Source organism: Mesorhizobium sp. L103C131B0, from assembly GCF_000502275.1.
In the GTDB taxonomy this organism is placed as follows: Bacteria; Pseudomonadota; Alphaproteobacteria; order Rhizobiales; family Rhizobiaceae; genus Mesorhizobium.
This window is the reverse complement of sequence record NZ_AYXC01000004.1, coordinates 114,132-229,474: the sequence shown is the minus strand read 5'-3', so window position 1 is coordinate 229,474 and position 115,343 is coordinate 114,132. Positions and strand designations below refer to the sequence as shown.

Below are 115,343 nucleotides of genomic sequence, written 5' to 3'. Positions count from 1 at the left end.
ACCAGGAAGCCGCCGGTCGGCCTGTTCCGCCAGCACGGCGTCAAGATGGCGGTCGCCACCGACAACAATCCCGGGACGTCGCCGCTGACCTCGCTGTTGCTGACCATGAACATGGCGGCGACGCTTTTCGGCCTGACCGTCGAGGAATGCCTGGCCGGCACCACTCGCGAGGCTGCCCGCGCGCTTGGGCTGCTTGGCAAGACCGGCACGCTTGAGGCAGGAAAATCCGCCGACCTGGCGATCTGGGACATCGAGCGTCCGGCCGAACTCGTCTACCGCATGGGCTTCAACCCGCTCCATGCCCGCATCTGGAGAGGACAATGACCGAACTTAACCTGAAGCCCGGCAATGCGACGCTGGCCGACTGGCGCGCTATCTATCGTGGCGCCATGCCGAAGCTCGACGCCTCCTGCCGGCCAAAAATCAAGGCCAGCGCCGAGGCAGTCGCCCGCATCGTCGCCAAGGGTGAGCCGGTCTACGGCATCAACACCGGCTTCGGCAAACTGGCCAGCGTCCGCATTCCGGCCGAGGATCTAGAGACCCTGCAACGCAACATCGTTTTGTCGCATGCCGCCGGTGTCGGCGAGCCGATGCCGGTTTCGGTGGTTCGGCTGATGATGGCGCTGAAGCTCGCCAGCCTTGCGCAGGGCGCGTCGGGCGTACGGCCGCAAACCATCGAGTTGCTGGAAGCGATGCTGGCCAACGACGTCATCCCCATGGTGCCGGCGCAGGGCTCGGTCGGCGCCTCCGGCGATCTCGCGCCGCTGTCGCACATGACGGCGGTGATGATCGGCGTCGGCGAATGCTTTACACCGCATGGCCGCTTCCCGGCCAAGGTCGCTTTCGTCTCGCACGGCCTGGAGCCCGTGACGCTCGGCGCCAAGGAAGGTCTGGCGCTGCTCAACGGCACGCAGTTTTCCACCGCCTACGCGCTGGCCGCTCTGTTCGAGGCCGAAGTGCTGTATCAGTCGGCGCTGGTCGCCGGGGCGCTGTCGACCGACGCTGCCAAGGGCTCGGACGCGCCCTTCGATCGGCGCATCCATCTCCTGCGCAAACATCCCGGCCAGATCGAGACGGCGGAAGCGCTGCGCAACCTGATGGCCGGCAGCGCCATTCGTGAATCGCACCGCGTCGGCGATGAGCGCGTGCAGGATCCGTACTGCCTGCGCTGCCAGCCGCAGGTGATGGGTGCGGCGCTCAACGTGCTGCGCCAGGCCGCCGATACGCTCGGCACCGAGGCCAATGGCGTCACCGACAATCCGCTGATCTTCGCCGAGGACGATACTGCGCTGTCCGGCGGCAATTTCCACGCCGAGCCGGTGGCTTTCGCTGCCGACATGATCGCGCTTGCCGTCTGCGAGATCGGCTCGCTGTCGGAGCGCCGCATCGCCATGCTGGTAGACCCGGCGCTGTCCGGCATGCCGGCCTTCCTGACGCCGAAGCCCGGCCTGAACTCCGGCTTCATGATCCCGCAGGTGACGGCGGCGGCGCTCGTCTCTGAGAACAAGCAGAAGGCCTATCCGGCAAGTGTCGATTCCATCCCGACCTCGGCCAACCAGGAAGACCATGTCTCGATGGCCGCACACGGCGCTCGCCGGCTGATCGGCATGATCGAAAACGCCACGGCCGTCATCGGCATCGAACTCCTGGCCGCCGCGCAAGGCTGCGATTTCCATGCGCCGCTGGCGTCGAGTGCAGCTCTGGAAGCGGTTCGCAAGCTGGTCCGCGCCGAGGTGCCGCATCTCGACAATGACCGGCATTTCCACCCTGACATGGAAAAAGCCATCGCCATGGTGCGCAGCGGCGCTGCCATCAAGGCTGCGAGCGCGGTGACATTGCCTTCGATCTCGGGAGTCTGACATGACCGACTGGCTGACAGTGACGGAAGGCACGGCACCCCTGTTGGTGTCCATCCCGCACACGGGTATCGATCTCGCCGGCATCGACAATCGGCTGGTCTCGCCCTGGCTCGGCCGCCGCGATTGCGACTGGTGGATCGACCATCTCTACGATTTTGCCGCCGGCCTTGGCGCGACTGTCGTGCACACGTCGATCTCGCGCACCGTCATCGATGTCAACCGCGATCCTTCCGGCGCCTCGCTCTATCCCGGGCAGACGACAACGACGCTATGCCCGACCGAGACCTTCGACGGCGATCCGCTGTATCTGCCCGGCGCGAAACCGACGCCATCGGAGATAGACCAGCGTCGCATAGCGTATTTCGTGCCCTACCATGAAATGCTGGCGGCTCAGTCCGTCAGGCTGCGCGGCCTGCATGAGAAGGTCGTCATTTACGATTGCCACTCGATCCGGTCGGTGCTGCCGCGCCTGTTCTACGGCACGCTGCCGGTGTTCAATCTCGGCACCAATGACGGCCAGACCGCGGATCCTACGCTGCAGGCGCTGGTTGGCCAGATCATGGCCGAGAGCGGTGAAAGCAATGTCATCAACGGCCGTTTCAAGGGTGGCTGGATCACCCGCTATTTCGGCAATCCGCAAGGCGGCTACCATGCGCTGCAGATGGAACTTGCCGATCGCGGCTATTTGCGCGAGCCCGAGGGCAAGGGCGAACCGGACAATTGGCCGGTGCCTTATGATGCCGAGTTCGCCGCGCCGATGCGCGCCACACTGACGAAAATCCTCCAATCCGCCATTGACTGGGCCGGGCGCTGAGACGCCGCCTTACTCCAAAGGGACAATGATGAACAATCCTCGCCACAACATCCGCGAAGTGCGCGCGCCCCGCGGCGACAAGCTCAACGCCAAATACTGGACGACCGAAGCGCCGCTGCGCATGCTGATGAACAACCTCGATCCCGATGTCGCCGAAAACCCCAATGAGCTCGTTGTCTATGGCGGCATCGGCCGGGCCGCGCGCACCTGGAACGATTTCGACAGCATCGTCGCCTCGTTGAAGACCCTCAATGAAGACGAGACGCTGCTGGTCCAGTCCGGCAAGCCGGTCGGCGTCTTCCGGACGCACACCGATGCGCCGCGCGTGCTGATCGCCAACTCCAACATCGTGCCGCATTGGGCGACCTGGGATAAATTCAACGAGCTCGATAAAAAAGGCCTGATGATGTACGGCCAGATGACGGCCGGCTCCTGGATCTATATCGGCACGCAAGGCATCGTGCAGGGCACCTACGAGACCTTCGTCGAGGCCGGCCGCCAGCACTACAATGGCAACCTTACGGGCAAATGGATCCTGACCGGCGGCCTCGGCGGCATGGGCGGCGCCCAGCCGCTTGCCGCCGTCATGGCCGGCGCCTGCTGCCTCGCCATCGAATGCAATCCGGACTCGATCGATTTCCGGCTGCGCACCCGCTATGTCGACGAGAAGGCCGAGACGCTCGACGAAGCGATGGAAATGATCGAGCGCTGGACCAAGGCCGGCGAGGCGAAGTCGGTCGGCCTGCTCGGCAATGCGGCCGACATCGTGCCGGAAATGTTCAAGCGGGGCATCCGCCCCGACATGGTCACCGACCAGACCTCGGCGCATGACCCGATTAACGGCTATCTGCCCAAGGGCTGGACGATGGCTGAGTGGCGCGAGAAGCGCGTCTCCGATCCCAAGGCTGTCGAGAAGGCCGCCCGCGCCTCAATGCGCGAGCATGTCGAGGCGATGGTCGCGTTCTGGAATGCCGGCGTGCCGACGCTCGACTATGGCAACAACATCCGCCAGGTCGCCAAGGACGAAGGCTTCGAGAACGCCTTTGCTTTCCCGGGTTTCGTGCCGGCCTATATAAGGCCGCTGTTCTGCCGCGGCATCGGCCCGTTCCGCTGGGCTGCTCTTTCGGGCGATCCCGAGGATATCTACAAGACGGACGCCAAGGTGCGCGAACTCACCCCCGGCAACACCCATCTGCACAACTGGCTGGACATGGCACGTGAGCGCATCGCCTTTCAGGGCCTGCCGGCGCGCATCTGCTGGGTCGGCCTCGGCGACCGCCACAGGCTGGGGCTCGCCTTCAACGAGATGGTGGCCAGGGGCGAACTCAAGGCGCCCGTCGTCATCGGCCGCGACCACCTCGATTCCGGCTCGGTGGCTTCGCCCAACCGCGAGACGGAAGCGATGAAGGACGGGTCCGACGCCGTCTCCGACTGGCCGCTGCTCAATGCGTTGCTCAACACCGCGTCGGGCGCAACCTGGGTGTCGCTGCATCATGGCGGTGGCGTCGGCATGGGCTTCTCGCAGCATGCCGGCATGGTCATCGTCGCCGACGGCACGCCGGACGCCGCAAGGCGCCTGCAGCGCGTGTTGTGGAACGATCCGGCGACAGGCGTCATGCGCCACGCCGATGCCGGCTACGACATCGCCATCGAGTGCGCGAAGGAGCACCAGCTCAATCTGCCCGGTATTTTAGGCTGATTGGCTTAAATGATGCGCATCCTACGGGCCGCCGACTACCGGGTCATGCCGTGGAAGAATGGCGGCGGCACGACCACCGAGATCGCCGTCTCGCCGGACGGCGCCGGCCTGGACGATTTCGACTGGCGCGTTTCGATGGCGCGAGTCGAGGATAGCGGGCCGTTCTCGGGCTTTGCCGGCGTCGACCGCACGCTGGCCGTGCTGGAAGGCGAGGGCATCGTCCTCGACATTGCTGGCCGGCCGCCGGCCGAAGTGACGGCGGCTTCCGCCCCGCTGTCCTTCCCGGCCGATGTGCCGACCTCGGCGGCGCTGATCTCCGGTCCGATCACCGACCTCAACGTCATGACCCGCCGCGGGCGGGCCATGCACACGGTCGAGCGCCTGGTGATCTCGGTTCCGACCGATACCCGGCCGACCAGCGCTATGACCCTGATCCTGCCGTTCGACGGTGAGGTCGGCGTGACCGGCGCGACATCGTCGCGCCTTGGACCTCGCGACACGCTGTTGCTCGGACCGCAGGCCGCGAAACTGCGGCTTGAACCGGTGCGGCCGACGATCGTGTTCGTCGTCCGGATAGCCAGCCTGGGCTAGCCGCACCGCCAACACAACGATTAACGCCTGTTGCCAAACATGATCGCACGCCGGAGAAATCTGGCGTAAGCTGTTGTCTGGATCACGAAAAAGCCCGAATCCTTCCGTCGTTCCAAGGCGGACGGGAGGGCAGGGGTGCTCGTCCTTAAGTTGTCGAAAGCCCCACTTAAAATGTCGAAGGGATAACGCCTCTGGCGTGGTGAGAAGCAAAACTTTCGGCCAGTGTAATCATGCAACCAATTGCATTTGAATCGGTTTTAGGGACATTGCCGTGGCGGTGGCGCCGCATCGCGTCCCCCATGCGGAATTTTCAATGAATATCCAGACAAATCCTGCCCATATCGAAAAGTCCAGCGCCGGCTTCCCGGTCATCACCGAAGAGCCGATACGCTCCAATTTCCTGCCCGAAGAGCGGCTGCGCGCGCTGGGCGAAAGCCTCGCCAAGGGCGACATCAAGGACCTGTTCGGCCTGACGCAGTTCGATTTCCAGGCCCGCATCCGCGACAGCGCCAAGAAAATCCTCGAAGTCTACCGCTCGACCAATGCCGCCCAGGCCAAGGGCGAAACCATCACGCCTGCCGCGCAATGGCTGCTCGACAACAATTATCTCGTCGAGGAGACCATTTTTCAGGTGAAGCGCGACCTGCCGCGTCGTTTCTACCGGCAGTTGCCGACCCTGGAAGTGGCCAACCGCGCCGCGGTGCCGCGCGCGCTGGCCCTGGCCTGGAGCTATGTCGCCCATTCCGACAGTTCGGTTTCGGCGACCATGTTCAAATCCATCGTCGAGGGTTTTCAGTCGGTCGAGCCGCTCAAGATCGGCGAGCTCTGGGCGCTGCCGTCGCTGCTGCGCTTCGTTTTGATCGAGAATCTGCGCCGCATCGCCGTGCGCGTCGACCGCACCAGGCAGATGCGCCATATCGCCAACGAGGTCGCCGACCGCGTGCTGGCGACCGACGACAATGCAGACCGCCGGAAGATCCTGTCGGGCTACGGCGCGCATGCGCAGGACACCACCTTCGCCACCCAGTTGCTCTACCGCCTGCGCGACGGCTCGCAGAATGCCGGCAGGGCGCTGGAATGGCTGGAGGTCGAGCTCGAGAAAACCGGCTCCGACGCCGAGGAAATCATCATTTCCGAGCATCGCACGCTGTCCAGCGGCAATGTCACCACCGGCAATATCATCCGCGGCCTGCGCCTCATCAACGACGTCGACTGGACGGTGTGGTTCGAGGGCGTCAGCCGCATCGACACGCTGTTGCGCGAGCGCACCGATTTCGCCGCGCTCGATTTCTTTTCGCGCGACCAGTACCGCACGTCGATCGAGCAACTGGCGCGGCGCTCCGACCTGTCCGAATTCCGTGTCGCCGAAAAGGCCATCGAGCTGGCCAGCCATGTTCCCGGGGTCACCGATGCCTCCGGCGTGCCGGATGCATCAGCCGATCCGGCCATGCATACCGATGTCGGCTTCTTCCTGGTCGGCCCGCGCCGGCCGGATCTGGAAAAGGCGATCGGCTATCGGCCGCCCTTCCATGTGACCTTCAAGCGCGCCTTCACCGCCACGGGCTGGCTCGGCATCGTTGTGCCGGTCTTCCTGCTGACGGTGCTACTGCTGGTTGTCTCCGGCAATGCGCTTGCCCATCTCGGCCTGTCGGTGGAATCCATCACGCTGATGCTGGCGCTGTTTGCGGTGCCTGCCAGCGAAGGCGCGCTCGCCTTCTTCAACACCGTTGTTTCACTGTTCCTGAAGCCGACGCGGCTCGTCGGCTATGACTACAAGCACGGCATTCCGGCGGCATCACGCACCTTGGTCGTGGTGCCGTCGCTGATCGGCTCGCGCGATGATGTCGAGGAAAACATCCGCAACATCGAGGTGCATCACCTCGCCAACACGGCCGAAGAAATCCATTTCGCGCTGCTGTCCGACTGGCCGGATTCCAAGACCGAGATCGACGCCGCCGACATCGAGATCCTGCAATATGCGCGCGACGAGATCGCCAGGCTCAATGCCCGTTATCCCTCGGAAGGCGCGCCGCGTTTCTATATCCTGCATCGCCGCCGGCTCTACAACCAGGCGCAGGGCGCCTGGATGGGCTGGGAGCGCAAGCGCGGCAAGCTGCATGAGCTGAACCTTCTCTTGCGCGGCGACAGCGACACCACCTTCCTGCCGCTCGACGTGCCGCTGCCGGAAAAGGTCGTCTATGTCATGACGCTCGACGCCGACACGCGCACCACGCGCGACGCCGTGTCGTCACTGGTCGGCAAGCTCGCCCATCCGCTCAACCGCCCGCATTTTGACGCGACAAAGCGCGTCGTTACCGCCGGCTACACCATTCTGCAGCCGCGCATCACAGCCTCGCTCACCAGCGGCGACGACGCTTCTTTCTTCCAGCGCGTCTTCTCGTCCAACAGCGGTCTCGATCCTTACGTCTTTGCCGTCTCGGATCTCTACCAGGACGTCTTCAGCGACGGCTCCTTCACCGGCAAGGGCCTTTATCACGTCGACGCTTTCGAGGCGGCGCTGCAGGGCCGCATCGAGGAAAACACCGTCCTCAGCCACGATCTGCTCGAAGGTGCGCTGGCGCGCGCAGCACTTGTCACCGACGTCGAACTGGTCGAGGACTATCCTACCCGCTACTCGGTCGACGCCTCGCGCCACCACCGCTGGGCGCGCGGCGACTGGCAGCTGCTGCGCTTCATCTTCTCGCCGCGTTCCGGCGTGCCGGCGCTGTCGCGCTGGAAGATGGTCGACAATCTGCGCCGCTCGCTGACCCCGATCTTCTGGGTGATGGCGGCGATCGCCGGCTGGACGCTGCTGCCCTTCACGCAGGCCGCGCAGTGGCAGGCGCTGCTGATCCTGTCGCTGTTCATGGCGCCGACCTTCGATGTCGTCAACGCCATCCTGCCCAAGAGCGGCGACCAGACGCCGCGCGGCCATTTCTCCGCACTGGCGCACGACACCGTCTTCGGCACGGCCCTTGTGGCGCTGAAAGTGCTGTTGATGGCGCACAATGCCTGGATGATGGGCGACGCCATCGTGCGCACGCTCTACCGCCTGTTCGTCAGCCGCCAGAACCTGCTGGAATGGCGCACCGCGTCGCAGGCGCACAAGGGCGGCGACAACGATATCGGCTCCTATTACAGCATGATGTATGGCGCCGTGATCATCGGCGTCGTCGGTCTCGCTATCCCCGTGCTGGCCGATTCCACCGGTGCCTTCGTCGCCTTCTTCTTCGCTCTGTTCTGGATCGGTTCGCCGGCGGTTGCCTGCTGGATCAGCCGCTCGGCCGAGACCGAGGACCGCCTGCGCATATCGCAAGCCGACATCCACGCGCTGCGCACCGTGGCGCGCCGCACCTGGCATTATTTCGAAACCTTCGTCACGGCCGAGCACCACAATCTGCCGCCCGACAATTTCCAGGAAAGCCCGGCGCCGGTTGTGGCGCCGCGGACGTCGCCGACCAATATCGGCGTCTACCTGCTGTCGGTGGTGTCGGCACGCGATTTCGGCTGGATTGCGCTCTCCGACGCCATCACTCGCATCGACGCCACGATGACGACCATCGAGAGCATGCCGCGCAACCGCGGCCACCTCTTCAACTGGTACGACACCACGACGCTCAAGCCGCTCTATCCGCTCTACATCTCGGCCGTCGACAGCGGCAATCTGGCCGGACATCTGGTCGCGGTGGCGGCGGCCTGTGCCGAGTGGGCGGAAGCCCCGTCCGTTCACCTGCAGGGCGATTTCGAAGGCGTCCTCGACACGGTGAGTATCCTCGACGAGAGCCTCGAGGAATTGCCTGACGACCGCCGGCAACTGCGGCCGTTGCGCCAGCGTCTGGCCGATCGCCTCGATGGCATGCGGCGCGCCGTCATGACCATCAAGGCGCAGCCGGAGATGGCCTCGATCCGCACCATTAACCTGGCCGTGCTTGCCGGCGAGATCCGCAAGCTCGCCACCGCCATCCACACCGAGGCCGGATCGCAGCGCAGCGACATTATCGCCGACTGGGCGGCACGGCTGGAAGCGACCTGCGAGGCGCATGTGCATGACTCGCACAGCGACGAAAACGCCGTCGAAGCCTTGCGCGCCAAGCTGCTGGCGCTGCGCGAACGCTGCCGCCGCTATGCCTTCGAGATGGATTTCTCTTTCCTGATGCGTCAGGAGCGCAAACTGCTCTCGATCGGCTACCGGGTCGAGGAGCACCAGCTCGATGAGAGCTGCTACGATCTGCTCGCCTCCGAGGCGCGGCTGACCAGCCTGTTCGCCATCGCCAAGGGTGACCTGCCGACGGAGCATTGGTTCCGGCTTGGAAGGCCGATCGTCGAGATCGGCTTCCAGGGTGCGCTGATGTCCTGGTCGGGCTCGATGTTCGAGTATCTGATGCCGCCACTGGTGATGAAGGAACCGCAGGGCTCGATCCTCAACCAGACCAGCAAGCTGATCATCAAGCGTCAGATCCAGTACGCGCGTTCGAAGAACGTGCCCTGGGGCATTTCGGAAGCGGCCTACAATGCCCGCGACCGCGAACTGACCTACCAGTATACCAATTTCGGCGTGCCCGGACTTGGCCTCAAGCGCGGCCTTGGCCAGAACACGGTGATCGCCCCTTACGCCACGATCCTCGCGGCGCAGTTCACACCGCGCGAATCCGTCCAGAATCTGGCTAGGCTGCGCTCCATCGGCGCTCTCGGCCGGCATGGCTTTTACGACGCCGTCGACTTCACGCCGCAGCGCGTGCCGGAAGGCACCGACCACGCTGTTGTCCTGAACTACATGGCGCATCACTCCGGCATGTCGATCGCCGCCGTTGCCGACGCCATCTTCGAGGGCCGGCTGCGCGACCGCTTCCACAGCGATCCGGTGATCGAGTCTGCCGAACTCCTGCTGCAGGAGAGGGCGCCGCGCGACATCCCGACCGCCACGGTCAGGACCGAAGCCGACGAGCGCTCGAAGGACGAGACCGAGGTCGAGAGCCCGGATTCGCGCATCGTCCTCGACCCGCTGAGGGCGTTGCGCGCCACCAGCGTCATGTCCAATGGCCGCTACTCCGTCATGGTCTCGGCCACCGGTTCCGGTTACAGCCGCTGGGGCGAACTCGCCGTCACCCGTTGGCAGCCCGACCCGACCGAAGACCGGCTCGGCTCCTACATCTTCCTGCGCGACGCCGGCAGCGGCGACTGGTGGTCGGCCACCGCGGAGCCGAAGCAGGCGACCGGCGAGAGAGTGCAGACGCTGTTTTCCGACGACAAGGCGAGCTTCGTCAAAACAGTGGGCTCGCTTCGTTCGGAGGTCGAATGCATCGTCATCTCGGAAGGCAATGGCGAGGGACGGCGCGTCACGCTCTACAACGACGGCGCCACTGACCGGCATATCGAGGTGACCTCCTTTGCCGAGCTGGTGCTGGGCAACGAAGCCTCCGACAATGCCCATCCTGCGTTCTCGAAAATGTTTATCGAGACCGAGATCGCCGCCAATAACGGCGCCATCTTTGCCACCAGGCGCAAGCGCGAGAAGAACGAGCCTGACGTCACCATGGTGCATTTCGTCACCGATCCGTCCGGGTCGGCGCGCGATGCCGAGGCCGAAACCGACCGCCGTGCCTTCATCGGCCGTGGCCGTACCATCGCGGAAGCGGCGGCCTTCGATCCCGGCGCCAAGCTTGGCGGTCACCACGGCTTCACCCTCGATCCGGTAGCGGCCCTGCGCCGCCAGGTGCGGGTGCCGGCCAACAAGAAGATATCGCTGACCTTCTGGACCGCCGTCGGCGCCAACCGCGCCGAACTGGACGAGGCCATCGCCAGGCTCGACCATCCCGAAAGTTTTGCTCGCCAGGCGATGCTTGCCTGGACGCGTTCGCAGGTGCAGACCCGCCATCTTGGTCTCAGCCTGACCGACGCCGCCAACGTGCAGAAGCTGGCGCGCTTCCTGATCTATCCCGATCCGTTCCTGCGCCTGCCCGGCGAATCCATCGCTTCGGGGCTGGGCAAGCAGTCCAGCCTGTGGCCGACCAGCATTTCGGGCGATTTCCCGATCTTCCTGGTCCGCATCGGCGACGTGGCCGACCTCGAAATTGTCGCCCAGGCGCTGCGCTTCCAGGAGTATATGCGCGCCCGCGGCATGATGATCGACTTCGTGGTCGTCAACGAGCAGGCATCGTCCTATGTCCAGGACCTGCAGCGCGCGGTCGAAACGCTGTGCGAAAACAGCCGCCTGCGCGGCAAGGAACTCGGGCCGCGCCAGCACATCTTCGCCGTGCGCCGCGACCTGATGGACGAGGCGACGTACAAGACGCTGCTGGCGGTTGCCCGCGTGGTTCTGCACACGCGCAACGGCACCATCTTCGACCAGATCGAACGCGCCGAGGCGGCAACCTTGCAAGCACGCGATGGCCTGCAGCCGGCGGCCCCCGCGTCACTGCGCGAGCCGTCTCTGCCGGTGCCGGCGGCGCCTGCATACCATGCCGCGTCCGACAGCAGCGCCGACGGCAGCGGCCTCAGCCAGTGGAACGGCTTCGGCGGTTTCGAAGGCGATGGCCGTCACTATGTCACGCGTCTCACCGGCCGGCGCACGACTCCGCAGCCCTGGATCAACGTCGTCTCGAACGCCTCGTTCGGATTCCATGTCTCGGCCGAAGGCGCTGCCTTCACCTGGAGCCGCAACAGCCGCGATTACCAACTGACGCCATGGTCGAACGATCCGGTCACCAACCGGCCGGGCGAGGGCATCTACATCTACGATCAGGCCAGCGGCAAGGCATTCTCGCCGCTGGCTGCCGTGGTCCGCGATCCCTCGATGACCTATGAGACATGGCACGGCCAGGGCTTCTCGACCTTCCGATCCAAACGCGGCCCGCTGTCAATGGATCTGACGCACGTCGTCGATCCCGTCGATCCAGTGAAGATCACGCGGCTGCGCATCCAGAACTCGGGCTCGGCGCCGGCGCGGCTGCGCATCTATGCCTATGCCGAATGGGTTCTCGGCAGCCATCGCTCGAGCACGGCTGCGACCATCATCCCGTCCAGGGATCCAGCGACCGGCGCGCTTCTGGCGCAAAACCCCTACGGTCTCGATTTCGGCGACCGGGTGGCCTTCCTGGCCGCCACCGGTCCGGTGCATTCGGTGACAGCCGATCGTGGCGAGTTCATCGGCAGGCAGGGCACCAGCGCCTTCCCGCACACTGTCGTCAGCGGCGCCGGCCTGTCGGGCCGCGTCGAGGCCGGCGACGATCCGTGCGCAGCTGTCGCCAGCGACATCGACATCCCTGCCGGCGGCGACGTCACGCTGGTCTGGCTGCTTGGCGACGCCGCTACATCAGCCGAAGCGAGCGCGTTGGTGCAGACCCATTCGGGCAAGGATTTCGACCAGCGGCTGGCCGATAATGAACGCGTCTGGCGCGGCTTCCTCGACACCATCCAGGTCGAGACGCCCGACAAGGCGCTCGACGCCATGGTCAATCACTGGCTGCCCTATCAGAGCCTGGCCTGCCGCATCCGCGCCCGCTCGGCCTTTTATCAGGCAAGCGGCGCCTTCGGCTTCCGCGACCAGCTACAGGACACGCTGGCCCTGCTTGCGCATGATCCGAAACTGGCGCGCAACCAGATCCTCAATGCGGCGCGCCGGCAGTTCCCCGAAGGCGACGTCCAGCATTGGTGGTTGCCGCGCACCGACGCCGGCGTGCGCACTATGATCTCCGACGATGTGGTCTGGCTGGCGCATGCCACCAATCGCTACATCGAGGTGACCGGCGATACAGGGATCCTGAAGGAGCAGCTGCCTTTCATCGACGGGCAGGTGTTGGGCGAGGGCGAGCACGACGCCTTCTTCACGCCGGAAATCTCCAAGACGAGCGCTTCGCTTTACGACCATTGCGCGCGCGCGCTCGACCTTGCGGTCAAGCGCAGCAGCCCGGCCGGGCTGCCGCTGATCCTCGGCGGCGACTGGAACGACGGCATGAACCGCGTCGGCGAAGCCGGCAAGGGGGAGAGTGTCTGGCTCGGCTGGTTCCTTTTGAAGACGCTGGGCGACTTTACCACCGTGGCCAAGGGGCAGGGCGACACCAAGCGGGCGCAGGCCTGGACAAAACACGCCGATGTGCTGAAGCGGGCGCTGGAAAGCACCGCCTGGGACGGCCAGTGGTATCGCCGCGGCAGCTACGATGACGGCACGCCGCTTGGCTCGCACAATTCGGACGAGTGCAAGATCGACTCCATCGCGCAGTCGTGGAGCGTGCTCTCCGGCGAGGGCGACCCCGCGCGCTCGACCACGGCGATGCAGCAGGCGACGAACCTGCTGGTCGACGACAAGCTCAAGATCGTCAAACTGTTTACCCCGGCCTTCCAGAACACGAGAAAGGACCCTGGTTACATCAAGAGTTATCCGCCGGGCGTGCGCGAGAACGGCGGCCAGTACACCCATGCGGCGACCTGGTTCGTGATCGCGCTCGCCGAAATGGGCCGCACCGACGATGCCTATCGCTGCTTCTCGATGCTGAACCCGGTCAACCATGCGCTCGACGATGCATCGGCCGAGCATTATCGCGTCGAGCCGTACGTCGTCGCCGCCGACATCTATTCCGGTGAGGACAAGGGCGGTCGCGGCGGCTGGACCTGGTATACGGGCTCAGCGGGATGGCTCTACCGTGCTGCGGTCGAAGGCATTCTGGGCATTGAGCGGCGGGGCAAGCAGATCACGTTCCGGCCGAAACTGCCCAGCCATTGGGACGGCTATTCTGCCACGCTGAAGATGCTGGGGTCGGAGATCAAGGTTCGCGTCATCCGCGACAAAAAGGCCAAATCCATCTCGCTCGAAGTCAATGGAACCAAGACAAAATCTTCCGGTTTTCAGCCGAAAGCCGGCGACAAGACCGAGGTGGTCGTCAAGATACCCTCGTAAAATCAAAGGCTTCAGGTTATTGACGCGCGCCTTTCGAGGCGCGCGTTTTCTACTTCGGCATGCTCCTGGCGCAGAACGGCGTGCCTTCCCGATAACGGCGGTCCAAGCGTGCAGTGACTAAAAATGTGGCAGGGCCAGCTGCTGCCATGATTTTGCCGCAAGACTGACATTTCACCTTTTATCTCAAACCGTTAGGTGATCACGGCAGATTTCGCAACGTCGTCATCTTTTGTTCGCAGAATGGGAACGGAAGAGGTAGACGGGCATTGTTTTGCGACCCGTTAACCGGTACGTGTCAAGAAATGGTGCGGTGCACAATAATGTTTTGGGCGGAGTAGCTGAAGTGTCACTTCTGCAAATCTACTGGAGAGCGCTGGGTTATCTCGCAGCCGACAGGAAGCGCGTTGCGTTTATCTGCGGTGCGAATGTCGCGCTCGCCATTATCGCCATCCTCGAGCCGATCATGTTCGGCCGGGTAATCGACGCCATCTCCGATAAGGGTTCGGTGTTTTCGACGCTGGCGCTGTGGGCCGGTCTCGGCGCCTTTAACATCGTCGCCTTCGTGCTGGTGGCGCGCGGCGCCGACCGTTTTGCCCACAAGCGGCGCAGCGAGGTGCTGTGCCAGTCGTTCGAGCGCGTGATCACCATGCCGCTCGCCTGGCACCACCAGCGCGGCACCTCCAACGCGCTGCACACGCTGCTGCGCGCCGTCGAGACGCTGTTCAGCCTGTGGCTTGAATTCATGCGCCAGCATCTGTCGACGGCTGTTGCGCTGGCTCTGCTGATTCCGACCGCTATAAGCATGGATCTTCGCATGTCGCTGGTGCTGATGGCGCTGGGCGTTCTCTATGTCGGCATCGGCCGGCTTGTGATGAAGCGCACCAAGGCGGGCCAGGCCGCGGTCGAGCGCCACTACCATCAGGTGTTCGCGCATGTGACCGACTCGGTCAGCAATGTCGCCGTGCTGCAGAGCTACAACCGTCTCGGCCACGAGGCCGATACGCTGCGCCGCTATGTCAAGAACCTGCTCGACGCGCAGAACCCGGTGCTCGACTGGTGGGCGATGGCCAATGCGCTGCACCGCCTGTCGTCGACCATTTCGATGATGGTTGTGCTTTTGATCGGCGCCTATCTGGTCACCCATGGCCAGCTCAAGATCGGCGACGTCATCGCCTTCACCGGCTTTGCCACGCTGCTGATTGCCCGCCTCGACCAGATGTCGGCTTTCGCCAACCAGATTTCCGAAGCCCGCGCCAAGCTCGAGGACTTCTATCACCTCGAGGATTCGGCCGCCGACTCCGCCGAGCCGGACGGCTTGCGCGACCTCACCAACGTCACCGGCCATGTCCGCTTCGAGAATGTCGGCTTCGAGTTTGCCAATTCGCGGCAGGGCGTCGACGACGTCTCCTTCGAGGTCCAGGCCGGGCAGACGGTTGCCATCGTCGGCCCGACCGGCGCCGGCAAGACGACGCTGATCAACCTCTTGCAGCGCGTCTTCTCGCCGTCTCATGGCCGTATCCTGATCGACGGCATCGACACCCGCACGGTGACCCGCAAGTCGCTGCGTCATTCGATCGCCACCGTCTTCCAGGATGCCGGCCTGCTCAACCGCTCGATCGAGGACAACATCCGCGTCGGTCGTGCCGAGGCGACTTATGACGAGGTTCACGCCGCCGCCAACGCGGCTGCCGCGCAGGATTTCATCCTTGCCAAGAGCGCCGGTTACGACACCGTCGTTGGCGAGCGCGGCGGCCAGCTTTCGGGCGGCGAGCGTCAGCGCATCGCCATTGCCCGCGCCGTGCTCAAGGACGCACCGATCCTGGTGCTCGACGAGGCGACGAGCGCGCTCGACGTCGAGACCGAGGACCGCGTCAAGGAAGCCATCGACGAACTGAGGCGCAACCGCACCACCTTCATCATCGCCCACCGCCTGACCACCGTTCGCGACGCCGACCTGGTCGTGTTCATGGACAAGGGCAAGGTGGTCGAGATGGGCGGCTTCGCCGAACTGTCGCTGCGCAATGGCCGTTTCGCCAGCCTGTTGCGCGCCGGCGGCCTGCTCAACGACGAGGAAGTCCGCCGTCTCAGCCGCACGGTGAATATCGAAGCGGCGTAGGCTTTTTTACCTCCCCCATGTGGGGAGGTCGGACCCGTAGGGTCCGGGTGGAGGTAGTGCCCCACCACCCCCACCCCGCTGCTTTGCAGCGACCTCCCCACAAGGGAGAGGGTAAGCACTGCGACAACCGCTCGATTGCCCCGAACGCGCCGCCGGTCTATCTAGACCTTATGAGCGACACCTCCTCACGCCTCGCCGGCTGGACCGACCTCGCCAACCCGACGCGCTTTGTCGGGCTGGCCGACAGGCTGGTGCCGTGGCTGGCGTCGATCGCCGCGATCCTGCTAGCCATCGGTCTCTATATGAGCTTTGCCGCGCCTGAGGATTTCCAGCAGGGCATCACGGTGCGCATCATGTACATCCACGTGCCTTTCGCCTGGCTCGCCATGATGTGCTACACGGTGATGGCGGTCGCCGCGCTCGGTACGCTGGTCTGGCGCCATCCGCTGGCCGACGTCGCGCTGAAATCTGCAGCCCCGATCGGCGCCACCTTCACCGCGCTTGCGCTGGTCACCGGCTCCATCTGGGGCAAGCCGATGTGGGGCACCTGGTGGGTGTGGGATGCCCGCCTGACCTCAGTCTTCATCCTCTTCCTGATGTATCTCGGCATCATCGCGCTGACGCGCGCGCTGGATGACGCCAGCCGTGCCGCCTGGGCCGCCGCCATCATCACGCTGGTCGGCTTCATCAACATCCCGATCATCAAATTCTCGGTCGACTGGTGGAACACGCTGCACCAGCCGGCCTCGGTGTTCCGGCTCGGCGGACCGACGATCGATCCCAGCCTGCTATGGCCGCTGCTGGTGATGGCGCTCGGCTTCACCGTGCTGTTCTTCGCGCTGCACCTGACGGTGATGCGCACCGAGATCCGCCGCCGGCGGGTGATCTCCATGCGCAGGGTGGCGGCAAGGCAGGCCGACTAGCGCGATTTCAAACGGAAGGGACAGCCATGCGCCTGCCGCCAGAAACATTAGCATGTGCTGCTATGTTGCGGTGCGGCAACAAGAATTCTCAAAAGATCGTTCCCGACCTCGCTTTGCTCCTTGATCTCGTTTGCGTTCTTGACAGCTCGGCCGCCAAGCAAGAGTGATATTAGTCACTAGTTGTTGCGAGGGGATTCGACGATGAAACTGTGCCTGCTGGCTGGCGTTTCGACATTTGCATTGGCGCTTGGCTGGAGTTCGGCCTACGCCGCAGACGCGCTTGTCGACGTGCCGAGGGCGGAGGATCTCTGGTACGTCACGCTCTTCGGCGGCGCCAGCTTTGCCAACAATGTGAAGACGGACTACGATAGTGGTCGGTATTCCGTGGATCTTGACAGTGGGTTCGTGATCGGCGGCGCTGTCGGTCGGCGGATCAACGACACGTTCCGCGTGGAAGGCGAACTGTCCTACGCGCGCTACAAGGCAAGCGAGTACAGCTTCAGCTTCCCTCCTGCCGACCAAGGTTCCGGCCCAGCTTCCGGCAATCTGTCGGCCACCTATCTTCTCGCCAACGTCTGGGCCGATGTTGCGCATTTTGGTGATGCCAAACTCTATGTCGGCGGCGGTCTCGGCGCGGCCTATGTTACCGCCGATACTCATTTTGATGGCCACGCCTATGGATACGGGCCTGGCGGCTGGGGTTTCGCCGGCCAGGTGGGCGCCGGTGTTACCTACGCGGTAACGCAGAATGTCGACCTCGATTTCGGTTACCGCTTCAAGGCCGTGACAAGCGTGGATCTAGACGACAATGATGGCGGCGGCACATACGAGAACGCCAAATTGTACTCCCACAATCTCCAGCTTGGCGTTACCCTGAAGTTCTGATTGGTTCGTCGCAGGTCGCGACCGGGATCTGACGGATGCCGCTCTTGCCACGCCGGCAACCCCTGGGTCTGCCGGCAATGATCTCAGCCTCGCTGCCGACCGCCGGTGAGCCGGCGGAAAAGACATTGCAGCGCGGCATCGACCTGCAACGGCGCAAGCGTTTTCGCGAGGCCGAGTTCTGCTACCAGACGGTGCTTCGCACGCAGCCCAAAAATGCCATGGCGCTGAACCTGATGGGCACGCTCGCCATCGAGGCCGAGCATCATGACGCCGCCATTGCCTATATGGAAAGGGCGGTCAAGCTCGAACCGGACAACGCCATCTTCCGCAACAATCTCGGCAATGCCTACAATGTCACCGGCAACGTCGACAAGGCGCGCAGACATCTGAGAAAGGCGATCGAGCTCGACGGAGGGCTCATCGAAGCGCTGTGCAATCTCGGCCGCTCCTATCGTAGCCAGCTCGAGGGCGACATTGCCGAAGGGTTCTATCGCCAGGCGCTGGCTATCGACGGCCAGTCGGTGATGGCACTTGCCGGTATGGGCGATTTGCTCACCGACATTGGCCGGCCGGCCGAGGCGGTCGAATGCTTCAGCAAGGCCCTTGCCATCGACCCGGGCCATGTCGAGGCGCTGGCTGGAATGGCGCTTGCGCGCCGGGCGGTCAAGGACGATCCGACGTTGCCTTTGGTGCTGAAACGCCTGGAATTGCCGACAACCACCGATCGCGAGCGGGTAGTGCTGCACCACGCCGCCGGCAAGATGCTCAACGATCAGCGCGAGTATGGCCCGGCCATCCGCCATTTCGCGAGGGCCAAGGCGATTTCCGGCAATGATTTCGACATCGACCGGCACACCCAGCTTTACGACAGCTTCATCGACACTTTCGACGCTGGCTTCTTCAAGACGCGAGCCAGTTTGGGAAATCCATCCAGGCGCCCGGTCTTCATCGTCGGCATGCCCCGGTCGGGAACGACGCTGACCGAGCAGATATGCGCCAGCCATCGCGATATCTATGGCGCCGGCGAGTTGTCGACCATTCGTTCACTTGCCGGCGAACTTGGGTTCGACAAGCTCGACCCAGCCATTTTCACCAAGGGCATGGCGGCGCTCACTGCGGCCAAGGCCAAGGAGCTTGGATCGAAGTATCTCGACGATCTCAGCAGACGCAACAGCAAGGCGCGGCTTGTCGTCGACAAGATGCCGCATAATTTCGAGCTGCTGGCCTTCATCAGCCTGATCTTGCCGAACGCCCGCATCATCCATTGCCGGCGTGACCCGATGGACAATTGCGCGTCCTGTTTCATGCATAATTTTTCCGAGGCGCACGGCTATAATGCCGATCTTACCAAGCTTGGGCAGTATTACCGGCAGTATGACCGCCTGATGCGCCATTGGACCAAGGTCATCCCGCTGAATATCCACGACATGCCCTACGAAGAAACGGTCGCCGATTTCGAAAATCGCGCCCGTGGATTGATCGGATTCCTCGGCATCGAGTGGGACGATGCCTGCCTGCGTTTCAACGAGACCGAGCGCACCGTGCGGACGCCGAGCCGCTGGCAGGTGCGCCAGCCGATCTATTCATCCTCGGTCGAGCGCTGGAAGCTGTATGGCGACGCGCTGGATCCGCTGAAGGCGGCGCTGGGTCCGGTTTATCCGTCCTGATTTCAGTTGGCCCGAACAACCTCGCGCTCGACGCGCGCTGGCGTAGATTAGACCTGAGTTGCATCGTGCTTTGGGGCCAAATGAAAGCCGAATGCTTTCATGACCGCCAGTGTGGTTTCCAGCGTAGGATTACCGTTTTCGCTGAGCGAGGTATAAAGATGCTCGCGAGCCAAGCCGGTCTTTCTGGCAATGTTGCTCATCCCCTTGGCGCGGGCAACGACACCGAGGGCGGACGCGACGAATTTGGCGTCTCCGGTTTCCATTGCCTCTGCCAGAAACGCCTCGATTGCCGTATCGGAATCGAGCATTTCGGCGGGATCGAAATCATAGATTTTTTCAACCATTGTCGTCACTCCATTCTACGGCCAGGCGCTTTGCTGTCCGTATGTCGGTTTCTTGTGAACTTTTATCCCCGCCGCACAGGAGCAGGATGACCGTTTCACCGCGCTTATGAAATAAACGCGATAGCCGGGCCCATAGTGAATGCGCAATTCACTGATGCCTTCACCCACTGGGGCCACGTCGCCGGGATTTCCTACAATCAAACATTGCAGCCGAACGGCAATTGCCGCCTTGGCTCTTCCGTCTTTCAGCTTTTGGTGCCACCTCCGAAAGGTGGCTGTCTGCTTCAGGATTGCCATGGTGGCTAGTAAGTTATAAATTACAATTCGTCAATGTCGAAATAGGGCGAGCCTCCAAAACGAAAGCCTCACTCCATCCGCCCACGCGCTTCCACCTTCAGCGTTTCCAGCACCTTGTCACCGTCGATCAGATGCACCTGGTCGAACAGGTTGGTCACGACGCAGCAATGATCAGGCACCACGCGCACGCGCTCGCCAATGCGAAGCTTCGCACCATTTCCAAGCGTGACCGTGCCATGTTCCTCGCTCAAGCTGGTGACGCGGGCGCCGGGCATGCCGAGCAGCTCGCCAAAATCGGGGAGCCCCAGCGTGTCGCTGGACAGCGCCTTGCTGCCGCTGTCGAGGATGGCGCGGGCCGGCGTCGGATGGCTGACCACGGTGGCGAGCACCGTCAGCGCACAATCGTCGAGCGTGCCGACGCCTTTGGCGACCTGGTAGCGGTCGAGATAGATGTAGGTGCCGGGGCGGTATTCGGTAACGACGCTGTCCTCGCCGGAGCGCCACATATCAGGCGTGCCGCCGCTTGAAATGCGATCACAGGCGAGACCCGAGGCCGCGAGCGTTTGCTTGGCGCCGGCCAGCCAGGATTCAGCCTCGGCGGCGCGGCCGGCCGCGGGGTAGGTCATCAGCCCGCCGAAGGTGAGCCCCTTGGCTTGGTCGATCAACTTCGCCAGTGCCAGCGCCTCGGCGGCGCTCTGCACGCCGCAACGGCCCATGCCGGTGTCGCATTCGACCAGGACGGGCAGGGGGTGCCCGGTATCGGTGAAGGTGGCGGCGAGCCCCTCCAGCGTTTCGAGGCTGTCGGCCGTCACTGACAGTGTCACGCGGCCATGCAGCGCCTTGAGGCGCTCCAGCTTGGCGCGGCCAAGGATGTTGTAGGGCAGGAAAATATCGGTCAGCCCGGCATCGGCCATCACTTCGGCCTCGCCGATCTTCTGGCAGGTGATGCCGACCGCGCCGGCCGCCATCTGCTTCTTCGCCCAATAAGGCAGTTTGTGCGTCTTGATGTGCGGCCTGAGTTTCAGCCCGTGGCGGTCGGCATGCGCCTGCGCTCGTGCGATGTTGGCTTCGGCGCGGGCCGCGTCGATGAGGATCGCCGGCGTGTCGAGGTCGTCTATGCCTTGCATGAATGTCACCCTGGGAAATCTGGCTGGACTTATGGCCCCGATCCGCATGGATGTCATGGGGCCAGCATGCAGTTTGCGTCGACACCGCAGCGCTGTTCGGCTATGCGCTTCAGATAACTCCAGGGAACGCGACGCGAAGGGATCACGATCATGAAACGCTCCACCGTCAACGACATCATCCGCGATGCAGACGCCTTCATCCGCTCGTTCGGCTACATCATGCCGCCCTTCGCCTACTGGAGCCCGGAAGAGATGAAGGCGCGCAAGGCCGACTCCGCCGCCATTTTCACCTCGCGGCTCGGTTGGGACATCACCGATTACGGCCAGGAAAAATTCGACGAACTCGGCCTGTTCCTGTTCACCGTTCGCAACGGCGTCTACGCCGACATGAAGAAGGGCATGGGCATGCTCTATGCCGAGAAGATCATGATCTCGCGCAAGGATCAGCTGTCGCCGATGCACCGCCACAACATCAAGGCCGAGGACATCATCAACCGCGGCGGCGGGAAGCTGGTGCTCGAACTGTTCATGCACGATCGCGACGGCGGCATCGATCCGAAGGCCGAAGTGTCGGTGCCGGTCGACGGCACCATCCACAGGCTGCCGGCAGGCGGGCTGCTGAAGCTCGACCCGGGCCAGAGCGTGACGCTGATGCCCGGCGTCTGGCACGCCTTCTGGGCCGAGGGCAAGGATGTGCTGATCGGCGAGGTCTCGACCGTCAATGACGACCTTACCGACAACGTCTTCCGCGAGCCGATCGGCCGCTTCTCCAACATCGACGAGGACGTCGCCCCGTTGCACCTGCTGGTGTCCGACTACGAGAAGTGGGTGGGGTAGGCGAGAGGCACTCCATATCCATCGGCTGGTGCTGCCCCTCATCTGCCTGCCGGCATCTTCTCCCCGTATAGTGACGGGGAGAAGGGGCTGACCGCAAACCTCGGCGTCCATTCTGCCGAGCTGGCAAAATCCTCGGCAACAGCCTCTTTCTCCCCGTCACTACGGGGCGAAATGCCCGGCAGGGCAATGAGGGGCGGCGCCGACGGTTGGACTCACCCATCGCAGCAGTGGGCCCCTCTTTCTACCGCTGGTACTTATCCGCCTTGCGCGTCCCCAGCAAAAGCTTGCGCTCAAGCTGTGCCCGCAGCTCGCCATAATAGGCGGTGAGGAAGGCCCTGGAATCGACCGGCTCGATTGTCATGCCGATCTTGCGCCCGATCGTTTCGGCCACGGCTTTCAGCGCGAAATAGTCGTCGCGGCGCAGCACCTCTTCCAGCTTGTGCAGTTCGGCGATGCCATAGGCATCGAGCTGCGCCTGGGTGAAGCGGAAGGCGCGGGTGGTGGTATCCTGGCGTTGCGACAGGTCTTCGACCAGCGCCAGCTTGGGCGCCTCCACCACCCAGGTTCCGGCCAGCAGGTCGCCGATGCGCATGCGGTCGCGGTTGAACAGCGGGAAGAGCGCAAACAGCAGCGTCCACACCAGCCCGAAGATCGTCGACAGCGTGTCGGCGAGCCCCATCTGGCTGCGGCCTAGGATGATCGACAGCGGCAGGAAGATCTCGATCTCGCGCATCAGGTTGCGGGCGATGACCTGATCCACCGACAGGCCGGCGCCGCTGCGCGAAGCCACCCGGATGCCGAGCATCCGTTTGCCGGGCGTGGCGGCGCGGCGGCCGGCCTCGAAGACGATGAAATAGGCGTTGCGCAGGAAGAAGATCAGGATGATCCAGACGATGAACAGCGGCTGCGCGCCTTCGCCTTTGAGGCCGGCCAGCCCGAACAGTGCAACGATCGAGATCACGATCGCCGTGACGATGATGATGACAAAGTCGAGCAAGAAGGCGGCGGCGCGAGTGCCGGCATCGGCGAGCTTGATCCGGAGATCGACCCCTTCCGGCGTGATCAGCGGCCGTATCGTCGAGACGGCAGCACGCCTAGCGGTCGCCATGCCGCACCACCCTGAACACATAGAAATAACAGAGCCACAGCGTCAGCATGCCGCCGCCAATGGCGTAGCGTGTCACGTCGCTGGTGATCACCTGCCTGCCGATGCCTTCGAGCAGGCCGGCAAACAAAAGCATGATCGTCACCCCGACCATGGTGGTTGCGGCCACGCGCCCGGCATCGGCTGCCGCCGTCATCCGCGTCAGTTCGCCGGGGAAGGCGATGCGCGTGCCGATGCGCATGCCGGCGGCGCCCGCCAAGGCGATCGCGAACATCTCGGTGGTGCCGTGGATGGACAGCCAGCCGCCCAGCTCCAGCCCGAGCCCCTTGGCGATGTAGATCTGGAACATCGCGCCAAGCAGGCAGCCATTCATCAGGATCAGGAGCACGCTCGGCACCGCGAAAGCAAAGCCGAGCGCGAAGGCAAGGATCGCCACCTGGACATTGTGCGTGAACAGATAGGCGGCGAAGCCCGACAGGAAATTGCTGTCGGCGCCGTCATAAAGCACCTGTCGCAGGACTTCGACTGAGGCATCCGGGTTGCGCCCGCCGGCCAGGCTCGGCGGAATGATGGCGTCGAACCAGCCCTTGTCTTTGGCCACCAGCCAGTAGCCGGCGCCGGCGCCGACAAAGGTCAGGACGACCGACAGCAAGGTCTCGCGCCACAAATCGCGAATGGCATGCGGCCAGTCATGCAGAAAGAAATCGCCGATGCGCTGCCGCAAGCCGCGACGCGCGCCATAGAGGTAGAAGTAGCCGCGCAGGCACAGCGCTTCGAGATAGCTGACCAGCGCATTGTCGAGCGACGTCGCCCGCGCCACCGAAAGCGAGGACAGCGCCGAGCGGTAGAGCAGCGGCAGCGACAAAAGCTCGTCTTCCGACAGCGTGCGCGGCGCACGTTTCTCGACCCGGGCAAGCAGCGCCTCGAACGCCTTCCAGTCGGCCTCGCGCTCCGAACGGAAGCTCGCCAGCGACTGGCGCACCGCATCCTTGCCGACCAGCGCGTTCACAACAGATCCTCCCGCTTTAGCTCGAGATAGCGCTCGACCAGCGCCGGTCCGAGCCTCTGATGGTCGGCTTCGATGACATGCGCGCCGAGCAGCCTGAGCCTGCCGATGACGACCTGCCTTTCGCGCAGCAGCCCGCCGGCAACGACCGAGCGCGCCACATCCTCCGGTGCGTCCGGCGGCATGTCGGCCAGTGTCTCCAGTTCGACATCCTTCATCATCATGAACAGCACCAGATGCCGTTCGGTGAGCCGACCGACGGTGCGCAGCATCAGTTCGGCGCTGATCGGATCGACGAAGTCGGTGAAGATGATCACCAGCGAACGCCGGTCGAGCTTTGCTGCAAGGGTCGTCAGCGCCAGGGTGAAATTGGTCTCTTCGGTGGAATAGTCGATCTCCGCCGCCCGCTTCTGGATCATGGCGAAGCTGGCGGAGCCGCGCACGGCGCCGCTGGAGACGCGCGGCCGCGCATCGAAGCCGAACAGGGAGACCATGTCGCCGCCCTTCAGCGCAATGAACGCCGACAGCAAGGCGGCGGTGACCGCGCGGTCGACCTTCGGCACGCCGTCGACGGGCTCGCACATCAGCCGGCCGCTATCGATGGCCAGCACGATGTTGTTGTTCTCCTCGATGCGGAACTCGCGCGCCAGAAGCCTGCCGTGGCGGGCGCTGCGCTTCCAGTCGATCATCCGCCGGCCCATGCCGGGCTGGTAGTCCTTCAGCGCCTCGAACTCGCGGCCCTGGCCGGCGCGGCGTTGCGCATGGCCGTCGGGCAGCGACTGGCGCTGCAGAAGCGTGATTGCCTCGTCGCGGGCGCTGCTGACGTTGGGCAGCACCGCCACCTTGCCGTCCATCGGCAGCACCACCTGGTTCCAGACCAGCCCGAACGGCCCGCGCCAGCGCACCCACAGGCGATCGAACCTGGCAATGCCGCGCCGCAGCGCCTGAAATCTGAGATCGAGCGATGCGCTGCCGGCCTCGGCGGTCGATGCGCCGCCGGTGCCGCCCACCGGTTCCAGCCGCTCGTCATGGCCAAGACGAGCCTGCACGGCGCGCGGCCGTCCGCTGAGCCCGGCGGTGACATGGACGGTGAACTGGCCGCCGACGCTGACCTGTGGCGGGGCATTGATGCTGGCATCCAGCGAAGCCCGTCCGCGTCCGGCGGCGGCGTCCACGGCCAGGAAAGCAAGCAGCACGCAAATCCACAACAGGCCGAGATACCACAGAGACGGCAGTGCGAGCGCGATCAGGAAGGCCGGTATTGCACCTGCCGCACCTCCCCAAACTGCCCGGCCGCTCGGATAGATCAACGTGGCGCTTCCGTCTGGTCGACAAGGTCGGTGACGATCTGCTCGACCAGGCGGCCGTCGATCTGCGCCGCCGGCGACAGGATAACGCGATGGCGCAGCGCCGGCACGGCAAGCGCCTTGACGTCGTCGGGGATGACATAGGCGCGCCCGTCGAGCGCTGCCCGGGCGCGTGCGGCTCTCGCCAGCATGGCGCCCGCACGCGGGCTGGCGCCGACTTCCAGATCGGGGCTGGCGCGCGTGGCCCGCACCAGCCTTGCGATATAGTCCACGACGTCGTCGACAAGCGTGACCCCGCCGACGGTCGCCAACGCCTTTTCCAGCGTCTTGCGGTCGGCCTGGGCCTTGATGCCGTACTGCTTGATGTCGTGCGAGGCGGTGCCGCCGCCATGGTGGATGATGATCGCCTTTTCCTCTTCCGGGCCGGGGTAGCTCACCCGGTGCTTGAACAGGAAACGGTCGAGCTGGGCTTCGGGCAGAGGATAGACGCCCTGGTGCTCGATTGGGTTCTGCGTCGCCACCACCATGAAGTTCGGGCCGAGCGCATGGGTGGTGCCGTCGAAGGTGACGGCATGCTCCTGCATCGCCTCCAGCAGGGCTGCCTGGGTCTTCGGCGGCGTTCGGTTGATCTCGTCGGCGAGCAGCAGATCGCAGAAGATCGGGCCGCGCGTCAGCGTGAACTGCCCGGTCTGGAAATTGTAGATGTTGGAACCGACGATATCGCCGGGCATCAGGTCGGGTGTGAACTGGATGCGGCCATAGGCGACGCCCAGCGCCTGGGCAAAGCAGCGCGCCGTCATCGTCTTGGCCGTGCCCGGCGGTCCCTCGATCAATATATGCCCGCCGGCGAACAATGCCGTGAGCATCAGATCGACCGTATCGTGTTGCCCGGTGATGGCCTTGGCCACCTCTTCCCTGATCTGTGTCGCCAGGGCCTTCACATCATCGACGTTCACCGAGCCTCCTTGCCGTCCAGTCGTGCAGCTTTTCGGCTGCATCATGCATTTGTGTCAGGGTCTTTGCCGCGTTCGCAGCTTGCAGGCGGGTCGTGAACCCGCCGGCTTCGTCCTTATCGCGGGAATCGAGCCAGCGGTCGAGCGCTTCGCCCTGCAAACCGTGCGGCGCGCCGAGCAGCGCGCCGGCGCGTACGCGTGCCAGTGCTCCATAGCGGTCGCCCAGTTCCTCCAGCCGGCCGGCGCGGCGCAACAGCATCGCCGTGGTGTCGACCAGCGCGCGTTTGCCGAAGGCGATGGCGCGCTGATCGGCCCGTGGCGGCCCGAACCGGCCAAGGCCATGCAGGAAGGCAAGTGCCGCCGCCGCCAGGATGGTCAGCGTCAGCGCCAGGAAGGGCGGCTCGACCAGAAGCTTGGCGAGATCGTATTTTCGCCCGACGCCATGCAGCGTCAGGTCGAACATGACAGCACCCTCTTCGGGCTGCAGGAGCTCGATCAGCTTGAGCGCCGCCGCCGCCTTGTCGGGATCTTTCAAGCCGGCGTTATTGATGAGATCGGGGTCCGTCAGAATGTAGAACCGCTCGTCTTCGACCTCGGTCAGCACGGCCTTGCCGTTGCCGGCGGCAATCAGCGGGTGTTCGTCGGCCACCCATTGCAACTGGTCGGGAACGCTGACCATTTGCCCTGAGACGTCGAGTTGCTTGACCGTGGTCTCACCTTCGCCGAGCTTGGCCTTGGCGATCCGGGCGAGCCAGTCGTTGACCACGACGTCCGGCAGCCGCTGGATCTTCATCTCCCACCCCTCGTGCTCGAACAGCGGCAAGGTCGCCCATTTGGGCAGCACGAACAGCGTATCCAGGCCCTTGCGAAGCTTGACGATGTTGGCAAGCGCATCCGGGTCGCTGTCGGGCGAAATCGTGACGATCAGGAGGTTCGTGTCGATCTGAAGATCGCTGTCGGACCGCGCCATGTCGGGCGCTTCGCCGGTCAGCTCCAGCCATTCCGCCAAGCCGGCATAGCCGATGCCGCTCTTCGAGAGCGGCGTTGCGCCACCGACGCTCGGCTGGCGAAAATCGGGGGCATAGGTGGACAAAAGGAAGAAGCCCGCCGCCGCGAGCAGGCTGGCGAAAATGCCCCAGAACACCGTCCTGCGGCTGAACGGTTCCTGCTGGGCGATGTCGGCTGTCGCGTCACTCACGTCCAGGCATCCCTGAAGACGAATCGCTCATAGGCGCTGCGCGCCTCCTGCCAGCCCTCGGGCCCGACCGGCCGGCGCGCGAACAACGCCGCCTCGACGATGCGCGCGATCTGGGTAAAGGCGCCACGCGCCCGCGTTGGCAGCGACGCCGCTCCCGCGATATCGCGCGCGGTCAGCGACGGGCGCAGGAAGTCGGGCAGGCGGCCGGCAATGTCGGCAACGCTGCGGCGCAGCAGGAGATGCACCGCCTCGTCATACTCGCCCCGGGCGGCCAGCGCATCGGCTTCCGACAGCAGGACCTGCGCGGCGCCCACGTCGGGGTGCCATGTCGCTTCCGCCTCGGTCACGCTCTTCTTGCGCCGCCAGGGCAGGCGCCAGGCAACGCCTTTCACCTCGAGCAAAATCAGCAACAGGATGATCGCGGCACCTGTGATCACAGCGCCCCAGAACAGGTAGATCATGTAGGGGCCAAGCCATTTCAGGAACTCGCCAAACGGCTTCAGCCATTCGGGGGGCTGGGGCTGCACATAGGCCGGCAGGTCGAACTGGATCGAATCGTCCGACAGCAACTGCTTGTGCAGTTTGGCCAGCCATTCGGCTTGCGCAGCGTCCGGCTGTGCACCAGTCACGTCTTCGCCCCCATGCAACCTGCGGTTCGCGGGCCGACACTGACAATACGCCAAGGCAATTGCAAGCGGCGCCAACCGCAAGTATCAATATCGGTGATTTATACTTTCTGATTTCGGGTATCCATTAGTCGGGGGGAATGTAACATGACGTCAATCGCGAGCGAGCGGCCGGAACGGTTCAGCATCGGCAGGGCTTTCAGCAATACGTTTTCGGTAATCGGACGCAGCTTCGTCCCACTTGCCGCCATCGTCGGCCTTTTTTCGACACTGCCTGCGCTGCTATACAACATCTGGAGCTTTAGACAGATTGCTAAGATAGCAGTACCCGGGGCGAGCTTCGAGCAATCGGCGATGGCAGGCTATGGTGCCGTTTCGATGATTGCCGGCCTGGTGCTCCTGATCTTGGCCTTTCTGGCGCAGGCGGCGCTGGTGCGAGCGACAATCGAAGATTTGAACGGCAAGCGCCCGTCGATTGGCGATTGCATTCAAATAGCCCTGCGCAGCTTCCTCCCCACGCTCGGAATTGGTCTTGTGATCATCGTGGCAATATTTCTGGTGGCGATGATATTAACGATCATCACCATGGCCATCCCCATCGTCGGCGGCGTGATTGCACTTCTGTCGCTTATCCCCATAGCCATGTGGTTGATCAGCATATCGGTGGCCGTGCCCGTCGCGGTTCAGGAAAGGCCTGGCGTCTTCGCCTCGATTTCGCGAAGCAGGGCGCTGACGAAGGGAAGCCGCTGGCGGATATTCGCGCTGTTTCTCGTCCTCGGCATTGTTGCGATAGGGCTACAAGCGGTTTTCACCTTGCTGTTTCAGGCTGCAATTGTGAGCGGCGGTATCAGCACGACCGGACTCATTGCCGCCGCCATCGGAAGCAGCCTGCTGTCGACAATCGTTTCGGCGGTAATTTCGGTGGCGATCGCCGTCACCTACATCGAGCTGCGCCAGGTCAAGGAAGGCACCAGCGTCGACGAGCTGGCGGAGATATTCTCGTAACGAAGGTTTTGGCCCGAGAACAGCCAGTCATGTTGGCGCGATTGGCCGGGATCTAGCTCGGGCCGGAAGGGGTAATCGTGGCATCGACGGCGGCGGCGCGGCTTGAGAAGTTCCAGATCGGCAGGGTTTTCAACAACACCTTCGCCGTGATCGACCGCAATCCCGGTCTGATGATTGCTTTGGCGGCGCTTTTCCTGGTCCTCCCAGCAGTTGCGCTCAATCTGTCGAACCACTGGAATGGCGGCCCCAACGGCTACATCGCCACACCTCCACTCGGCGCGAAGTGGGTCATTATGAGCAGCTCGTTCTTATCGCTCGTTTTAAGCCTGATCTATTTCGTTTGCGCGCTGTTGTTCCAGTCCTCGCTGGTGCAAGCGACGATAGAGGACCTGAACGGCAAGCGCCCGGCGATCGGCGACTGCATCCAGATAGCCTTGCGCAGCATATTCCCGACGCTGGGGGTGGGGCTGATTGTCTTTTTGGCCATGATCCTTGGCCTCATCGTGATGGGCATCGCCGGAATGTTGGTGCCGATCTTCGGAGCGATCATTGCCTTCGTGGTGTTGCTCGTTGCCGGCATCAGGTGGCTGCTCGGCATATCGGTTTCCGTGCCGGTGCTGATGCAGGAGCGGCTTGGCATGTTTGGCGCGATGTCGCGCAGCCGTGCTCTGACAAAGGGCAGCCGCTGGCCGATGTTCGGTGTCTTTCTGATCCTGTTTTTGCGGCGCTTGCCTTCCAGATGATGTTTGCCTTGCTGATCGGCCTGATTTTCGCTTTCTTCAGCGGCCTCTCGACGGTCGCCCTGATTTTCGGCGCTATCGGAAGGATCCTTATCGCGAAGGTCGTGTCCACGGTGGCATCGGTGGCCATTGCGGTCGCCTATGTTGAACTGCGCCAGGTTAGGGAAGGCACCAGCGTAGACGAACTGGCGGAGATTTTCTCTTAGAAGGCGAAGCCGACTCGGCTGGTCGGGCGGCGGGGATTTCAGTGACAACAGCTTGGCCCCGCCTCCGCGCTCGTCCGACACAGGCACGACGAGGTGATCGCCACATCCCGCGCGAGCTGGACATGGTCGAAGCAGCGTTTGGCCGCACGGTTAGCCTCGTCTTGCCGTGCTCCTTCCAGGTGAGGTTGTAAAAAGGCCCGGCGGCATAGGCGATGCCCCAATGCACGAATGCGCAATCAGGATCTGTCTCCAGCGCCTTTTCGAAGCACTTTATGCCTTCCTCATGGTTGAAGCCGTAGCACCAGTTCAGCCCGATATCGAACCAGCGCTGCGTCTCGGCCGAGGCGGTGGAGATTGGACGGCGATAGGTGCCGAGGTCGAAGTGGTCCATGCGTTCTCGTGCAAAATATCGCGGCCAAAGTGTATCAGGCCTTGAACTCACTCTTGGGGTGCTGACCTAGGTAAAGTGCGAAGCAATCTGTTCGACAGGGTCCTTGTCTGGGCGCACCAAAAGCCAGAAGATCAGCCCTGTAGCGCCACCGAGTATCCCTATGAAGGAGCATGCATAGAGAACTCCGCCGATTCCCAATGGAGGACTCCACTTAATGAGGCCGAAGACAAACGCTGGAACAAAAACTGCCAGAAAGCCAACGACGACGTATACCCAAAAAAACTGCCAGCGCCGTCGGGTGAGGACATAGAAGGCCGGAATTCCTACCACCGCCTCCACAACATAGAAAACAAGGGTTACGAAGATGAAGCCCGACAACGGCCCCGTCTCAGGGTGGTTCGCATGCCAATTGTAGCCGGGCAGGATCGCCGGAATAATGGGTGCAAGAATGAAAGCCCAACGGGCGCGCATGTGTATTCTCCGGAATGACGCGAGCCCACAGCGGCGCCTCGTCGACACACCAGACCGATCCACGATCGCCGCGTCAAGACAGACACCGTCGTAAATGCTCGGAGTGCGCTGCAGGTATTTACCTGAGCGACATACCGCTCAGGTGCCAGCCGGTATGCGGCGTCCCCGAACGATCACCCCTCCAGCCACACCTTCTCAAAATGCTGTTCCAGCGACTGGTGCTGTTCGCAGCCTTGCACGCCTTTGCGGTAGGTGCGGTAGACCGAGCGCCAGTAGGGCTGGATGATGATGCCGGAATCGCGCAAATTCTGCTCGATCCTGGCCATGATCTCCTTGCGCTGGGCGGCGTCCGGCGTTGCCAGCGCCTTGTCGAGGAGTTCGTCGAACTCTTTGCTGGCGTAAGCACTTTCGTTCCAGGCGGCGCCCGATTTGTAGGCGAGCGCCAGCACCTGGACGCCGAGCGGGCGGCCCAGCCATTCGGTTGTGGAGAAGGGGTATTTGCTCCAGTCGTTCCAGAAGGTCGCGGCCGGCAGCACGGTGCGCTTCATCTTCAGGCCGGCCTCGCGCATCTGCGCGGCGATCGCGTCGCCGGTGCTCTTTTGCCATTCGATGTCGACCGAGATCAGCTCGAATTCGTGGTCGGCCTTGCCGGCTTCAGTGAGCAGTTTCTTGGCCTGATCCATGTCGCGCTTGNGATCAGCTCGAATTCGTGGTCGGCCTTGCCGGCTTCAGTGAGCAGTTTCTTGGCCTGATCCATGTCGCGCTTGGCCGGGCCGATATCGGCAAATTCCGGGTGCATCGGGCCGACATGGTGGTTGTCGGCCGGCTTGCCGCGACCGCCGAGGCCGAGCGCCAGCACGGCGGAATTGTCGACGGCAAGCTGGGCGGCGCGGCGCACCCTGACGTCGTCATAGGGTGCGTTGCCGACATTGAAACGGGCAACGATGGTCGAGCCGGTGGCGATCTCGGAATTCAACAAGCCCATCTGCTCGGTCTGCGACACGGCGTCGGACGCGGTCTCGTGGTCGGTGTCGATTTCGCCGGATTCGAACGCCGACAGCATGGCGTTGGGGTCGGAGCCGTAATCGACCCATTTGATGCCGTCGAGGTAGAAGTCGCCCTTCCACCAGGGCTTGTCCTTGCGCTTCACCTCCGCACTGGTCTCGGCATTCCAGCTGACCAGTTCGCAAGGGCCGGTGGTGATCGCCAGCGCCTTCATCGGGTCGTCGCCGCCCTCATAGGAGCGGTGCATGATCAGCGCGGGATAGTCGGCCATCCCTGCGATCAGGGAAATGTCGGGCTTCGGCAGATTGAGTTTGACGGTGAAGTCGTCGACCTTCTCGATGCCGCCGTCGACCGGTTTCTTGGTGTCGGCATTGACCAGCGCACCCATGCGCGCGGCGACCGAGTTGCCGGCGACGGAAGCATCGCACCAGCGGGTGAGATTGTGGATGACGTCGTCGGCGTTGAAGGTGTCGCCATTCGACCAGGCGATGCCCTTGCGCACATGCAGCGTCAGCGTCCTGGCGTCGTAGCTGGTTTCCCAGCTTTCGAGCAGCCACGGCTCGAAGGTGAAGTCGCGGTTCCAGCGCACCAGATATTCGTTGCAATGGCGCGCCACATTGGACATCTCGACACCGTCGAAGGTGCGCGGATCCTTGAAACCCTTGACGTTCATGGCGACGCGCAAGGTGCCGCCGCGCTTCGGCTCTTCGGCCCGGGCAGGTGACGCGCTGAGGCCGCCCAGCGCCAGCGCGCCGGCAGCACTGACGCCAAAGCCGGCCATGATGGCGAGATATTCGCGCCGGTTGACGCCGCCTTTCCTGAAATCATCGGCAACGGGCTTCGCCTGCGGGTGCAAATTACGGTCGGTCAGCATGAATTTCATCGTCGTTCCCTTTTTTGTCGGGCGCCCCGACGGTCCGCTTCCGCTGGGGGCGGATGCGATCGCCGAGGCGCCGTTGCCTGAGCAGGTGATGATAAAGCGGGCCGACACCGGGAAATGTTCGCTTTTCCGCAATTCTTGTGCACTGCTCCGCAGTGGTAGATGGCCAATCTCCCCCCTTGTTGTGGGGGAGATGTCCGGCAGGACAGAGGGGGGCGCTGTCCCGCCATCCCGTCTGCCGACTGAAGTATCATCGCAGATAATCGTTGCGTTGATTTAGGATATTGAAGGGCCGCGATCCTTCGCGCCCCCCTCTGGCCTGCCGGCTTTCGTCGTTCGGAAAGCCAAGCAATTGGCTTTCCATCCGCTACGCGGACCACTCCTCAACCCCCACGAGGGGGAGATCAGCGCTTCGCCGCCTCAATACGGCCAGTCGTTCTTGCCGAGCACGGCGACGGCGGCGATGGCTGCAAGCGTGCACACGAACGCCTCGCCGGCGCGCGGAACATTTTTGCGGGCGCGCAGAAAACTGTGCACGAGGCGGTTCTCCTCATACCACCAGGCGCGGCCGCCGGCGGCAACGACGCGGTCGCGATAGGTCTCGCCGTCCGACGACAGCGGATCGCACTGGGCAGTGATGATGACAGTCGGCGGCAGGCCGGAGAAGTCGTAGTCTTTCAGCGGAGAAAAAGTCGGGTCGTCGGGCGACTGTGCCGGGGCAGCGCGAATGGTACGGTAGAACGCGATGTCGCGCAGCGTCAGCAACGGTGCCTCGGCATGTTCGACATAGGAGCCGGCACTCTCGTCGCCGCCGAGGCCGGGATAGATCAGCACCTGGCCGGCCGCCCGGCGCAGGTGGCGGCGAGACGCGTGCGCGACCGCGGCGGCAAGGTTGCCGCCGGCGCTTTCGCCGACGAGCACGATCGGCAAGTCCGTTGTCACCGCCGCCCATTCGAACACGGTCAGCGCGTCGTCGAAGGCGGCCGGGTGGGGATGTTCCGGCGCCAACCGGTAGTCGGCCGAGACAACGTCGAAACCGGTGCCGGCGCAGATCTCGGCGCAGATGTCGTCATGGCTGTCGAGCCCGCCAAGCACAAAGCCGCCGCCATGATAGTAGACGATGACGGCGCGCACGGGCTTGCCCGCCATCCGATAGTAGCGGATCGGGATGGCGTGCCCTGCATCGGCGGCGATGATGCCGCCGCTGGCCGAAACCCCTTTGGGATAACCCTGATGGAAGGCGCGGCACATCGCATCATAGACCGACCTTTGCTCGGCGATCGGAAGTTCGGCGATTTCTGGCGGGAACCAGTCATTGACCAGGTCGATATACTCCCACAGCGCCGGATCGAGCAGGGTGGCGTATTTCCCCCGCCTGGCGGTCTTGAGCTTGTGGACTGTGCCCATCTCTCAGAGCTCGCCGTAGAGCCGTTCGGCGTTTTCAAAGGTGAAGCGCAGCGGTACCGAGCCTTCGACCTGCCATGCATCGATGGTGTCGCCCGCCATCAGCCGGCACGCGTCTATCGTGTTGGTGACGGCGCCGCCATAGAGCCGGTTGGCAAGGTTGAGGATGGCGGTCTGGTGCATGGCGGCACTGCCGCTGCCGCAGGCATCCTTGACCAGAAGCACGCGAAAGCCGGATGCCACCGCGTCCTTCACGGTGGCGTCGATGCAGGCCTCGGTCCAGACGCCGGCGACGATCAGCCATTCGATGCCGCGCGCCTTGAGTTCGGTTGCGCCAGGTCCGGCGCCGAAGGCGCTGGCCTGCGTCTTGACCAGCATCGTCTCGCCGGCCGCGGGCGCCACCTCATGGCAAATCTCCGTCAGCGGATCGGTCTTGTCGGAAAAGGCGGACTTGCCGTCGGCGTCGAGCGGATGGAACGGACGCGCCTTGGCGGTATCGACGATATAGGCCCAGTGATACAGCGGCACGAAGTTGCGCCGCGCCGCCGCCTGCAGGCGCTGGACGTTGGCAAGCACCTCGCCAAAACCTTCGACCAGATAGCGCTTGTCCTGCCGATGCTCTTCCTGGAGGTCGATGAACGCCGCGGCGACCGTGCCGCGTTTGATCGAGATGGGGCTTTTCATGTGGACGGGCCTGGGTTCGCGACCGCCGCCGCCGTTCTTCTCGCAAGGGCAGCGCAAGCGATGAAGATTGGTCGGCGTCCTCCGAACTTCGTCATCCCAGGGCGAAGCAGCCGCGCAGCGGCGTCGCGGAGACCCTGGGATCCATTCCGTGACGTCGACCGTGCAGTGCAACTGTGCAGGATCTGCACCGTTGCGGCGCTCTGGAGTCCATGCCGTGACATTGGCCAAGGAATGCGGCGGAGCAGAACTTGCTCCGTTGCGGCGCGGAGGAGTCCCGGCATGGATCCCTTGGGCTGCGGAGCAGCTCCAGGGGTCTGCGCCGCGTCGCTTCGCTCCTTGCTTCGCCCTAGGATGACGACGGGATTGGCGTTCGCGCTGGTTGCCAAGGGATGCGAAACGACCATCAAACCTGCTTCTCCAGAAACTCATCCTCGTAGGGAAAGCGCGACAGAAGCTCGGTGCCGGTGTCGGTGATCAGGATCTCGTCTTCCAGCTTGACGCCCTCGCGTCCGCCCTTCTCGCCGATATAGCTTTCCACGCTCACCACCATGCCGGGCACGATAATGCCGTCGCGGCCATAGGTTTCATAGTCCATGGCGTGCGCAATGAATGGCGTCTCGCCATGCATGCCGACGCCGTGCATCACCGAGGTATAGCGCTGGTCGACGAAACGGTCCGGGATTTTCCACGCCTTTTCGGCGATCTCGCGAAAAGCCATGCCCGGCCTGACGATCGAAATGTTGTGCTGAACCTGGTCGTGCGCCATGCGGTAGAGCGATTTCTGATAGCCGGTCGGCTTGCCCGGCCCGCAGCGGAAGGTGCGCGAAAAATCGGAATAATAGCCATAGCAGCCGATCGTATCGGTATCGAGCGCCAGAAGCTCGCCCGGCCGGATCTTGCGGCCGCTGGCCTCGTTGAACCACGGATTGGTGCGCTGGCCCGAGGTGAGGAGCCTCGTCTCGATGAACTCGCCGCCCTGGCGGATCACCTCGCCATACATGATGGCGAACAGATCGTTTTCGGATACGCCGGGCTTGATTGCCTCGCGCACGGCGTAGACGGCAGCTTCCGCGCCGGCCATCGACACCTGCAGGCATTTGACTTCCTCGGGTGTTTTCACCGCGCGCACCGCCAGGATTTCGCCCTGACAATCCCTGACGTCGCAGCCGCGCTTTTCCAGCGCCAGCGCCTGCAAATGGCTGCAGCGGTCGAGCCCGAGCTTCATCGAGCCGCCGCCATGTTTCTTCAAAAGCTCGGCGATCTCGTCGGCGAAGGGGCCGGCGGTTTCGTCGTCGCGGCCCGACACCGAAGACCATACCAGCTTGGACGGGCGCGCCTCGTCGATAGTGTCGAGCACCATCGAGACATGGTAGCTCTGCGGGTACTCGAACAGCACGATCGGCCCGTCGGTCGGGATGAAGAAATACCGCGTCGAGTTGCGCAGGAAATAGCCGAACATGTTGCGCGAGCCGGTGGCATAGCGCTGGTTGTAGGGGTCGAACAAAACGACGCCCCCATAGCCCGCCTCGCGCATCCAGCCGCGCAGTTTCGCCANAGCGCTGGTTGTAGGGGTCGAACAAAACGACGCCCCCATAGCCCGCCTCGCGCATCCAGCCGCGCAGTTTCGCCAGCCGCCCTTTGCGCAAGGCGTCGGCATCGATGAAGGACGGCTCGGTGTCCGACAGCCACATGCCACCGGCCGAGTCAGCCGCAACCGGGTGGCGCATGCGGTCCTTGAAATCCACATCCTCGGTGCTGTCGGGGTCGAAAACGACGATGCTCATTGGGTGCGCCTCCTGAAGGGCTAGACCATAGCCATGCGCCGAAAAATGTCTGTGCGAGAATCCGCAGATGTCGTGCGAAATGCCGCAAGAAGGGCATGGATACAAAGGGCAATGTAGCGATCCTTCGCGCCCCCTCTGTCCTGCCGGACATCTCCCCCACAAGGAGGGAGATTAGCAGCTTTCGCGTCCCGCTCGCCCTGCAACGTTGGTGATTGGCGAAAGCCGAGGCGACATCTGATCTCCCCCCGTGTGGGGGAGATGTCCGGCAGGACAGAGGGGGGCGCTGTCCCGCCAGCATCTCACCGCGTTAGCGCGCAGCGCCCTCTAATGCCGCCGCATCGCCTTCGGCGCGTGCCCATGCTCCTCGCGAAACGCTCGGGCAAAACTTGACATGGACGCGAAGCCGCAGGCCAGCGCCACGTCTCGCACCATCAGCGTCGAATGGGCCAACAGGTCGGCGGCGCGCCGCAGCCGGAGCCGCCGGTAATATCCATTGGGCGAAATGCTGAGCTGGGCGCGGAAATTGCGCTCCAACTTGTCGGAGGAGACCCCGAGACGGGCCGCCAGTTCCGTCATGCCAAGCCGCTCTTCCACCGCATCCTCCATGATGGCAATGGCCGACAGCACCAGTTCGTTCTGGACGCCAGTGCGCAGCCTGAGCGGCATCAGCTTGCGGTCGACGCTCGAACGCAAAGGGCTGTGCACAAACCATTCCGCGACGCCGGCCGCGAGCTCGCCGCCATAATCGTTGGTGATGATCTCCAGCATCATGTCGAGGCTGCCGACGCCACCGGCCGAGGTGAAGCGCTTGCGGTCGATGACGTAGAGATCGCGCCGGAGCTCGATATTCGGGAAGGCCTCGGTGAATGCCGCCTGGCTGGTCCAGTGCAAGGTGCAGGCATGGCCGTCGAGCAGGCCGGCCCTGGCGAGGAAGAAGGCGGCGTCGGCCACCGCGCCTATGTGAGCGCCGGCGCGCAGGCTCTTGCGCATCCAGGCAACCGCATCGTCGGCGACGACGAGGTCCGCATTGCCGCCCGAGCAGACGACGATGCGATCGACCTTCGGCGCGCCGAACGCTGAGAATCCCGGTTGTATGACAACCCCATTGGATGCCTCGACCGTGCCCTGGTCGGCGCCGACGATCACCCAGCGATAGCACTCGCGCTTGGCCAGCACGTTGGCGGCGCGCAATGGCTCGATCACCGAACTGAACGCCATCATCGGAAAGCCGGGAAAGACCAGAACGGCGAAGGTGAGGGGACCTTCGCTCGCTGCGGGTTGCGCCCGGTCGTGTGTTTGGCTGGCACGGTCGGTATTCACAATTGTGTATTTCCTGGGAGCGTCATTGGTGGCAGACAGGAAATGTAACGGGCTTTTTGGCCCGCCGGCAATGGAGACGACGCCATGTTTGCGGCCCAGACCATCGACAGCACCGACAAACCGGCCTTCTACCGCGAACTGGCCACCCAGTTGAAGGCGCTGCTGGAAGGCGAGAGCGACTCCGTCGCTAACGCCGCCAACACATCGGCGCTGATCTTCCAGATGGTGCCCGATCTCAACTGGGCCGGCTTCTATTTCCTGGCGTCGGACGAGGAGCTGGTGCTTGGACCGTTCCAGGGCAAGCCGGCCTGCGTGCGCATCGCCGTCGGCAAGGGCGTGTGCGGCACCGCCATCGATCTCGAAATGTCGATGCTGGTCAAGGATGTGCATGAATTTGCCGGCCACATCGCTTGCGACGCCGACTCGCGCTCGGAACTCGTCGTGCTGCTGAGGGACAATGACGGCGTCTTCGGCCTGATCGACCTCGACAGCCCGACGCCCGGCCGCTTCGACAAGGACGACCAGGCCGGCATCGAGGCGCTTGCCGCGATCTATGTCGCGGCGAGTTCGTTCGAGGATTAAGCGAACTTCACCAGCATCAGGCTGAAGCAGCCGATGAACAGGAAGGCGCAGGAGGCGAGCGCCAGCGGGCGAAGGCCGCGCGAGCGCAGCTGCGAAATGTTGGCCTGCAGACCCATGGCGCCGAGCCCCATGGTCAGCATGATGGTGGTGGCGAACGCCATGGCCGACTTCACTTCGGCCGGCACGGCAACCAGGCTGTTCAGCGCCACGACGGCGATGAAAGCGGCGACGAACCACGGCATCGGCGGCCGCGCACCGGATTGGTCGCTTGGGCGATCGCCATTGCTCTTGCGGCGCGCCATCAGGCCGAGCGCGATGACCATCGGCGCCAGCAGGGCGACGCGGGTCAGCTTGGCGACGGTGGCGATCTCGCCGGACTGGGCGCCGTTCTGGAAGCCGGCGCCGATGACCTGTGCCACCTCGTGGATCGAGGCGCCGGCCCACAGGCCGAATGCGTGCTGGTCGAGGCCGAGCACCGGCGCCAGCAGCGGAAAGCCGAGCATGGCGACGGTGCCGAACAGCGTGATCGAGGCGACGGCATAAGTGACGTCCTCGTCGCGCGCATCGGTGACGATGTTGGTGGCAACGATCGCCGAAGCGCCGCAGATCGAGGTGCCGGCGGCAATCAGCTGCGCCAGCTTGGCGTCGACGCCGATCAGCCGGCCAAGCGTAATGGTGAAGACGAAGGTCGCTCCAAGGGTCAGCGCCACGATGCCGACGCCGCCGGCGCCGATGGAGACGACCTGGCCGAGCGTCAGCTGAAAGCCGAGCAGCACGATGGCAAAGCGCAGCAGGCGCTTCTGCGAGAATGCAATGCCGGCCTTGGCGTGGGCGGGCGTGCCGAGCACGTTGGAATAGATCATGCCGGCGACGACGGCGAGGATCATCGGGCTGAACAGCGCGAAGCCGGAGACATTATGGGCCGAGAAGGCCACCCCCGTAATCATCGCCACCAGCACGATCCCGGGGATGACGCCATTCCACACGGAACCGAGCCGCTTCCGGCCCACGGCCAGATCGGCGGAAATCATGCTGATCGGAATATCGTTCGCTAGCTGGGCGGCGGAAAACAATGCAATTCTCCACGCAAGTACCTCAGGAGAATGTCATTCCAGAATCGATCTTTCCAACGAATTGTTTTTGTTGAAATGATCGATTTTTGCGAACAGTCGGCAATGCCTCAATCTTGCCTGTGCCATGCAAACGTAATGACTGGCTCGGTTATGCAGCTTGACGCTCTGCGTCTTGCACTCCAGCGTGGCGTCATGTCCATTTTCTCGCTCGCCATCGCCCAGCGACGTCGCCTCTGCACAGTGCGGAGCGGCAAGGCGCGACGACAAAGACCGGCACACTAAATCGGTTCGTTCGTTCCAGCCCCGCCCGCGACGTCTGCCGGCGGGGTTTTCATGTCTGGAGCCTTTGCCATGTCCAATTCTTCCATCCTGTTTCGGCCGGCCCAACCGGCGGACGCTGCCGCCATCAGGGACATTGTGCGTGCCGCCTATGCCAAATGGGTGCCTCTGATCGGCCGCGAGCCGCTGCCGATGCGCGCCGACTATGACAAGGCGGTCGCCGAACATCCGTTCGATCTCGCCATCGAAAATGGCCGCATCGTCGGCATGATCGAGACCATCCTGGCCGACGATCATCTCTGGATCGAGAATGTCTGCGTCGCGCCACAGGCGCAGGGCAGGGGCATCGGCCGGCTGTTGCTGGAACGGGCGGAGCAGAAGGCGCTGGAGGCCAGCTGCTTCGAGCTGCGGCTGCTGACCAACGGCGCCTTCATGGCCAATGTGTTGTTGTACAAACGGCATGGCTATACGATCGACCGGGAGGAGCCGTTCATGAACGGCATGACGGTATATATGAGCAAGAAACTGGGTGATGGCCGATAACAGGGAGGATCGGATGGCAGTCAGGGTCCGGTTGAAGCCGCTCACGGGGCGGTATGCGGTTTCGCGCCTCGAAGCAAAAGACAGCATTCCCGGCTGGGCGGACGGGCCGGGCTTCGTCAGCATCACCAGGACAGAGGACGAGCTTTCGGTCGTCTGCCTGCAGGATCGGGTGCCGGCCGGGGTGAAGCATGACAGGGACTGGGTCGCCCTGAAACTCCAAGGTCCCTTTGCCTTCGACGAAACCGGCATCGTCCTGTCGGTGATAAAGCCATTGTCGGAAAGCGAACTCGGCATTTTTCTGGTATCCACCTTCGATGGTGACCATCTGCTCGTCAAAGCCAAGGATGAAGCCGCGGCAAGGGGGCTTCTGGTCGCGGCGGGGCACACGCTTCTGTAGCCGTAGGCTCAATCGCCCGCCCTTGCGTTTGACATCGCTCTTGCCCCATCGTTATCCCTGAACCGATACGACGATCTGGCGATCGCCCCCATCAATTCAGAATCCCCCGAGGAGAAGCCCGTGTCACACAATCTGCAGTTCTATATCGACAGCGTGTGGGTCGATCCTGTCGTGCCCAGCACACTCGACGTCATCGACCCGTCAAACGAAGATGCTTTCGCGCAGATTTCGCTCGGCTCAAAGGCCGATGTCGACAAGGCGGTTGCGGCCGCCAAGCGCGCCTTCGAGACATTCGGCTTCACTTCGGTCGAGGAGCGCCTCGATATCCTCAACCGCATAATCGAGGTCTACAAGAAGCGCAGCGCCGATCTGGCGCTGGCCGTATCGCGCGAGATGGGCGCGCCGCGCCAGATGGCACTCGACAGCCAGGTCGGCATTGGCCTGGCACATCTGCGGAAGATGGCCGAGGTGCTGAAGTCGTTCGAATTCCGCCACGTCAAGGGCTCGTCGCTGATCGTCAAGGAGCCGATCGGGGTCGTCGGCCTGATCACGCCGTGGAACTGGCCGCTGAACCAGATCACCTGCAAGGTCGGTCCCGCCCTTGCCGCCGGCTGCACCATGGTTCTGAAGCCCTCGGAAATCGCCCCGCTCGACGCCATCATCTTTGCCGAAATCATCGACGAGGCAGGCGTTCCCAAGGGCGTCTTCAACCTCGTCAACGGCGACGGCCCGGGCGTCGGCCAGGCGCTGTCCAGCCATCCCGATGTCGACATGATGTCGTTCACCGGGTCGACCCGCGCCGGCATCCTGGTCGCCAAGGCGGCCGCCGACACGGTCAAGCGCGTGCATCAGGAACTCGGCGGCAAGTCGGCCAACATCCTGTTTCCCGATGTCGATCTCGAAAAGGCCGTCAGCAAGGGCGTCGCCGGCTGCTTCAGCAACTCGGGCCAGTCCTGCAACGCGCCGACCCGCATGTTCGTGCCGCGCGACCGCCATGACGAGGCGACCGGCTACGCCAAGACGGCGGCCGAAAAATTGACCGTCGGCCCGGCCGATGCGGCCGGCACCAAGCTCGGCCCGGTGGTCAGCCAGATCCAGTTCGACAAGATCCAGGACCTGATCCAGGCCGGCATAGATGAAGGCGCCACGCTGGTCGCGGGTGGACCGGGGCGTCCGGCCGAGCTCAACCGCGGCTACTATGTCCGCCCCACCGTGTTCGCCGACGTCACATCAGACATGCGCATCGCGCGCGAGGAAATCTTCGGGCCGGTGCTGGCGATCATGCCTTACGACACAGTGGAAGAGGCGATCGGCACCGCCAACGACACTGTCTATGGGCTGGCGTCCTACATCCAGGCCAAGGATATCGAGAAGGCCCGCGAAGTCGCCGCCCGCATGCGCACCGGCAATGTCTACATCAACTATCCGCAATGGGACGCCGGCCTGCCATTCGGCGGCTACAAGCAATCCGGCAACGGCCGCGAATACGCCGAATACGGGCTGGAGGATTTCCTCGAGATCAAGGGCATCGCGGGGTATAAGGCAGCGGAGTAGGGGCTACCCCTTGGGGACCGGCAACCAGCCGGTCCCGAGGCTTCAGCTCTCAAAGGTGCGGCTTCACTCCTCCCGGAAAGCTTTCTGGATCTGATCCGACAGCGGCTTCACCAGATAGGAAAGCATCGTCCGGTCGCCCGTCGGGAAGAACACCTCGGCCGGCATGCCCGGCGCCAGCGCCAGCCCGCGCAGCTTGGCGACCTCGGTTTTCGGAAGCGTCACCCGCGCCACATAGAAGGCTGCTCCGGTACGCTCTTCGATGGTGAGATCCGCCGAGATCCGCGACAGCGTCCCGGTCAGCTCCGGCGTGGTTTGCCGATTGAACGCCGACAGGCGCAAAATCGCATTCTGGCCCATCGTCACCTGGTCGATATCCTGCGGTGCGATATGCGCTTCAACGGTCAGGTCGTCCGTCACCGGTACGATCTGCATCACCTGTTCGCCGGGGGTGATGACCCCGCCGATCGTATGCACCGCCAACTGCAGCACCACGCCATCCTGCGGGCTGCGCAGATCGATGCGCTTCAACTGGTCCTCGGCCGCTACCTTGCGTTCGACGAACTCGGAGATCTTTCCCTGGGTATCGCGTAAATCGGTCGCGACCTCGCTGCGAAGATCCTGGTCGATCTGGATGATCTGCAGTTCGATCTCGGACGCCTTGCCTTTCACCTGGGCAATTCCCGCGGTCAACTGGCCATGCTCGCCTTCGAGCCGCACCGCGTCCCGTTCCAGCGACGTCATGCGGTCGATTCCTATCAGCTTGCGATGCCAGAGCGACCGCACACCTTCCAGCTCGATCTGGATCAGCTCGATCTCGCGGCGTTTCGCCTGCAGCTGCTCGGTCAGGCCGGCACTCTCCTGCTTCAACTGCGCGATCCGTTCGCGCAATTGCGATCGCTGGCCAGACCGCGCCTGGTGCCGGAAATCGAACAGCGATTGTTCTCCGGCCATCGATGCGGCGACACCGGCTTCGTCGCGCCGCGATGTCAAAACGTCCGGAAAGCTGATCGTGTCCTTGCCGTCACGCTCCGCCTCCAGGCGCGCCAACCGTGCATAAAACTCATCCAGACCTTTTGAGACGATCGCCAGATTGGCGCGTGTTGTCGTTTCATCCAGCCGCACCAGAATATCGCCCGCCTTGACCCGGTCGCCTTCACGCACCCTGATCTCGCCGACCACGCCGCCCGTCGGATGCTGAACTTTCTTTACATTGGAATCGACCACCAGCCGGCCAGCTGCGATCACCGCACCCGACATCTTGGTCACTGCCGCCAGGCCGCCAACACCTCCGATAAGCAGCAGACAGGTAGCAACGCCAGCCACGAGATAGCGGCGGACCTGCCGATGATGCAAAGCGGATCTGTCCTCGCTCATGCAGGAACGCCTCTCTCCGTGGCGGCAACGACCTTGAGCGGTGCCGCCGATCGGAAGACCTTGTTCAGCACCTCATCCTTCGGACCGAAGGCCTGCACATGGCCATTGGCCATCACCAGCACGGTGTCGACATTGGCCAGCACACTGGATCGGTGCGCGACGACGATAACGATGCCGCCGCGGTCCCTGATGCCCTGGATGGCGGCGGACAAGGCCACTTCACCCTCTGAGTCGAGATTGGAATTCGGCTCGTCCAGGATGACCAGGAAGGGATCGCCATAAAGAGAGCGGGCAAGGGCGACACGCTGGCGTTGCCCCGCCGACAGCGAGGCGCCGGCTTCGCCAACCTTTGTGTCGTAACCGTCGGCCAGATGCACGACGAGATCATGCACGCCGGCGGCCTTGGCTGCCGCAAGCACCATGTCGGACGACGCATCCGGGTCGAAGCGGGCGATGTTCTGCGCAATCGTGCCGTCGAACAACTGCACATCCTGCGGCAGATAGCCGATATGTTTACCCAGCTCGTCGGCCGGCCACTGGTCAAGCGTCGCGCCGTCCAGCCGCACGGCGCCGCGCGCCGGAAGCCAGACACCTGCAAGCGTACGCACCAGCGATGATTTGCCGGAAGCACTCGGGCCGATGACCCCCAGGCCTGCTCCCCTGGTCAGTGAAAAACTTGCATCCCACACCACCGGCGTGCGTTCGCCCGGCGGGGCGACACTGACATTCTCGACCGCCAGCGCGCTGACAGGCGCGGGCAGGGTCACGCCGGTTGCGCCTTCCGGCAGCGCGGACAGAAGCTGCTTCAGGCGTGCCCAGCTTTGCCGCGCTGAAATGAAGCCCTTCCAATGCGCTATCGCCAGTTCGATCGGAGCCAGCGCCCTGCCCATCATGATCGAGCTTGCGATCATGATGCCGCCGGTCGCCTCTTGCTGGATGACCAGATAAGCGCCGATCGCCAGCATTGCCGATTGCAGCATCAACCGCAGGATCTTGGAAATCGTGCCAAGCGTTCCCGCGACATCGCTGGCCGCCGCATGGGCGTTCAGGTACTCGGCATTGACGGCAGACCACCGCTCGGCGATACGCCCGCCAAAACCCATGGCCTGCATAGCTTCGGCATTGCGCCTTGTCGCCTCGGCCAACGTGCTGCGAACGGCCGCGTGCTGTCCGGCGATCCTTGTCGGGCCGCGGGTCCGGAATTCGGCCAGAAGCGTCAGTGCAAACAGGACAACGGCGCCGGCAAGCGCGGTAACGCCGATCCAGAAATGAAAAATGAAACAGATGCCGATATAGAGCGGCATCCATGGCAGGTCGAACAAAGCGGTCGGTCCGGCACTGCCGATAAAGGAGCGGACCTGATCGAGATCCCGTAGGGGTTGCAGCCCGTCGCCGGAAGGCTTGGCGCGCAGCGGCAGGCGCATCAGCGCCGAATAGACCGACGGGCTCAGCTTTGCGTCCAACCCCTGTCCCAGCCGCACCATGAGGCGAGAGCGGATCAGCTCCAGCACTCCCTGAAACACGAACAATGTTCCCGCAAGCACCGCCAGGCCGACCAGCGTCGGCACGCTGCGACCCGGAACGACGCGGTCATAGACTTGCAACATGAAGAACGAGCCGGTCAGGGTCAGCACGTTGACGACCCCGCTCATCAGGACGATGCCCGAAAACGCACGTCGAAAGGACGCCAGGATTCCGACCAGCGTAAGCGGCGTCGATGGCGTCAGCTGCATGCAGGCTCGCAATCAGGATATGGCATCTCGTCCCTTCAATAGATAACTGCCTTGAGTGTGACATGGACGGGCAAGCCGGCCTGGAACTGCGCGCTGCCCCGCGCCACCAGCCAGCCGTCCGCACGCTCCAGGCGCGCAACGACCTGCAGCGTTGGTGAAGCGGTCGAGCTTGCGGGCAGGGGCAAGGAAAATTCTATGGTCTTTGAGCCGCCCTCGCTCTTGAGGCTGGTTTTGGCGGCGCGGCGTCGCCCACTGTCCTGAATGGCGGGATCCTCAAGATAGATCTCAAGATGACCTTCCGGGATAGCCTTGCCGCCCACAAAGGTGACGGCGCCGCGAATATCTGTTGCGCGAATATCTGGCGCGCGAATATCTGGCGATTGCGCTGCCGCCGCCCCGGTGGCCGCGGCGACTGCCGCAACTCCGGCGGCCATTAACACTGTGCGGCGGTCGGTCATCGCGTCCTCTCCCTTTTCACTGCGCTGGGGTATGCGGGAGGGGAGCCTGACGGCACCCCTCCCGGCAACGCGTTAGATGACAATGAAGTCTGCAGCCGAAAGATCCAGATTTGTGTTCAGGTGTGCAAACTGAACGGCTGCTCCCTGTCCGGAACCATCGGCGTCGTAAGACAATATTCCACTGTCGGTGTCGTAGATGATGCGGTCGTCGGCATCATGAGCAGCGCCGGCTGCGCTCTTGTAGAATGAGCCCAAAGCGAGGGCGCCGTCGCCGCCAACGCTGGCAAAGATGAGGTTGTCGAGCAGGATCGTATCGTCGGCGACCTTGAAGTCCTTGATCCAGTCGATATTGCCGTTCCCGAGTTCTGTCGAGAAGCGGAAATAGTCGTCGCCGGCGCCGCCGGTCAGCGTATCGGCAGCCAGCCCGCCATCCAAAAGGTCGCTGCCGCCGCCGCCGTTGAGCGTATCGGCGCCCGCAACGCCCGGCTGAGCTGGTGCCGGCGGGAATTCGACCGACACGTTCAGCTTGTAAGTCGAGCCCTCCGGCACGGATTCGACCCAGCCATCGCCAGGAGCCGAGTCCGACCATTCGCCCTCCACAATATAGTAGGTTCCGGTTTCCTGAACGATGAAGCTGGTGCTCGAATCGCGGCCGTTGTTGGAGCCGGGGTCGTTGCCGCCATCGTCGTTCTGGGCGACGATATTGCCATCGCTGTCCAGCACCCTGACGATGCTGTCATGGACATTGGGGTCGGCAATGCCATCGATGTCGATGGTGATGATCGTGCCGGCCGCCAGGTTGATGCTGTAATATCCGCCCAAGCCGTTTCCTGTGGCATTGACGGTGGTGTGAAGGGTGGTCGTCGAATCGAAGATGTCGGGGTCGGCGGTCAGCGAGAAGTTGTTCGAGATATCGAAGGCGGTCGAGACCGAATTGTTGGTCGCGTCCGGTCCGAGCGTGGCGTAGCCGGTGCCCATGCCCGGGCGTGGCGAAGCATCGCCCTGATAGGCGAAATCGCCGAGCAGGGTGTCATCGCCGCCGCCGCCGTCGATCTTGTCGGCGCCGCCCTGGCCGGTCAGCATATTGGCCGCGCCATCGCCGGTCAGGTGATCGTTGAAGCCCGAGCCAGCCAGATTTTCGATCGAGATATAGGTGTCGCCGCCGGATTTGCCGCCACCCAGCTTGAGGTTTTGCCCGCTGGCCGCGTCGGCGTAGTCCGCCGTGTCGCTGCCGGCGCCGCCATTCAATATATCGGCGCCGCCACCGCCGGTCAGCGTGTCGTTGCCGGCGCCGCCGGAAAGTTTGTTGGCCTGGGCGTTGCCGATGAGATGGTCGTCAAAGAACGACCCGACGGCGTTTTCGAAGCCGACCAGGATGTCGTGCCGGATAACGGTGCCGCGCCCGACGATCTGCACCGGGCCATCGCCGTCGCCGCCATTGGCCGTGCCATTGGCGAGGTCGATCGTCACGCCGGCGGAACTGCCTTCGTAGACGACCGTATCAATGCCGGCGCCGCCATCCAGATAGTCCTGGCCGGCGCCGCCGATGATCGTGTCGTTGCCGGCTTCACCGTACAGGATGTCGCCGTCATTGCCGCCATCCAGTATGTCGTTGCCGCCGCCGCCGTTGAAATAGTCGCCGCCGCCCCGGCCCCAGAAATGATTTGCCGCCGACGTACCGATGAAACGGTCGATGCGGTCATCGGAGCCGATCAGGTTTTCGATGCTGTAGAAGGTGTCGCCGGTGGCGGTGCCGCCATTGGCAACGTTCGTCTCGAGGTTGACGAGCAGTTGGAAGGGGCTCTCCTTGCTGAAGTCTACCGTGTCGACGCCGGCGCCGCCCCTGAATATATCGACGCCATCCTGGCCGCTCAGCGTATCGTCGCCGTCGCCGCCGTCGAGGATGTCGTTGCCTTGGCCGCCGAGGATCGTATCGTTGCCGCGGCCGCCATAGAGCGTGTCATTGCCGTCGTCGCTCTCGGTCTGGTCTGGAAGGTCGGCGACATCGATGGTGTTGTTGATGTCGCGGCTGGCGAGCGAGTCGCGGCCGCCGATGATGAGGTCATCGCCGCCCTGGCCGAAGATCGTGTCGTCGCCGGCGCCGCCGTCGAGCGTATTGTTGCCATTGTCGCCGAAGATGACGCTGGTCATCGTGTTGTCGCCGATGGTCGGTGCGGTTTCGGTGCCGCCGTCTCCAGGCTGGAGTGTCGACTCGTCGGCGTAGATGATGTGTTCGACGTTGGCGATTTTCCGGATATTCAAGTTCCGGTTCAGCAGAACGACCGTGTCATTCCCGCCATTCGCTTCCTCGCGCACGATGTCGTCGAGGGAATCGACGAAGTAGGTGTCGTCGCCGCCATTGCCGGCCATGCGGTCGCCGCCGCCGCGGCCATCCAGCACGTTGGCTCCGTCATTGCCAATCAGGACGTCGTCATAGCTGCTGCCGATGCCGTTCTCGATGTAATAGTCGGTGCCGTCGGCGTTGTGCCCGGCAAAGATCGACACATTGTTGCTGTGGCCGTTGACGCTGGAGAACTGTCCGGCGCGCAAATCGAGGATCGTACCGGCCGTCGAGCCGGAGAAGTCGATCGTGTCGGTTCCGCCGGTGTCATGGATGACAAAGCCGATATCGTGCTGCATGCCCGAGGAGGTCAGCCGGTAGCCGTCCACGGCACTGCCGAAGCCGTAGACGTTGTCGCCGGTGTTGAGATCGATATGCTGATAGGTGCGCACGCCGTTCTCGTCGACGGTGGAGAAAAAGCGGCGGATGACCGCCTCGATGTCGGCCATCATCGGCGTTGACGCCGACCAGCGGCTGGTTTCACCGACGTCGATCCCGTCGAAATAGGACATGACGCTGTATTGCTGACGGTCGTAGGTCCAGGTCGCATTGTTCAGATAATTGATCTGTACGCCGCCGGGGCCGCTGTAATTGTAGAGCCCGGGGTGGTTCAGCCCGAACTCATGACCGAATTCATGGATGAAGGAATCGAAGACATAGCCGCCAATATCCGTCTTGTTGACCTCGGTGTCGTGGAAACGCTGGCCGATGCTGACATAGCGGTCGTTGGAATAGGCGCTGCCGTCGTCCTCTTCGCCCAGTTCGGGGCTGACAACCTGCATCCAGTCCGTTGCGCTGTTGTATGGTGCATTGTCGACGATTTCGAACTTCAAAGGGGTGACACTGGCCCACATCTGCAAGGCGCCGATCGCGGCGGCCTTGTATTCGGGATGGTCATTGAGCTCGGAGACATTGATCCTCAGCGTTCCCGCCGCGATCGCCGGCGTTATCGACCGGTCCAGCGCTCCAAGGTAGGTGAGGAAGGCCCCGTAATCTTCGCTTTTGCCGTACGGGTTGTCCGGCGTCTGGTCGTTGACCCACCATTGATCGCTGGTTTGGCTTGGGTTCGGCATCCTTGGGACTCCTTGGTCTCGCAGCCGTGGCAATTACGGCCGTACGGTTTAGCTGTTGCCAACCACCGACAAGCATCGTTTGCGCTTGCCGGTCGAGCCCCGTCCCAGTGGCAACAATGCTATTGGAATCTTCGCTTGTCTAGCCTCTGTTCGCGCTCAGTACATATGAAGGTTCTTGGGCGCGCTTGTACCGGCGGGTTTTGAGATACTCGTTTGGTGTTAATTGAGCTATCGCTAATCTATGGTCGTACCTCGCCCGCCATGCGCACCACAATGTCTGCATCAACCATCCCGGCTGGCGCAGGCTGCCGGTCGGGCGGCGCAAAGCAATCCGGCAACGGCCGAATACGCCGGATACAGGCTCGAGGATTTCCTCTCGATCAGGGGCATCGCAGGCTACGAAAGCGGCGGAGTAAGCTTCCGTCTTTCGCTCAAACGCCGGTATGCGCGCTGTTGCCTTTCGCGGGCGGGGCAGGCGGCGGGACCACCGCCTTCGTGCTCTCGCCGGGGGCGTCGACCGGGACGAGGGTTATCGCGCCGGTTGGGAAAATGATCGAGCGTTGCGCAAGGGCACGAGGGCGGAACGCGCAGGCGTGCTTCAGAAACCCGCCCGGCGGGCGAAATGTTCATAGGTCACGCGCCAGGGGTCGCTCTCCGCGCGTCTCTCCTCGCCGATCCAGTGAAAGCTGTCGGCGGTGATCTCGGTGAACCGCCACCGCGCCTGCAGGCCGCGCGAGTCGGCGCCCATCTGGACGATGTCCTTGCCTTCGGCCCGCCCGATCTGGCGCGAGTAATCCTGGTTGAGCGGATCGCTCCAGATAATGTGCCAGCCACCGATCCCGGGATCGAAGACGCGCAAGGTCGTGCCATACATGCCTGGGCCTGATCCAGATGTCCTGAATGGCGCGGCCTTCGAGCACCCAACCAAAGTGACACTCGCCATCCCATTTCTGAATTGTGCCGTCGTTGCGGTGGTGGAGCGTCTCCATGTCCCAACTGCCGATCAACCATCCATACAGGTCCATGTCTTTCGCCCGGTCGGCTGGCGGACCTTCGGATGCGAGAGCGGTAAGAAACGTCGCCATGATTGTCTCCAGGCAAGCCGCGCCGAAACGCTGGGCGTTCCAACCCTTGCACCGTTGCGGGTTCCTGGTCTTGGGAAAAATTGCGGTAATGCTGCTGTGAAGGCAGCCGGCCTTCCGCGTTCGCGCCATTCCAAATCTATGCGTGAATGCTAATGTAGCGTCGGCGGGTACCCCAATGCCCGCCTGGCCGGCGCCTCCTCAGGCCATCTCTTGAATGAGCGGCGCCGGCCGCTGATTTGGGCGGCGACCAAATTCCCGCCGGAGGAATATGAGGCGGGTAGGCGATTATTGCTGGGCAATTTTGGCAGGCATTCCGATATCGGTCTGTATCCCCAGAACGTCCGCTGCCCAATCGCGCAGTTCCGGAGAGGCATCGCCGGATTTCATGATCGACACGGCCAAAGCGGCCATGTCCGCGGGCGGCTTGTTGTTTGAAGCCACATAGGTGAAATAGCCGGCCATGATGGCGCATCCCACCGAAATGACCGGTGGGACGATTTGGAGTGCCGCCAAAGCTATTGCGCGCCAGCGGCCTGATCGGCTGGGTGCCGGAAGCTCATCCTCATCCACAAGGTTAGTCCATTCCACACTGCTCACCAGCCGGGAGAACGTTCTCCGTGAGATTGTCTACATTAGTTAAAATGCGGATAGATCCGCGTTGGGATGCCGAGGAACCTCGTCAAAGCGCACCGAGGGCAATGCCCACTGCGCTGGGCGAAATAGATCAACAGGGCGAGGAGTCCAAAGACAACGATAAGTCCAACTGGCCAATACCGTACGATCTGATCAGGATATTTCTCGCTCAGGCTAAGCAACCGGTCCTCGTAAGGGAGACGACTAAAGCCTGCCGGGCCGTTCTGTTGCTTGATGTCCCGGAGGATGCGGCGCGATTCCCTGATATCTCTGTCCTCTGGTTCGGCCATTGCAAATGTCCTCCCTGCCGGGACCGATCTTAGCCTGTTTGCGTGAAGTGCCCAACAGCGTCGACCGGATCGGACGCCAGCGGCGTATGACATCATTGGAACCCAATCAATTCTCGGGCGGCGCCTCATCTTGCCAGCCGGCCAGCTCCGGCAGGTCGTCCAGCCAGCTTTTCTCCGTCATCAAGATTTCGCCGGCCTGTGGTGCCGCCTCAGTGGCGTTTTGAATAAGCCAGTCCATCCACTTTCGATAAGCGGCTGGGGCCAGTTCGGGCGGCAGCACCTTGGCCTTGGCCAGCATGCGTTTACGGAAGCTGAGCTGCCTGCGCAGTTTGGTCGTCGTGAATTTTATCGCCTTGCCCTGGTATTCCACCGTCCAGCGCCCATCGCCGTGGCTGGTCAGCCTGTCGATGGCAAAACCGGCATCGACCGGCCTGTCCCGCCAGGGAAGCTCGATGGCGTTCCGCCTCAGATCGAGAGCCCATCGCCGGTAGTCGGCCCCGGTACGCTGCGGCGGCAGCACGCCAGCCTGTTCGAGGATTTTCCTGCGAAAGGTCGGCTGCTTCTTGATCTGGCCGGTCGTCAGTTCGATGCGGTGCCTACGCAATTCGACATGCCAGCGGATCCTGCCGTTGCCGACATATTTTGCCAGCCTGTCGATGACGAACTCGTCGTCGGACAACTCCACGCATCCTTGGCGGATGCGTTCGAGGATGTACTGGCTGTCAGTGGGCATGATGCCCTTCCCGAGAGATGGGTGACAGTTCATTCCGGAGACATGGGTTACACTTTCGGCCCTTTGCAAGGAGAGCAAGGTGCCTTGGAAGGAGTGTAACGTCATGGAAGAGCGGCTGAAGTTCATTGCCCGGCTGCTGGACGGCGAGAAGATGGCGGTGCTTTGCCGTGAGTTCGATATCTCGCGCAAGACCGGCTACAAGATCCTCACACGCTACAATGACAGTGGCCTTGAGGGGCTGACGGATCGATCACGCCGACCCTACCGCCACGCCAATCAGCTTCCGTTTCAAATCGAGAAGCTGATTGTGCGCCTCAAGCAAGACAAGCCGACCTGGGGTGCGCCAAAGATACGCGAACGGTTGGCCCGGCTGTATCCTGACGTTCACCGGCCTGCGATCTCGACGGTGCATGCGGTTCTCGACAGCCATGGCCTGGTCGAGCGCCGCAAGCGAAGGCGCAACAGGGCGATGGGAACACCACTTTCAAACGGCTATCGGCCCAACGATCTGTGGTGTGCCGACTACAAAGGCGAGTTCATGCTCGCCGATCGGCGCTATTGCTATCCGCTGACGATCACCGACTTCGCCAGCCGCTATCTCATCGCCTGCGAGGCGTTGTCGACTACCAAGGAAGCCTATGCCTTCACGGTGTTCGAGAGCGTTTTCAAAGAGTTCGGCCTGCCCAGCGCCATCAGGACCGACAATGGCGTTCCCTTTGCCAGCCCAAACGCGCTGTTCAATCTCAGCAAACTGTCGGTCTGGTGGCTGCGCCTGGGCATCGACATCGAGCGCATCCAGCCGGGCTGTCCGCAGCAGAACGGGCGCCATGAGCGCATGCACCTGACTCTCAAGAAGGAAACCACCAAACCGGCTGGCTCCAATTTCCTGCAGCAGCAGGCCAGGTTCGATGACTTCATCAATGAGTTCAACTCAGAACGCCCACATCAGGCGCTCGACATGGCCTGTCCAGCCGAGCGCTACACGCCGTCACCGCGCATCTATGCCGGCCTGCCGGATCTCGATTATCCGTTTCACGACAAGGCCGTCACCGTCACCACCTGCGGCCGCATCTGCTACAATCGCAAGAAGATCAACCTCAGCCTCGTCTTTGCCGGCCAGACCGTCGGCATCAAACAGGTCGAGGACCATATCTGGCTGGCTTCCTTCATGGATTATGATTTGGGCTACTTCGATGATGAGACATGCAGGCTCGAACCACTCCAAAACCCCTTCGGGCCAAAAGTGTTACCCATGTCTCCGATATAAACCGTAACCTATGTGTCCGGAATGGACCTGACGTGCCTTGGCTGGGGAACCTGGATTCGAACCAGGACTAACGGAGTCAGAGTCCGTGGGTCTACCGTTAACCTATTCCCCAGCAGGCGCTGTCGCGCTGGTGGGCCGCCGAAGCAGCCGCGCGTGCCTTGTAGCCGCCGCCGGAAAATAGTCAAGCCTGCGTTGCATTTCAATCTCGGTGTTTCATCAGCCAATTGCGCCAGGCGGGCGCTGTCGCCCGGCGCGACCTCAACTGTCCGTCCGGCTGTATTGCGAGTGCTCGAAGAACAGCACCACGCCGAGCGCGATCAGCAGCGGGATGATCAGGTAGAACAGACGGAACACCAGAAGTGCCGCCAGCACGCCGACCGGGTCCATATCAGACAGTCCGGCGAGGAACACGACCTCGAACACGCCAAGCCCGCCGGGCGCATGCGAGATCTGCGCCACCGAGAACGAGACCAGGAACACGCCGAGGATGACGAAATAGCCGGGATTGCCGGCAACGGGCAGGGCAAAGAAGATGATCGCCGCCGCCGCCAGAAGCTCGATCGGGCCGATCAGCAATTGCCGCGCCACGATCGGCAGCGCCGGGTAGTGCAACTGGAAGCCGGCGATTTTCAGCGGCTTCAGATGCAGCCAGCTGCCGAAGATGTAGGCGCCGACCAGGATCAGCAAAGCGATGCCGGCGGCGATCGCCAGCCCGTGGTGCGGCGCTCCGGAAAAGCGGTCGATGATTGCAGGCTCGAAAACCAGCACCAGGCCGCCGACCAGAATGCTGGAGAGCACGAAGGTGATCCAGCAGATCGCCACCAGAATGCCGACATCCTGGCCGGTCAGCCCCCTGGTGCCGTAGGCGCGGTAGCGGATCACGGCGCCCGAAAACACCGAGCCGCCGATATTGTGCGACAGCGCGTAGGTGGTGAAGGAGCAGAAGGTGACGAACAGCCACGACACCTTCTTGCCGATATGTAGAAGGGCAATGTGGTCGTAGCCGGCAAGCGAGGCGTAGGCGACCACCGAGCTCAGCGCCGCCAGCACCCAGCCGCGCGTCGGGATGGCTGATATGCCGTCCCAGACATCGTCGATCGAGATGCCGCGCAGTTCATGCCACAGCAACAACAGCGACCCGATGACCGCCGCGACACCGATGACCGGCCACAGATAGCGCTTCCAATTCGTGGCCCCCCAATTCATGGAGTTGTCGTCATGTGTTGCTGCCCATCGCCCAGGCGGGCGTTAAAAACGTCCGCGATTCACCAATTCCCCCTCATTTCAGAAATGCCTCATTGAAGCCGGCTATTCAACCGGCAAGGGTGAGCAGCCGGTTCGCCAACGGCGAATTCGTCGTGCCAGTGGCAAGATGAAAGGCTAGCGAACGCCGGGACGCTGCAAAGCAGCGGGGATCTGGCAGGACGCAGCCGGCAAAATTTGAGTCCTTGCTCTTGGTGATCCGGCCCGGCGCTGCTACTCTGGCGGCAACTTGAAAGATTGAAGCGCCTGCTGCGTCCGGTTTTCCGGTTCGCGCGGCGCCGGAAGGAACTGAAGTGGAAGACCACGACACCGGCGCTGGCGCGCCGGAAGTGGGCGTGTCCAGGGCTTCGCCGCCGTCAGGCGGGCCAAGCCCATCCGCCGGGTGGCCCCGCCAGGCGGGGCCTCAGTCCGGTAACGGACAGGCCGGCGAAGCCCAGCATCAGCGAGGCAAGGCGAGAAAGCGGCGCAAGCGCCGGCGTGGGCGCAAGGTTTTTGCGCGCGACGACAGCCCTCTCGCAACGGCCGCAGCGGTTGGTGCGCCGGCCTCCGTCGGCCCGGCCGCTCCAGCGCCGGTGCCTTTGCCCTCGGCGCCACAATCCCGACCGGAACAGCCAATGCATCGTCCGCCGATGCAGGAGCTGCCGGTGTTTGCCGCGCTCGATCTCGGCACCAACAATTGCCGGCTCTTGGTCGCGGTGCCGCAGCGCCATGGCCAGTTCCGCGTCATCGACGCCTTCTCGCGCATCGTCAGGCTGGGCGAGGGGCTGACGGCGAATGGGCACCTGAGCCAGGCGGCGATGGACCGCGCCGTCGAGGCGCTGAAGATCTGCGGCGACAAATTGCGCAACCGCAAGATCCGCAAGGCACGGCTGATCGCCACCGAGGCCTGCCGCACCGCCGACAATGGCGTGGAATTCCTGCAGCGCGTCGAACGAGAGGCGGGGTTGAAGCTGGAAATCATCGATCGCCAGACCGAGGCGCGTCTGGCTGTATCCGGCTGCGGCTCGCTGATCGAGCGCGACACGCAAGGCGTGGTGCTGTTCGACATTGGCGGTGGCTCGTCCGAAATCGCGCTGATCGACCTCACCGGCCAGCGCTCGCCGCGGCTGGCCAACCACATCGTGTCGTGGACCTCGCTGCCGGTCGGCGTTGTCTCGTTGGCCGAACGCTTTGGCGGCCGCACGGTGACGCGCGAAATCTTCGCCGCCATGGTCGAGGATGTCGCGGTGCGGCTGAAGTCGTTCGACGGCCGCGATCGGCTGAGCCATGTGCTGGCCAGCCCGAAATTCCATCTGCTGGGCACATCCGGCACGGTGACGACGCTGGCCGGCGTCCATCTCGACCTCGAACGCTACGACCGGCGCCGCGTCGACGGGCTGTGGATGGACCGCGACAGCGTCGACCGCATGGTCGAAAAACTGGTCGGCTGGGATTTCCAGCAGCGCTGCGCCAACCCGTGCATCGGCGCCGACCGTGCCGACCTGGTGCTGGCCGGCTGTGCTATCCTGGAAGCCATCCGTGCGGTGTGGCCGTCGGAGCGGCTGCGCGTCGCCGACCGGGGCTTACGCGAAGGCATTTTGAGCGAGCTGATGGCCGATGACGGCGTCTGGCGCAACAGTGGGCGGGGCCGAGCATGATCCGCATTGCTTTGGTGAACGGTCGACCCCCACCCCGTCGAGCTTCGCTCGACACCTCTCCCCCGATCGACGCGGTAGAGGAAGGGCGCGAACTTATGCAGACCGGCGCCTTTCCTCTCCCTCCGGAGGGGGGAGAGGTGGCGCCGCGAAGCGGCGACGGAGTGGGGGAAGCCCTTCGCGAAACGCGAAGCCGCCGAAAAACGGCGGCAACTCGGCCAGCGCAAAAACTCAAACAAGAAATAACGTCATGACCAAGAAGCCGGAAAAGCCGGGCTCCGCCAGCATTCGCGTCCTCAAAACACGAATCAAGAAGAAGAGCGGCCTGAAGGAATCGTCGCGCCGCTGGCTGCAGCGCCACATTAACGATCCCTATGTCCAGAGGTCAAAAGCCGACGGCTACCGGTCGCGCGCGGCCTACAAGCTGATCGAGATCGACGACAAGCATCATCTCTTGAAGCCCGGCATGAAGGTCATTGATCTCGGTGCGGCCCCCGGCGGCTGGTGCCAGGTGGCGGCGGCGAGGACGAAATCGACGGCGGAAAATCCGCATGTCATCGGCATCGACTATCTCGAAATGCCCGCCGTGCCCGGCGCGCCGGTGCTGCTGATGGACTTCCTTGACCCCGATGCGCCGCAAAAGCTCGCCGAAGCGCTGGGCGGCGACCCCGATATCGTGTTGTCGGACATGGCCGCGCCGACGACGGGTCATAAGCGAACCGACCACATCCGCACCATGCATTTGTGCGAGGTGGCCGCCGATTTCGCGCTGTCGGTGCTGAAGCCGGGCGGGCACTTTTTGGCCAAGACGTTTCAAGGCGGCGCCGAAAACGAGCTGCTGTCGATGCTCAAGAAGAACTTCCGCTCGGTGCACCACGTGAAGCCGCCGGCGTCGCGCGATGAGTCGGTGGAACTGTATTTGCTGGCGAAGGATTTTAAGGGCAGAGAGCCACCAGTGGCATCGTCATCCTAGGGCGAAGCAAGGAGCGAAGCGACGCAGCGCAGACACTAGGATCCATGCCGTGATGTTAACGCGTTGAAAACGCTGCCGAATTCTGTGCCGCTGCATCCTTCGATCAAGATCACGGCATGACTGTGTTCATGCGAATGCTTTTTTATCGCGAATGATGGCGTTGAGGACGACGAGAAGCTTTCTTGCGACGGCGATGATGGCGAGTTTCTTGGAACCTGAGCGGGCTGCGATGGCGGTGTAGAAAGTTCTGAAGCGCTCACAAGCCCGGATGGCGCCGAGCGCTGCCATGTAGAGTGCGCGACGTACGCGTGATCGACCACCCTGGATCTGGCTCCTGCGATTGAGCTTGCCGCTCTTGTTGTCGAAGGGAGCAAGGCCGGCGAGTGCCGCGATCGACTTGGGTGAGCGTTGGCCGAGCTCGGGCAGGTGCGCCAGCAGCGAGAACGAAGTGATCTTGGAGACGCCGGGTACGGAGATCATCAGCGCGTTGTCGCGGGCCATGTCCTCGGCTTGGGCAATGGCTTGGGCGATCTGCCCCTCGATACCCTTGATGCGGACATTGAAGGTAGCGATCAGCTCTTCGATTTCGGCGATGACAATCGCGCCGAAGGCTTCGCTGCGCTGTTTCTTCAACGTTGCCCTGATCTCGACCATTTGGTCGCGAAGGCGGGCAAGCGATTGAAGGTGTTCGCCTTCTTCGCGCGGTGCCGGCTCGGCTTCCGGGTGATAGCGGCGGCCATAGTCGCTCAGCATCCTGACATCGAGACGGTCGGTCTTGGCGCGCCGTCTCGTCGACTTCGCATAGTGGTGGGTGTGCGCCGGATTGTGCCGGGAGAACGGCACGCCGGCCTTGGCTAGCGCATGACGCAGCAGGCGGTCATGAACGCCTGTCGCCTCCATGACGACGAAGTCTCGACTGGGATGCAGGCCTGCCACATAGGCAGCGATCGCATCGGCCTGATTGTCGATGCGATGGTATTGACCGCTTGCCTCATCAAAAAAGTCCAACCACTGCTTTGAGATGTCGCAGCCGACATAGTTCTGCATTATCATGTCCACGCCTCTTCCTGTGGTGCGGGGTCTGCTTGGAACAGCCCCGTGCAACTGTTCAGGTTGATGGTTCACCGGTGGGAAGGGACCGAGCCATGCCACGGCCTGTCCTCAAAAAGGACGACCAGGATCCTGTCGGTCTCCTTCCCACCCCAAACATAGCATGGGAACAACACACAGGATCCTGGGTCTGCGCGACGCTTTGAGTCGCTTCGCCCTAGGATGAACGAAGTGATGAGGGGCGCTCGCCCCTTACTTCCCAGCCGTGCTCACCGGCTCCAGCGTCTTCGGCGTCGTCAGCCGGCCGTGGCCCGACACCGCATTGCCGGCATCCGGTGCCAGCCGCATGAACGATACCGACGCCGCCGCTGACACTGCCGCCACGATGAAGAAGGCAATGTGGAAATCGCCGAGCATCAGCGGGCCGCCATGGATCGAGGTCGAGACTTCCAGGATGCCGCCGGCCAGCGCCACGCCGAGCGCGATCGACAACTGCTGGAACACCGCCGTGATCGGCGTTGCCTTGCTGGTGTCTTCAGCCGTCACCTCGGCATAGGAGAGCGCGTTGACGCCGGTGAAGAACATCGAGCGGATAAACCCGCCGACCAGCAATATCGCCAGCATCAGCGCGTAAGGCGTCTCCGGCGTGAACAGGCCGTAGATGGCGATCGATGCGGCCGCGATCAGCGAGCCCCAGATCAGCACCCGGCGGAAGCCGGCGAGCCGGAAGATCAGCGCGGTGACGAACTTCATGCCGATGGCGCCGATGGCCGAGACGAAGGTGATCATGCCCGACTGGAACGGCGTCAGCCCGAAGCCGATCTGGAACATCAGGGGCAACAGGAACGGCACCGCGCCGATGCCGATGCGAAACAGCGAGCCGCCGAGCACCGAGGAGCGGAACACCTGGTTGCGGAACAGTTCCAGCGCCAGCAGCGGGTTCTTGGCGCGCCGCGCATGCAGCAGATAGAGCACGCCGGAAATCAGCCCGACCGCCACGGTGATGAGGCCGGTCGCCGGCGGCAGATAGGGCAGGCTGACCACCGACAGGCCGAAGACGACGCCGGAGGCCGCCAGCCCGCTCAGCACGAAACCGACGAAATCGAGCGGCGGCGTCTCCATCGAGTCGGTTTGCGGCAGGAAGCGCGTCGCCAGCCAGATGCCGATCAGGCCGATCGGCACGTTGATCAGAAAGATCCAGTGCCAGGTGAAATAGGTGGTGATGAAGCCGCCGATCGGTGGTCCCACAAGCGGGCCGACCAGCGCCGGCACCGTCAGCCACGACATGGCCGCGACCAGCTCGCTCTTCGGCGTCGCGCGCACCAGGACCAGCCGGCCGACCGGCGTCATCATGGCGCCGCCTATGCCTTGCAGGAAGCGCGAGACGACAAAGGCCGGCAGCGAGTTGGAGACGGCGCAGCAGACCGAGCCGACGATGAACACGCCGATCGCGGCGCGAAAAATGGTCTTGGCGCCAAACCGGTCGGCCATCCAGCCGCTGATCGGAATGAAGATGGCCAGCGACACCAGATAGGCGGTCAGCGCCAGCTTGAGCGCGATCGGGCTGGTGTGGATGTCGACGGCAATCGCCGGCAGCGATGTCGCGATGACGGTCGAATCCATGTTTTCCATGAACAAGGCGACCGCCAGAATGAGCGGAATGATGCGGTTCAACGAACGCGTCCGAACTGGTCTAAATGTGCCTGCCGGCCAATCCAAACAATGAAAAGGCGGGCAAGCCGATACGAACCGGCGGTTATCACGCCTCAGGCGCGATGTCGCATTAATTTGCTGTCACTTTTGTGCGACCGCGCGCGGACAAGAGGCGTCGCTGCGTTTCGCCACATTGAATGAACTTGCGAAAATTGACCGGGTTCACTATGCTGTAGTGAATATAACTACTATATGGACAATGCCATGGAAGAAGCCGTTTCCGCAGCCGACGCCAACCGCAAATTCTCGCTCCTCCTGCGCGGTGTCCGCGAAGGACAGAGCTATGTCGTGACCAGCCATGGGCGCCCCGTGGCGCGGATCGTGCCTGCAGGGCAGCCCGACCCTGCGGCGTCTCGTTCGCGCACAGCGCTGCTGTCGCGCCTCGAACGCCAGCCTGTTGTAGAAGCCGGGCGCTGGAGCCGCGACGAGCTTTACGAGGACGAGCGGTGAAGGTCGCGCTCGATACCAACATCCTTGTTTATGCCGAGGGGATCAACGGAGCCGAGAAGCGCGACATCGTTTTCGGCCTGCTGCACGACATTGCGCAAGAGGCAGCCGTCATTCCAGTCCAGGTGCTCGGCGAATTGTTCACCGTTCTCACACGCAAGGCCGGACGATCACGTGCACAAGCGCGCGACGCCCTGTTGAGCTGGCGCGACGCGTTTCCGGTTGTCGGCACGACGCCGGAGGTGATGACGGTCGCGGCTGATCTTGCGACCGATCACCATTTCGGCATCTGGGATGCGACCATCCTGTCTGTTGCCTCGCAAACCGGTTGCCGGCTGCTGCTGTCGGAAGATCTGCAGGACGGCTTCACCTGGGGCGGCGTAACGGTCGTCAATCCTTTCGCGTCACCGCGCCATGTCTTGCTCGATGCCCTGTTGGGCAAGTCCGCCGAATAGGCCACGACCGGCTTTTCAACCACGCCGCGACGTGTTACCAGCCAGCGCCAATCCTGAAAGGGAAGAAACGAGTCGGCGCTGTCCATTTCGGTCCAGCGCTTTTTTGTATTCTCCCGGCGCTTTTCGTATCCGAGGACTGGCCATGGCAAAAATCATCGAAACGTCCACCGGCGCGCTGGCGCTGACCTTTGACGACGTGCTGTTGCAGCCCGGTCATTCCGAGGTCATGCCCGGTGAGACCGACATCCGCACCCGCATCGCCACCGACATCGACCTCAACGTGCCGATCCTGTCGGCCGCCATGGACACCGTCACCGAGGCGAGGCTTGCCATCGCCATGGCGCAGGCCGGCGGCATCGGCGTCATCCACCGCAATTTCTCGCCGGCCGAACAGGCCGAGCAGGTGCGTCAGGTCAAGAAGTTCGAATCGGGCATGGTCATCAATCCGGTCACCATCGGCCCCGACGCCACCCTGGCCGACGCGCTGGCGCTGATGCGCACCTATTCCATCTCGGGCATTCCGGTGGTCGAGAATGGCGGCACCGGCGGCCAGAAGATCGGCCGCCTCGTCGGCATCCTGACCAACCGCGACGTGCGCTTCGCCTCCGATCCGGGGCAGAAAGTCTACGAATTGATGACCCGTGAGAACCTGATCACGGTCAAGGAGAATGTCGACCAGGACGAGGCCAAGCGGCTGCTGCATCAGCACCGCATCGAAAAGCTCGTCGTCGTGGACAAGTCCGGCAATTGCGTCGGCCTGATCACCGTCAAGGACATCGAGAAGTCGCAGCTCAACCCGCACGCCACCAAGGATGCGCAGGGGCGCCTGCGGGCGGCGGCCGCCACCAGCGTCGGCGATGACGGCTTCGAGCGCGCCGAGCGGTTGATCGATGCCGGTGTCGACCTCCTGGTCATCGACACCGCGCATGGCCATTCGCAGCGCGTGCTCGATGCGGTGACGCGGGCCAAGAAGCTTTCCAATTCCGTCCGCATCCTGGCCGGCAACGTCGCCACCGCCGAAGGCACGCAGGCGCTGATCGACGCCGGCGCCGATGCCGTCAAGGTCGGCATCGGCCCGGGCTCGATCTGCACCACGCGCATCGTCGCCGGCGTCGGCGTGCCGCAGCTTTCGGCGATCATGTCGGCGGTCGAGACGGCGCATAGATCCGGCGTGTCGGTCATCGCCGACGGCGGCATCAAATATTCGGGCGATCTGGCCAAGGCGCTTGCCGCCGGCGCCAGTGCGGCCATGATCGGCTCGCTGCTCGCCGGGACCGATGAAAGCCCGGGCGAGGTCTATCTGCACCAGGGCCGCTCCTTCAAGGCCTATCGCGGCATGGGCTCTGTCGGCGCAATGGCGCGCGGCTCGGCCGATCGCTACTTCCAGGCCGAGGTTCGCGACACGCTGAAACTGGTCCCGGAAGGCATTGAAGGGCAGGTGCCCTACAAGGGACCTGTGTCTGGCGTGCTGCACCAGCTTGCGGGCGGGCTAAAAGCCGCTATGGGTTATGTCGGTGGCCGCGACCTTGCCGATTTTCGCGAACGCGCCACCTTTGTGCGCATATCCAACGCCGGACTTCGTGAAAGCCACGCCCATGACGTCACGATTACCCGCGAAAGCCCGAACTATCCTGGCGGAGCCTGACCGGCAGCCAGAGCGGTACATGCTCTGGCGCCACCAGGCGACGATCGTGCTGCGGCTGGCGCGCCATGCCGGCGCGCTGTGCTTTGCCGCCGCGGCGGTTTTCATCATCATGACGCTGCTGGAATTCTTCTATTTCCGCCGGCTGAGCGGTGGCCTGCCGTCGCTCGACGTGCGCCTTGGCGGGTTCACGCCCGACGAGGGCATGGCCTGGCTGACGGCACTCGGCCGACGCGGCAGCGAGATCATCCTGGTCTGGCACTATTTGACTTTCGACCTTCTCTTCCCGGCGCTGCTGTCGCTGACCATGGTCAGCCTGATCCTGGCAACCGGGCGGCGGCTGAAGAATTTTCGTGCCATGCCGGTGCAGCTTCAGGCGCTGTTCGCGCTGGTCATCGTGCTGCCCTACACGTGCGCCGACTACGCCCAGAACATTGCGGTGGCGCGGCTTCTGTCCGATGCGCTGTCGGCCAATCCGGATTCGCTCTCCTTGGCCTCGTCGCTAATCGTCACCAAATTCGCGTTTCTGGCGATACCTGTCGCCGTCATCGCGGTCTTGATCCTTGCCGCCCAGCGGCGTCCACAGGCATGAACCACAGAGCAGGGGCAACGCCATGAGCCAGACCGCTATTTTCTGGCCGATGCTGGCGCAGGTGTTGCTCGTCTATATCGTCTATGTCGTGATGGGCCGGCGCCGCTACGGCGCGGTCAAATCGGGCGAGGCCAAGGTCGGTCAATACAAGGTGCGCACGACCGAGCCCGGGTCGAGCGTCACGGTTGCCAACAATCTCATCAACCAGTTCGAACTGCCGGTGCTGTTCTATGTGCTGTGTCTGGCGCTGCACGCGACCAATGGCGTCAATTATCTGACCCTGGCCTTGATGTGGATTTTCGTGATTTCCCGCTATGGCCACGCCTGGGTCCACCTCACCAGCAACAATCTGCGGTTTCGCAGCCGCGCCTTCTACGTCGGCGCGATCATTCTCTTGCTGGCATGGATCTGGTTCGCGCTACACCTGCTCGGAGCGGTGTAGGGCAGTTGTTTACCCTCCCCCTTGTGGGGAGGGTCGCTCCGCGCAGCGGAGCGGGGTGGGGGTCTACAAATCGAACACCGCGATCTTGCGCTTGTCGAACTTGATGCCGATTTCGCCGCGCACCAGCTTCAGTGCGGCTTCGCCGAACACCGTACGCCGCCATCCCTGCAGCGCCGGCACGTCTGCGGCTTCGCCTTCGGCGGCAATGCGGTCGATGTCATCGCTGGACGCAAGCACTTTCGAGGCGACGCCTTCCTTCTCGGCGACGATCCGCAACAGCACTTTCAACAGCTCGGAGGCGGCATTGGAGCCCTCGGGCGGCTGAAAGCTCTTGGGCAGCTTCGGCATCTCTTCCCGGGGCAAAGCGAGCGCCGTGTTGACCGCGCCGAGCAGCGCCGTTGCCGTCGAAGACCGTTCCCAGCCTTTCGGCGTGGTGCGCAGCTTGCCAAGGGCTGCCGCATCGCGCGGCGCCTGCTGGGCGACCTCGTATATGGCGTCGTCCTTGAGCACCCGGCCGCGCGGCACGTCGCGCTCGCGCGCCTCGCGCTCGCGCCAAGCCGCCACCGTCTGCACGATCGCCAGCTCCTGCGGCTTGCGCAGCCGCATCTTCAGCCGCTTCCAGGCGTCTTCGGGATGCGGATCGTAGGTCTCGCGCGAAGTCAGCACCTCCATTTCCTCGTTCAGCCAATGGGCGCGGTTTTCCCGCTCCAGTTCGGCGCTGAGGTGCTTGTAGACATCGATCAGATGGGTGACGTCGGCCAAGGCATAATCGAGCTGCTTGTCGGACAGCGGCCGGTGGCGCCAATCGGTGAAACGCGAGGATTTGTCGAGCCGGGCGCCGGTGATGCGCTGCACCAGCTGATCGTAGGAGACGCTGTCGCCGAAGCCGCAGACCATGGCCGCGACCTGGGTGTCGAACACCGGATGCGGCACCAGATCGCCGAGATGGACGATGATTTCAATGTCCTGGCGCGCGGCGTGAAAAACCTTGACCACCGCTTCATTGGCCATCAGCCGGAAGAACGGGGCGAGGTTGATGTCGGGCGCCAACGGATCGATCAGCGCGGTGACTCCGGGCGCCGCCATCTGGATCAGGCACAGGATCGGCCAGAACGTCGTTTCGCGGATGAATTCGGTGTCGACGGTGACGAAATCCGACTTTTCGAAAGCGGCGAGAACGGACTCGAGCTCATTTTGGGTGGTGATGACGTGCATCAAATCGCTTTTTAGTAACGGGTAAGGTTCTCTTTCAATTTCAGCCGTGGGCGCTTTCGTCAAGCCGCCCGTCGGTCAAGTATCCGCCGATCCGTCGGAATCGCCATTCCTGCGCGCCAGCCGCGCGAACACAGTCGATGTGCGCAGCAGCGCTGTGAAGCGGCTGCGCTTGCCCGCCGGCACGCTGCCGCGCACCTGCATGCGGTAGAGAATGACGGCGATGAGGGTGGCGTAGACGACTGCGCTGAAGACAAACAGGGCGCCCGGTCCGAAATGTTGCATCACTGCGGACGCCGCGAAGGGACCACCAATGGCGCCGAAGGAATAGAACAGCATCAAGGCGGCGTTGATCAGCACGAACTCGCCCTTGTCGGCGCGGTCGTTGGAATGCGCCGCCGATAGCGAATAGAGCGGCATGGCGAAGCTGCCGAAGATGAAGACGATGATCAAATTGAGGGTCGGATCGGCGCCGGCGACGAAGACCAGCGCCAGCGCGGCGAACATGGCGCCGCATGTCGTGGCCAAAAGCACCGCGCGCCGATCCCAGCGGTCGGAGAGGTAGCCCAGCGGATACTGGATGAGGGCGCCGCCGAAGATGCCGACGCTGACGAAGGTGACGACATCGGCCACCGACATGCCGATCTGCTCGGCATAGACCGGCGACAGCGTGCGGAAGGCGCTGTTGGTGACGCCGACGCAGATGCAGCCGAAGCAGCCGAGCGGCGAAATCCGCCAGACGCGGGCGAGATCGAGCTTGACGTCTTCCGGCGGCGTCGGGTTGGAGCGGTCGCCGAGCGACACCGGAACCAGCGACAGCGTGATCATCATCGACATGATGGCGAAGATGGCAAAGCCGCCGGGGCCGAAGATCGGGATCAGGAACTGCGCGCCGGTTACCGAGCCGATATCGACCATGCGGTAGACGGCGAGCACCCGCGCACGATCCTTGTTTTCGACGCCGGAGTTCAGCCAGGCTTCCATGACGGTGAACAGGCCGGCAAAGCAGAAACCGCCGGCAAAGCGCACCGCGCACCACATCACCGGGTCGATCACCAGCACCAGGAGCAGCGTACTGGCAGCGGCGATGGCGGCGAGCGCTGAAAACGTCCGGACATGGCCGACTGCCTTGAGGATACGGGTGACGGCCAAGCACCCCAACAGGAAGCCGGCGAAATAGAACGTGCCCATCAGGCCGATGTCGGAGGCCGAAAATCCTTCCTGCGCGCCGCGCAGCGCGATCAGCGTGCCCTGCAGCCCGTTGCCGCCAAGCAGGATGCCGGCGGCGATGAGGAGCGGGATCAGCGGGCGGATGGAGGACATACGGAACCGTTGCTTAGAGCATGATCCCGAAAAGTGGGAACCGGTTTTCGGAAAAAGATCATGCTTCGACAAAGAGCTGGATGAGTGTGACGATTCGACGAAACGTCATACTCGTCTAGGTGGCTCCACAGTTCTGAACCATCGATGTGGCCAATGCCAGTGGCTTATCCCGCCGCCAACAGGTGTGTGGCTTTCAGGTAGGGCCGTTCAGGCTTCGTGAGCCCTCGTCAAAGCTTCATCCGCTTGTGCGGCCGGGCGGGACGCCCTTCGGCCAAGCGAGCCGGCGGTCAGCAGGCTGAGGATGATGAACGGAATGCCGATGCCGAAGGCCGAACGGATGCCCCAATGGTCGGAGACGAAGCCGAGCAATGGCGGGCCGAGCAGGAAGGCGACGAAGGAGATCTGCGACAGCGCCGCGACATTGATTGCCGCGGAGCGGTCCGTGCGTTGGGCCGCCGCCGAGATCGCCAGCGGAAAGATCGCGCTGCTGCCGATGCCAAGTAGCGCAAAGCCCAGCATCGATACGAGCGGGGCAGGCGAGAAGAAGACGAGCAGCACGCCGACCGCCATCGTCGCCAGCAGCACCCGCGCCACGACGCTCGGCGAGTGGCGGTCGACAAAGGAGTCGGCAAAGAAGCGCGTGGCCGCTTGCGAGAATGCAAACAGCGCCACCGTGAAACCGGCGACGAAAGGGCCCGCATCGAACACGGTGCGCATGTAGATTGCCGACCAGTCGATGCTGGCGCCTTCCATCAGCATCGCCGACAGCGTCACCGCGACGAGGACGAGGATAGGCAGCGTCGGCCGCGCCAGCCTTGGCGCCGTCTCGTCATTGCCGGCGAAGCGGCTCGGCGCCGGTTCGTAACCGCCGAGAAACAGCGCGATTCCTGTCGCCACCATCGGTACGACAATCGCCAGGTGCAGTTGCGGCGATATGCCGAGATGCGCAAGCGCGGCGCCGAACAGGCCAGCGCCGAAAAAGCCAATGCTCCAGAACGAATGCGCCCGGTTCATGATCCGGCGCTTGAGCAGGAATTCGGTTCTGTCGGCCTCGACGTTGAGAATGATCTCGACGCTGCCGATCATCAGGCCGACCGGAAACAGCATCAGGAACAGCGCAAGCGGCCCAGGCGCATGCACGGCAATGGCAAAGACAACCGACAAAAGCGGCACCAGCCCGAGCAGCGCGCGGCGGAAGCCGATGCGCGCCAGGATCGGCGCCGCCAGCGTCAGCGCGGTCAAGGTGCCGATCGGCGTCCCGATCAGGCTGAGCCCGAGCGTGCCGTCTCCTATGCCCATGGCATGCTTGATGTCGGGCAGCCGCGGGAAGATTTGGCCCATGGCGAACGAATAGATCGCAAAGCCGGCGTAGACCCGGTGTTGCGGAGCGAGGCGGAGGCCAAAGGTCATGACGATGCTTTCGGGGAAGAGAGCCGGCGATTGTGGTTGATATTCTCTTATCTTGCACAAACATGCAAATCGTGCAAGAACGTGCAAAAAGAAAACAGGATCATGCAATGCTGACCGATGAGCGGCATCAAATCATTCGCGATCGCCTCGCCGTCGAGGGAAGGGTGCTGGCCGGCGAGCTGGCAAGCCGCTTCGGCGTTTCGGAGGACACGGTTCGCCGCGACCTCAGGGAACTCGCCAAGGCCGGGCAATGCCGCCGCGTCTATGGCGGTGCGGTCGCGCCCGCACCCTTCGCATCGACGACTGTCGGCCTGCGCGCCAGTCATGCCGTCGAAGAAAAGACGCGGCTGGCCCGCGCAACCGTGGCACTGCTTTCGCGCGGACAGACCCTGTTCATCGACAGCGGCTCGACCAATGCCGCGATCGCCAGGGCCATCCCGCGCGACCTCGATCTGACCGTCGCCACCAATTCGCTCGAAATTGCCTCCGTCCTGTCAGACCACGCTTTGGTCGAACTGATTGTGCTGGGCGGGCGGTTCGACCGCCATCTCGGCGCCTGCGTCGGCGCCGACACGCTTGCCGCTGTCGCGCAACTTGGCGCGGACCTGTTTGTTCTCGGATCCTGCGGCCTCGATGCGTCGCGCGGCGTCACGGCCTTCGATTCGGCTGAGGCCGAGGTAAAGCGGGCGATGGCCAAGAACAGCGCAGGCATCGTCATCGCTGTAACCAATGACAAGCTGGCCACAGCCGCACCCTACCGGGTCGCCAGGCCAGAGGCGATCCGCCATCTCGTGGTCGAAAAGACCGCGCCGGCCGCGATCCTCGCCGACTTCGAGCGTCAGGGCGCTGAGATCCATTTGGCTTGAATGCGGGCTAGGTCGACAATGTTAGCGCCAATGACCGACCGAATTGGCGGTCGAACACGTCCTATCGTTCAAACTCCGCCACCGCTCGGCGCAAGAGTTCGCTCTGCTCGGGTGGCATCAGTCTATGCGCTTCTCGCAGAAGATTGAGGACGTCCGGTTCGGAAAAATGAGTCGGCACTGGTAACACATGAACCCTCCGCACAATCGGTGTCGGCAGGTAATGCGCGCGAACCGTTATCTCGATGGCCGAAGGAGTGTTGGGATCAGCCGATAGAAAGAGATCAAAAAATTCTTTTTCTGTCCCATGCTGGAATCTTTTGCATACGTAGCGTTTGGTCCTCCCGCCGGACTCGTTCGATACGTCGACGAATTCATGATCTTGGCCGTGGCGAGTTGCAAGTTGGTCCGCGAAGCTAGAAAAGTCTGTCATAAGCGGAGCAGGGGGTGATGGCACCTCCAGTCCAAGATTCATTGAGTCATGGAGGGCTTCCGGATCAATGAAGTTGCCTTCCGAGACGAATGCCAGTTCCACGGACACGGATTCATCTGGTTTTGTCCCTTGGTTGGCGAGCACCATGGCGAAACTGCCAATCAGTGCCAAGTTCTCGATCAATTGATAGAAAACGGCCGCGTCCAACTCTCTTATGTTTTCGGTAAAAACCGAGATTTCTTCAGCATAATTGTTGATATCTTTCATAGAAACTTTTCCGAGCCTGGGTATGTCGAAACCCCAAGGATCAGCAACGACATCATGTTGCCTCGCCACGGACTCGGGCGTCTGGAGGCCATGGCATTTCAGCAACTTCGCCTTGAGCTTTTTAAAAAAAGTATCTGGATCGAAATGGCTATCAAAGCCCGCGAAAATGCGATGTTCGATCTGTTCCTCCAGCCGCGCGAGTACGGTGTTCGGATGGGCCGAAAGCCTTTCTCGTAGTTCCTTATTCTCAGCCCGCAGCCGCATTGTAGCTGGGCTCTCAAGTTCGGTTCGCACCTGTTCCCAAGCATCGGGCCTCACGGCCTTCATTCCGTGCTGTCGGGCGACCCTAATTGGCCTTGCGTCATTCGCGACCATTATCATTTCGAGGCCGCCGGAATCTGAAGCATGAAGTAACTGGGCGACGATCCTCGAGTCGGGTTCCGTCAGATCGAAAGCCTGGTCGTCTAATTCGGAATCACGGGGGCGGTCTAGAAAAACAAACTCAACGCCTATGTTGATATTGGAGCGATATCGATAATCGGCGTTGGCTTCAGCCGAGCGAAGTATTTTTTGATACTCTCTCGTCCGATTATGCATGTATCCGGTTACGGTTCCCTTGTGACTATCAATTTCCTTCTGAACTTGGGCGCATATAAACACAGTTACTGAACTAGAATCTGGAAAGAGCTCGTTCCACTTAAGGTTTTCAACGTTCCCGAAGTGGAGAAGGATGTTAGAGTCGACGCCCACGTTGATGTGAGTCATTGATGAAGCCGATTTGTTCGAATGAATCGCCAAGACGATACCGCCACGGCCAGCCAGCATCAATGTTAGTGGAATCAGCGTGTCGCGAGAAGACAATATGGCATGCGGCAGCCTAGCCACTCATTAGCAACCCTGCGAGAGTTTTAGAGGCCCCTGGCAGCTACCTGCGGAAAACTTCGCCGGATCCGTCTACCGCGATGGCGCCCGATCGCCCGGCTTGCCTTGACAAATCCGGCCTCCCATGCGCTTTTCGCGCAAATTTTGGACCGGGCTTTGATGCTCGGGCCACAACCCAGCACCCCGGAATTTTGCCATGACAATGCATCGTTACCGCAGCCACACCTGTGCCCAGTTGAGAAAGAGCGATGTCGGCTCTTCGGTTCGCCTATCGGGCTGGGTGCATCGCGTGCGCGACCATGGCGGCCTGCTGTTCATCGATCTGCGCGACCATTACGGCCTGACCCAGATCGTCGCCGATCCGGATTCGCCCGCCTTCAAGGTGGCCGAGACGCTGCGTGGCGAATGGGTGATCCGCGTCGACGGCGAGGTCAAGGCGCGCCTGCCGGACACCACCAACGCCAACCTGCCGACCGGCGAGATCGAGATCTTTGCCCGCGAGATCGAGGTGCTGTCGGCAGCCAAGGAATTGCCGCTGCCGGTGTTCGGCGAGCCCGATTATCCCGAAGACATCCGCCTGAAGTACCGTTTCCTCGACCTGCGCCGCGAGACGCTGCACAGGAATATCGTGGCGCGCACGAAAATCATCGCCGAGATGCGCAAGCGCATGACCGATGTCGGCTTCACCGAATTCTCGACGCCGATCCTGACGGCCTCGTCGCCGGAAGGCGCGCGCGACTTCCTGGTGCCGTCGCGGATCCATCCCGGCACCTTCTACGCGCTGCCGCAGGCGCCGCAGCAGTACAAGCAGCTGATCATGGTTTCGGGCTTCGACCGCTATTTCCAGATCGCGCCCTGCTTCCGCGACGAGGACCCGCGCGCCGACCGCCTGCCCGGCGAATTCTACCAGCTCGACCTCGAGATGAGCTTCGTCGAGCAGGACGACGTGCTGTCGACCATGGAGCCGGTGATGCGGAGCGTCTTCGAGACTTTCGCCAACGGCAAGCCGGTGACGCAGACATTCCAGCGCATCCCGTACGATGTCGCGATGCGCAAATACGGCTCCGACAAGCCGGACCTGCGCAACCCGATCGAGATGCAGGCCGTCTCCGAGCATTTCCGCGATTCCGGCTTCAAGGTGTTCGCCAACATCCTGGCCAACGATCCGAAGGCCGAAGTGTGGGGCATTCCGGCCAAGACCGGCGGCAGCCGCGCCTTCTGCGACCGCATGAACTCGTGGGCGCAGGGCGAGGGCCAGCCGGGACTGGGTTACATCTTCTGGCGCAAGGAAGGCGACAAGCTTGAAGGCGCCGGTCCGCTGGCCAAGAACATCGGCGAGGAGCGCACCGAGGCGATCCGCCAGCAGCTCGGCCTTGCCGATGGCGACGCCGCCTTCTTTGTCGCCGGCGATCCGAAGAAGTTCGTCACCTTCGCAGGCGCCGCACGCACGCGCGCCGGCGAGGAGCTGAACCTTGTCGACCGCGAGCGTTTTGAACTGTGCTGGATTATCGACTTCCCCTTCTATGAATGGGACGAGGAGGCGAAAGCGATCGATTTTGCCCACAACCCGTTCTCGATGCCGCAAGGTGGTATGGAAGCTCTGACGACCAAGGATCCGCTGGAAATCAAGGCCTTCCAGTACGACATGGTTTGCAACGGCTTCGAGATCGCCTCGGGCGGCATCCGCAACCATCTGCCCGAAACCATGGTCAAGGCATTCGAGATACGCGGCCTCGACCGCCAGACCGTCGAGGAGCGTTTCGGCGGCCTCTATCGCGCCTTCCAGTATGGCGCGCCGCCGCATGGCGGCATGGCGGCCGGCGTCGACCGTGTCGTCATGCTGCTGGTCGGCGCCAAGAACCTGCGCGAGATCACCATGTTCCCGATGAACCAGCAGGCCTACGATTTGTTGATGAACGCGCCTTCGGAAGCCTCGCCGCAGCAGTTGCGTGATCTGTCGCTGCGTGTCGCGGCAGTGAAGAAGGACTGACAGCAGCGTTGCAACTGCCCTTTCTCCCCGTCTCTATTCGGGGAGAAATGTCCGGCAGGACAATGAGGGGCAGCACGCATGCAGGCGATTGGCGAACGGCCTTAGCAGTTGGCGCCTTCTGACAATCGGTTCAGCATCGAACTACAATTTGCAGGCGTTGGCGCCGCCCCTCATCTGCCTGCCGGCACCTTCTCCCCGTATAGTGACGGGGAGAAGGGAGCGAACTTCGATCAGTCTTCGTTGGCCTTGACATGGACGCCCAGCGTCTTGGTCAGGTCGGCCGGGTTGGACATGGCACCGGCCATGATCAGCGCGAACGGCACCGCTGCCGGCGGCTCGGCCGAAATCTCGAGGCTCTTCGGATCGTCGAGGTACTTGCTCACCGCGGCCGTCACTTCGGCGGTCAGTTCGGGATTGTTGAGCTGTGCCATGCCGAACGGCACGATCGCCTTGGCCTGGTTGGCGATGTCCTTGCCCGACATGCCCTGCTGCTTGCCGACATATTCAAGCACCTTGCCGGTCAGCGAATCGTCGTCGAAGCGGATCGACGCGCTGTTGAAGGAAAGCTGCTGCAGAAGGCCGAGCAGGGCCATGCCTTGCGCCGAATTGTCGGCGCCTTCGGGCTGCGCCGCCATCTTTTTCTGCATCTCCTGCAGCGACTTGACGAAGTCGACCGTGTAGCCGCCGAGGCCGAAGGTCATGCCGAGCGTGCCGGCATTCTCGACCGAGATATCGTATTTCGACAGGTCCATCTTGCCGTCGCTCGGCTGCCAGGTGCCGCCGATCTCGATATTGCCCGTTATGTTCTGGTAGCCGAGGGCCTCGATGGCTTCCTTGGACTTCGCATCGTCGACCAGGGTCAGGTCGGCGTTGAACTTTTCCGTGGTGGCGGAAAACTCCATCGCCTTGCCGTCGGCCGGCGGCGTGATCTGGACAGCAAGCCCATCCACCGAGAAGGCGGTCTTGTCGGCAACCTTGACCGTCAGGTTTTCGAGTTCGGCCGACTTGTAGATCATCATCGAGCCGAGCGGGCCTGTAGCGCCCTCAGCCGGGATGTTGGCGTCGTGGATGACGAAGGGGGTGAGGTTGAGCGTGACGCCGTCCTTGCTGTGCTCGAAGGCCGAAGTCGTGATGGTCGCGACATCGAAGCCGCCATTGGCTTCGGTCACGCCCTCGAGCTTGACGTCGCCGATCGGCAGCGCCTCCTTTTCGGCCGCCGGTTTGACCGACACGCCCTGCAGCACCATGCTGGAATTGTCGCCGGTAACGCCGGTCCAGGTGATATCGACGCCCTGGACGGCAAGTGCGGCCTTCAGTCGGTCGGCAACCGCCGTGTCTTGCGCAAAGGCGGCATTCAGCGGCAGCGTCAGCAAAAAGGTCGAAAAAGCAAGTTTCTTGAGTGTCGAACGTTGGATTGTCATCGCGAGTTCCCTGAGAGAGTCCTGAAAAAGTGTTTTCTCAATTCTACGCCATCACCATTCCGTGACGAACTGGACGGGAAAAAGGCGCTTTCCCGCAGAGTTGTCGAAAATCACGGCGAAAGGCAAATCGGAGCGGGAGCCTTCGCCCGATGCGGTGAATATGTCATGAAGGTCGGGCTCCCCTGCGTACCGTCTCCTGCCTTAGAGAGGGCGTGTAACAGATTGATGTTGGTTGGCAACAGCGCTGCTACCGTTGCTGTTGCACAGGGACGGCAAGGGGGAACATGAAGTCCGTCACATCCATTGTCGGACCTTGAGCCGCCCTCGTAAGCCCAAAGGCTGCAAAGTGCGGAGTTTCCGCAGCCCCGCCTTGCCGCGAATCACCCGCTCGGCTAGTCCAGCCGCATGGGAAAAAGGATTTTGCCGCCTGAAAATGGCGGCGGTGACCACATCGAACCGGTCGATCTGAAGAAGGCGCTGGAAGAGCGCTATCTCGCCTATGCGCTCTCGACCATCATGCACCGGGCGCTGCCTGACGTGCGCGACGGGCTGAAGCCTGTGCATCGCCGCATCATGCATGCCATGCGGCTGCTCAGGCTCAACCCCGACCAGGGCTTTGCCAAATGCGCCCGCATCGTCGGCGACGTGATGGGCAAGTTCCATCCGCATGGCGACCAGTCGATCTACGACGCGCTGGTGCGCCTGGCGCAGGATTTCTCCATGCGCTATCCCCTCGTCGACGGGCAGGGCAATTTCGGCAATATCGACGGCGATAACGCCGCCGCCATGCGCTATACCGAGGCGCGCATGACCGAGGTGGCGAGCGATTTGCTTGCCGGCATCACCGAGGACGCCGTCGATTTCCGGCCAACCTACAATGAGGAGGACGAGGAGCCCGTAGTGCTTCCCGGCGCCTTCCCGAATCTGCTCGCCAACGGTTCCTCCGGCATTGCGGTCGGCATGGCCACCTCCATCCCGCCGCACAATGCCGCCGAGCTTTGCGACGCGGCGCTGCAGTTGATCGAGCAGCCGGACGCGCCGGTGACAAAGCTGATGGAGTTCGTCCAGGGGCCGGATTTTCCGACCGGCGGCATCATCGTCGACAGCCGCGCTTCCATCCTGGAGGCCTATGAGACCGGCCGCGGCGGTTTTCGCGTGCGCGCCAAATGGGGCCAGGAGGATCAGGGCAGGGGCACCTGGAGCATCGTCGTCACTGAAATCCCCTACGGCATCCAGAAGGCCAGGCTGATCGAGAAGATCGCCGAGCTTTTGATCGCGCGCAAATTGCCGCTGCTCGAGGATGTCAGGGATGAAAGCGCCGAGGACGTCCGCATTGTGCTCGTACCGAAGAGCCGTTCGGTCGATCCCGGCATTCTGATGGAATCGCTGTTCAAGCTGACCGAGCTCGAAAGCCGATTTCCCCTCAACATGAACGTTTTGTCGCGGGGCAAGGTGCCTAACGTCCTGTCGCTGAAGGGCGTGCTGAAGGAGTGGCTCGACCATCGGCGCGATGTGCTGATCCGCCGCTCGAAGCATCGGCTTGGCGAGATCGAGAAGCGGCTGGAAATCCTTGCCGGCTACCTGATCGCCTACCTCAACATCGACGAGGTCATCAGGATCATCCGCGAGGAGGATGAGCCCAAGCAGGTGATGATGGCCCGTTGGTCGCTCACCGACACCCAGGCCGAAGCCATCCTCAACATGCGGCTGCGGGCCTTGCGCAAGCTGGAAGAGTTCGAGATCCGCAAGGAGTTCGACGGTCTCACCACCGAGAAGAAGCAGATCGAGGCATTGCTCGCATCCGACGCCAAGCAATGGTCGACGATCAAATGGGAAGTCACGCAGGTTCGCGACAAGTTCGGCCCCGAGACCGAACTCGGCAAGCGCCGCACCCAGTTCGCCGACGCGCCGGAGCATGATCTGACCGACATTGCGCACGCCATGATCGAGCGCGAGCCGGTCACCGTGGTGGTCTCGGAAAAGGGCTGGCTGCGGGCGATGAAAGGCCATTTGGCGGACCATTCCACGCTCACCTTCAAGGAAGGCGACAGCCTCAAGCTCACCTTCCATGCCCAGACCACCGACAAGATCCTGGTCTTCACCACCGGCGGAAAATTCTACACCATCGGCGCCGACCGGCTGCCGGGCGGCCGCGGCCATGGCGAACCGATCCGCATCATCGTCGACATGGACAACGACCAGGACATCGTCACCGCCTTCGTCCACGACCCGAAGCGCAAGCTGCTGCTCGTCTCCTACGATGCCAATGGTTTCATCGTGCCGGAGGAGGAGGTCGTCGCCAACACCCGAAAGGGCAAGCAGGTGATGAACGTCAAGGCGCCCGACGAGGCCAAGGCCTGCATCCCGGTTTCCGGCGATCATCTCGCCATTGTCGGCGAGAACCGCAAGATGCTGGTGTTTGCGCTCTCCGAAATTCCGGAGATGGGCCGCGGCAAGGGCGTTCGCCTGCAGAAATACAAGGATGGCGGTCTGCTCGACCTGAAACCTTTCACGCTGGAGAGCGGCCTGTCCTGGCAGGATTCCGCTGACCGCACCTTCGTCAGGTCGCGCGAAGAGCTGGCCGAGTGGATCGGCGCGAGAGCGTCGGCCGGACGGATGGTGCCGAAGGGATTCCCGCGGACGGGGAAATTTGGTTGAAGCTGCTGATCTCCCCCNGGGGGAGATCCCAAGGCATTTGGACTATCGTCACGATTGCGGCGCTATGACAGTGCATAAACGCTGTGTAGGCCGGGAGAATTGACCGTTTGAAGGAAGCGAAGATCCAGAAGCCGGAACGTCAGCAGCGCCTGTTCGGCCTGTCGACACCGCTCAGAGCCGCCGTCATTCCGCCGCTGTCGGCGGCGCGCTGGCTGTTGGTGCTGATCGTTGCCGCCGGCGTCTATTTCTTCCACGGGTTCCTGTTTCCCGTGCTGGCAGCCCTCGTCATTGCTTTTGCCAGCTGGCCGCTCTACCGCCGGCTGCTTGCCGGTGTCGGAGGCAACCGCACGGTCGCCGCGACGCTCGCCATCCTGTTCATCCTCGCCTTCCTGGTGGTGCCGATAGCGCTTGCCGGCACCTACGCCATCAACGAGGTCCGCGAATGGGTCGGCTGGGCGATCGAAACCAACAGGCACGGTGCGGTCACACCGCACTGGATCACCTCGCTGCCGGTCGTCGGCGAGTGGCTGAACCAACAGTGGACGGACAATTTCGGCCATCCCGGCGGCATCGGCGAACTGATCCAACTGGTCAGCGGCGCCAATATCGGCAGCATCTATCGCGGCGTGCTGGCGGCCGGCGGCAGCGCCTTCGGCCTGTTGCTGACGCTGCTGTTCATGATGATCGCGCTGTTCTTCGCCTATCGCGACGGCGCACACTTTGCCGGTCAGATCGACCGCCTCGGCGAACGCATCCTGCCGGCACGCTGGGAGCGGATTTCGCGCGTCGTACCGGCAACGATCTCGTCCACCGTCACCGGCATGACCGTGATCGCCATCGGCGAGGGGCTGGTGCTGGGCATCGCCTACTGGCTGGCCGGCGTGCCGTCGCCGGTGACGCTGGGCGCATTGACCGGCGTGATGGCGCTGATCCCCGGTGGCGCGCCGCTGTCGTTTACGCTTGTGTCGATCTACCTCGCCGCCAGCGGCTCGCCGATGGCGGGTCTGGCGCTGTTCATCTGGGGCGCGGTGGAACTGTTCATCGTCGACAAGACCTTGCGCCCGAAGCTGGTCGGCGGACCGATCAAGCTGCCCTTCCTGCCCACCTTTTTCGGCCTGATCGGCGGCGTCAAGACGATGGGCTTTCTCGGCCTGTTCATCGGCCCCGTGCTGATGGCGCTGCTCGTCGCGATCTGGCGCGAATGGCTGCGCGAGGTGGAACTGGCCGAAGACACCGTTCCCGACGCGGCGGCCGAGCTCGAAGGCGGGCCGCCGCAGATCGAGATTGTCGCCGGCCCGGCGAAGAAAAGTCAGGCTGGGTAAGCGACGGCGAGCGCTGCCCGGCGCTTGCGCCCTTCACGCAACTGCCACAGGGAATGGGCAACCAGCGTGACGATCAGGATCACGCCGCCGATCAGGCTGTTGCGCGACGGCGTCTCGGCAAAGATCATCCATATCCAGACCGGCGCCAGAACCGTTTCCAGGAGATAGAACATCGCCACTTCCGGGCCTGAAATGTATTTCGGCCCGTTGGCGAGGCAGAAGAAGGCGAACGGCATGATGACGGCGCCGTTGAAAACGATCCACCATGGCGCCTCCACCTGAAAACCGGTCTTGGAGACCATGAGCGCCGCCAGCCCGAACGGCAGCAGGACGCCGGTCAGCGCGGTGAATCCCATATCCCTGCCGCTGGCGCGTGAAACGGTGATGGCGCAGGCAATCGCCAAGGCCGAACACAGCGCCATCACATCGCCGAACAGATATCCCGTGCCGACGGAATCGCCGACGATGATCGCGATGCCGACGATCATCAGCGCCATTGCCGCAAGCGTCAGCGGCTGCGGTCGCTCCTTCAGAAACAGCCACGACAGCAGCGCCGAGAACATGGTGGAGAAGGCCAGGATGAAAACCAGATTGGCGGTCGAGGTGTTGTAGACGGCAGTGATGAAGGCGATTGCGCCGAGCCCGTAGAGTGTGGCGACCACGAGCCCCGACCAGCCGGGTATCAGCTGCGGAGCATTCTTGCTGAACGAGCGCCAGATGGCCCATACGATCAGCCCTGCCACGAAGGTGCAGCCGGTGCGCAGCAAAAGGATCGTCCAGGCTTCGCCATGGGCGAGCCGGATCAGGGGAATGTCGATGGTCAGCGCCAGCCCGCCAAGCGCGGTGAGCAGGAGTCCTTTGGTGTGGGCATTGTGAGAGGACATGCAACGGCTTTCGCAATGATTTGAGCAGATGCCGGTCGGCGCAATCGCCCCGCCAACGGGCGGAAGACCAGCATCGTCTCGGCTGAAAATGTTTAGATCAGGATCTGGTAAGAAGAAAAATCAGCGCGTGACCGCTTCGTGGTCGTAGCGTTCCCAGCCCTTCGGGCCGAGATGCTCCTGCGGCATGAAGCGCATTTTATAGTTCATCTTGCGCGAGCCGTTGACCCAGTAGCCGAGATAGACATGGGGCAAGCCCATGGCCCGGGCGCGGGCGATATGGTCGAGGATCATGAAGGTGCCGAGCGAACGGTCCTCGAACTCGGGATTGAAGTAGGAATAGACCATCGACAGGCCATCGGCCATCTTGTCGGTCAGCGCCACGGCGATCAGCTCGCCCTGGCCCTTGCCGGTGATGAATGTGTCGGGGCCGCGGCGCCGGTATTCGATCACCTTGGTGTCGACATGGGTATCCTCGACCATCATGGCGTAGTCGAGCACCGTCATGTCGGACATGCCGCCGCGGCGATGGCGAGCGTCGAGATAGCCGCGAAACAGCGAATACTGCTCGGTCGACGGCTGCGCGTCGTGCATGGCGCCGATCAGATCGGAATTGCGCTGGATCACCCGCTTCATGTTGCGGCTGGCGGTGAACTCCTGCGCCAGGATACGCACCGAGACGCAGGCGCGGCAGGTCTCGCAGGCGGGACGGTAAGCGATGTTCTGCGAGCGCCGGAAACCGCCTTGCGTCAACAGATCGTTCATCTCCGGCGCCTTGTCGCCGACCAGATGCGTGAACACCTTGCGTTCGAACTGGCCCTCGAGATACGGGCACGGCGATGGCGCGGTCAGGAAGAACTGCGGCGACTGGGTCGGATGGTGCGTCATCGAACCTTGGGAACACTCCTGCGAATCGCTCTACCTTTGGCTTGGCTGGCGAAAAATTCAACAGGATTGTGAAGGCGGGTTGAACGGACCCCTTCACATTTGCGCACAAATGCCTGTTGGCGTCGGTTGAACGCCGGTTCAACGGTCGCTGCGGCTGACGACGGTGCCAAGCAGCAGGTCGTGCAGTGTGCGCTTGCGATCGGAAAACAGCGTCACCAGGAGGACGAGCGGCGTCAGGATGACCGTGCTCGCCCAGAACAGCACCGAATGGACAACGGCGGTGAGGCCGTCGATACGGCTGCCGTCGAGACGATCGAGCCGAATGCCCATCATCTTCATGCCTGATGTGGCCTGGTTGCGACCGCCCAGCGTGTTCCAGATGTAGAGAATGGCGACCGCCGGCACGAGGATGGAATACAGCGCCCAGCCAAGACCGAATGTCAAAAGGCCAAGCACGGCCACCAGGATCGCGAACGGAATGGTGAGCAGCGCCACGATGCAATAGTCGATGATGAAGGCCAGGATGCGCCGCGTGCGCACACCGTCATAGGCCCTGACGTCGTCGAGCCTGCTGGTGATGATTTCGCCGTCAAGTACGCGCGCGTTCATGTCATGTCCTCGTAACAGGCGCCACGCTAGGGTGCGCCGCCACTGAAATGGTGAAGACCGCGGGCGGAATCAAGATCGGTTCGTCCATCGGTCCGGCTCGGCAGTGTGACGAGGTTGAGCCGATTGAATTTGGTGGACGGATGGCGTTAGCTTGCTGCGGCGCAACAAGACGCCGAGGGGACGGGGTTACATGGATTACGACATGCTGGTCATCGGCAGCGGCCCTTCCGGGCGCCGCGCCGCGGTGCAATCGGCCAAGCTCGGCAAATCGGTGCTGGTGGTCGACAGGGGCCGGCGCCTCGGCGGCGTCTCGGTGCACACCGGCACCATCCCGTCGAAGACGCTGCGCGAGACGGTGCTGAACCTGTCCGGCTGGCGCGAGCGGGGCTTTTACGGCCGCGGCTACCGGGTCAAGCAGGACATCTCCATCGCCGACCTGGTCGAGCGGCTGCACAAGACGCTCGACCACGAGGTCGAGGTGCTGCAGCACCAGTTTATGCGCAACGCCGTCAAAAGCGTGCGCGCCATGGCGAAATTCGTCGGCCGAAACAAGGTCAGCCTGACGGCAGACAATGGCGACTACTCGGAGGTTGGTTTCACCAATGCCCTGATCGCGGTCGGCACCAGGCCGCACCGGCCGCGCGACGTGCCTTTCGACAAGATCCGCGTCTTCGACAGCGATGAGATGCTGGAACTCGACCATCTGCCGCGCACGCTGACGGTGATCGGCGCCGGCGTCATCGGCGTTGAATATGCGACGATCTTTTCGGCGCTCGACGTGCCGGTGACGCTGGTGGAGCCGCGCAACACCATCCTCGATTTCGTCGACCGCGAGATCGTCGACGACTTCATCCACCAGATGCGCGACCGCGGCATGACCATTCGCCTCGGCAGTACGGTCAAGGAAATCGTCTCAAAACCCGACTATGCCGAAGTGACGCTCGCCGATGGCCGCACCATCCGCTCCGAGATCGTGCTTTACGCCGCCGGCCGCAGCGGCAATCTCGGCAGCCTCGGCCTCGACGTGGTCGGCATCGAGGCCGATTCCCGGGGCCGCATCAAGGTCGATCCGCAGACCTTCCAGACCAGTGCGCCCAACATCTATGCCACCGGCGACGTCATCGGTTTCCCCAGCCTTGCCTCGACATCGATGGAGCAAGGCAGGGTGGCCGCCTGCCACGCCTTCGGCGTGCAACTGCCACCGCCGCCGGAAACCTTCCCCTATGGCATCTACGCCGTGCCGGAAATCTCCACCGTTGGTCAGTCGGAGGAGCAGGTGCGTGAGAGCGGCGCTGCTTATGAAGTCGGTCTGGCGCGGTTCCGCGAAACCTCGCGCGGCCACATCATGGGCGTCAACTCCGGCTTTCTGAAGCTGCTGTTCTCGGTCGAAACGCGCCGCCTGCTCGGCGCCCACATCGTCGGCGAAGGCGCCACCGAACTGATCCATATCGGCCAGGCGGTGATCAACCTCGGCGGCACGGTTGATTTCTTCGTCAACAACACCTTCAACTATCCGACGCTGGCCGAAGCCTACAAGATCGCCGGGCTCGATGCCTGGAACCGGATGGGACAGGGCTAGGCGACGAGCATCTGCTCAGCCGTTCCGCCGGGCGCCGATGCGGTCTACCAAGGTCTCCTAGCCTGCCTGGCGTGCGACCAATGCTGGTCCCGCAAGCCATTGCCGGACGATGGCGGCATCCGGGTCGCCGATTTCGTGACCTGAAGGCACGATGCGCGCATCGACCTCGGCGCCATGTTTGTTGAGCAGCGTCACCAGTGGCGGCGCAAACGGCCCGTAGGTCTCGTCGGCGGCACCGGCGACAATCAGGACGCGCGTTCCGGTCAGATTGGTTGCCGGCGCATCGTCAAGCACGGGCATTGCTCTCAGCAACGCCGCTTTTCGGACGAGGCCGGAGTTGAGCAGCATCAGGCTGGAAACCAGATTGGCGCCGTTGGAATAGCCGAGGAAAGTCGCCCGGGCGAGGTCGAGCCCGTGGCGCTTTGCGGCCTCGCTTGCGAAGGCGGCAAAGTACGATGTTTCGGCACGGATGCTCGCCTGTTCGAAACTGGTCGGCGTGATCCGCTCGAACCAGCGGAAGCCGTCTTCTTGGCGGATGCGGCCACGCACCGCGACCAGCGTGGCGTTAGGGGCGATCTGCCTCGCAGTCGGGACCATCGTCGTTTCGTCGACACCCGATCCGTGCAGTAAAAACAGGCTCTCGCCGCCGGCATTCTCCGGCTTGAGGAGGCGGTAGGGAAAGGCCAGATCCTGGTGCAGAAAGGCGTTCTCGTCGCTATATCGATGCACGCTCATATCTCGTTGTTTTCACGGAGACATTGGTCCTTTGCCAGCTTCAAAACGGAATATTTTCACGCTCCGCCAAATGTGATTGCAACAGGCTCATTTCAGACCGTTTCTGCGCCGATATGCTCCCTGCGGGAGGAATCGAAGCGGTGTGCGCCGATGGTCGCATCCCGGCATGAACAACGCGAGCACCCTTGCTCTCCTTTGAGGCCTTTTGTCGATGACCCTGCCAGTTCCGCCCGATCGCGCCCCGCGTATCGCCGATCGCGACACGCGCATTGACGTGTTCCGTGCGCTCGCACTCCTGACCATCTATATCGACCACGTGCCGGGCACCGTCTTCGAAACGCTGACCTACAAGAATTTCGGATTCTCGGACGCGGCGGAAGCCTTCGTGCTGATTTCCGGCATGTCGGTCGCACTCGCCTATGGCAACAAGTTCCAGCCGGGCGGCCGGCTGCTGGCGATGTTGAAGATGTGGCGCCGGGCCGGCGTGCTTTACAGTGCCCACATCGTCACCACCATGGTTGTGATGGCGTTGTTCTGCGCCGCGGCGGTGTACGGCCGGCGGCCGGAACTGCTCAAGCTGATCAACATCGAGCCGCTGATGAAGAACACGCCGGAGGTCATGATCGGCATTGTCACGCTCGGCCACCAGCTTGGCTACAACAACATTTTGCCGGTCTATGCGGCGCTGCTGTTGATGGCGCCGCTTTTCCTGCTCTTCGTCAGCTACCGGCCGCTCCCGGCGCTGGTCTTTTCCGGCGCGCTGTGGCTTGCCGCCGGCCTCTGGCAGATCGCGCCGCCGAACTATCCCGAGCCCGGCTTCTGGTTCCTCAACCCGCTGTCCTGGCAATTCCTGTTCAACATCGGCCTTGCCGGCATGCTGCATGTCAGGCGCGGCGGCACAATTCCCGTCAATCGTTGGCTGGTGGGCGCCGCGGCGGCCTATGTCGCGGCAGCGGCGGTCTGGGTGCACAGCCCGCTCTGGGGCGAGATAACGTGGTTTAACCTGCCCGTGGTGATCGGCGGCTTCGACAAGACGTTCCTGTCGCTGCCGCGGCTCCTGCACATATTGGCGGTGAGCTATCTGATCGTCGCCCTGCCGGCTTTCTCGAACCTGTTCCGTCTCAGCCCGGATCATCCGCTAGCGCTGCTCGGCAAGCGCTCCTTGCCGGTGTTCCTCGCCGGCACGCTGATCGCCATGGCGGCGCAGGTGATGAAGCTGATCAATCCGGGCGGCTTTGCATATGACGCCTTGCTGATTTCGGCCGGCATCGCCATGCAATTCGTGCTCGCCTTCTATCTTGAGTGGCTGTCCGGCATCGGCTCGAGCAAAAAGCCGGTTCGCAAAGAAGCGCCAGCCGTTCACCAGACCTTCGGCATGCCCGCGATGCCAAGGCTAAGCCGATGATCCCACATCAGCCGCCTGGCTAGCAGGCGAGGGGCCGGACGACCCCCGCACCACGAGATCGACCGGCAGCAATTGCCGGTGCTGCGAGCCGTCATTTTCGAGGATCGCCTTGACGGCCAGGCGTCCCATCTCGGCGATCGGCTGGGCGACGGTGGTTAGTGGCGGCTCGGAGTCGGCGCCTTCCGGCACGCCGTCGAAGCCGACGATGGACACATCGCCCGGCACGGCAATGTTACGCTCGCGCAGCCAGTCGAGCGCATGCAGCGCAATCTTGTCCGACATGGCCAGGATTGCCGTCGGCGTCTGCGGCAGCGCGAAAATATGATCGAGGCCGGCCCGCACGCTCGCCTCGTCATTGAGGGTTTGGTAGATTGGCACTTGCGAGACGTCGATGCTGAAGCGGGAGAGCTCGCCGAAATAGCCACGCAGACGGTCGCGTGTGCCCGAGTAGAGGGATGTCGTCTCGACTTGCTCCTGCGTGACGGGACCAAAGCCAGCGTCGGCAGATTCCAGGGCGAGTACGGCAAAGCTGCGATGGCCGAACTCGGCCAGATGGCGCGCCGCCAGACCCGCGCCGGCGACGTTGTCGACGCCGATCGCAGCGACCGCCTCATTTTCCGAATCGAGATCAAGCGCCACGAAAGGCAGTTTGCGTTCGCGCGCCAGTTCGACCAGCCGCGACCCACCCTCGATGCAGAACACGATGAAGCCGTCGACCAGGGCGCTCTGGATGTTCCAGGCGAGCTGCTCGCTGTTGGCGGCCGAGACCAGCGAAATTCCGGCGCCGGTGGCGTCGCAGGCCTGCGAAATGCTGGCCATCATGACGCGGGCAAAGGGATCGTCGAAGAAATAGGACAATGGTTCTGCCGTTGCCACGCCGATGGCGTTGACCTTGCCGGCGCGCAGCAGCCGGCCCTTGGGATCCGGGCCGGCATAGCCCATCGCTTCCGCCGCCGCCTTGACCCGCTCGCGGACCTCTTCGCGCACGATTTCCGGGCGAGCGAACACGTTGGACGCGGTACCGTGCGAGACCCCGGCCGCCTTGGCGATGTCGGCAAGCCGCACTGGTCTCGTCTTGCCGGAGGTCAATGCCGTCATTTTCGTCTCCTGAACCGGAGCCTGTTTAGCACTTTCGTTGGATCGGTTCAAATTTTCCCTTGATCGGACGGCGGAGAGGGTCTATATTTGAATCGATCCAAGGGATTCATCAAGTACAACTTGGATCGATTCAAGAGGACGGTGCCATGCATCCCGTGAATTATCTGTTCGAAGACATCTACGGCAATGATTGGGGCATAGTCTCCGACGCCGCCACCCGCAGGCGCCGCGACAAGGTCGGGCCGTGGAGGCGTGACCTGCAATACCTTGTGAAACGCAAGCGCAGCTGATCGGCCAGACATTTTCGTGCCAGCTGATTGGATCGATTCAAGTTCTTGAAGAGGAACGACCATGCATCCCGTGAAGCATCTGTTCGAAGACATTTATCGCAATTACTGGGGTATCTCGCCTGCCACGGAGCAGCCGCAACGGCGGCGGCCGACCAAGCCTGCCAAGCGCAACCGCGACCTGCTGCCGGAAAGCCGGCAGGATTAAATCTGCGATATTTGATGGGGCAGGGTTCTTGCCCCGTCAGGACCGTTGCCGCACGAGCGCCGAGGCCGCGATCACCAGCCAGCCCGCGATGAGCAAGGTGCCGCCGATCGGCGCCGACATCGGGAACAGCCGCGATCCCACGAAATCCCGTGCCAGCAGATCGCCGCAGAACAGAACAAGCCCGACGAGCAGCACCAGGCTGCCGATCCGCAAGATCCGGCTTGCGCCGGCGAGGCCGACGGCCAAAAACACCGGCGCATGCATGATCAGGAAGGATGCCGCCGTGCCGACGAAGGCGCCGCCGAGATGCGCTGATGCCGCCGACAGCGCCACGCCCGCCGCGCCGGCAAGGCCGCCGGCGAAAACGAGGATGCGCGCGCTGTTTGCTGGTGCTGACTCGGCTATGCTCATGTCTCGGGCTCCGTGATTGACGATAGGCGGCGCGACCTGTCTGTCAGGATTTTTCCGATATCGCCAGCATGTCGCGCGTGCGGCGCGCCTGGGCCAGCCAATTATACGCGGCACCGCCCGCCATCAGCACCGACGTGCCGAGAAACACCGCGCGCATGCCGAAATGGCCGCCGACGAAGCCGCCCAGCAGCGGCCCCGCGACCTGGCCGACATATTGCGCCGAGATTGCCAGGCCCAGCACATTGCCGCCGACCCCATCGGGAACATTGTGGCGGATGACGCTGGTGATGCAGGGCAACAGCCCGCCCAGCACCAGACCCATAAGGAACCGCAGCCCGACCAACTGCCAGCTCTCGGTGACGAAGGCCTGCGGTATCAACAGCAGCGCCGAGACGGCCAGCGATGCGACGATGACGTTCCAGTGGCCGATGCGGTCGGCGAGCTTACCCAGCCGTGACGCCGACAGGATGGCGCCCAGCGCCGCCGCCGACATGACGACACCGGAGACCAGCGTCACCCGGCTTGCGTCCGCGACCAGTTGCTGGACGTAGACGGTGATGATCGGCTCGATCGACATGTTGGCGAAGGTGAACAGCATGCCGGTTGCCAGCATCGCCACGACAGGGCGTTTGTCGGGGATCTGCGCCCAACCGCCCTTTGGTTTCTCCTTGGGTTGTGCCTGCATTGGCGGGCGAGGCATCTCCTTGATCAGGAACGTCGTCGCCAGCGCCGCCAGGAAAATGACGCCGCCCGCGATGAGGAAGGTGGCGCGAATACCGATCAATGGCGGCAGCGCGCCGCCAAGCAACGGGCCGACCAGGGAGCCTGCGGTGATGCCGGCCGACAGCACGCCGAGCGCCCAGCCGGAGCGCTTCTTCGGCGTCTGCATGGCGACAAGGATCGTCGAGCCTGAGGAATAACCGCCGGCAAAGCCGATCAGCAGGCGCAAAAGCACCAATTGCCAGACGGTCTGCACCATGCCGGTCAGCGACATGCAGATCGCCATGCCGAAACTGGCGCGCACCAGCATCACCTTGCGGCCGTAGCGGTCGCCGAGCCGCCCCCACAGCGGTGCGACAAGGGCGGCGGCAAGGAAGGTGGCGCCGAAGGCGATGCCGGACCATTGCACGATCGCCGCGTGGCCCACGGCGCCCAGCTGTTCGACATAGAGCGGCAGGAACGGCAGCAACAGCGTCATCGCCACAAGCGTGCTGAACGATCCGGCAAAGCACACGAGCAGGTTGCGCCGCCAATGAATGTTGTAGGTGGAAGGCGCTTCGGCGGCCTGCGCTGCACTGTCCTGCGGCATGTCCTATCCTGTCCGCTTGCTGCGGATACCATTTTGGGATACCAACTTGGTACCTCATGGACGCAAAGCCCGGCTGCTGTCAATCAGGCGCTCTCAATGTGATCGGCAAGACCAACGGGCAAGGCCGATCGCCAGCAATGGAAGCAACTATGTCGCAGATGCAGATCGTCGAAAAAGCGCTTCGCGAGATGATCCTTGGCCTTGAGGTCGGTCCTGGCGAGCGGCTGACGGAGCGCTGGATCGAGAGCCGCTTCGGCGCCTCGCGCACGCCGGTCAGGGCAGCCCTGCTGCGGCTGGAGACGGAAGGGCTGATCTGCCGCGACGGGCGCGGCTGGACCGTGTCGCCGATCAACCTTGCCGAACTGGAACAGATCGCGGTGTACCGCGAAGCGGTCGAGGTCGCGGCGGTCAGGCTGACTTCGGCGCTGGCCGACAGGAGCGCAGCCGATGTCATCGAGGCGATGCTGGACTCCTGCGACACTGCCACGCCGCGCGAGGAATGGCACCGCGTCGGCATGGATTTCCATATCGAACTGGCGCGGCTCTCCGGCAACGAGTTCCTGTTTCGGGCCGTGCGCGATGCCATGACGCGGCTGTCGCGGGCGCGCTGGCTGGAGGTGCGCGACGAGGCGGCCCTTGGCCGCGCCTGGAGCGAGCATCACGCCATTCTGGCAGCGGTGCGGGCCGGCGATGCCGATGCGGCGGCGGCGCGACTTTCCGCCCATATAGCCGGCAGCCGCGCCCGCCTGGTGACGTCGTTGCACAATGACCGGCGCGGCCTACGCGCCAGGGGTTTTGCCGTCGTCGCCGCTTGATACTGGTCACGAAAACGAAAGAACGCCGTCGCGATCCGCTTTCGGCCTCGCTTCGCGGACGCCGATGGCGTAAGAGGCGGCCATGGAAAACAACCGATTTGAAACACCCGTGACCGTTAAGTCGGGCACGGAGGGAAGCACTCAGCTCTTGCGTACGGTGCGCGAGGCTTCCGATTACCTGCTCAACAGCTGGCCCGGCAAGCGCAGCCCCAAGCACCGCGAAGCGCTGCAGGCCTGCCATGACGCGCTGGCCGGCGACAAGCCGGCGATGATTGCAAGACGCGCCTTCATCGCCGCCGCGCGCGAGGTGAACGTCTTCGTCAGCGACAAGGCCCCGGCCTGATCACATCGGCCTGATCACACCGGCATTTTGCCAGGATCCGGCCCGTTTCGCGGGCCGGTGATCCTGTCTTGCCTATTTTTCTGTCTCGGTGTCGGTTTTGGAACTTGCCTCGTTCTCAGGCTCGGCGCGCTCCTTGGCCGCGACCTTGGCGGCGAGCTTCTCCGCCTTCTTGGCGGCCTTCTGCCGGTCGCGCTCTTTGCGTTCCTGACCGTAATTCGGTGGTCGAGCCATATCGTTTCCTTTCGCTGTGCCTGATCCTGCCTAGAAGCATTGGCCGGCAAACACAACAGCGCCGCGAGGGCAGATGCCAGCGGTTCTGGACTTGCGTGATGGCGAACACAATGGTTTAGAAAAGGCTGCGGGACAGTTGCTGGAGCCGCCGCCGACCGATTTCGAATCAAAACGACCGATGGCCACGCTTCAAAGAAACGCACAGAAGCTGATCTACTATGCGCGCAACGCCATGCGCGACATCGCGCCGCCGGTTCTTTTCCGGCGCCGGCTCGGCCGGCTGCTCGATCAGGCCAGGCTTTCCGACGCATCGGTCCGCCAGCGGCTCAATTACTACAACACGCTGCGGGAGCCTTTTAGCCCCAGCCCCGAGGCCGTGCCGGTCAGCCGGCTGCCGTCGGACCGCAGCATGTACTATTACGATCTGAAGGAGTTCACCCGTTATTTCGACCCAGATCTGCGCATCGACCTGGAATTCGGCGACGTCATCGAAGTGCCGAAGATGCCGTCGATCGTCAAGGACCGGCCGATAGCGGGCGACAACGGCAACGGCGTCCTGTTCAAGCTGAACAAGTTCCGTCATTTCTACATGCCGGCCGACGATGTCGCCTTCGCCGACAAGCATCCGCTCGTCGTTTGGCGCGGCGAACTCAACAATCCGATCCGCACCTTGTTGCTGGATGCAGCCCGCAATCTGCCGTTCTGCGATGTCGGCACGCCGAGGGCGACAGCACTTGCGGAATACCGCAAGCCCTATCTCAGCATCGATCAGCAGCGCCGCTACCGCTACATCATCTCGCTCGAAGGCAATGATGTCGCGACCAATCTGAAATGGATCATGAGCTCGAACTCGCTCTGCCTGATGCCGCCGCCGACTTACGAGACCTGGTTCGCCGAGGGGCAACTCGAGCCCGATGTCCATTATGTGCCGCTGGCGCCCGACTTCAGCGATCTGGCCGAGCGGGTGCATCATCTCGAGCAGCATCCGGCCGAGGCCCAGCGCATCGTTGCGGCGGCCAACGCCTATTGCCGCAAATTCGCCGACGAGCGGGCCGAGCAGGCGATCTGCCTGCTCGTGCTCTACAAATATTTCGTGCTCAGCGGCCAGATCGAGCCCGATCCGCAGGTCTGGCGGTTTATCGCGGGCTAGCCGCTTCCGGCGCCCTTAAGTCAGATGACGCTGCGGTCCATAACCAGATCGGCCGGGCCGAAGCGGTCCTTCGCCGTAAACTGCTGGTGCCAGTAGGGATAGAGCACCGGCGGCCGGCTGACGGCATCGAGACGCTGGCGTTCATCAAAGGACAGCGTCAGGCTTGCCGCGGCGAGATTGTCTTTCAACTGGGCCTCGTTGCGTGCGCCGATCACCAGCGAACTGACGGCCGGCCGGCCAAGCAGCCAAGCCAGCGCCACCTGGGCCGCCGAGACGCCGCGAGTGGCGCCGATGTCGACCAGCACGTCGACGATCCGCCACAGCCGGCCCTCGTCGCGGATCGGCGGTTCCGACCAGCCGCCGATCTGGCGCGCCGTCGGACTGTCGCGGCGGTATTTGCCCGACAGCAGGCCGCCGGCGAGCGGGCTCCACACCAGCACGCCAAGGCCCTGGTCGACCGAGATCGGCAAGAGCTCATACTCGGCCTCGCGTGCTTCCAGCGTGTAGTGGATCTGCTGGGTGACGAAGCGCGGCTGGTGCTGGCTGTCGCTGATGCCGAGCGCCTTCATGACCTGCCAGCCGGAATAGTTGGAGCAGCCGACATAGCGGATTTTGCCCTGGGCAACCAGCGTGTCGAGCGCGGAGATGGTTTCCTCGAGCGGTGTCGCGCCGTCCCATTCGTGCAGGAAATAGATGTCGATGACATCGGTCCTGAGGCGCTTCAGGCTCTTCTCGCATTCGCGGATCAGATGATGGCGCGACAGGCCTTCGTCATTGGGGCCCTTGCCGATCCGCATGCGCGCCTTGGAGGCGATCAGCACGTCGTTCTTGCGCTTGCCGCCGAGCGCCTCGCCGATGATCTCTTCCGACAGACCGTTGGAATAGACATTGGCGGTGTCGATGAGATTGATGCCGGCATCGATGCAAGTGTCGATGATGCGCGAGGCCTCCGCGAGATCGGAATTGCCGACGGCAGCGAACGGCCCGCTGCCGCCGAAGGTCATGGTTCCCAAGGTCAGCGCCGAAACTTTCAAGCCGGAACGGCCAAGCGTGCGGTATTCCATGTCAGATCCTCGTAGTTTTGGTGGGGAGGTGGTTTTAGCAGGAAAGGGCGGGGAAGCCCGAACGGGTCCGCCATTTGTAGGACAATTTGAGCGGCTTGTCGCCATCCCAGGGCGATGGATCGGCAATGCTCGCTGGTTTGCAGTGATGACCGGCTGGCCGGCGGCTTGCAATAAAACCGTCATTGCCGGCCTATATCAAGTCGGCTCAGGGTTTCATGTCAGCCGGCAAGCGGAGCAGTGGAAATGAATGAGCTAAAGCAGAATTCTGCGGCCAGGGATTGGCTGGAAGCCGAACTCGCCGACACGCTCGATGAGGACTATGAGCTGGAAATCTCGGAGCCGGCGCTGTCGCTGGAGATCGCCAAGATCTACAAGAACGCGCATCCGCCGTCGATCGATCGCATGCAGTATTTCCGCGACCTGATCGGCTTGCAGTCGGAACTGATCAAGCTGCAGTCCTGGGTTGCCTACCACAAGAAGAAGCTGGTGGTGGTTTTCGAGGGCCGTGATTCCGCCGGCAAGGGCGGCGTCATCAAGCGCATCACCCAGCGCCTCAACCCGCGCATCTGCCGCGTCGTGGCGCTGCCGGCGCCGACCGAGCGCGAAAAGTCACAATGGTATTTCCAGCGCTACGTGCCGCATCTGCCGGCCGGCGGCGAGATCGTGCTGTTCGACCGCTCCTGGTACAACCGCTCCGGCGTCGAGCGGGTGATGGGCTTTGCCGAACCCGATCAGGTCGAAGAGTTCTTCCGCGACGTGCCGGAGTTCGAGCGCATGCTGGTCCGCTCCGGCGTCACGCTGGTCAAATACTGGTTCTCGATCACCGACGAGGAACAGCAGATGCGCTTCATGATGCGCATCCACGACCCGATGAAGCAGTGGAAGCTGTCGCCGATGGACCTGCAGTCGCGCGTGCGCTGGGAGCAGTACACCAAGGCCAAGGAAGAGACGTTTGCCCGCACCAACATCCCAGAGGCACCGTGGTACATCGTCGAAGGCAACGACAAGAAGCGGGCGCGGCTGAACTGCATCGACCATCTCCTCAAACAGCTGCCCTATGAGGACGTGCCGCACGAAGAAATCACGCTGCCCGAGCGGGTGTTCAACCCGGAGTACGAGCGCCAGGTCCTGCCGCGCGAGCTTTACGTGCCGGAGAAGTATTGAGCACTTTTCCTTCTCCCCGTTTCACGGGGAGAAGGTGCCGGAAGGGCGGATGAGGGGCAGCTCCGGCGACGAATTCACAGCCGTCGGACGCTGCTAACCTCCAAAGCAGCGCTGCCCCTCATTGCCTGCCGGGCATTTCTCCCCGTAGAACGGGGAGAAAGAAGCCTGCGCCTATCACTTCGCCACTACACCCGCTTGATCGTCACATGCGTGGCGAGCGCCGTGGCCACCTGCTCGGTGCACTGGTAACCCAGCTTCAGCATATCCAGCCCGGCAAACAGGCTCTCGCCCCTCCCGAGCAACACTGGCGACACAGCCAGATGCAACTCGTCGATGAGCTTCTCCTTGAGATATTGCCGGATAGTGGAAACGCCGCCGCCGACGCGGACATCCTTGCCGCCGGCCGCAGCCTTTGCTTGTTCGAGCGCGGCGTGGATGCCGCCGGTAACGAAGCGGAAAATGGTGCCGCCTTCCATCACAATGGGGTCGCGCTTGTGATGGGTCAGCACGAAGGTCGGCACGTGATAGGGCGGGTTGTTGCCCCACCAGCCCTTCCAGTTCTCATCCGGCCATTCGCCGCGGATCGGGCCGAACATGTTGCGGCCGAGGATCCAGGCGCCGACATTGTCGAAGCTGCGGACGGTGAACCGGTCGTCCACATCGGTGCTGCCGCCATCCTTGCCGACCATCTCGTGGAAGGTGCGGGTGCCGGTCATCCATTTGTGCAGATCTTCGCCACCAACGCCGAGCGGATTTTGCAGGTCCTGGTCAGGACCGGCGCCGAAACCGTCGAGCGACAAGGTGAAGGCATTGACGCGCAGTTTGGACATGGAAGACTCCCTTTGGTGACCAGTTGTGATTTGCAATCAGTACTCAAACTGATTGCATTTTGCAACTAGTATTTTTAGAGGCAAACCGATCTGTGGAATGCGCAGGGACTCAAGCCGCCACGCGCTTCGGCATCACCGCAAACGGGCTGAGCCCAAGCCAGATCTGCATCTTGCCGGCGACGTCGAGATCGCCGGTCAGGCTGATCTTGTCGCGTTCCTTGTGAACTGTCGTCAGCCCCATCCAGATCGAGGTCATGGTGCACAGATCGGTCGAGACGTAGAGATCGACGTCGAAGCCCGGATCGTACCAGCAAAGATCGACCTCGCCCTGCTTTTCGACGATCAGCCACCACGATCGTTTTGACGCCGGCAGGTCATGGTACAGGAATTGTATCACGGTGCGCCCGTCCGGCAGCGGGCTGGGGTTCAGATTGCGCCGCATGTCCCACATCAGCAGCGACGGATCGAGGTTTTTGAGCGACAGCCTGGCCTCGACCCATTTCTGGCCCCAAAACCCCATCGCCTCGACAACCGGGCGCAAATCCCGGCCCGCCTCGGTCAGCCGGTATTCGAACACGCCCTTCTCGGTCGCGATCTCGGTCCGCTCGACGATGCCGCCGGCCTCGAGGTCCTTGAGCCGTTGCGACAGAAGGGTTGGCGACATTTTCGGCACGCCGCGGCGCAAATCGTTGAAGCGGGTCGATCCCGCCACCAGTTCGCGCAGCAGCACCATGGTCCAGCGTGTGCAGAGCAGCTCGGCGGCCATGGAGAGCGGGCAGAATTGCTTGTAACCGGCTTGTGTCATGTGGTGAGCTCCAAAAGATGTTGCCGGACCTTATTCAGAAAACCTGAGTTCAGCCAGTACAGAAGCTGTACTGGCACCCCCGGTACAGTTCTGTGACTGGAGCGGTCCGGCGCCGCCATGCGAGGCAGCGGTCACGTCACCGGGCAGTCCGGTGCCGATCCATGAGGAGTTGGACAATGACCGCTTACGTGATCGCAGACATCAAGGTGAAGGACGACAAATGGGTGCCGGCCTATGCCGCTTCGGTGCATGACCTCGTCCACAAGCATGGCGGCAAGTATCTCGCCCGCAGCGGCAATGTGAAGACGCTGGAGGGCAAGCCGCTCGACACCAGCCTGATCGCCATCATGGCGTTTCCGTCGGCAAAGGCAGCCGAAGCCTTCACCAACGATCCGCAATACGCTCCGTTTGTGGCGGAGCGCCGGAAGGGCAGCGACAGCCGCTTCCAACTGATCGACGATACCGATCTCGCCGGAACGATTCCTTATTTGCCAAAGGCGTGAGGAAAAGCCGGAACCCGGAGCATCCAGGTTCCGGCTATCCCTTCAGCATTTGCGCCACTTCCGGCGCGAAGTAAGTCAGGATGCCGTCGCAGCCGGCGCGCTTGAAGGCGAGCAGGCTCTCCAGCATTGCCTTTTCGCCGTCGATCCAGCCATTGGCGGCCGCCGCCTTGATCATCGAATATTCGCCTGACACCTGGTAGGCGAAGGTCGGCATCTGGAACTCGTCCTTCAGCCGGCGGATGATGTCGAGATAGGGCAGGCCGGGCTTGACCATCAGCATGTCGGCGCCCTCGGCGATATCCTGCTCGGCCTCGCGCACCGCTTCGTCGGAATTGGCGTGGTCGAGATAGTAGGTCTTCTTGTCGCCCTTGAGCAGGCCGGCGGTGCCGACCGCCTCGCGGTAGGGGCCGTAGAAGGCGGAGGCGAATTTCGTCGCATAGGACATGATCGCCACATCCGAAAAACCGTTGGCGTCGAGTGCGTCGCGGATGGCGCCGATGCGGCCGTCCATCATGTCGGACGGCGCGATGATGTCGGCGCCGGCCGCTGCCTGGATGACGGCCGCGGCGGTCACCTGTTCCACTGTCTCGTCATTGACGATGATGCCGTCGCGCAAGATGCCGTCATGGCCGTGCGAGGTGAACGGATCGAGCGCGGCATCGGTGATGATGCCGATCTCGGGCACCGCGTCCTTGATGGCGCGGGTGGCGCGGTTGATGATGTTTTCCGGGTCGAGGATGTGCGATCCCGTTTGGTCGCGCAGGCTGAGTTCAACATTGGGGAAGGTGGCGATCGCCGGAATGCCGAGCTTAGCGGCCCGCTCGGCCTCCTTGACGGCGAGGTCCAGCGACAGGCGGAAGACGCCGGGCATGGCGGCGATCGGCTCGCGCGTGTTCTTGCCGTCGATGACGAAGATCGGCCAGATCAGATCGTTCACCGTAAGCCTGTTTTCCTGCACCAGGCGGCGCGACCAGTCGGCCTTGCGCATGCGCCGCAAGCGGCGGCTGCCGGTGATCTCGTCGACGCTGCGCGCACCGGCGGGCTTTGCCGGCGCGAATTTGTTGCTCGTCGCGGGGGTGAATTTGTTCATCGCAAAAACTCCGGGTCGGGGCGGCTTTTACCACGAGGCCTTGCCGCTGACCAATGCGACACGATTGTGCCAGTCGATAACGCGCTGCTTACGGCTTCGGCGGCCACGCCAGCTCGGGGCCGGTTTTGAAGAACGACACATTGTTGGTGAAGATGCTCTTCGGGGCAAGCCGGATCAGGCGCCCGTCCAGATGGCCGATGTCGGCGACATTGTCGATGAACCAGCGGTTCCAGGTCGCCTCCGGGCCGAGATATTTGTGCAGCAGCCGTTTGAAGCGGTTCGGCGCCATCGGCTCGATGGTGGCGGAGCCGCGCAGGCCGAGATGCAGCAGGATGCCGGCCTCATTGTCGAAATGGACGATCTCCACGGCGCAGCGCGGGTCGCGTTCGAGGTGTTTGACAGCACTTGCCCCGGTCGAGCCGAGCAGCCAGATCGCAGCGTCCTCCCAGATGAACCACATCGGCGCGTTGAGCGGCGCGCCGTCAGCGGTCACGGTCGCCAGATTGGCCATCAGCGGGCGGCTGAGAACATCATCCGGGTCGAACTTTTTCGGCATCTCCCAGCCATGGCTCGGCGCTGCGGTTTCAAGCGTCATGCGTTTGTCCCTGCATCAGAAGAAAGGCTGTTTTGCCCGGCAATTTTGCGCGCATTTCTGTCGGGGGCAAAGCACGGTCGCGTTCCCTTGCGAAAATCCAAACCGCGCCCGCCGGTTGACGCACCCATGCGCCACCTTTAGCACTTCAGTCCCGCAGGCGCGGGGAGGGATTCTCTGACGATGGATTTTGGCGGCGACGAGATCCGCTTCGAACGGTTGGGCAAGGCGGGCGTCGTCACGCTGACGCGGCCGCAGGCGCTCAATGCGCTGACACATCGCATGATCAAGGCGCTGGACAAGGCGCTCGACGCTTTTGAGCGCGACGCCGGCATCGATGTCGTCGTCGTCAAGGCCGAGGGCAGGGCGTTTTGCGCCGGCGGCGACATCATGCACGTCTACGAGGCCCGCGCCGGAAAGCCGCCGGTCGAGTTCTTCGCCGACGAATACCGGCTTAACGCCCGCATTAACAGTTACAAAAAGCCCTACGTCGCGCTGATCGACGGGATCGTGATGGGCGGCGGCGTCGGCATCTCGTTCCACGGCTCGCAGCGCGTGCTGACCGAGAACGCCCAGTTCGCCATGCCCGAAGTCGGCATCGGTTTCTTCCCCGATGTCGGCGGCAGCCATCTTCTGCCTGACCTTGGCGGCAGTTTCGGCATGTATCTGGCGCTGACCGGCAACCGCATCCGCTATGGCGATGCGCTGTGGTCTGGCCTGGCCACCCACACCATAAAGGCCGCCGACCAATCCGCCTTTCTCGATCGGCTCTGCGCCAATGGCGATCCGGAATCGGTGCTGCGCGGCTTCTTCGTGCCGGCCCGGCGCGAAACCGCCCAGCCGGTGCTGGAAGCCATCGCCCGGCATTTTTCCCAACCCTCGCTCGCCGAAATCCTCAAGAGCCTGGAGCGGGCGGCAGGCGCCGACGAGTTTGCCGCCAAGACGCTGGCCACCATCCGCACCCGCTCGCCGACCAGCCTCAATGTCGCGTGGCGCCAGATCAGCGCCGGGCTGACGCTGTCGATGGAAGCCTGCATGAAGATGGAGTTCCGCATCCTCAACCGCATGCTGGCCGGGCACGACTTCTATGAAGGCATCCGCGCCGTCCTCGTCGACAAGGGTTCGACGCCGCAGTGGCGGCCGGCAAGCCTGGCCGAGGTCGACGCTGCTTCGGTGGACGCCTATTTCGCGCCGCTCGAACGGGAGCTCGAACTGTGAGCGAGGTCACGTCGCGGCGCATCGTGCTGCAGCCCTCGGGCGTCGAGATCATCTTCGCCTGGTTCCAGCGCGTCATAGCTGGCTATTGCCTGCTGTTCGGCATCCTGTACTGGATCCGGCTGATCGGTTTTTATCCCGGCCCGCTGTGGCGCTTCGACCTGATGCCGGTGCACTGGCAGGTCGTGGCGGTGATGCTGGCCGTGTTCTTCCCCTTCGCCGCCGCCGGCCTGTGGATGCTGGCGTCGTGGGGCCCGGTGATCTGGTTCATCTGTGCTGTCACCGAGACCATAATGTATGCCGGCTTCCCCGATCTCTACGGCCACCGGCCGCTGATCGTCTTCTCGCATGCCGCGGTCGCGCTGCTCTACATCGCCTTCCGCGTCGTCATCTGGATGCGCAAGCGCCCTGCGCGCGCCTGAAACGCCGCCCCGCAGCCATTGGCTAAATCTTTAGGTTAATTATCCTTGCTCGGGTGACCGTTCGTTAAGCGTCTTGCGAAACCTATTACCGGTAAGCTCTTGTTAGCCCTAGCGTTTAAGTCGAATTTTATGAGTATTCGATAGTGTCGCAATCAAGGTGAAAAACAAAAAATCACCAGGGCGACAAACGAGAGGCAAAGACAATGATCAATTCGCGTCCGGCGGCGAAGACCGCCCACGTATCCGACGATCGCCGCGAGGCTATCCGTTCGCTTTACATGGAATCGCTGCAGCTGGTCGAGCGTCTGCATCGCCGTCTGCTTGACGTGATCAAGGACGAGTTCGACCGCAATGGCCGTTCCGACATCAATGCCATCCAGGCGCTGCTTCTGTTCAACATCGGCAACTCCGAGCTGACCGCCGGCGAGCTGCGCTCGCGTGGCTACTATCTCGGCTCGAACGTCTCCTACAATCTGAAGAAGCTGGTCGATCTCGGCTTCATCAACCACCAGCGCTCGCGCATCGACCGCCGTTCGGTCCGCGTTTCGCTGACGCCGAAGGGCAATGAAGTGGCGGAAGTCGTCGCCGGTCTCTATGAGCGCCATGTCGGCTCGATCGAACAGGTCGGCGGCATCAACAGCGAAGAGTTCAAGCAGATGAACCGCGCGCTGCAGCGCCTCGACCGCTTCTGGAACGACACCATCGCCTACCGGATGTAATCAGCGGGCCATTGAATAGCAGCTGCGCCGGAAGAAGCGCGGCCGGAGGCAAGTCTCAGTCAACAGGCCGGTGCCGAAAAGCACCGGCCTTTTCTTTTTCGAGCCGCCTGCGCTTCCAATTCGGCGCAAAGCCACGTTGCCGCCATATTCGCGGTGGAAGCGAGGGCTGTGGGTATGCGGCGGCGAAAGCTGTTCGCGCGCCTGTAAGGTCGCATCGCCGTCCGCTTTTGACGGCCAGGTGACGCAGGTCATGGTTGGCTAATTGTTAACAGTGCCAACTTTAGAGTGCGGGCGATATCGCCCAACATCGAGCACGTAGCCGAACGCTGCAACAGCCAAACGCTACAAGCCAAACACGACAAGAATGTCTGGAACGTCCATGAGAACCAGCCGCCGCTTTTTCCTTTCCGGAGCTTCCGCGCTCGCCGTTGCCATGGTTGCCAATGCCGCCAGCGCGCAGGATGTGATCGACGATATCCTGAAGTCTTCGAACCGTGGCAATTGGGACGACCAGTTCGACGCCCGCGCCTCCGAAGGCGGCAAGGTCGCCTCGACGCTGCCGATCTTCAGCCTGCAGACGGTCGCCTTCACCGAACAGGCGGTGGCGCAGTATCAGAACATCGTCGCCCAGGGCGGCTGGGGCGAGGTGCCAGCGACCAAGAAGCTGCAGCTTGGCGTCGACGATCCGGACGTGGTGCCGCTGCGCAAGCGGCTGATGGTTTCGGGCGACCTGGCGCAGAGCGCCGGCATTTCGACGTCGTTCGATTCCTACGTCGACGCCGCGGTCAAGCGCTTCCAGGCGCGCCATGGCCTGCCGGCCGACGGCGCCATGGGCAAATACACCTATGCCGCGATGAACGTTTCGGCGCAGATCCGCCTCGGTCAGCTGCAGACCAATCTGGAGCGCCTGCGCGAAAAGGCCGGCACGCTGGGCAGCCGTTATGTGCTGGTCGATATCCCGGCGGCACAGATCGAGGCGGTCGAGAACGATCGGGTCGTGCTGCGCCACACCGCAATCGTCGGCAAGATCGACCGCCAGACCCCGGTGGTCAATTCCAAGATCAACGAGATCATCGTCAATCCTTACTGGAACGCGCCGGTCTCGATCGTGCGCAAGGACATCATTCCGCTGATGCGGAAGAACCCCGACTATCTCAAGGACAGCCATATCCGCCTGTTTGCGCCGGATGGCAGCGAAGTCGATCCGATGACTGTCGATTGGTCGACGGATGATGCCGCAAAATACCGCTTCCGCCAGGATCCGGGTTCCGGCAACGCCATGGCTTCGGTCAAGATCAACTTCCCCAGCCCCGACGGCGTCTACATGCACGATACGCCGCAGCAAAGCCTGTTCGGCAAGATGATGCGCTTCGATTCCTCGGGCTGCGTGCGTGTCCAGAACGTGCGCGACCTCGTCACATGGATCCTGCGCGACACACCCGGCTGGGACCGCCAGCATTTCGAGGCGACCATCAAGACCGGCGAGAACACGCCGGTGCAGGTCGTCAACCCGGTTCCGGTCCACTTCCTCTATGTGTCGGCCTGGTCGACGGGTCCGGGCGTCGTGCAGTTCCGCGACGACGTCTACGCGCTCGATGGCGCCAGCGAACTGCAGATCACCTCTTCGCTCTAAGCTGCTGATCTCCTTCAGGAAAGGCCACCGCAAGGTGGCCTTTTCCGTTCGACATCCCAACAGAAGAAGACTGGTGGCCGCCAGCCATGCAGGCCATGAACACTGCCGGACGTTGCGCCGCAGGCCCATCTGGACGGACTAACGGCAATTGCGCATGGTCCTCAAAACAGCCGGAATCGCGCCATGCAGGTCGCAATCTTCATCCTCGCCGTGCTGGTCTTCGTCGCTCTTTCCGGCGCACTGGTGCGGTTGGTTCGGGTGCCGCTGCCGGTGCTGCAGATTGCCATCGGCGCCGCGCTCGCCTGGCCGGTGAAAGGCATCCATGTCGAGATCGACCCCGAACTCTTCCTGCTGGTGTTCATTCCGCCGCTTTTGTTCGGCGATGCCTATGGAGCGCCAAAACGCGAGCTGATCGCGCTGCGCGGACCGATCCTCGATCTGGCCATCGGGCTGGTCTTCTTTACCATTGTCGGCTTCGGTTATGCCTTGCACTGGTTGGTGCCGAGCATCCCGCTGGTCGTCGCCTTCGCGCTCGCCGCCGTGCTGTCCCCGACCGACGCCGTGGCGGTGTCCTCGATCGTCGACAGAAGCCTGGTGCCGGCGCGGCTGATGCATATTCTGGAAGGCGAGGCGCTGCTCAACGACGCCTCGGGCCTGGTCATGTTCCGCTTCGCCGTCGCCGCCGCCGTGACCGGCAGCTTTTCCTTCGCCGATGCATCGCTGTCCTTCGTCTATGCCGTCGCCATCGGCATCCTGGCCGGCATCGCTGCGTTGTTCATCGCCGCCAGGCTGCTGCAGCTTCTGAATCGCATCGGCGGCGTTCCGGCCGAGGCGCAGGTTCTGGTCATGGTCCTGCTGCCCTTCATTGCCTATCTCGTCGCCGAACATCTGCATGCCTCAGGCATTCTGGCGGCGGTCACCGCCGGGCTTTTGACCGGCGGCTCCGGCGTCTTCCGCTTCCTCGGCGTCTCGGCGCGCATGCAGACGATCTCGCTGTGGACGACCTTGTCCTTCGTCTACAATGGCGCGCTGTTCATCGTGCTCGGCATGCAGCTTCCCGAAATCATTCGCCGCGTGCCGCCCGAACTGACCGGCCATTACCCGATCATCCAGCCGGTCGCGACGGTGATAGCGCTGACGCTGTGCCTGATCGCGCTGCGCTTCCTCTGGATCTGGGTCGGCGATATCGCGGCAGGCCTCAAGGCAAAATGGGGAAAGCGCAAGGCCGAGCCGTTTGGCATGCGTGTGCGGCTTGCCGGCTCGGTGGCGGGCGTGCGCGGCGCGATCACGCTGGCCGGCATCCTGTCGCTGCCGGTTGCCATGCCGGACGGCTCGTCTTTTCCGGCGCGCGACCTGGTGATCTTCCTCGCCGCCGGCGTCATCATCTGTTCGCTCGCCATCGCCAGCGTGGCGCTGCCGAAGATAGCGCACGGACTGGTCGAGCCGGGCGAGGATGGCAGCGCCATCGAGGAGCGTCTCGCCCGCATCGGCGCCGCCAAGGCGGCCATCGCCCGCGTCGAAAGCATGGCGGGCGCCAGCGACGACGACCAGGGCGAGGTCCCCGGCGCCAGGCTTGCCGCCGCCGAAAACATCGTCGCCGGCTACCGGCGCCGCATCGCCACCTCGGACGAGGCCGACGACGCCCGGGCGGAGGCCCGCGAAGCCGGGCGGCTGGAGCTCGAAATGCGGCTTGCCGGCATCGAGGCCGAGCGCATCGCCGTGCGCGACATGTTAAGCAGCGGCGCGATCAACGACCATACGGCGCGGGCGCTGTTTACCGAGATCACGCTCACCGAAGCCTTGCTGCAGGGGCGGCAGGAGCGAAAATAGCGGTTCAGGGCCGCTCTGGCGCAATCCGGCCAGCAAATTTCGCGCTGCAAACGTGGCGAGGCGAAAACAACTGTGTTAATGGCGCGGCAATGCATGTCGCCCGGAACCGTGCAGCGGTTTCGGGGCAACGATATACATAGATAAATGCCCCGAACCGAAGGATTTCAGGCCATGGCAACTGCAGCGGCAGCGTCGAACAAATTCGAATCCTTCTTCGAAACCACGCTGGAAGATGCCGATCCGGAGATCTTCGGCTCGATCCGCAACGAGCTTGGCCGCCAGCGTCACGAGATCGAGCTGATCGCCTCGGAAAACATCGTTTCGCGCGCCGTGCTCGAGGCGCAGGGCTCGATCATGACCAACAAATACGCCGAGGGTTATCCGGGCAAGCGCTATTATGGCGGCTGCCAGTTCGTCGACGTCGCCGAGGAACTCGCCATCGAGCGCGCCAAAAAGCTGTTCGGCTGCAACTTCGCCAATGTCCAGCCGAATTCCGGCAGCCAGATGAACCAGGCGGTCTTCCTGGCGCTGCTGCAGCCGGGCGATACCTTCATGGGCCTCGACCTGAACTCCGGCGGCCACCTGACTCACGGCTCGCCCGTCAATATGAGCGGCAAATGGTTCAAGGTCGTTTCCTATGGCGTGCGCAAGGACGACCATCTGCTCGACATGGACGCGATCGAAAAGACCGCGCATGAGACCAAGCCGAAGCTGATCCTGGCCGGCGGCACCGCCTATTCGCGCATCTGGGACTGGAAGCGCTTTCGCGAGATCGCCGATGCGGTCGGCGCCTATCTGATGGTCGACATGGCCCATATCGCCGGCCTGGTTGCCGGCGGCGTGAATCCGTCACCGCTGCCGCACGCCCATGTCGTGACCACGACCACGCACAAATCGTTGCGAGGCCCGCGCGGCGGCATGATCCTGTGCAATGACGAGGACATCGCCAAGAAGATGAACTCGGCGGTTTTCCCCGGCCTGCAGGGCGGGCCGCTGATGCATGTCATCGCCGCCAAGGCTGTCGCCTTCGGCGAGGCGCTGAAGCCGAGCTTCAAGCTCTATGCCGAGAGCGTCGCCGCCAACGCCAAGGCGCTGGCGTCGAGCCTCAAGGAAACCGGCCTCGACATCGTGTCCGGCGGCACCGACAATCATCTGATGCTGGTCGATCTCAGGCCCAAGAACGCCACCGGCAAGCGCGCCGAGGCAGCGCTCGGCCGCGCCAACATCACCTGCAACAAGAATGGCATCCCGTTCGATCCGGAAAAGCCTTTCGTCACCTCGGGCGTGCGTCTGGGCACGCCGGCCGGCACCGCGCGCGGCTTCGGCCAGGCCGAGTTCCGCGAGATCGGCAAGTTGATCGCCGAGGTGCTGGACGGGCTGAAGGTCGCCAATTCCGACGAAGGCAATGCGGCTGTGGAAGCAGCCGTGAAGGCCAAGGTCGTGGCGCTGACCGATCGTTTCCCGCTCTATCCCTATCTCGGTTGACCGCCAGCGGCGCATCGTCTTTTATCCCGCGCTCTGCGCCGCTTGCTGTCCGGGCGGCGCGGCCTGTGGAGATCTGACGATGCGCATGTTCCATCCTGCCGTTCTGGCCTTCCTCGGCTTGCTTGCCACCTTCACTGTGTCGTGCGCGATCGCCGAGGAGCAGACGCAGCCGGGCACGGATATCCCGGCCACCAGCACCTTTGGCAGGTGGACCACGATCATCGATGCGCTCGACACCGGCCAGGATTCGCACAAGACCTGTGCGGCCTCGACAGCCTTTGTCGACGGCAACGGCAATGCCGGCACGCTGACGCTTTCGATCTCGACTGGCGACGCCCTGCCGCCCGATGCCTATCCGGCGATCATGTTCACCATCGCCAACAAGGAGCTGCCGACCGGCAAGAAGATCGCCGCGACCTTTGGCGACCCCGGCGTCAAGGTTTCCGCGACCGTCTATTCCAATGATGCCGGCCGCCCGAGCTGGACCGTCGACAACCAGGTCAAGACCAGTCTCGCTTTGTTGCGGGCCATGCGCCAGGTCATCTCGCTCGATGTGACGTTCGGCAAGCAGGCTGTCGCCAGCATCCCGATGGATGGCTTCACCAAGGCCTACCGCAACCTCGGAACGTCCTGCGGCTTCCCGACCAAGGACGTCGCCCCCTGACATATCTGGCGCGGCTGGCAATTTTCCTCCCGCCTCGCTATCTCTGAGGGCGCGAGCGGCCGTTGCCGAACCTTTGCCGTCCCGGCAAAAACCTCTAAGCCTATCGTTCCGCCAGAATCGCCAACCTGAAGGCTCTCCATGCGCTGTCCCTATTGCCAGTCCGAAGATACGCAGGTGAAGGATTCGCGCCCCGCCGAGGATGGCGCGGCGATCCGCCGGCGGCGCGTCTGTCCCGATTGCGGTGGCCGTTTCACCACTTTCGAGCGCGTCCAGTTGCGCGACCTCGTGGTGGTGAAGAAGTCCGGCAGAAAGGTGCCGTTCGACCGCGACAAGCTCTTGCGTTCGGTGGAGATCGCGGTGCGCAAGCGCAATGTCGATCCCGAGCGCATCGACCGCGCCGTCACCGGCATCGTGCGCCAGCTCGAAAGCTCCGGCGAGACTGAAATCGCCTCGGGCGAGGTCGGCCGGCTCGTCATGGAAGCGCTGAAGTCGCTCGACGACGTCGCCTATGTCCGCTTCGCCTCGGTCTATCGCAATTTCCGTGAGGCTAAGGACTTCCATGACGTGCTGGGTGAGCTCAAAGGTGACGAACTCAAAGGCGACGAGCTGAAGAGCGAAGAGGACGCCGGCTGAGCATGGCAAGCCAAACGTCAGGGAAGGCCGATCAGCAGGCCCTCGATCGCCGCTTCATGGCCGCGGCGCTGAGGCTCTCGCGCAGAAATGCCGGCCGCACCTCGACCAACCCTTCCGTCGGCACCATAATCGTTCGCGACGATGGCGCCGGCCCGATGATCGTCGGCACAGGGGTCACGGCTGTTGGCGGCCGGCCGCATGCCGAGACCGAGGCGCTGACTGAAGCCGGCGAGTTGGCGCGCGGCGCCACCGCCTATGTCACGCTGGAGCCCTGCGCCCACCATGGCCGCACCCCGCCTTGCGCCAACGCGCTGGTCAATGCCGGAGTGGCGCGGGTCGTCGGCGCCGCCAGCGATCCCGATCCGCGCGTCTCCGGCAAAGGCTATGCCATCCTGCGCGCCGCCGGCATCGAAGTGGTCGAAAAGGTGCTGGTCGAGGAAGCCGCCGAGCAGATGGCCGGCTATTTGATTCGATCCATGAAAAAGCGTCCGGAAGTGACTCTGAAGCTTGCGCTTTCCAGCGACGGCAAGATCGGCAGGCATGGCGCCGGCCAGGTCGCGATCACCGGCGATATCGCCCGCCGCGAAGTCTATCTGATGCGCGCCGAAGCCGATGGCATACTGGTCGGCATCGGCACGGCGCTGGAGGATGATCCCGCGCTCACCGTGAGGCTGCCGGGGCTGGAGAACCGCTCGCCGGCGCGCATCGTGCTCGACCGCCAGATCAGGCTGCCGGAAGCCTCGAAGCTGGTCTCCGGCACCGACCGGGTGCCGCTCTATGTCGCCGCGAGCCTGGAGGCTGATCCGCTACGGCGGTCGGTGCTGGAGCGTGCCGGCGTGCGCTTCATCGGCACCGAAACCCATGAAGGCGGCGTGGCCTTGCCGGAACTGCTCGAGGATCTCGGCGCGCTCGGCATGGCCAGCGTTCTGGTCGAAGGCGGCGCCAAGGTGGCCAGCGCCTTCCTCGCCGAAGGACTGATCGACCGCATCGTGCTGTTCCAGGGACCGGAAGCGATCGGCGAGGGCGGCATTGCATCGCCCATCGACGCCAACCATATCCCGGCAGGCTTCCGCAAATTGCGCGAGATGCGCTTCGGGGAAGACAGCTATGCCGAATGGGTGAGAGATATCTGAAATGTTCACTGGAATTGTCACCGATATCGGCACCGTCGCGGCCGTCAAGCCGCTGAGCGAAGGCGTCGGCCTGCGCATCGACACCGCCTATGACCCCGCGACGATCGCCATCGGTGCCTCGATCTCCTGCGGCGGCGTCTGCCTGACGGTGACGGCGCTGCCAGATGGCGGCTCGAACGCCCGCTGGTTCGAGGTCGAAGCCTGGGAAGAGGCACTGAGGCTGACCACGGCGTCGGGCTGGAAATCAGGCACCAAGGTCAATCTCGAGCGGGCACTGAAGATCGGCGACGAACTCGGCGGCCACATCGTGTCGGGTCATGTCGATGGCATGGCCGAAATCGCCGAGCGCAAGGATGAAGGCGATGCCGTTCGCTTCACGCTGGAGGCGCCACGCGAACTGGCGAAATTCATCGCGCCCAAGGGTTCAGTCGCACTCGACGGCACCTCACTCACCGTCAACAAGGTCGAAGGCGCCCGTTTCGACGTGCTGTTGATCCATCATTCGCTGACCGTGACCACCTGGGGCGAGCGCAAGGTCGGCGACAAGGTCAACCTCGAGATCGACACCATGGCCCGCTACGCCGCGCGGCTGGTCGAGGCCGCGAAGGAAGGTTTGTGATGACAAAAGACGAAATTCACTTCGGGCAGCGGGAAGAGCTCCACACTGAGGACGCGCTCGGCCTCGGTTTGTCGGTCAACGATCGCAAGGTTTTCCCTGAAGCTCTGATCAATGCTCAGCCCATAAACGATCGTCTTCGCGATACAGTGCGTCGGTATCGCGAGGCTACCGGTATCTGACGGCCTCACCTCCAGCAATCTTCCGCTTGCGATCAAACCGGCTTCGGCCTAAGTCACCGGCTACCCCCGGAGACATTCATGGCAGGCACATCCCAACACGGCAAAGCGTTCATTCGCCCGAAGAAGAAGGCCCACCTTCTGATTATCGAGGCGCGCTTTCATGACGATCTTGCCGACGCGCTGCTCGACGGCGCGACGAGCGCGCTCGACGAAGCCGGCGCGACCTATGACGTCGTCACCGTTCCCGGTTCGCTGGAAATTCCAGCAGTGATCACTTTTGCGCTCGACGGCATGGGCGAGGGCGGCAAGGACTATGATGGTTTTGTCGCGCTCGGCACCATCATTCGTGGCGACACTTATCATTTCGACATCGTCGCCAATGAATCGAGCCGCGCGCTGATGGATCTCTCGGTGCAGGAAGCGATTGCGATCGGCAACGGCATCCTGACCACCGAGAACGACGCGCAGGCCTGGACGCGCGCCAAGCGCTCGGAGGGCGACAAGGGCGGCTTTGCCGCGCGCGCGGCGCTGACCATGATCGCGCTCAAGGAGAAGCTGGGAGCGCAATCGTGAGCGAACCCGCTTCGCCCGGCCAGCCCGCGATACGCCACGCCAACAAGCGTGGCGCCGCCCGTCTGGCCGCCGTGCAGGCGCTTTACCAGATGGACGTGGCCGGCAGCGGCGTCTTCGAGATCACCGCCGAATACGAGGCGTTCCGGCTCGGCAAGGAAGTCGACGGCGCGCTTTATCGCGAGGCCGACGCGCAGTGGTTCCGCGCCATCCTGGCCGGCGTCGTCGAGAACCAGACGACCATCGATCCGATCATACGCCAGGCGCTGACGGAAGACTGGCCGCTGTCCAGACTCGACTCGACGTTGCGCGCCATCCTGCGCGCCGGCGTCTACGAACTGATGAAGCGCGACGACGTGCCGGTGGCCGTCATCGTTTCGGAATATGTCGACATCGCCAAGGCCTTCTACGAGGAAGACGAGCCGAAGCTGACCAACGCCGTGCTCGACCGTGTGTCGCGCCGGGTGCGGGGCGAGGGGCGCGGCAAGGACGCATTGTGACCGGCACCGTCGCCGGCGCAGCAAGGGAAGCGCGCCGCACGGCGATCATCCTGGCGACGTCGCAGGCGATTATCGGTTCGGCCGCGCCGATTGCCATTTCCATGGGCGGGCTGGCCGGGCAATATCTGCTTGGCCCCGATAAGTCGCTGGCAACGGCGCCAATCACCGGCTTCAACATCGGCGTGGCGCTCGGCGCGTTGCCGGCCGCGGCCATCATCCGTTGGCTCGGCCAGCGCGGCGGTTTCATGACCGGCACCATCGTCACCGCGCTTGGCGGCGTCATCTCCACGTTGGCTCTGTTCCACGCCAGCTTCTGGCTGTTCGCTTTCGCGCTGCTGGTGATCGGCGTCGGCGGCGCCTTCGTCCAGCAGTTCCGCTTCGCCGCCGCCGATAATGCTCCGCCCGAATTCAAGGCGCGCGCCATTTCCTTCGTGCTGGCCGGCGGCGTCATCACCGCGATTCTCGGGCCGCAGATCGTCATCTTCACCCGCGAATTGCTGGCGCCGGTGATGTTTGCCGGCTCGTTCGTGGCCATTCCGGTTCTGGCGGCGGCCGGCGCCATCATCCTGTCATTCCTGCGCATCCCGGCCAAGGCTCCCGGCCACGCGGAAGTCGCGTCAAGCGACGCCCGGCCGCTGTCCGAGATCGTCACCCGGCCGCGTTTCGTCGCGGCACTGTTTTGCGCCGTCGGCAGCTATGCGCTGATGAGTTTCGTCATGACCGGCGCGCCGCTGGCCATGGTCGGCTGCGGCCTGTCGACGGACGACGCCACGCTCGGCATTTCCTGGCATGTGATGGCGATGTTTGCGCCGAGCTTCTTCACCGGATCGCTGATCCATCGCTTCGGCGCCGAACGCATCGTCGCAACCGGCCTGGTCCTGCTCATCGGCTGCGCCGCGGTGGCATTGTCCGGCCTGCATTTGTGGCAGTTCTGGACTGCGCTGATCCTGCTTGGCCTCGGCTGGAATTTTGCCTTCATCGGCGCCACCTCCATGGTCGCCGACAGCTACCATCCGTCCGAAAAGAGCAAGGTGCAGGGCTTCCACGACTTCGTCCTGTTCGGCTCCGTCGCCTTCGCCTCGCTAATGTCGGGCGCCATCTACAATGCCTGGGGCTGGGAGATGCTGAACTGGCTGGTTTTCCCGGTCGTCGCCCTCTGCTTCGTCGCCCTTGGCGCGCTCAAACTGACCGGATCGCGCAAAGCCCGCGCCTGATCCGGTTCTATCTTTGGCTTGGCACGACGTGTCAGCATGGCGGCGGCCGAAATCGCGGCGACCGCACAAAATTATTGCGTCTGTACCCATTGTTATGAAACCGTGTGCCCCGACGGGGCGTTGAAGCCATGCTCATATGCGGCCACCGCATTTCGGTCCAAAGCAAGGGGTTTTCACAATGTTTTCAGTCAATATTCTGGCCGGCGCGGCGTTGGCGCTCGGCATCACGGCCGCCTCCGCCAATGCCCAGGTGGTCGTCTCCTCGAAGATCGACACCGAGGGCGGCGTGCTCGGCAACATCATCCAGCTTGTGCTCAACGCCAACAACATCAAGACCACCGACCGCATCCAGCTCGGCGGCACGCCGGTGGTACGCAAGGCGATCACTGCCGGCGAGATCGACATCTATCCCGAATACACCGGCAATGCCGCTTTCTTCTTCGAGAAGGCCGACGATCCGGTCTGGAAGGATGCCGCCAAGGCCTATGAGACCGCCAAGAAGCTCGACTACGACGCCAACAAGATCGTCTGGCTGTCGCCGTCACCGGCCAACAACACCTGGGCGATCGCGCTGCGCAAGGAGGTTGCCGAGACCAACAAGCTGGCCACGCTCTCCGACTTCGGCAAATACGTTGCCGGCGGCGGCACGGTGGTTTTGGCGGCGTCGGCCGAGTTCGTCAATTCGGCGGCAGCCCTGCCGGCGTTCCAGACCACTTACGGCTTCACGCTGAAGCCGGAGCAGTTGATCACGCTTTCGGGCGGCGACACCGCCGCGACAATCGGTGCTGCCGCCAACCAGACCAACGGCGCCAACGCCGCCATGGTCTACGGCACCGACGGCGGCATCGCGCCGTCCGGCCTGGTCGTGCTCGCCGACGACAAGGGCGTGCAGCCGGTCTACCAGCCGGCGCCGATCATCCGCGAAGCGGTGCTGAAAGAGCATCCGGAGATCGAGACGCTGTTGAAGCCGGTGTTCGCCAAGCTCGACCTCGTCACGCTGCAGGAACTCAACGGCCGCGTCCAGGTCGGCGGCGAGCCGGTCAAGGGTGTCGCCGAGGACTTTTTGAAGAAGAACGGGTTTTTGAAGTAGTCAGCGCATAGCTGATCGTGACGCTGGTGCGAGACACCCCTCTCTGGAAGCTGCTGATCTCCCCCCTTGCGGGGGAGATGTCCGGCAGGACAGAGGGGGATGCTGTCCCGCCGACCTCACAACCGGTAGCAGGTGCGTGCCTCAACAGGGTTGCTTCCGAACAGGCCGACGCTCGAAAGCTGGCGATCCTTCACACCCCCCTCTGGCCTGCCGGCCATCTCCCCCGCAAAGGGGGAGATCGGATTTCGCGTCGGCTTTCGCCGATCACCAGCGTAGTCTGCGCAACGTGGAAAATCGCTCCTCATGAGGGGCATCCATGACCCTGCGTTTCGACAAGCTCGGCATGGTTATCGCGGCGATCGTTGCCTATGCGGCGTTTCTGGCCCCGTTCGCCACCTTCCGCGCCAATCGTATCGTCCCCGGTCAGGCGCGCTCGATGCTGGAGGCGTTGCCCGCAACGATCGGGCCGCTGCTGCTGGCAGTCGTCGTCGTGGCCGCAATTGTTGCCTTGCTGAAAACCCCGCTTGGCCTGCGCCTGGCCGCAAGCGTCGTGGCGCTCGCCGCCCTTGCCATCCTGATCGGTGTCGCCGGCACCTTCCTGATGCCGGCCGGCAACACCTTCGCCCGCATCTCGCCGGCTTCCGGGTTCTGGCTGTTGATCTTTGCCTTCACATTGTTGCTCGCCGACGTGCTGACCAGGCTCAACCTGTCGCCACCGGCCCGCGTCGGCGTGCTCGTCGTCGCGGCGCTGGCCATCGGCTTGTTGCTGATATCGGGGCAGTGGGACAGCCTGTCGATCCTCAAGGAATATGCAAACCGCGCCGATAGTTTCTGGGCCGAAGGCTCCAAGCACATCACACTGGCGCTGGGGTCGCTGGCGGCGGCGGTGATCGTCGGCCTGCCGCTCGGCATTCTATGCCATCGCGTCGAACGGTTGCGCGCCGGTGTGCTCAACGTGCTCAACATCGTCCAGACCATACCCTCGATCGCGCTGTTCGGCCTGCTGATCGCACCGCTCGGCTGGGTCGCCACCCATGTTCCGGGTGCCGCAGCGCTCGGTATCAGAGGCATCGGCACCGCGCCCGCCTTCGTTGCCTTGTTCCTCTATTCGCTGCTGCCGGTGGTGGCCAACACCGTGGTCGGGCTTGCCGGCGTACCCCGCGCGGCCAATGATGCAGCGCGCGGCATGGGCATGACCGATGGCCAGCGCCTGTTCGGCGTCGAGTTTCCGTTGGCCTTTCCGGTGATCCTCACCGGCATCCGCATCGTGCTGGTGCAGAACATCGGCCTGGCCACCATCGCAGCACTCATCGGCGGCGGCGGCTTCGGTGTGTTTGTGTTTCAGGGCGTTGGCCAGACGGCGATGGACCTGGTGCTGCTGGGCGCCGTGCCGACGGTGGCGCTGGCTTTTGCCGCGGCCATCATCCTCGACGCAGTAATCGAAATGACCGCCACCAGGCGCAGGGTTGAAACGGCATGATCGAGATCGAAGGCATTACCAAGCGCTATGACGCGACGACCGTGGTCGACGACGTGTCCATGGTCGTCCGGCCGCGTACGGTTTGCGTCATTGTCGGTACCTCCGGTTCCGGCAAGACGACGCTGCTGCGAATGATCAACCGGCTGGTCGAGCCGACCGCCGGCGTCATCAAGCTCGACGGCAACGACAACCGCACGCTGCCCGGCTACGAGCTGCGCCGCAGCATCGGCTACGCTATCCAGGGCCACGGCCTGTTCCCGCACCGCACCGTTGCGCAGAACATCGCCACCGTGCCGGTCCTGCTGGGCTGGGACAAGGACCGCATCAAGGCCCGCGTCGATGAGTTGATGACACTCTACCAGCTCGACCCCGAGGCCTATGGCCCGCGCTACCCGCACGAACTGTCCGGCGGGCAACAGCAGCGTGTCGGCGTCGCCCGCGCGCTCGCCGCCGAGCCCAATGTGCTTCTGATGGACGAACCGTTCGGGGCACTCGACCCGATCATCCGCACCAAGGCGCAGGAGGACCTGCTGGCAATCCAGAAGCGCTTCGGCACCACCATCATCCTCGTTACCCACGACATGGAGGAGGCCGTCCACATGGGCGACAAGATCGCCGTCATGGATGCCGGAAAGCTGGTGCAATACGCCAAGCCGGAAGAGATCCTGGCGCGGCCGGCGAACGCCTTCGTCGAAACCCTGGTCGGCGCCAGCGAAAAGCCGTTCCGGCTCTTGTCGCTCGGCCGCGTGCGCGACGCCGTGGAAAAGGGGACTGCCGAAGGCGAGGCGATCCCAGGCGACGCCAGCCAGCGCGACGCGCTGGCCGAGCTTCTGTGGTCGGGCCGGCCGGCGCTGCCGGTCAAGGGCGAAGACGGCAAGCTGCTCGGCCGCGTCACCGTCGACGGGCTGGTGAAGCGCGCGGCGAGGCCGGCATGAAAGGGGCCGGTCTAAAAGCCTGGCTGCCTTCGCTGCTCAGGCTTGCCCTGGTGGTGCTTCTCATAGCCTTCGTCACCAATCCCGGCTGGTTCGAGCCGCTGTTGAAGCCGCTGACCGAAAACAATGCGCCGGCGATCTACAATCAGGGCAGCCTGCTGACGCTGACCCTGCTGCATCTCAGGACCGTGCTGATCGCTACCGTCGCCGCGACCATCGTTGCCGTGGCGCTTGCCATCCTGGTGACCAGGCGGGCGGGCGCCGAATTCCTGCCGCTGTCGCGCAGTCTGGTCAATATCGGCCAGACCTTTCCGCCGGTGGCGGTGCTGGCGCTGGCGGTGCCCGCCGTCGGTTTCGGCGAGAAGCCGACGCTGATTGCGCTGTTTCTCTACGGCCTGCTGCCGATCTTCGAGAACGCGCTGACCGGCCTCACAACGCTGCCCGGCAACATCATGGAGGCCGCGCGCGGCGCCGGCATGACGGGCTGGCAAAGACTGGTCAAGGTCGAATTGCCGCTGAGCGCGCCGATCATTCTGGGCGGAATAAGGCTGTCGGTGGTGATCAGCCTGGCCACGGCGACGATCGGCTCGACGGTTGCCGCCAAGACGCTGGGCGAGGTGATCATCGCCGGCCTGCTGTCCAACAATCTCGCCTTCGTCCTGCAAGGCGGCCTGATCGTCGCTGCCCTTGCGGTGCTGATCTATGACGGCCTTTCGGCGGTCGAACGCTACACGGCGCGCAAGATGGGGCAGGAGACTGGCGACTGACCTTCGCTGGACTGCGGGCAAGCAGTGACTGACGCAGCGTCATTTCAACCGATCTAATAGCAAGGCATCGGCCACGGGAATGTTCTGGCCTAAACTTTTGGCTGAAAGCGGGGCAAAAACCGAACAATATCTTGACGTTCCGAGCCCTGTTTCGCATACACCGCTGCGAAGGACGGATTCCGCCTAGGCTTTATCCGCTCCCCGCACCAACGGCCCAGGGAGGGGTTCTTTTGGGCCATCAATCGAGGAAAATTCGGCAATGACCATCATTTCTGCCGTCATCGCCTGCGGCTTGCTTTCAATCCTTTACGCCATCTGGGCGACACGATCGGTTCTTGCAGCCGATCAGGGCAACGCACGCATGCAGGAAATCTCCGCCGCCATCCGCGAAGGCGCGCAAGCCTATCTGGCGCGCCAGTACACCACCATCGCCATCGTCGGCGTGGTCGTGCTTGTGCTCGCCTGGTGGCTGCTCTCGATCACCGCCGCGGTCGGCTTCCTGATCGGCGCCGTGCTCTCTGGCGCCGCCGGTTTCATCGGCATGCACGTCTCGGTGCGCGCCAATGTGCGCACCGCGCAGGCGGCGTCCAACAGCCTCGCCGCCGGTCTCGACATCGCCTTCAAGTCGGGCGCCATCACCGGTATGCTGGTGGCTGGCCTCGCGCTGCTCGGCGTGTCGATTTACTACTATATTCTGACCGGCCCGATGGGCCTGCAGCCCAATGACCGCATCGTCATCGATGCGCTGGTTTCGCTCGGCTTCGGCGCTTCGCTGATCTCGATCTTCGCCCGTCTGGGCGGCGGCATCTTCACCAAGGGCGCCGACGTCGGCGGCGATCTCGTGGGCAAGGTCGAAGCCGGTATTCCCGAAGACGATCCGCGCAACCCGGCCACCATCGCCGATAATGTCGGCGATAATGTCGGTGATTGCGCCGGCATGGCCGCCGACCTCTTCGAGACCTATGCGGTGACCGTCGTTGCCACCATGGTGCTGGCTGCCATCTTCTTCGGCGGAACCGCCGCTCTGGGTGCGGCGATGCTCTATCCGCTCGCCATCTGCGGCGCCTGTATCCTGACCTCGATCGTCGGCACCTTCTTCGTCAAGCTCGGTTCCAACGGCTCGATCATGGGCGCCCTCTACAAAGGCCTGATCGTCACCGGCCTGCTGTCGATCGTCGGTCTCGGTGTCGCTACCTCGGCAACCGTCGGCTGGGGCGAGGTCGGCACCGTCGCCGGCATGACCATCATCGGCAAGAACCTGTTCATCTGCGGCCTGATCGGTCTCGTTGTGACCGGTCTTATCGTGGTGATCACCGAATACTATACCGGCACCAACAAGCGCCCGGTGAACTCCATCGCCCAGGCCTCGGTGACCGGTCACGGCACCAACGTCATCCAGGGACTTGCGGTGTCGCTCGAATCGACCGCACTGCCGGCAATCGTCATCGTCGGCGGCATCATCTCGACCTACCAGCTCGCCGGCCTGTTCGGCACGGCGATCGCGGTCACCACCATGCTCGGCCTTGCCGGCATGATCGTCGCCCTCGACGCCTTCGGCCCGGTCACCGACAATGCCGGCGGCATTGCCGAAATGGCCGGCCTGCCCAAGGAAGTGCGCCACTCCACCGACGCGCTCGACGCGGTCGGCAACACCACCAAGGCGGTGACCAAGGGCTATGCCATCGGTTCGGCCGGTCTTGGCGCGCTGGTGCTGTTTGCGGCCTATTCGAACGATTTGAAGTTCTTTGCCGCCAATGGCGACAAATATCCATACTTCCAGGGCATGGGCGATGTCTCCTTCGACCTCTCCAATCCCTATGTTGTCGCCGGCCTGATCTTTGGCGGCCTGATCCCGTACCTGTTCGGCGGCATCGCCATGACGGCGGTCGGCCGCGCGGCGGGCGCCATCGTCGAGGAGGTGCGCAAGCAGTTCCGCGAGGACCCGGGCATCATGGCCGGCACCTCCAAGCCGAACTATGCCCGCGCCGTCGACCTTCTGACCAAGGCGGCGATCCGCGAAATGATCATCCCCTCGCTGCTGCCGGTGCTGGCGCCGCTCGTCGTCTATTTCGGCGTGCAGCTGATCTCGGGCTCCAAGGCGTCCGCCTTTGCGGCACTCGGCGCCTCGTTGCTCGGCGTCATCGTCAACGGCCTGTTCGTCGCCATCTCGATGACTTCGGGCGGCGGCGCCTGGGACAATGCCAAGAAGTCGTTCGAGGACGGTTTTGTCGACAAGGACGGCGTCAAGCACCTCAAGGGCTCCGAAGCGCACAAGGCTTCGGTCACCGGCGACACGGTTGGCGATCCCTACAAGGACACCGCCGGCCCGGCGGTCAACCCGGCAATCAAGATCACCAACATCGTGGCGCTTCTGCTGCTGGCCGTGCTCGCGCACGGCTAAGGCAACGCCACTGCTTCAGGAACAAACCCGCGGGAGCGATCCCGCGGGTTTTTGTTTGAGATTTACGCTGGTGGCAGTCAACCCTCATCCGGCTCGGTGCCGGCATCGCCGCGCTTGCTGTAGCGATCGAGCAATTCGCTCACGCCAGGTTCGCGCTCAGGCATCGGCGCCAGGCCACGCAGGCGCCGCAGCTTGGCAAGGAAGGCGCCTCGCTTATACTTGCGGCGGAAGGCGCGGGCGCGGGGATGGATGCCAAGAGCCGCCATCAGCCTGCGCCTGAGATAACTCGATGCCGCCAGGCGAATGGGTTCGCCCG

At 63.2% G+C, this 115,343-nt stretch carries 101 protein-coding genes, 1 tRNA gene and 4 pseudogenes (2 of these 106 cut by a window edge); 58 read left to right on the top strand and 48 right to left on the bottom strand.

The annotated features are described in order from the left end of the window. The 10 genes from hutI to X730_RS154030 form a co-directional block, all read left to right on the top strand. A protein-coding gene (gene hutI / locus X730_RS153985; RefSeq protein ID WP_023826109.1) for an imidazolonepropionase crosses the window boundary here: on the top strand, positions 1 to 324 show its end. It extends 912 nt beyond the left edge of the window; the window shows 324 of its 1,236 coding nt (coding positions 913-1,236); the start codon falls outside the window, past its left edge; it ends in the stop codon at positions 322 to 324. After that, entirely contained in the window at positions 321 to 1,859 is a 1,539-nt protein-coding gene (hutH, locus tag X730_RS153990; RefSeq protein ID WP_023702300.1) for a histidine ammonia-lyase, read from the top strand. The genes hutI and hutH overlap by 4 nt, the downstream gene beginning before the upstream one ends. 1 nt (position 1,860) lies before the next feature. After that, positions 1,861 to 2,673, top strand: coding sequence for an N-formylglutamate deformylase (gene hutG, locus X730_RS153995; RefSeq protein WP_023826108.1), 813 nt, complete (start codon positions 1,861 to 1,863; stop codon positions 2,671 to 2,673). A gap of 25 nt (positions 2,674 to 2,698) precedes the next feature. Beyond that, entirely contained in the window at positions 2,699 to 4,372 is a 1,674-nt protein-coding gene (gene hutU, locus X730_RS154000) for a urocanate hydratase (protein WP_023672900.1), read from the top strand. 12 nt (positions 4,373 to 4,384) lie between these two features. Continuing rightward, positions 4,385 to 4,963, top strand: coding sequence for a HutD family protein (locus tag X730_RS154005; protein ID WP_023715241.1), 579 nt, complete (start codon positions 4,385 to 4,387; stop codon positions 4,961 to 4,963). Positions 4,964 to 5,276: 313 nt separating this feature from the next. Then, positions 5,277 to 13,856, top strand: a complete 8,580-nt coding sequence (locus X730_RS154010; protein ID WP_023826107.1) for a glucoamylase family protein — start codon at positions 5,277 to 5,279, stop codon at positions 13,854 to 13,856. A gap of 343 nt (positions 13,857 to 14,199) precedes the next feature. Next, on the top strand, positions 14,200 to 15,972 hold the full coding sequence (locus tag X730_RS154015) for a glucan ABC transporter ATP-binding protein/ permease (RefSeq protein WP_023672897.1): 1,773 nt from the start codon (positions 14,200 to 14,202) through the stop codon (positions 15,970 to 15,972). A gap of 170 nt (positions 15,973 to 16,142) precedes the next feature. After that, on the top strand, positions 16,143 to 16,895 hold the full coding sequence (locus X730_RS154020) for a heme ABC transporter permease (protein WP_023672896.1): 753 nt from the start codon (positions 16,143 to 16,145) through the stop codon (positions 16,893 to 16,895). Between the two features lie 201 nt (positions 16,896 to 17,096). After that, positions 17,097 to 17,780, top strand: coding sequence for an outer membrane beta-barrel protein (locus tag X730_RS154025; protein ID WP_023672895.1), 684 nt, complete (start codon positions 17,097 to 17,099; stop codon positions 17,778 to 17,780). 77 nt (positions 17,781 to 17,857) lie between these two features. After that, positions 17,858 to 19,447: a sulfotransferase gene (locus tag X730_RS154030; RefSeq protein ID WP_023705781.1), complete on the top strand. Its 1,590-nt coding sequence runs from the start codon at positions 17,858 to 17,860 to the stop codon at positions 19,445 to 19,447. A 47-nt stretch (positions 19,448 to 19,494) separates the two neighbouring features. Here the strand turns inward: X730_RS154030 and X730_RS154035 are convergent, their stop codons facing one another. The 3 genes and pseudogenes from X730_RS154035 to X730_RS154040 all read right to left on the bottom strand — a co-directional run bounded on the left by X730_RS154035 (position 19,495) and on the right by X730_RS154040 (position 21,215). Further along, entirely contained in the window at positions 19,495 to 19,791 is a 297-nt protein-coding gene (locus tag X730_RS154035; RefSeq protein ID WP_023672893.1) for an addiction module antidote protein, read from the bottom strand. Beyond that, a pseudogene (locus tag X730_RS1000000166090) lies at positions 19,784 to 20,088 on the bottom strand (type II toxin-antitoxin system RelE/ParE family toxin). The gene X730_RS154035 and the pseudogene X730_RS1000000166090 overlap by 8 nt, the downstream one beginning before the upstream one ends. Positions 20,089 to 20,156: 68 nt before the next feature. Then, positions 20,157 to 21,215, bottom strand: coding sequence for a D-TA family PLP-dependent enzyme (locus tag X730_RS154040; protein WP_023711607.1), 1,059 nt, complete (start codon positions 21,213 to 21,215; stop codon positions 20,157 to 20,159). Positions 21,216 to 21,365: 150 nt separating this feature from the next. Here X730_RS154040 and X730_RS154045 point away from each other — a divergent pair, with 150 nt between their 5' ends. Next, the gene (locus X730_RS154045; protein WP_023711606.1) at positions 21,366 to 22,052 is read left to right on the top strand and encodes a D-lyxose/D-mannose family sugar isomerase; all 687 of its coding nucleotides are present in this window, start codon (positions 21,366 to 21,368) and stop codon (positions 22,050 to 22,052) included. 241 nt (positions 22,053 to 22,293) lie between these two features. Here the strand turns inward: X730_RS154045 and X730_RS154050 are convergent, their stop codons facing one another. Genes X730_RS154050 through X730_RS154075 form a run of 6 tightly spaced genes read right to left on the bottom strand, consistent with a single transcriptional unit; the run spans position 22,294 to position 28,250 of the window. Next, the gene (locus tag X730_RS154050; RefSeq protein WP_023698034.1) at positions 22,294 to 23,160 is read right to left on the bottom strand and encodes an RDD family protein; all 867 of its coding nucleotides are present in this window, start codon (positions 23,158 to 23,160) and stop codon (positions 22,294 to 22,296) included. Next, positions 23,147 to 24,166 (bottom strand): stage II sporulation protein M, encoded by a 1,020-nt coding sequence (locus X730_RS154055; protein ID WP_023698035.1) that lies wholly within the window; start codon positions 24,164 to 24,166, stop codon positions 23,147 to 23,149. The genes X730_RS154050 and X730_RS154055 overlap by 14 nt, the downstream gene beginning before the upstream one ends. After that, positions 24,163 to 25,473, bottom strand: coding sequence for a DUF58 domain-containing protein (locus X730_RS154060; protein ID WP_023826105.1), 1,311 nt, complete (start codon positions 25,471 to 25,473; stop codon positions 24,163 to 24,165). Before X730_RS154060 ends, X730_RS154055 begins: the two co-directional genes overlap by 4 nt. Continuing rightward, positions 25,470 to 26,426, bottom strand: a complete 957-nt coding sequence (locus X730_RS154065; RefSeq protein ID WP_023826104.1) for a MoxR family ATPase — start codon at positions 26,424 to 26,426, stop codon at positions 25,470 to 25,472. Before X730_RS154065 ends, X730_RS154060 begins: the two co-directional genes overlap by 4 nt. Then, positions 26,413 to 27,621: a hypothetical protein gene (locus tag X730_RS154070; RefSeq protein WP_023682901.1), complete on the bottom strand. Its 1,209-nt coding sequence runs from the start codon at positions 27,619 to 27,621 to the stop codon at positions 26,413 to 26,415. The genes X730_RS154065 and X730_RS154070 overlap by 14 nt, the downstream gene beginning before the upstream one ends. Next, positions 27,618 to 28,250 (bottom strand): DUF4129 domain-containing protein, encoded by a 633-nt coding sequence (locus tag X730_RS154075; protein ID WP_023826103.1) that lies wholly within the window; start codon positions 28,248 to 28,250, stop codon positions 27,618 to 27,620. The genes X730_RS154070 and X730_RS154075 overlap by 4 nt, the downstream gene beginning before the upstream one ends. Positions 28,251 to 28,394: 144 nt before the next feature. Here X730_RS154075 and X730_RS154080 point away from each other — a divergent pair, with 144 nt between their 5' ends. The 3 genes from X730_RS154080 (at position 28,395) to X730_RS1000000168590 (ending at position 30,198) form a co-directional block, all read left to right on the top strand. Then, positions 28,395 to 29,252, top strand: a complete 858-nt coding sequence (locus X730_RS154080; RefSeq protein WP_023702285.1) for a hypothetical protein — start codon at positions 28,395 to 28,397, stop codon at positions 29,250 to 29,252. 77 nt (positions 29,253 to 29,329) lie between these two features. Next, on the top strand, positions 29,330 to 29,995 hold the full coding sequence (locus X730_RS01000000164340) for a hypothetical protein (RefSeq protein WP_023826102.1): 666 nt from the start codon (positions 29,330 to 29,332) through the stop codon (positions 29,993 to 29,995). 8 nt (positions 29,996 to 30,003) lie between these two features. After that, the gene (locus X730_RS1000000168590) at positions 30,004 to 30,198 is read left to right on the top strand and encodes a hypothetical protein (protein WP_245261334.1); all 195 of its coding nucleotides are present in this window, start codon (positions 30,004 to 30,006) and stop codon (positions 30,196 to 30,198) included. A 107-nt stretch (positions 30,199 to 30,305) separates the two neighbouring features. Here X730_RS1000000168590 and X730_RS1000000168585 read toward each other — a convergent pair. The 7 genes and pseudogenes from X730_RS1000000168585 to X730_RS154100 all read right to left on the bottom strand — a co-directional run. Continuing rightward, positions 30,306 to 30,589, bottom strand: a pseudogene (locus X730_RS1000000168585) (hypothetical protein); the annotation flags it as partial. Positions 30,590 to 30,655: 66 nt separating this feature from the next. Continuing rightward, positions 30,656 to 31,060, bottom strand: coding sequence for a hypothetical protein (locus X730_RS154085; protein ID WP_023698040.1), 405 nt, complete (start codon positions 31,058 to 31,060; stop codon positions 30,656 to 30,658). A 173-nt stretch (positions 31,061 to 31,233) separates the two neighbouring features. Then, positions 31,234 to 32,948 (bottom strand): annotated as a pseudogene (locus X730_RS01000000164335) (ABC transporter substrate-binding protein). A 417-nt stretch (positions 32,949 to 33,365) separates the two neighbouring features. Beyond that, positions 33,366 to 34,352 (bottom strand): alpha/beta hydrolase, encoded by a 987-nt coding sequence (locus X730_RS154090; RefSeq protein WP_031196795.1) that lies wholly within the window; start codon positions 34,350 to 34,352, stop codon positions 33,366 to 33,368. Between the two features lie 3 nt (positions 34,353 to 34,355). Beyond that, on the bottom strand, positions 34,356 to 35,033 hold the full coding sequence (locus X730_RS154095; RefSeq protein WP_023826099.1) for an isochorismatase family protein: 678 nt from the start codon (positions 35,031 to 35,033) through the stop codon (positions 34,356 to 34,358). Between the two features lie 403 nt (positions 35,034 to 35,436). After that, positions 35,437 to 36,817, bottom strand: a pseudogene (locus X730_RS01000000164330) (Xaa-Pro peptidase family protein). A 324-nt stretch (positions 36,818 to 37,141) separates the two neighbouring features. Beyond that, positions 37,142 to 38,038 (bottom strand): GlxA family transcriptional regulator, encoded by an 897-nt coding sequence (locus tag X730_RS154100; RefSeq protein WP_245261338.1) that lies wholly within the window; start codon positions 38,036 to 38,038, stop codon positions 37,142 to 37,144. Positions 38,039 to 38,221: 183 nt separating this feature from the next. Here X730_RS154100 and X730_RS154105 point away from each other — a divergent pair, with 183 nt between their 5' ends. Further along, positions 38,222 to 38,719 carry a GAF domain-containing protein gene (locus X730_RS154105; RefSeq protein ID WP_023689662.1) on the top strand — a complete coding sequence of 166 codons (498 nt, stop codon included), beginning with the start codon at positions 38,222 to 38,224 and terminating at the stop codon, positions 38,717 to 38,719. Here the strand turns inward: X730_RS154105 and X730_RS154110 are convergent. Further along, positions 38,716 to 39,750, bottom strand: coding sequence for a YeiH family protein (locus X730_RS154110; RefSeq protein WP_155922438.1), 1,035 nt, complete (start codon positions 39,748 to 39,750; stop codon positions 38,716 to 38,718). The genes X730_RS154105 and X730_RS154110 overlap by 4 nt on opposite strands. A 393-nt stretch (positions 39,751 to 40,143) precedes the next feature. On the opposite strand from X730_RS154110, the gene X730_RS154115 reads away from it, so the two are divergent. The 3 genes from X730_RS154115 (at position 40,144) to X730_RS154125 (ending at position 42,565) form a co-directional block, all read left to right on the top strand. Further along, entirely contained in the window at positions 40,144 to 40,614 is a 471-nt protein-coding gene (locus tag X730_RS154115; protein ID WP_023705797.1) for a GNAT family N-acetyltransferase, read from the top strand. Between the two features lie 13 nt (positions 40,615 to 40,627). Beyond that, the gene (locus tag X730_RS154120) at positions 40,628 to 41,011 is read left to right on the top strand and encodes an ACT domain-containing protein (RefSeq protein ID WP_023826096.1); all 384 of its coding nucleotides are present in this window, start codon (positions 40,628 to 40,630) and stop codon (positions 41,009 to 41,011) included. 120 nt (positions 41,012 to 41,131) lie between these two features. Continuing rightward, positions 41,132 to 42,565 (top strand): aldehyde dehydrogenase family protein, encoded by a 1,434-nt coding sequence (locus X730_RS154125; protein ID WP_023826095.1) that lies wholly within the window; start codon positions 41,132 to 41,134, stop codon positions 42,563 to 42,565. A gap of 63 nt (positions 42,566 to 42,628) precedes the next feature. On the opposite strand, the gene X730_RS154130 is transcribed toward X730_RS154125, so the two are convergent. From X730_RS154130 to X730_RS0133545, 7 genes are all read right to left on the bottom strand, one after another. Continuing rightward, positions 42,629 to 43,939, bottom strand: coding sequence for an HlyD family type I secretion periplasmic adaptor subunit (locus tag X730_RS154130; RefSeq protein WP_023826094.1), 1,311 nt, complete (start codon positions 43,937 to 43,939; stop codon positions 42,629 to 42,631). Further along, positions 43,936 to 45,672, bottom strand: coding sequence for a type I secretion system permease/ATPase (locus X730_RS154135; protein WP_023826093.1), 1,737 nt, complete (start codon positions 45,670 to 45,672; stop codon positions 43,936 to 43,938). Before X730_RS154135 ends, X730_RS154130 begins: the two co-directional genes overlap by 4 nt. A 35-nt stretch (positions 45,673 to 45,707) precedes the next feature. Further along, complete coding sequence (locus X730_RS154140; RefSeq protein WP_023682883.1) at positions 45,708 to 46,130, bottom strand: hypothetical protein; 423 nt, start codon at positions 46,128 to 46,130, stop codon at positions 45,708 to 45,710. A 72-nt stretch (positions 46,131 to 46,202) separates the two neighbouring features. Beyond that, positions 46,203 to 49,544 (bottom strand): M10 family metallopeptidase C-terminal domain-containing protein, encoded by a 3,342-nt coding sequence (locus X730_RS154145; protein WP_023826092.1) that lies wholly within the window; start codon positions 49,542 to 49,544, stop codon positions 46,203 to 46,205. 598 nt (positions 49,545 to 50,142) lie between these two features. Next, positions 50,143 to 50,418, bottom strand: a complete 276-nt coding sequence (locus tag X730_RS1000000168580; RefSeq protein WP_050588094.1) for a hypothetical protein — start codon at positions 50,416 to 50,418, stop codon at positions 50,143 to 50,145. A gap of 496 nt (positions 50,419 to 50,914) precedes the next feature. Then, positions 50,915 to 51,091: a hypothetical protein gene (locus X730_RS1000000167480; RefSeq protein ID WP_023826091.1), complete on the bottom strand. Its 177-nt coding sequence runs from the start codon at positions 51,089 to 51,091 to the stop codon at positions 50,915 to 50,917. Positions 51,092 to 51,658: 567 nt separating this feature from the next. Next, entirely contained in the window at positions 51,659 to 52,285 is a 627-nt protein-coding gene (locus X730_RS0133545) for a hypothetical protein (protein ID WP_031196791.1), read from the bottom strand. A gap of 103 nt (positions 52,286 to 52,388) precedes the next feature. Here X730_RS0133545 and X730_RS154150 point away from each other — a divergent pair, with 103 nt between their 5' ends. After that, the gene (locus tag X730_RS154150; RefSeq protein WP_031196790.1) at positions 52,389 to 53,552 is read left to right on the top strand and encodes a helix-turn-helix domain-containing protein; all 1,164 of its coding nucleotides are present in this window, start codon (positions 52,389 to 52,391) and stop codon (positions 53,550 to 53,552) included. A 38-nt stretch (positions 53,553 to 53,590) separates the two neighbouring features. Here the strand turns inward: X730_RS154150 and X730_RS154155 are convergent. Then, positions 53,591 to 53,664 (bottom strand) — tRNA-Gln (locus X730_RS154155). Between the two features lie 146 nt (positions 53,665 to 53,810). After that, a complete protein-coding gene (locus X730_RS154160; protein ID WP_023826090.1) occupies positions 53,811 to 54,758 on the bottom strand; it encodes a lysylphosphatidylglycerol synthase domain-containing protein in 948 nt (315 codons plus the stop codon). A gap of 350 nt (positions 54,759 to 55,108) precedes the next feature. Between X730_RS154160 and X730_RS154165 the strand changes: the two genes are divergently transcribed. Together X730_RS154165 and X730_RS154170 are read left to right on the top strand one after the other, a co-directional pair. Continuing rightward, positions 55,109 to 56,452, top strand: a complete 1,344-nt coding sequence (locus X730_RS154165; RefSeq protein ID WP_023821135.1) for a Ppx/GppA phosphatase family protein — start codon at positions 55,109 to 55,111, stop codon at positions 56,450 to 56,452. Between the two features lie 247 nt (positions 56,453 to 56,699). Continuing rightward, positions 56,700 to 57,422 (top strand): RlmE family RNA methyltransferase, encoded by a 723-nt coding sequence (locus tag X730_RS154170; protein WP_023821134.1) that lies wholly within the window; start codon positions 56,700 to 56,702, stop codon positions 57,420 to 57,422. Positions 57,423 to 57,548: 126 nt separating this feature from the next. Here X730_RS154170 and X730_RS154175 read toward each other — a convergent pair whose 3' ends face one another. Together X730_RS154175 and X730_RS154180 are read right to left on the bottom strand one after the other, a co-directional pair. Beyond that, the gene (locus X730_RS154175; protein WP_023821133.1) at positions 57,549 to 58,475 is read right to left on the bottom strand and encodes an IS110 family transposase; all 927 of its coding nucleotides are present in this window, start codon (positions 58,473 to 58,475) and stop codon (positions 57,549 to 57,551) included. A 249-nt stretch (positions 58,476 to 58,724) separates the two neighbouring features. Then, positions 58,725 to 60,146: an MFS transporter gene (locus tag X730_RS154180; protein ID WP_023743632.1), complete on the bottom strand. Its 1,422-nt coding sequence runs from the start codon at positions 60,144 to 60,146 to the stop codon at positions 58,725 to 58,727. A 243-nt stretch (positions 60,147 to 60,389) separates the two neighbouring features. On the opposite strand from X730_RS154180, the gene X730_RS154185 reads away from it, so the two are divergent. The 5 genes from X730_RS154185 to X730_RS154205 all read left to right on the top strand — a co-directional run bounded on the left by X730_RS154185 (position 60,390) and on the right by X730_RS154205 (position 63,763). Then, complete coding sequence (locus X730_RS154185; protein WP_023673036.1) at positions 60,390 to 60,635, top strand: type II toxin-antitoxin system prevent-host-death family antitoxin; 246 nt, start codon at positions 60,390 to 60,392, stop codon at positions 60,633 to 60,635. After that, the gene (locus X730_RS154190) at positions 60,632 to 61,087 is read left to right on the top strand and encodes a PIN domain-containing protein (RefSeq protein ID WP_023673035.1); all 456 of its coding nucleotides are present in this window, start codon (positions 60,632 to 60,634) and stop codon (positions 61,085 to 61,087) included. The genes X730_RS154185 and X730_RS154190 overlap by 4 nt, the downstream gene beginning before the upstream one ends. Positions 61,088 to 61,229: 142 nt before the next feature. Continuing rightward, positions 61,230 to 62,732, top strand: coding sequence for an IMP dehydrogenase (gene guaB, locus X730_RS154195; protein ID WP_023734161.1), 1,503 nt, complete (start codon positions 61,230 to 61,232; stop codon positions 62,730 to 62,732). Between the two features lie 19 nt (positions 62,733 to 62,751). After that, a complete protein-coding gene (locus tag X730_RS154200; protein WP_050588093.1) occupies positions 62,752 to 63,321 on the top strand; it encodes a hypothetical protein in 570 nt (189 codons plus the stop codon). Between the two features lie 22 nt (positions 63,322 to 63,343). Beyond that, the gene (locus X730_RS154205) at positions 63,344 to 63,763 is read left to right on the top strand and encodes an MAPEG family protein (protein WP_023673032.1); all 420 of its coding nucleotides are present in this window, start codon (positions 63,344 to 63,346) and stop codon (positions 63,761 to 63,763) included. A gap of 63 nt (positions 63,764 to 63,826) precedes the next feature. Here X730_RS154205 and rnd read toward each other — a convergent pair whose 3' ends face one another. From rnd to X730_RS154220, 3 genes are all read right to left on the bottom strand, one after another. Continuing rightward, a complete protein-coding gene (gene rnd / locus X730_RS154210; RefSeq protein ID WP_023708785.1) occupies positions 63,827 to 64,978 on the bottom strand; it encodes a ribonuclease D in 1,152 nt (383 codons plus the stop codon). A 75-nt stretch (positions 64,979 to 65,053) separates the two neighbouring features. Further along, complete coding sequence (locus X730_RS154215) at positions 65,054 to 66,298, bottom strand: MFS transporter (RefSeq protein WP_023673030.1); 1,245 nt, start codon at positions 66,296 to 66,298, stop codon at positions 65,054 to 65,056. Positions 66,299 to 66,505: 207 nt separating this feature from the next. After that, a complete protein-coding gene (locus X730_RS154220; protein WP_023826089.1) occupies positions 66,506 to 67,708 on the bottom strand; it encodes an MFS transporter in 1,203 nt (400 codons plus the stop codon). Positions 67,709 to 67,815: 107 nt separating this feature from the next. On the opposite strand from X730_RS154220, the gene X730_RS154225 reads away from it, so the two are divergent. Further along, positions 67,816 to 68,574 (top strand): DeoR/GlpR family DNA-binding transcription regulator, encoded by a 759-nt coding sequence (locus tag X730_RS154225; protein WP_023826088.1) that lies wholly within the window; start codon positions 67,816 to 67,818, stop codon positions 68,572 to 68,574. A gap of 61 nt (positions 68,575 to 68,635) precedes the next feature. Here the strand turns inward: X730_RS154225 and X730_RS154230 are convergent, their stop codons facing one another. Next, entirely contained in the window at positions 68,636 to 70,156 is a 1,521-nt protein-coding gene (locus X730_RS154230) for a PIN domain-containing protein (protein ID WP_155922432.1), read from the bottom strand. Between the two features lie 199 nt (positions 70,157 to 70,355). Here X730_RS154230 and aspS point away from each other — a divergent pair, with 199 nt between their 5' ends. Beyond that, on the top strand, positions 70,356 to 72,143 hold the full coding sequence (gene aspS, locus X730_RS154235; protein ID WP_023826086.1) for an aspartate--tRNA ligase: 1,788 nt from the start codon (positions 70,356 to 70,358) through the stop codon (positions 72,141 to 72,143). A gap of 230 nt (positions 72,144 to 72,373) precedes the next feature. Here aspS and X730_RS154240 read toward each other — a convergent pair whose 3' ends face one another. Further along, positions 72,374 to 73,564 carry a hypothetical protein gene (locus tag X730_RS154240; RefSeq protein WP_023734156.1) on the bottom strand — a complete coding sequence of 397 codons (1,191 nt, stop codon included), beginning with the start codon at positions 73,562 to 73,564 and terminating at the stop codon, positions 72,374 to 72,376. A gap of 405 nt (positions 73,565 to 73,969) precedes the next feature. Here X730_RS154240 and parC point away from each other — a divergent pair, with 405 nt between their 5' ends. Next, positions 73,970 to 76,222, top strand: a complete 2,253-nt coding sequence (parC, locus tag X730_RS154245; RefSeq protein WP_023826085.1) for a DNA topoisomerase IV subunit A — start codon at positions 73,970 to 73,972, stop codon at positions 76,220 to 76,222. Between the two features lie 107 nt (positions 76,223 to 76,329). After that, positions 76,330 to 77,544, top strand: coding sequence for an AI-2E family transporter (locus X730_RS154250; RefSeq protein ID WP_023715388.1), 1,215 nt, complete (start codon positions 76,330 to 76,332; stop codon positions 77,542 to 77,544). On the opposite strand, the gene X730_RS154255 is transcribed toward X730_RS154250, so the two are convergent. From X730_RS154255 to X730_RS154265, 3 genes are all read right to left on the bottom strand, one after another. After that, positions 77,532 to 78,428, bottom strand: a complete 897-nt coding sequence (locus X730_RS154255; RefSeq protein ID WP_023826084.1) for a DMT family transporter — start codon at positions 78,426 to 78,428, stop codon at positions 77,532 to 77,534. The genes X730_RS154250 and X730_RS154255 overlap by 13 nt on opposite strands. Positions 78,429 to 78,548: 120 nt before the next feature. Continuing rightward, complete coding sequence (locus X730_RS154260) at positions 78,549 to 79,313, bottom strand: arginyltransferase (RefSeq protein ID WP_023682417.1); 765 nt, start codon at positions 79,311 to 79,313, stop codon at positions 78,549 to 78,551. A 138-nt stretch (positions 79,314 to 79,451) separates the two neighbouring features. Beyond that, entirely contained in the window at positions 79,452 to 79,922 is a 471-nt protein-coding gene (locus X730_RS154265) for an RDD family protein (protein WP_023673020.1), read from the bottom strand. Between the two features lie 190 nt (positions 79,923 to 80,112). Here X730_RS154265 and sthA point away from each other — a divergent pair, with 190 nt between their 5' ends. Further along, complete coding sequence (gene sthA, locus X730_RS154270; RefSeq protein ID WP_023730842.1) at positions 80,113 to 81,501, top strand: Si-specific NAD(P)(+) transhydrogenase; 1,389 nt, start codon at positions 80,113 to 80,115, stop codon at positions 81,499 to 81,501. Positions 81,502 to 81,558: 57 nt separating this feature from the next. Here sthA and X730_RS0133540 read toward each other — a convergent pair whose 3' ends face one another. Beyond that, positions 81,559 to 82,230: an alpha/beta hydrolase gene (locus X730_RS0133540; RefSeq protein WP_245261333.1), complete on the bottom strand. Its 672-nt coding sequence runs from the start codon at positions 82,228 to 82,230 to the stop codon at positions 81,559 to 81,561. A 217-nt stretch (positions 82,231 to 82,447) separates the two neighbouring features. Here X730_RS0133540 and opgC point away from each other — a divergent pair, with 217 nt between their 5' ends. After that, positions 82,448 to 83,641, top strand: coding sequence for an OpgC domain-containing protein (gene opgC / locus X730_RS154275; RefSeq protein WP_023826083.1), 1,194 nt, complete (start codon positions 82,448 to 82,450; stop codon positions 83,639 to 83,641). Here opgC and X730_RS154280 read toward each other — a convergent pair. After that, complete coding sequence (locus X730_RS154280; RefSeq protein ID WP_023826082.1) at positions 83,630 to 84,739, bottom strand: substrate-binding domain-containing protein; 1,110 nt, start codon at positions 84,737 to 84,739, stop codon at positions 83,630 to 83,632. The two genes, opgC and X730_RS154280, sit on opposite strands and share 12 nt — an antisense overlap. Before the next feature lie 146 nt (positions 84,740 to 84,885). Here X730_RS154280 and X730_RS1000000168135 point away from each other — a divergent pair, with 146 nt between their 5' ends. Both X730_RS1000000168135 and X730_RS1000000168130 read left to right on the top strand, forming a co-directional pair. Then, positions 84,886 to 85,029, top strand: coding sequence for a hypothetical protein (locus tag X730_RS1000000168135; RefSeq protein WP_023673015.1), 144 nt, complete (start codon positions 84,886 to 84,888; stop codon positions 85,027 to 85,029). Between the two features lie 61 nt (positions 85,030 to 85,090). Continuing rightward, positions 85,091 to 85,234 carry a hypothetical protein gene (locus X730_RS1000000168130; RefSeq protein ID WP_023697463.1) on the top strand — a complete coding sequence of 48 codons (144 nt, stop codon included), beginning with the start codon at positions 85,091 to 85,093 and terminating at the stop codon, positions 85,232 to 85,234. Positions 85,235 to 85,270: 36 nt separating this feature from the next. On the opposite strand, the gene X730_RS154285 is transcribed toward X730_RS1000000168130, so the two are convergent. Further along, positions 85,271 to 85,645 (bottom strand): DUF423 domain-containing protein, encoded by a 375-nt coding sequence (locus tag X730_RS154285; RefSeq protein WP_023826081.1) that lies wholly within the window; start codon positions 85,643 to 85,645, stop codon positions 85,271 to 85,273. 43 nt (positions 85,646 to 85,688) lie between these two features. Then, the gene (locus X730_RS154290; protein ID WP_023682410.1) at positions 85,689 to 86,954 is read right to left on the bottom strand and encodes a multidrug efflux MFS transporter; all 1,266 of its coding nucleotides are present in this window, start codon (positions 86,952 to 86,954) and stop codon (positions 85,689 to 85,691) included. Positions 86,955 to 87,103: 149 nt separating this feature from the next. Here X730_RS154290 and X730_RS154295 point away from each other — a divergent pair, with 149 nt between their 5' ends. Both X730_RS154295 and X730_RS154300 read left to right on the top strand, forming a co-directional pair. Further along, positions 87,104 to 87,769 (top strand): GntR family transcriptional regulator, encoded by a 666-nt coding sequence (locus tag X730_RS154295; protein ID WP_023689520.1) that lies wholly within the window; start codon positions 87,104 to 87,106, stop codon positions 87,767 to 87,769. An 82-nt stretch (positions 87,770 to 87,851) separates the two neighbouring features. After that, positions 87,852 to 88,112 (top strand): DUF982 domain-containing protein, encoded by a 261-nt coding sequence (locus X730_RS154300; RefSeq protein ID WP_023682408.1) that lies wholly within the window; start codon positions 87,852 to 87,854, stop codon positions 88,110 to 88,112. Positions 88,113 to 88,184: 72 nt separating this feature from the next. Here X730_RS154300 and X730_RS1000000166060 read toward each other — a convergent pair whose 3' ends face one another. Then, positions 88,185 to 88,343 (bottom strand): hypothetical protein, encoded by a 159-nt coding sequence (locus tag X730_RS1000000166060; protein ID WP_023673009.1) that lies wholly within the window; start codon positions 88,341 to 88,343, stop codon positions 88,185 to 88,187. 178 nt (positions 88,344 to 88,521) lie between these two features. On the opposite strand from X730_RS1000000166060, the gene X730_RS154305 reads away from it, so the two are divergent. After that, the gene (locus tag X730_RS154305) at positions 88,522 to 89,493 is read left to right on the top strand and encodes a glycosyl transferase family 90 (protein WP_023682407.1); all 972 of its coding nucleotides are present in this window, start codon (positions 88,522 to 88,524) and stop codon (positions 89,491 to 89,493) included. Between the two features lie 20 nt (positions 89,494 to 89,513). On the opposite strand, the gene X730_RS154310 is transcribed toward X730_RS154305, so the two are convergent. Then, the gene (locus tag X730_RS154310) at positions 89,514 to 90,557 is read right to left on the bottom strand and encodes an aldo/keto reductase (RefSeq protein WP_023700559.1); all 1,044 of its coding nucleotides are present in this window, start codon (positions 90,555 to 90,557) and stop codon (positions 89,514 to 89,516) included. Between the two features lie 243 nt (positions 90,558 to 90,800). On the opposite strand from X730_RS154310, the gene ppk2 reads away from it, so the two are divergent. After that, the gene (gene ppk2 / locus X730_RS154315) at positions 90,801 to 91,721 is read left to right on the top strand and encodes a polyphosphate kinase 2 (RefSeq protein WP_023689516.1); all 921 of its coding nucleotides are present in this window, start codon (positions 90,801 to 90,803) and stop codon (positions 91,719 to 91,721) included. 185 nt (positions 91,722 to 91,906) lie between these two features. On the opposite strand, the gene X730_RS154320 is transcribed toward ppk2, so the two are convergent. After that, entirely contained in the window at positions 91,907 to 92,551 is a 645-nt protein-coding gene (locus tag X730_RS154320; protein WP_023689515.1) for a dihydrofolate reductase family protein, read from the bottom strand. Between the two features lie 109 nt (positions 92,552 to 92,660). Beyond that, positions 92,661 to 93,356: a helix-turn-helix domain-containing protein gene (locus tag X730_RS154325; RefSeq protein WP_023682403.1), complete on the bottom strand. Its 696-nt coding sequence runs from the start codon at positions 93,354 to 93,356 to the stop codon at positions 92,661 to 92,663. 176 nt (positions 93,357 to 93,532) lie between these two features. Between X730_RS154325 and X730_RS154330 the strand changes: the two genes are divergently transcribed. Then, positions 93,533 to 93,859 carry a DUF1330 domain-containing protein gene (locus X730_RS154330; RefSeq protein WP_023673003.1) on the top strand — a complete coding sequence of 109 codons (327 nt, stop codon included), beginning with the start codon at positions 93,533 to 93,535 and terminating at the stop codon, positions 93,857 to 93,859. Between the two features lie 34 nt (positions 93,860 to 93,893). On the opposite strand, the gene hemB is transcribed toward X730_RS154330, so the two are convergent. Both hemB and X730_RS154340 read right to left on the bottom strand, forming a co-directional pair. After that, positions 93,894 to 94,949 (bottom strand): porphobilinogen synthase, encoded by a 1,056-nt coding sequence (gene hemB / locus X730_RS154335; protein ID WP_023826080.1) that lies wholly within the window; start codon positions 94,947 to 94,949, stop codon positions 93,894 to 93,896. Between the two features lie 88 nt (positions 94,950 to 95,037). After that, the gene (locus X730_RS154340; RefSeq protein WP_031196787.1) at positions 95,038 to 95,544 is read right to left on the bottom strand and encodes a pyridoxamine 5'-phosphate oxidase family protein; all 507 of its coding nucleotides are present in this window, start codon (positions 95,542 to 95,544) and stop codon (positions 95,038 to 95,040) included. 180 nt (positions 95,545 to 95,724) lie between these two features. On the opposite strand from X730_RS154340, the gene X730_RS154345 reads away from it, so the two are divergent. The 3 genes from X730_RS154345 (at position 95,725) to X730_RS154355 (ending at position 97,897) form a co-directional block, all read left to right on the top strand. Then, positions 95,725 to 96,759: an enoyl-CoA hydratase/isomerase family protein gene (locus X730_RS154345; protein WP_023826078.1), complete on the top strand. Its 1,035-nt coding sequence runs from the start codon at positions 95,725 to 95,727 to the stop codon at positions 96,757 to 96,759. After that, positions 96,756 to 97,178, top strand: a complete 423-nt coding sequence (locus X730_RS154350) for a DUF6163 family protein (RefSeq protein WP_023682398.1) — start codon at positions 96,756 to 96,758, stop codon at positions 97,176 to 97,178. Before X730_RS154345 ends, X730_RS154350 begins: the two co-directional genes overlap by 4 nt. Before the next feature lie 203 nt (positions 97,179 to 97,381). Beyond that, positions 97,382 to 97,897 (top strand): winged helix DNA-binding protein, encoded by a 516-nt coding sequence (locus X730_RS154355; RefSeq protein WP_023826077.1) that lies wholly within the window; start codon positions 97,382 to 97,384, stop codon positions 97,895 to 97,897. On the opposite strand, the gene X730_RS154360 is transcribed toward X730_RS154355, so the two are convergent. After that, positions 97,898 to 98,149 carry a hypothetical protein gene (locus tag X730_RS154360; RefSeq protein WP_023693254.1) on the bottom strand — a complete coding sequence of 84 codons (252 nt, stop codon included), beginning with the start codon at positions 98,147 to 98,149 and terminating at the stop codon, positions 97,898 to 97,900. 127 nt (positions 98,150 to 98,276) lie between these two features. On the opposite strand from X730_RS154360, the gene X730_RS154365 reads away from it, so the two are divergent. The 16 genes from X730_RS154365 (at position 98,277) to X730_RS154440 (ending at position 115,027) form a co-directional block, all read left to right on the top strand. After that, positions 98,277 to 99,530 (top strand): L,D-transpeptidase family protein, encoded by a 1,254-nt coding sequence (locus X730_RS154365; RefSeq protein ID WP_023682396.1) that lies wholly within the window; start codon positions 98,277 to 98,279, stop codon positions 99,528 to 99,530. A gap of 183 nt (positions 99,531 to 99,713) precedes the next feature. Continuing rightward, positions 99,714 to 101,360 carry a Na+/H+ antiporter gene (locus X730_RS154370; protein ID WP_023826076.1) on the top strand — a complete coding sequence of 549 codons (1,647 nt, stop codon included), beginning with the start codon at positions 99,714 to 99,716 and terminating at the stop codon, positions 101,358 to 101,360. Between the two features lie 171 nt (positions 101,361 to 101,531). Further along, positions 101,532 to 102,845, top strand: coding sequence for a serine hydroxymethyltransferase (glyA, locus tag X730_RS154375; RefSeq protein ID WP_023826075.1), 1,314 nt, complete (start codon positions 101,532 to 101,534; stop codon positions 102,843 to 102,845). 79 nt (positions 102,846 to 102,924) lie between these two features. Beyond that, on the top strand, positions 102,925 to 103,509 hold the full coding sequence (locus X730_RS154380; protein ID WP_023753655.1) for a hypothetical protein: 585 nt from the start codon (positions 102,925 to 102,927) through the stop codon (positions 103,507 to 103,509). Between the two features lie 138 nt (positions 103,510 to 103,647). Next, complete coding sequence (gene nrdR, locus X730_RS154385; protein WP_023669351.1) at positions 103,648 to 104,142, top strand: transcriptional regulator NrdR; 495 nt, start codon at positions 103,648 to 103,650, stop codon at positions 104,140 to 104,142. 2 nt (positions 104,143 to 104,144) lie between these two features. Then, entirely contained in the window at positions 104,145 to 105,275 is a 1,131-nt protein-coding gene (gene ribD / locus X730_RS154390; protein ID WP_023753654.1) for a bifunctional diaminohydroxyphosphoribosylaminopyrimidine deaminase/5-amino-6-(5-phosphoribosylamino)uracil reductase RibD, read from the top strand. Position 105,276: 1 nt separating this feature from the next. Next, entirely contained in the window at positions 105,277 to 105,894 is a 618-nt protein-coding gene (locus X730_RS154395) for a riboflavin synthase (RefSeq protein WP_023708666.1), read from the top strand. After that, complete coding sequence (locus tag X730_RS154400) at positions 105,894 to 106,073, top strand: hypothetical protein (RefSeq protein WP_032895488.1); 180 nt, start codon at positions 105,894 to 105,896, stop codon at positions 106,071 to 106,073. Before X730_RS154395 ends, X730_RS154400 begins: the two co-directional genes overlap by 1 nt. 78 nt (positions 106,074 to 106,151) lie before the next feature. After that, positions 106,152 to 106,646, top strand: a complete 495-nt coding sequence (ribH, locus tag X730_RS154405) for a 6,7-dimethyl-8-ribityllumazine synthase (protein WP_023693260.1) — start codon at positions 106,152 to 106,154, stop codon at positions 106,644 to 106,646. Then, positions 106,643 to 107,143, top strand: coding sequence for a transcription antitermination factor NusB (gene nusB / locus X730_RS154410; protein WP_023682390.1), 501 nt, complete (start codon positions 106,643 to 106,645; stop codon positions 107,141 to 107,143). Before ribH ends, nusB begins: the two co-directional genes overlap by 4 nt. Next, positions 107,140 to 108,357, top strand: coding sequence for an MFS transporter (locus X730_RS154415; protein ID WP_023753652.1), 1,218 nt, complete (start codon positions 107,140 to 107,142; stop codon positions 108,355 to 108,357). Before nusB ends, X730_RS154415 begins: the two co-directional genes overlap by 4 nt. A 178-nt stretch (positions 108,358 to 108,535) precedes the next feature. Then, positions 108,536 to 109,447: an ABC transporter substrate-binding protein gene (locus X730_RS154420; RefSeq protein WP_023753651.1), complete on the top strand. Its 912-nt coding sequence runs from the start codon at positions 108,536 to 108,538 to the stop codon at positions 109,445 to 109,447. Between the two features lie 316 nt (positions 109,448 to 109,763). Then, entirely contained in the window at positions 109,764 to 110,927 is a 1,164-nt protein-coding gene (locus X730_RS154425) for an ABC transporter permease (RefSeq protein WP_023826074.1), read from the top strand. Then, complete coding sequence (locus X730_RS154430) at positions 110,924 to 111,862, top strand: ABC transporter ATP-binding protein (protein ID WP_023826073.1); 939 nt, start codon at positions 110,924 to 110,926, stop codon at positions 111,860 to 111,862. Before X730_RS154425 ends, X730_RS154430 begins: the two co-directional genes overlap by 4 nt. Then, positions 111,859 to 112,626, top strand: a complete 768-nt coding sequence (locus X730_RS154435) for an ABC transporter permease (RefSeq protein WP_031196783.1) — start codon at positions 111,859 to 111,861, stop codon at positions 112,624 to 112,626. The genes X730_RS154430 and X730_RS154435 overlap by 4 nt, the downstream gene beginning before the upstream one ends. A gap of 259 nt (positions 112,627 to 112,885) precedes the next feature. After that, complete coding sequence (locus X730_RS154440; protein ID WP_023689501.1) at positions 112,886 to 115,027, top strand: sodium-translocating pyrophosphatase; 2,142 nt, start codon at positions 112,886 to 112,888, stop codon at positions 115,025 to 115,027. A 77-nt stretch (positions 115,028 to 115,104) separates the two neighbouring features. On the opposite strand, the gene X730_RS154445 is transcribed toward X730_RS154440, so the two are convergent. Next, positions 115,105 to 115,343, bottom strand: the end of a protein-coding gene (locus tag X730_RS154445) for a glycosyltransferase family 2 protein (protein ID WP_023826071.1). It continues 760 nt past the right edge of the window; only the last 239 of its 999 coding nucleotides appear in the window; the start codon falls outside the window, past its right edge — the gene reads right to left on this strand; its stop codon occupies positions 115,105 to 115,107.

Bases quoted from the DNA above. Each gene is read 5' to 3' on its own strand.
- X730_RS154240 (WP_023734156.1), bottom strand. From the start codon at position 73,564: ATGACAATCCAACGTTCGACACTCAAGAAACTTGCTTTTTCGACCTTT.
- X730_RS154040 (WP_023711607.1), bottom strand. From the start codon at position 21,215: ATGCAAGGCATAGACGACCTCGACACGCCGGCGATCCTCATCGACGCG.
- X730_RS154205 (WP_023673032.1), top strand. From the start codon at position 63,344: ATGAGCCAGACCGCTATTTTCTGGCCGATGCTGGCGCAGGTGTTGCTC.
- rnd (WP_023708785.1), bottom strand. From the start codon at position 64,978: ATGCACGTCATCACCACCCAAAATGAGCTCGAGTCCGTTCTCGCCGCT.
- X730_RS154145 (WP_023826092.1), bottom strand. From the start codon at position 49,544: ATGCCGAACCCAAGCCAAACCAGCGATCAATGGTGGGTCAACGACCAG.
- X730_RS1000000168135 (WP_023673015.1), top strand. From the start codon at position 84,886: ATGCATCCCGTGAATTATCTGTTCGAAGACATCTACGGCAATGATTGG.
- X730_RS154440 (WP_023689501.1), top strand. From the start codon at position 112,886: ATGACCATCATTTCTGCCGTCATCGCCTGCGGCTTGCTTTCAATCCTT.
- X730_RS154265 (WP_023673020.1), bottom strand. From the start codon at position 79,922: ATGAACGCGCGCGTACTTGACGGCGAAATCATCACCAGCAGGCTCGAC.
- hemB (WP_023826080.1), bottom strand. From the start codon at position 94,949: ATGAACAAATTCACCCCCGCGACGAGCAACAAATTCGCGCCGGCAAAG.
- X730_RS154435 (WP_031196783.1), top strand. From the start codon at position 111,859: ATGAAAGGGGCCGGTCTAAAAGCCTGGCTGCCTTCGCTGCTCAGGCTT.
- X730_RS154185 (WP_023673036.1), top strand. From the start codon at position 60,390: ATGGAAGAAGCCGTTTCCGCAGCCGACGCCAACCGCAAATTCTCGCTC.
- X730_RS154285 (WP_023826081.1), bottom strand. From the start codon at position 85,645: ATGAGCATAGCCGAGTCAGCACCAGCAAACAGCGCGCGCATCCTCGTT.
- X730_RS1000000166060 (WP_023673009.1), bottom strand. From the start codon at position 88,343: ATGGCTCGACCACCGAATTACGGTCAGGAACGCAAAGAGCGCGACCGG.
- X730_RS154095 (WP_023826099.1), bottom strand. From the start codon at position 35,033: ATGAAAAGCCCCATCTCGATCAAACGCGGCACGGTCGCCGCGGCGTTC.
- X730_RS154150 (WP_031196790.1), top strand. From the start codon at position 52,389: ATGGAAGAGCGGCTGAAGTTCATTGCCCGGCTGCTGGACGGCGAGAAG.
- X730_RS154330 (WP_023673003.1), top strand. From the start codon at position 93,533: ATGACCGCTTACGTGATCGCAGACATCAAGGTGAAGGACGACAAATGG.
- X730_RS154260 (WP_023682417.1), bottom strand. From the start codon at position 79,313: ATGACGCACCATCCGACCCAGTCGCCGCAGTTCTTCCTGACCGCGCCA.
- X730_RS154100 (WP_245261338.1), bottom strand. From the start codon at position 38,038: ATGATGGCGTTCAGTTCGGTGATCGAGCCATTGCGCGCCGCCAACGTG.
- X730_RS154220 (WP_023826089.1), bottom strand. From the start codon at position 67,708: ATGACCTTTGGCCTCCGCCTCGCTCCGCAACACCGGGTCTACGCCGGC.
- X730_RS154140 (WP_023682883.1), bottom strand. From the start codon at position 46,130: ATGACCGACCGCCGCACAGTGTTAATGGCCGCCGGAGTTGCGGCAGTC.
- X730_RS154120 (WP_023826096.1), top strand. From the start codon at position 40,628: ATGGCAGTCAGGGTCCGGTTGAAGCCGCTCACGGGGCGGTATGCGGTT.
- X730_RS154310 (WP_023700559.1), bottom strand. From the start codon at position 90,557: ATGGAATACCGCACGCTTGGCCGTTCCGGCTTGAAAGTTTCGGCGCTG.
- glyA (WP_023826075.1), top strand. From the start codon at position 101,532: ATGGCAACTGCAGCGGCAGCGTCGAACAAATTCGAATCCTTCTTCGAA.
- X730_RS154035 (WP_023672893.1), bottom strand. From the start codon at position 19,791: ATGGTTGAAAAAATCTATGATTTCGATCCCGCCGAAATGCTCGATTCC.
- X730_RS1000000168580 (WP_050588094.1), bottom strand. From the start codon at position 50,418: ATGTATGGCACGACCTTGCGCGTCTTCGATCCCGGGATCGGTGGCTGG.
- X730_RS154090 (WP_031196795.1), bottom strand. From the start codon at position 34,352: ATGGGCACAGTCCACAAGCTCAAGACCGCCAGGCGGGGGAAATACGCC.
- X730_RS154255 (WP_023826084.1), bottom strand. From the start codon at position 78,428: ATGTCCTCTCACAATGCCCACACCAAAGGACTCCTGCTCACCGCGCTT.
- guaB (WP_023734161.1), top strand. From the start codon at position 61,230: ATGGCAAAAATCATCGAAACGTCCACCGGCGCGCTGGCGCTGACCTTT.
- X730_RS154365 (WP_023682396.1), top strand. From the start codon at position 98,277: ATGAGAACCAGCCGCCGCTTTTTCCTTTCCGGAGCTTCCGCGCTCGCC.
- X730_RS154160 (WP_023826090.1), bottom strand. From the start codon at position 54,758: ATGAATTGGGGGGCCACGAATTGGAAGCGCTATCTGTGGCCGGTCATC.
- hutU (WP_023672900.1), top strand. From the start codon at position 2,699: ATGATGAACAATCCTCGCCACAACATCCGCGAAGTGCGCGCGCCCCGC.
- X730_RS154050 (WP_023698034.1), bottom strand. From the start codon at position 23,160: ATGGCGACCGCTAGGCGTGCTGCCGTCTCGACGATACGGCCGCTGATC.
- X730_RS154300 (WP_023682408.1), top strand. From the start codon at position 87,852: ATGGAAAACAACCGATTTGAAACACCCGTGACCGTTAAGTCGGGCACG.
- X730_RS154130 (WP_023826094.1), bottom strand. From the start codon at position 43,939: ATGAGCGAGGACAGATCCGCTTTGCATCATCGGCAGGTCCGCCGCTAT.
- X730_RS154325 (WP_023682403.1), bottom strand. From the start codon at position 93,356: ATGACACAAGCCGGTTACAAGCAATTCTGCCCGCTCTCCATGGCCGCC.
- X730_RS154395 (WP_023708666.1), top strand. From the start codon at position 105,277: ATGTTCACTGGAATTGTCACCGATATCGGCACCGTCGCGGCCGTCAAG.
- X730_RS154370 (WP_023826076.1), top strand. From the start codon at position 99,714: ATGCAGGTCGCAATCTTCATCCTCGCCGTGCTGGTCTTCGTCGCTCTT.
- X730_RS154430 (WP_023826073.1), top strand. From the start codon at position 110,924: ATGATCGAGATCGAAGGCATTACCAAGCGCTATGACGCGACGACCGTG.
- X730_RS154380 (WP_023753655.1), top strand. From the start codon at position 102,925: ATGCGCATGTTCCATCCTGCCGTTCTGGCCTTCCTCGGCTTGCTTGCC.
- X730_RS154020 (WP_023672896.1), top strand. From the start codon at position 16,143: ATGAGCGACACCTCCTCACGCCTCGCCGGCTGGACCGACCTCGCCAAC.
- X730_RS154170 (WP_023821134.1), top strand. From the start codon at position 56,700: ATGACCAAGAAGCCGGAAAAGCCGGGCTCCGCCAGCATTCGCGTCCTC.
- X730_RS154105 (WP_023689662.1), top strand. From the start codon at position 38,222: ATGTTTGCGGCCCAGACCATCGACAGCACCGACAAACCGGCCTTCTAC.
- X730_RS154045 (WP_023711606.1), top strand. From the start codon at position 21,366: ATGAAACGCTCCACCGTCAACGACATCATCCGCGATGCAGACGCCTTC.
- X730_RS154110 (WP_155922438.1), bottom strand. From the start codon at position 39,750: ATGATTTCCGCCGATCTGGCCGTGGGCCGGAAGCGGCTCGGTTCCGTG.
- X730_RS154340 (WP_031196787.1), bottom strand. From the start codon at position 95,544: ATGACGCTTGAAACCGCAGCGCCGAGCCATGGCTGGGAGATGCCGAAA.
- parC (WP_023826085.1), top strand. From the start codon at position 73,970: ATGGGAAAAAGGATTTTGCCGCCTGAAAATGGCGGCGGTGACCACATC.
- X730_RS154360 (WP_023693254.1), bottom strand. From the start codon at position 98,149: ATGACCTGCGTCACCTGGCCGTCAAAAGCGGACGGCGATGCGACCTTA.
- X730_RS154290 (WP_023682410.1), bottom strand. From the start codon at position 86,954: ATGCCGCAGGACAGTGCAGCGCAGGCCGCCGAAGCGCCTTCCACCTAC.
- X730_RS154280 (WP_023826082.1), bottom strand. From the start codon at position 84,739: ATGACGGCATTGACCTCCGGCAAGACGAGACCAGTGCGGCTTGCCGAC.
- X730_RS154215 (WP_023673030.1), bottom strand. From the start codon at position 66,298: ATGTCCTCCATCCGCCCGCTGATCCCGCTCCTCATCGCCGCCGGCATC.
- X730_RS154080 (WP_023702285.1), top strand. From the start codon at position 28,395: ATGACGTCAATCGCGAGCGAGCGGCCGGAACGGTTCAGCATCGGCAGG.
- X730_RS154225 (WP_023826088.1), top strand. From the start codon at position 67,816: ATGCTGACCGATGAGCGGCATCAAATCATTCGCGATCGCCTCGCCGTC.
- X730_RS154355 (WP_023826077.1), top strand. From the start codon at position 97,382: ATGATCAATTCGCGTCCGGCGGCGAAGACCGCCCACGTATCCGACGAT.
- X730_RS154010 (WP_023826107.1), top strand. From the start codon at position 5,277: ATGAATATCCAGACAAATCCTGCCCATATCGAAAAGTCCAGCGCCGGC.
- X730_RS154295 (WP_023689520.1), top strand. From the start codon at position 87,104: ATGTCGCAGATGCAGATCGTCGAAAAAGCGCTTCGCGAGATGATCCTT.
- X730_RS154420 (WP_023753651.1), top strand. From the start codon at position 108,536: ATGTTTTCAGTCAATATTCTGGCCGGCGCGGCGTTGGCGCTCGGCATC.
- X730_RS154400 (WP_032895488.1), top strand. From the start codon at position 105,894: ATGACAAAAGACGAAATTCACTTCGGGCAGCGGGAAGAGCTCCACACT.
- X730_RS0133545 (WP_031196791.1), bottom strand. From the start codon at position 52,285: ATGCCCACTGACAGCCAGTACATCCTCGAACGCATCCGCCAAGGATGC.
- hutG (WP_023826108.1), top strand. From the start codon at position 1,861: ATGACCGACTGGCTGACAGTGACGGAAGGCACGGCACCCCTGTTGGTG.
- X730_RS154175 (WP_023821133.1), bottom strand. From the start codon at position 58,475: ATGATAATGCAGAACTATGTCGGCTGCGACATCTCAAAGCAGTGGTTG.
- ribH (WP_023693260.1), top strand. From the start codon at position 106,152: ATGGCAGGCACATCCCAACACGGCAAAGCGTTCATTCGCCCGAAGAAG.
- nrdR (WP_023669351.1), top strand. From the start codon at position 103,648: ATGCGCTGTCCCTATTGCCAGTCCGAAGATACGCAGGTGAAGGATTCG.
- X730_RS154030 (WP_023705781.1), top strand. From the start codon at position 17,858: ATGATCTCAGCCTCGCTGCCGACCGCCGGTGAGCCGGCGGAAAAGACA.
- aspS (WP_023826086.1), top strand. From the start codon at position 70,356: ATGCATCGTTACCGCAGCCACACCTGTGCCCAGTTGAGAAAGAGCGAT.
- X730_RS154320 (WP_023689515.1), bottom strand. From the start codon at position 92,551: ATGTCCAAACTGCGCGTCAATGCCTTCACCTTGTCGCTCGACGGTTTC.
- X730_RS154085 (WP_023698040.1), bottom strand. From the start codon at position 31,060: ATGCGCGCCCGTTGGGCTTTCATTCTTGCACCCATTATTCCGGCGATC.
- X730_RS154200 (WP_050588093.1), top strand. From the start codon at position 62,752: ATGCTCTGGCGCCACCAGGCGACGATCGTGCTGCGGCTGGCGCGCCAT.
- X730_RS154135 (WP_023826093.1), bottom strand. From the start codon at position 45,672: ATGCAGCTGACGCCATCGACGCCGCTTACGCTGGTCGGAATCCTGGCG.
- hutH (WP_023702300.1), top strand. From the start codon at position 321: ATGACCGAACTTAACCTGAAGCCCGGCAATGCGACGCTGGCCGACTGG.
- ribD (WP_023753654.1), top strand. From the start codon at position 104,145: ATGGCAAGCCAAACGTCAGGGAAGGCCGATCAGCAGGCCCTCGATCGC.
- ppk2 (WP_023689516.1), top strand. From the start codon at position 90,801: ATGAATGAGCTAAAGCAGAATTCTGCGGCCAGGGATTGGCTGGAAGCC.
- opgC (WP_023826083.1), top strand. From the start codon at position 82,448: ATGACCCTGCCAGTTCCGCCCGATCGCGCCCCGCGTATCGCCGATCGC.
- X730_RS154305 (WP_023682407.1), top strand. From the start codon at position 88,522: ATGGCCACGCTTCAAAGAAACGCACAGAAGCTGATCTACTATGCGCGC.
- sthA (WP_023730842.1), top strand. From the start codon at position 80,113: ATGGATTACGACATGCTGGTCATCGGCAGCGGCCCTTCCGGGCGCCGC.
- X730_RS154005 (WP_023715241.1), top strand. From the start codon at position 4,385: ATGCGCATCCTACGGGCCGCCGACTACCGGGTCATGCCGTGGAAGAAT.
- X730_RS1000000167480 (WP_023826091.1), bottom strand. From the start codon at position 51,091: ATGGCCGGCTATTTCACCTATGTGGCTTCAAACAACAAGCCGCCCGCG.
- X730_RS154425 (WP_023826074.1), top strand. From the start codon at position 109,764: ATGACCCTGCGTTTCGACAAGCTCGGCATGGTTATCGCGGCGATCGTT.
- X730_RS154115 (WP_023705797.1), top strand. From the start codon at position 40,144: ATGTCCAATTCTTCCATCCTGTTTCGGCCGGCCCAACCGGCGGACGCT.
- X730_RS1000000168130 (WP_023697463.1), top strand. From the start codon at position 85,091: ATGCATCCCGTGAAGCATCTGTTCGAAGACATTTATCGCAATTACTGG.
- X730_RS154345 (WP_023826078.1), top strand. From the start codon at position 95,725: ATGGATTTTGGCGGCGACGAGATCCGCTTCGAACGGTTGGGCAAGGCG.
- X730_RS154025 (WP_023672895.1), top strand. From the start codon at position 17,097: ATGAAACTGTGCCTGCTGGCTGGCGTTTCGACATTTGCATTGGCGCTT.